General features: G+C 56.3%; 74 protein-coding genes, 2 tRNA genes and 1 pseudogene. 25 read left to right on the top strand and 52 right to left on the bottom strand.

Annotation, left to right across the window (positions count from 1 at the left end; all coding sequences use genetic code 11):
• The 3 genes from A3K90_RS02645 to trxA (A3K90_RS02655) all read right to left on the bottom strand — a co-directional run.
• Positions 1–541, bottom strand: a 541-nt coding sequence (locus tag A3K90_RS02645; protein WP_303681056.1) for a type I restriction endonuclease, incomplete at its 3' end; no start/stop codon positions are given.
• A gap of 199 nt (positions 542–740) precedes the next feature.
• Entirely contained in the window at positions 741–1,331 is a 591-nt protein-coding gene (locus A3K90_RS02650; protein ID WP_011357962.1) for a 5'-nucleotidase, read from the bottom strand.
• A gap of 1 nt (position 1,332) precedes the next feature.
• Positions 1,333–2,139: a thioredoxin gene (gene trxA, locus A3K90_RS02655; RefSeq protein WP_303681057.1), complete on the bottom strand. Its 807-nt coding sequence runs from the start codon at positions 2,137–2,139 to the stop codon at positions 1,333–1,335.
• Positions 2,140–2,301: 162 nt separating this feature from the next.
• Between trxA (A3K90_RS02655) and A3K90_RS02660 the strand changes: the two genes are divergently transcribed.
• Complete coding sequence (locus A3K90_RS02660) at positions 2,302–4,563, top strand: heavy metal translocating P-type ATPase (protein ID WP_303681058.1); 2,262 nt, start codon at positions 2,302–2,304, stop codon at positions 4,561–4,563.
• Positions 4,564–4,584: 21 nt separating this feature from the next.
• Here A3K90_RS02660 and A3K90_RS02665 read toward each other — a convergent pair whose 3' ends face one another.
• From A3K90_RS02665 to A3K90_RS02760, 20 genes are all read right to left on the bottom strand, one after another.
• The gene (locus tag A3K90_RS02665; protein ID WP_303681059.1) at positions 4,585–5,256 is read right to left on the bottom strand and encodes an HAD family phosphatase; all 672 of its coding nucleotides are present in this window, start codon (positions 5,254–5,256) and stop codon (positions 4,585–4,587) included.
• Positions 5,257–5,266: 10 nt separating this feature from the next.
• The gene (locus A3K90_RS02670) at positions 5,267–7,003 is read right to left on the bottom strand and encodes an ATP-binding protein (protein ID WP_303681060.1); all 1,737 of its coding nucleotides are present in this window, start codon (positions 7,001–7,003) and stop codon (positions 5,267–5,269) included.
• A 193-nt stretch (positions 7,004–7,196) separates the two neighbouring features.
• A complete protein-coding gene (locus A3K90_RS02675) occupies positions 7,197–8,171 on the bottom strand; it encodes a YafY family protein (protein WP_303681061.1) in 975 nt (324 codons plus the stop codon).
• A 113-nt stretch (positions 8,172–8,284) separates the two neighbouring features.
• Entirely contained in the window at positions 8,285–10,960 is a 2,676-nt protein-coding gene (locus A3K90_RS02680) for a cation-translocating P-type ATPase (RefSeq protein ID WP_303681062.1), read from the bottom strand.
• Between the two features lie 104 nt (positions 10,961–11,064).
• Entirely contained in the window at positions 11,065–14,718 is a 3,654-nt protein-coding gene (locus A3K90_RS02685) for a DUF3683 domain-containing protein (protein WP_303681063.1), read from the bottom strand.
• A gap of 59 nt (positions 14,719–14,777) precedes the next feature.
• The gene (locus tag A3K90_RS02690) at positions 14,778–15,686 is read right to left on the bottom strand and encodes a glycosyltransferase (RefSeq protein WP_303681064.1); all 909 of its coding nucleotides are present in this window, start codon (positions 15,684–15,686) and stop codon (positions 14,778–14,780) included.
• 78 nt (positions 15,687–15,764) lie between these two features.
• A complete protein-coding gene (locus A3K90_RS02695) occupies positions 15,765–17,081 on the bottom strand; it encodes a pentapeptide repeat-containing protein (RefSeq protein WP_011357971.1) in 1,317 nt (438 codons plus the stop codon).
• Entirely contained in the window at positions 17,078–18,379 is a 1,302-nt protein-coding gene (locus A3K90_RS02700; protein WP_303681065.1) for a hypothetical protein, read from the bottom strand. Before A3K90_RS02700 ends, A3K90_RS02695 begins: the two co-directional genes overlap by 4 nt.
• Positions 18,379–18,777 carry a DoxX-like family protein gene (locus A3K90_RS02705; protein WP_041464120.1) on the bottom strand — a complete coding sequence of 133 codons (399 nt, stop codon included), beginning with the start codon at positions 18,775–18,777 and terminating at the stop codon, positions 18,379–18,381. The genes A3K90_RS02700 and A3K90_RS02705 overlap by 1 nt, the downstream gene beginning before the upstream one ends.
• Positions 18,778–18,986: 209 nt before the next feature.
• Positions 18,987–19,718 (bottom strand): PhoU domain-containing protein, encoded by a 732-nt coding sequence (locus tag A3K90_RS02710; protein ID WP_011357974.1) that lies wholly within the window; start codon positions 19,716–19,718, stop codon positions 18,987–18,989.
• Positions 19,719–19,893: 175 nt separating this feature from the next.
• Positions 19,894–20,580 (bottom strand): phosphate signaling complex protein PhoU, encoded by a 687-nt coding sequence (phoU, locus tag A3K90_RS02715; protein ID WP_303681066.1) that lies wholly within the window; start codon positions 20,578–20,580, stop codon positions 19,894–19,896.
• Positions 20,581–20,598: 18 nt separating this feature from the next.
• Complete coding sequence (pstB, locus tag A3K90_RS02720; RefSeq protein WP_011357976.1) at positions 20,599–21,459, bottom strand: phosphate ABC transporter ATP-binding protein PstB; 861 nt, start codon at positions 21,457–21,459, stop codon at positions 20,599–20,601.
• A gap of 6 nt (positions 21,460–21,465) precedes the next feature.
• Entirely contained in the window at positions 21,466–22,812 is a 1,347-nt protein-coding gene (gene pstA / locus A3K90_RS02725) for a phosphate ABC transporter permease PstA (protein WP_011357977.1), read from the bottom strand.
• Between the two features lie 36 nt (positions 22,813–22,848).
• Positions 22,849–24,012, bottom strand: coding sequence for a PstC family ABC transporter permease (locus A3K90_RS02730; protein ID WP_011357978.1), 1,164 nt, complete (start codon positions 24,010–24,012; stop codon positions 22,849–22,851).
• A gap of 213 nt (positions 24,013–24,225) precedes the next feature.
• Positions 24,226–25,035 carry a phosphate ABC transporter substrate-binding protein gene (locus A3K90_RS02735; protein WP_041464121.1) on the bottom strand — a complete coding sequence of 270 codons (810 nt, stop codon included), beginning with the start codon at positions 25,033–25,035 and terminating at the stop codon, positions 24,226–24,228.
• 154 nt (positions 25,036–25,189) lie between these two features.
• Entirely contained in the window at positions 25,190–26,005 is an 816-nt protein-coding gene (locus tag A3K90_RS02740; protein WP_303681067.1) for a phosphate ABC transporter substrate-binding protein, read from the bottom strand.
• Positions 26,006–26,197: 192 nt separating this feature from the next.
• Positions 26,198–27,277 (bottom strand): putative porin, encoded by a 1,080-nt coding sequence (locus A3K90_RS02745; RefSeq protein WP_303681068.1) that lies wholly within the window; start codon positions 27,275–27,277, stop codon positions 26,198–26,200.
• 126 nt (positions 27,278–27,403) lie between these two features.
• Positions 27,404–27,664, bottom strand: coding sequence for a hypothetical protein (locus tag A3K90_RS02750; RefSeq protein ID WP_011357982.1), 261 nt, complete (start codon positions 27,662–27,664; stop codon positions 27,404–27,406).
• 72 nt (positions 27,665–27,736) lie between these two features.
• Entirely contained in the window at positions 27,737–28,429 is a 693-nt protein-coding gene (locus A3K90_RS02755) for a GNAT family N-acetyltransferase (protein WP_011357983.1), read from the bottom strand.
• Positions 28,430–28,444: 15 nt separating this feature from the next.
• Positions 28,445–29,272, bottom strand: coding sequence for a 1-acyl-sn-glycerol-3-phosphate acyltransferase (locus A3K90_RS02760; RefSeq protein ID WP_011357984.1), 828 nt, complete (start codon positions 29,270–29,272; stop codon positions 28,445–28,447).
• 220 nt (positions 29,273–29,492) lie between these two features.
• On the opposite strand from A3K90_RS02760, the gene A3K90_RS02765 reads away from it, so the two are divergent.
• A complete protein-coding gene (locus A3K90_RS02765) occupies positions 29,493–30,182 on the top strand; it encodes a class I SAM-dependent methyltransferase (protein WP_303681069.1) in 690 nt (229 codons plus the stop codon).
• Positions 30,179–30,841, top strand: a complete 663-nt coding sequence (locus A3K90_RS02770) for an HAD family hydrolase (protein WP_303681070.1) — start codon at positions 30,179–30,181, stop codon at positions 30,839–30,841. Before A3K90_RS02765 ends, A3K90_RS02770 begins: the two co-directional genes overlap by 4 nt.
• Before the next feature lie 38 nt (positions 30,842–30,879).
• Here the strand turns inward: A3K90_RS02770 and A3K90_RS02775 are convergent, their stop codons facing one another.
• Together A3K90_RS02775 and A3K90_RS02780 are read right to left on the bottom strand one after the other, a co-directional pair.
• Positions 30,880–31,953 carry a metallophosphoesterase gene (locus tag A3K90_RS02775; RefSeq protein WP_303681071.1) on the bottom strand — a complete coding sequence of 358 codons (1,074 nt, stop codon included), beginning with the start codon at positions 31,951–31,953 and terminating at the stop codon, positions 30,880–30,882.
• A 58-nt stretch (positions 31,954–32,011) separates the two neighbouring features.
• The gene (locus A3K90_RS02780) at positions 32,012–32,728 is read right to left on the bottom strand and encodes a PHP domain-containing protein (RefSeq protein WP_041463849.1); all 717 of its coding nucleotides are present in this window, start codon (positions 32,726–32,728) and stop codon (positions 32,012–32,014) included.
• A 133-nt stretch (positions 32,729–32,861) separates the two neighbouring features.
• Here A3K90_RS02780 and trmH point away from each other — a divergent pair, with 133 nt between their 5' ends.
• Complete coding sequence (trmH, locus tag A3K90_RS02785) at positions 32,862–33,521, top strand: tRNA (guanosine(18)-2'-O)-methyltransferase TrmH (protein ID WP_303681072.1); 660 nt, start codon at positions 32,862–32,864, stop codon at positions 33,519–33,521.
• On the opposite strand, the gene A3K90_RS02790 is transcribed toward trmH, so the two are convergent.
• Together A3K90_RS02790 and A3K90_RS02795 are read right to left on the bottom strand one after the other, a co-directional pair.
• Positions 33,473–33,832 carry a hypothetical protein gene (locus A3K90_RS02790; RefSeq protein WP_011357990.1) on the bottom strand — a complete coding sequence of 120 codons (360 nt, stop codon included), beginning with the start codon at positions 33,830–33,832 and terminating at the stop codon, positions 33,473–33,475. The genes trmH and A3K90_RS02790 overlap by 49 nt on opposite strands.
• A gap of 83 nt (positions 33,833–33,915) precedes the next feature.
• Positions 33,916–34,140 (bottom strand): hypothetical protein, encoded by a 225-nt coding sequence (locus A3K90_RS02795; RefSeq protein WP_303681073.1) that lies wholly within the window; start codon positions 34,138–34,140, stop codon positions 33,916–33,918.
• Between the two features lie 243 nt (positions 34,141–34,383).
• Between A3K90_RS02795 and A3K90_RS02800 the strand changes: the two genes are divergently transcribed.
• On the top strand, positions 34,384–35,844 hold the full coding sequence (locus tag A3K90_RS02800) for a sigma-54 dependent transcriptional regulator (RefSeq protein WP_303681074.1): 1,461 nt from the start codon (positions 34,384–34,386) through the stop codon (positions 35,842–35,844).
• Positions 35,844–36,368, top strand: coding sequence for an NUDIX hydrolase (locus A3K90_RS02805; protein WP_303681075.1), 525 nt, complete (start codon positions 35,844–35,846; stop codon positions 36,366–36,368). Before A3K90_RS02800 ends, A3K90_RS02805 begins: the two co-directional genes overlap by 1 nt.
• On the opposite strand, the gene trxB is transcribed toward A3K90_RS02805, so the two are convergent.
• From trxB to A3K90_RS02830, 5 genes are all read right to left on the bottom strand, one after another.
• A complete protein-coding gene (gene trxB / locus A3K90_RS02810) occupies positions 36,301–37,236 on the bottom strand; it encodes a thioredoxin-disulfide reductase (RefSeq protein ID WP_303681076.1) in 936 nt (311 codons plus the stop codon). The two genes, A3K90_RS02805 and trxB, sit on opposite strands and share 68 nt — an antisense overlap.
• A 101-nt stretch (positions 37,237–37,337) precedes the next feature.
• Positions 37,338–37,667: a thioredoxin gene (gene trxA / locus A3K90_RS02815; protein WP_303681077.1), complete on the bottom strand. Its 330-nt coding sequence runs from the start codon at positions 37,665–37,667 to the stop codon at positions 37,338–37,340.
• An 83-nt stretch (positions 37,668–37,750) separates the two neighbouring features.
• On the bottom strand, positions 37,751–41,317 hold the full coding sequence (dnaE, locus tag A3K90_RS02820; protein WP_303681078.1) for a DNA polymerase III subunit alpha: 3,567 nt from the start codon (positions 41,315–41,317) through the stop codon (positions 37,751–37,753).
• Positions 41,318–41,489: 172 nt separating this feature from the next.
• The gene (locus A3K90_RS02825) at positions 41,490–42,620 is read right to left on the bottom strand and encodes a glycosyltransferase family 4 protein (protein WP_303681079.1); all 1,131 of its coding nucleotides are present in this window, start codon (positions 42,618–42,620) and stop codon (positions 41,490–41,492) included.
• A gap of 18 nt (positions 42,621–42,638) precedes the next feature.
• Positions 42,639–44,984 (bottom strand): glycoside hydrolase family 65 protein, encoded by a 2,346-nt coding sequence (locus A3K90_RS02830; RefSeq protein ID WP_303681080.1) that lies wholly within the window; start codon positions 44,982–44,984, stop codon positions 42,639–42,641.
• Positions 44,985–45,325: 341 nt separating this feature from the next.
• On the opposite strand from A3K90_RS02830, the gene A3K90_RS02835 reads away from it, so the two are divergent.
• The gene (locus A3K90_RS02835) at positions 45,326–46,528 is read left to right on the top strand and encodes a leucine-rich repeat domain-containing protein (protein WP_303681081.1); all 1,203 of its coding nucleotides are present in this window, start codon (positions 45,326–45,328) and stop codon (positions 46,526–46,528) included.
• Between the two features lie 128 nt (positions 46,529–46,656).
• Here the strand turns inward: A3K90_RS02835 and A3K90_RS02840 are convergent, their stop codons facing one another.
• From A3K90_RS02840 to A3K90_RS02860, 5 genes are all read right to left on the bottom strand, one after another.
• Positions 46,657–48,207 carry a sodium ion-translocating decarboxylase subunit beta gene (locus A3K90_RS02840; RefSeq protein WP_303681082.1) on the bottom strand — a complete coding sequence of 517 codons (1,551 nt, stop codon included), beginning with the start codon at positions 48,205–48,207 and terminating at the stop codon, positions 46,657–46,659.
• 94 nt (positions 48,208–48,301) lie between these two features.
• On the bottom strand, positions 48,302–50,149 hold the full coding sequence (locus tag A3K90_RS02845; RefSeq protein ID WP_303681083.1) for a biotin/lipoyl-containing protein: 1,848 nt from the start codon (positions 50,147–50,149) through the stop codon (positions 48,302–48,304).
• Between the two features lie 77 nt (positions 50,150–50,226).
• Positions 50,227–50,508 (bottom strand): OadG family protein, encoded by a 282-nt coding sequence (locus A3K90_RS02850; RefSeq protein ID WP_303681084.1) that lies wholly within the window; start codon positions 50,506–50,508, stop codon positions 50,227–50,229.
• A gap of 70 nt (positions 50,509–50,578) precedes the next feature.
• Complete coding sequence (locus tag A3K90_RS02855; protein WP_303681116.1) at positions 50,579–52,099, bottom strand: fumarate hydratase; 1,521 nt, start codon at positions 52,097–52,099, stop codon at positions 50,579–50,581.
• 44 nt (positions 52,100–52,143) lie between these two features.
• Positions 52,144–52,608 (bottom strand): universal stress protein, encoded by a 465-nt coding sequence (locus A3K90_RS02860; RefSeq protein ID WP_303681085.1) that lies wholly within the window; start codon positions 52,606–52,608, stop codon positions 52,144–52,146.
• 292 nt (positions 52,609–52,900) lie between these two features.
• On the opposite strand from A3K90_RS02860, the gene A3K90_RS02865 reads away from it, so the two are divergent.
• The gene (locus A3K90_RS02865; protein ID WP_303681086.1) at positions 52,901–54,451 is read left to right on the top strand and encodes a bifunctional aminoglycoside phosphotransferase/ATP-binding protein; all 1,551 of its coding nucleotides are present in this window, start codon (positions 52,901–52,903) and stop codon (positions 54,449–54,451) included.
• A gap of 4 nt (positions 54,452–54,455) precedes the next feature.
• Here the strand turns inward: A3K90_RS02865 and A3K90_RS02870 are convergent, their stop codons facing one another.
• From A3K90_RS02870 to A3K90_RS02900, 7 genes are all read right to left on the bottom strand, one after another.
• Complete coding sequence (locus tag A3K90_RS02870; protein ID WP_303681087.1) at positions 54,456–55,331, bottom strand: VIT1/CCC1 transporter family protein; 876 nt, start codon at positions 55,329–55,331, stop codon at positions 54,456–54,458.
• Positions 55,332–55,364: 33 nt separating this feature from the next.
• Positions 55,365–57,242, bottom strand: a complete 1,878-nt coding sequence (htpG, locus tag A3K90_RS02875) for a molecular chaperone HtpG (protein WP_303681088.1) — start codon at positions 57,240–57,242, stop codon at positions 55,365–55,367.
• Between the two features lie 140 nt (positions 57,243–57,382).
• A complete protein-coding gene (locus A3K90_RS02880; RefSeq protein ID WP_303681089.1) occupies positions 57,383–58,252 on the bottom strand; it encodes an N-acetylneuraminate synthase family protein in 870 nt (289 codons plus the stop codon).
• A 47-nt stretch (positions 58,253–58,299) separates the two neighbouring features.
• Positions 58,300–58,818: an HAD family hydrolase gene (locus A3K90_RS02885; protein WP_303681090.1), complete on the bottom strand. Its 519-nt coding sequence runs from the start codon at positions 58,816–58,818 to the stop codon at positions 58,300–58,302.
• A 515-nt stretch (positions 58,819–59,333) separates the two neighbouring features.
• A complete protein-coding gene (locus A3K90_RS02890; RefSeq protein WP_303681091.1) occupies positions 59,334–60,212 on the bottom strand; it encodes an ADP-polyphosphate phosphotransferase in 879 nt (292 codons plus the stop codon).
• 166 nt (positions 60,213–60,378) lie between these two features.
• Positions 60,379–60,921, bottom strand: coding sequence for an inorganic diphosphatase (locus A3K90_RS02895; protein WP_303681092.1), 543 nt, complete (start codon positions 60,919–60,921; stop codon positions 60,379–60,381).
• A gap of 151 nt (positions 60,922–61,072) precedes the next feature.
• Entirely contained in the window at positions 61,073–62,635 is a 1,563-nt protein-coding gene (locus A3K90_RS02900; protein WP_303681093.1) for a mechanosensitive ion channel family protein, read from the bottom strand.
• Positions 62,636–62,855: 220 nt separating this feature from the next.
• Here A3K90_RS02900 and A3K90_RS02905 point away from each other — a divergent pair, with 220 nt between their 5' ends.
• Complete coding sequence (locus A3K90_RS02905) at positions 62,856–64,445, top strand: peptide chain release factor 3 (protein WP_303681094.1); 1,590 nt, start codon at positions 62,856–62,858, stop codon at positions 64,443–64,445.
• A 176-nt stretch (positions 64,446–64,621) separates the two neighbouring features.
• Complete coding sequence (locus A3K90_RS02910; RefSeq protein WP_303681095.1) at positions 64,622–64,906, top strand: hypothetical protein; 285 nt, start codon at positions 64,622–64,624, stop codon at positions 64,904–64,906.
• Here the strand turns inward: A3K90_RS02910 and A3K90_RS02915 are convergent.
• From A3K90_RS02915 to A3K90_RS02945, 7 genes are all read right to left on the bottom strand, one after another.
• Complete coding sequence (locus A3K90_RS02915; RefSeq protein WP_303681097.1) at positions 64,817–66,430, bottom strand: ATP-binding protein; 1,614 nt, start codon at positions 66,428–66,430, stop codon at positions 64,817–64,819. The two genes, A3K90_RS02910 and A3K90_RS02915, sit on opposite strands and share 90 nt — an antisense overlap.
• Before the next feature lie 192 nt (positions 66,431–66,622).
• Positions 66,623–66,695 (bottom strand) — tRNA-Pro (locus A3K90_RS02920).
• A 15-nt stretch (positions 66,696–66,710) separates the two neighbouring features.
• A tRNA-Arg gene (locus tag A3K90_RS02925) sits at positions 66,711–66,783 on the bottom strand.
• Positions 66,784–66,868: 85 nt separating this feature from the next.
• Positions 66,869–68,257 carry an oleate hydratase gene (locus A3K90_RS02930; RefSeq protein ID WP_303681098.1) on the bottom strand — a complete coding sequence of 463 codons (1,389 nt, stop codon included), beginning with the start codon at positions 68,255–68,257 and terminating at the stop codon, positions 66,869–66,871.
• Between the two features lie 47 nt (positions 68,258–68,304).
• Complete coding sequence (gene recR, locus A3K90_RS02935) at positions 68,305–68,919, bottom strand: recombination mediator RecR (RefSeq protein WP_303681099.1); 615 nt, start codon at positions 68,917–68,919, stop codon at positions 68,305–68,307.
• 10 nt (positions 68,920–68,929) lie between these two features.
• Positions 68,930–69,259 carry a YbaB/EbfC family nucleoid-associated protein gene (locus A3K90_RS02940; protein WP_303681100.1) on the bottom strand — a complete coding sequence of 110 codons (330 nt, stop codon included), beginning with the start codon at positions 69,257–69,259 and terminating at the stop codon, positions 68,930–68,932.
• A gap of 127 nt (positions 69,260–69,386) precedes the next feature.
• Positions 69,387–70,370, bottom strand: a complete 984-nt coding sequence (locus A3K90_RS02945; protein ID WP_303681101.1) for a transketolase family protein — start codon at positions 70,368–70,370, stop codon at positions 69,387–69,389.
• Between the two features lie 85 nt (positions 70,371–70,455).
• Here A3K90_RS02945 and rsmA point away from each other — a divergent pair.
• From rsmA to meaB, 7 genes and pseudogenes are all read left to right on the top strand, one after another.
• A pseudogene (gene rsmA, locus A3K90_RS02950) lies at positions 70,456–71,276 on the top strand (16S rRNA (adenine(1518)-N(6)/adenine(1519)-N(6))-dimethyltransferase RsmA).
• 94 nt (positions 71,277–71,370) lie between these two features.
• Positions 71,371–73,266 carry a propionyl-CoA synthetase gene (locus A3K90_RS02955; protein WP_303681102.1) on the top strand — a complete coding sequence of 632 codons (1,896 nt, stop codon included), beginning with the start codon at positions 71,371–71,373 and terminating at the stop codon, positions 73,264–73,266.
• Positions 73,267–73,278: 12 nt separating this feature from the next.
• Complete coding sequence (gene mce, locus A3K90_RS02960) at positions 73,279–73,692, top strand: methylmalonyl-CoA epimerase (RefSeq protein WP_303681103.1); 414 nt, start codon at positions 73,279–73,281, stop codon at positions 73,690–73,692.
• Positions 73,689–75,473, top strand: a complete 1,785-nt coding sequence (locus A3K90_RS02965) for a carboxyl transferase domain-containing protein (RefSeq protein WP_303681104.1) — start codon at positions 73,689–73,691, stop codon at positions 75,471–75,473. The genes mce and A3K90_RS02965 overlap by 4 nt, the downstream gene beginning before the upstream one ends.
• Positions 75,470–77,239 (top strand): methylmalonyl-CoA mutase subunit beta, encoded by a 1,770-nt coding sequence (locus tag A3K90_RS02970; protein ID WP_303681105.1) that lies wholly within the window; start codon positions 75,470–75,472, stop codon positions 77,237–77,239. Before A3K90_RS02965 ends, A3K90_RS02970 begins: the two co-directional genes overlap by 4 nt.
• A complete protein-coding gene (gene scpA / locus A3K90_RS02975; protein ID WP_303681106.1) occupies positions 77,236–79,380 on the top strand; it encodes a methylmalonyl-CoA mutase in 2,145 nt (714 codons plus the stop codon). The genes A3K90_RS02970 and scpA overlap by 4 nt, the downstream gene beginning before the upstream one ends.
• A complete protein-coding gene (gene meaB, locus A3K90_RS02980; RefSeq protein ID WP_303681107.1) occupies positions 79,377–80,390 on the top strand; it encodes a methylmalonyl Co-A mutase-associated GTPase MeaB in 1,014 nt (337 codons plus the stop codon). The genes scpA and meaB overlap by 4 nt, the downstream gene beginning before the upstream one ends.
• Here the strand turns inward: meaB and A3K90_RS02985 are convergent.
• A complete protein-coding gene (locus tag A3K90_RS02985; protein WP_303681108.1) occupies positions 80,374–80,832 on the bottom strand; it encodes a universal stress protein in 459 nt (152 codons plus the stop codon). The genes meaB and A3K90_RS02985 overlap by 17 nt on opposite strands.
• A 376-nt stretch (positions 80,833–81,208) precedes the next feature.
• Here A3K90_RS02985 and A3K90_RS02990 point away from each other — a divergent pair, with 376 nt between their 5' ends.
• From A3K90_RS02990 to cas2, 8 genes are read left to right on the top strand one after another with little or no spacing between them, the layout of a single operon-like run.
• Entirely contained in the window at positions 81,209–81,448 is a 240-nt protein-coding gene (locus A3K90_RS02990) for a CRISPR-associated endonuclease Cas3'' (protein WP_081423686.1), read from the top strand.
• Positions 81,432–83,438 carry a CRISPR-associated helicase Cas3' gene (gene cas3, locus A3K90_RS02995; protein WP_303681110.1) on the top strand — a complete coding sequence of 669 codons (2,007 nt, stop codon included), beginning with the start codon at positions 81,432–81,434 and terminating at the stop codon, positions 83,436–83,438. The genes A3K90_RS02990 and cas3 overlap by 17 nt, the downstream gene beginning before the upstream one ends.
• Positions 83,439–83,461: 23 nt before the next feature.
• A complete protein-coding gene (gene cas5c, locus A3K90_RS03000) occupies positions 83,462–84,175 on the top strand; it encodes a type I-C CRISPR-associated protein Cas5c (protein ID WP_303681111.1) in 714 nt (237 codons plus the stop codon).
• On the top strand, positions 84,172–85,917 hold the full coding sequence (gene cas8c, locus A3K90_RS03005) for a type I-C CRISPR-associated protein Cas8c/Csd1 (protein ID WP_303681112.1): 1,746 nt from the start codon (positions 84,172–84,174) through the stop codon (positions 85,915–85,917). Before cas5c ends, cas8c begins: the two co-directional genes overlap by 4 nt.
• A gap of 11 nt (positions 85,918–85,928) precedes the next feature.
• Entirely contained in the window at positions 85,929–86,828 is a 900-nt protein-coding gene (gene cas7c, locus A3K90_RS03010; protein ID WP_303681113.1) for a type I-C CRISPR-associated protein Cas7/Csd2, read from the top strand.
• A gap of 5 nt (positions 86,829–86,833) precedes the next feature.
• Positions 86,834–87,478 carry a CRISPR-associated protein Cas4 gene (gene cas4, locus A3K90_RS03015; RefSeq protein WP_303681114.1) on the top strand — a complete coding sequence of 215 codons (645 nt, stop codon included), beginning with the start codon at positions 86,834–86,836 and terminating at the stop codon, positions 87,476–87,478.
• Positions 87,475–88,506 (top strand): type I-C CRISPR-associated endonuclease Cas1c, encoded by a 1,032-nt coding sequence (gene cas1c / locus A3K90_RS03020; protein ID WP_303681115.1) that lies wholly within the window; start codon positions 87,475–87,477, stop codon positions 88,504–88,506. The genes cas4 and cas1c overlap by 4 nt, the downstream gene beginning before the upstream one ends.
• A 3-nt stretch (positions 88,507–88,509) precedes the next feature.
• On the top strand, positions 88,510–88,800 hold the full coding sequence (gene cas2, locus A3K90_RS03025; protein ID WP_011358033.1) for a CRISPR-associated endonuclease Cas2: 291 nt from the start codon (positions 88,510–88,512) through the stop codon (positions 88,798–88,800).
• Positions 88,801–89,010: the final 210 nt, after the last annotated feature.

The following is an 89,010-nucleotide window of genomic DNA, read 5'->3' on the forward strand; positions in this document are numbered from 1 at the left end:
GGACACTAGTGAATTGCTTTAACTCATTTGTATACTTTAAATCGCTTGCGGTGTTAACTATACTATCAACGTCGAAGCTTGATTTATGAAATTTCTTCAATTCTTCCAGTTGACCATCATTAATCTCTGTGATATCAAACTCAAGAAACGGCTTTTCATCCATTTTATTCTGTTGCACCAAATCCGAAAAGAACCTATAACTCACCCCATTGGTCAACAAGCCAAACTTTGCCTGTGAAACATGGAAGTAGCGTAATAACTGACCATCATGGAGATTTAAATCTTGAGCCCAGTGTTTGCATTCAATCAAGATTGCCGGCACACCATCCTTAATGATTGCATAGTCAATTTTCTCCCCTTTTTTCAATCCAATATCCGCCGTAAACTCCGGAACCACTTCAACTGGGTTAAACACATCGTATCCCAATGCCTGTAGAAATGGCATAATGAAGGCGTTCTTTGTCGCCTCTTCCGTTCCGATCTGCTCTTTAAGCTTTGAAACCCTATCAGCTATGGCTTTCAGTGAATCCTTAAGGTCCATGATGGTATGCGGGTAAGTACGTTGTCAAAGATTACCACTTCCACCAATGTACTATTATTTTTTCAGCCATAAAGCATAATCGCGGTAAAGTCGAGCACTTACACTCGTAAGACAAGCGTTGATCTTTATTAAAAATGAAAGTAAATACTCCCGCATCTAACATCCCGGCTTTTGCGGGGAAGATGTGGTTGGGAGAAGACTACCCCTGTGGCTCTTTTTCCCGCTCTTTGACGAGACGGTAGGCTTCCTCCCACGAAGAGGCCTTCGGAGCGGAGATGTGTCGGTTGGTGCTGTTGGAGAAGCAGATGGTGTAGAGGCCGCTTTCACGGAGCTGCAGGATATTGTCCGGGCTGTCCTCGATGTATATGTCGGCACCCACTTGCGACTTCACCTTCATGAAACAGAGATCCCAGTAAGGAATGCCGTGACTGTCGAGCCACTCGACCGTCTGCTGCACGGCCGAAGCATGGAAGTAGTGGATGAAGAGACGGTGGGTGATGATGCGGATGCGGTATCCTTCATCGGAAAGCAGGCGGAGGTAGCGGCGGGCTCCGGGAACCATCGGCATCGTCCGGAACAGTTCGCGCTGGGTGACAGCAAACCGGTGCAGGCTTTCATACTGCCCGGGGCCGCTGATGCCCCATTCGTCAAGTCCGTAGGAGACTTCCTCCGGAAGCTCATCGAGAGGCCGCTCCAGCCATTCCGAAGCGATACGACGCATGCGGTGGTAAAAATCGGCGCAGACTCCGTCCAGATCGACGCCGATGACTGTTTCACGGGGGCTCTTCATCTCAGAACGCCCTGTCGAACGACCTGCGGTGACGGATCGATACCTCATGCTCCTCGCCGAGAAAACGGAAGATGGCGATGCAGGCGGTTCGTGATCCGTCGTCATCATAGCCACGATTCCGCCGGAGCACATCAATGAACCCTTTCAGCGCACCGTCGAAATCCTCACGGCGCAAGCACTCGATGGCTGCAAGATAGTCCGCCCTGAGATCGTCCTCAGGAAATGCCGACAATGAGGCATCAAGAAGCCTGGCGAGCGTCTTCAAGGTACCCGCGAGCTCCATGTACTCAACCTCCGCATCCAGCTTCGGGGAAAGGGCGAGCACATACCCCGGTGCGGAAAAAAGCTTGAGTTTCAACAGAAGCGAGAGAGCCTTCAGATTCCCGGGTTCACTTTCAATCACACCCTCAAGTACGGAAAGTGCCATCGAGAGCTTTCCCTCCCGTATGAACTCTTCCGCCAGCAGAACCTCTTTTGCATAAGGGCCCGGCACGGCCTTCTGGAGCCACTCCTCGATCTGGTGTTCCGCGAGCGCTCCGGTGAAGCTGTCCCGGACCTCACCTCCGGAAAAAAGCATCACGGCAGGAATGCCGCGGATCTGATACCGGGAAGCGATATCGGGGTACTCCTCGGTGTTGACCTTCACGAGTACCCACCCTCCGATATGCCTTTCAGCAAGTTTTTCGAGCACAGGGGCCAGCATGCGGCACGGCGCGCACCACTCAGCCCAGAAATCGACAAGAACCGGAAGATCATAGCTCCGATCTATGACATCACGCTGAAAATCAAACGAAACGGGCTCAGCCATAACTTGAGGAGGGGATATGTGGTAAAAACATCGTAGGGTTACGATACCATTTATTTTTGAGTTATGCCACCCCGCATGAGTAGCTGCCGGTTATGAGCAATGGAACCCCGGTCATGGGTATTGCGTTTGAGCTACTATGAATAAATAAACCACAGAGAGGCAATGAGCAGAAAAAAATACCGGGTAACGGGGATGAGCTGCGCAAGCTGTGCAAACATCGTGCAGAAGAAACTCACTGCCATGGAGGGAGTGGAGGGTGCCGATGTGAACTTCGCAACGGAAAAGGCGACAGTTGAACTGTCGGACGGAGCCCCTCGGCTCGAAGCCATGAACAGTCAGCTTGAAAAGCTCGGCTACCGGCTTATGGAAGAGGAGACGGAGCCCGGTATGGAAGCTACCGACAGAACGCATGCTGGCGCACCCGAAGAACGGAAGGCAGAAGAGGAGAAACTGAAGTCCCTCAGGGCCATGAAGAGGACGGTGCTTCTGGTCCTCCCTCCCGCTATTCTGATGGTTGCCGTGATGCTCTACGGCATGCTGGTCCGACCGCTCCCGCACGATATCTATAACCCGGTGGCGATGATCATTGCCACCATCATCCTCTTCGGCCCCGGCAAACCCTTCCTGAAAGGCGTCTCGGCCTTTGTCCGTTACCGTGCCGCCACCATGGACACCCTGATCGGCATCGGCACCCTTGCCGCCTACACATACAGCTCGGCCATAACGCTTTTTCCCTCAGTCCGTGAGTTCCTGCAGGTCGATCCCCATACCTATTTCGATACTGCCGTAATCATCATAGGTTTCGTCCTTTCCGGGAAATATCTCGAGGCCCGGGCTAAACAGAAAACGGGTGAGGCCATCGAAAAGCTCATCGGCCTGCAGGCCAAATCGGCCATCATCGTCCGTGATGGAACGGAGATGACGGTGCCGGTTTCGGAGGTCCGGCGCGGCAACCTTCTGCGTGTGAAGCCGGGAGCCGTCATCCCGGTCGACGGCATCATTGCCAAAGGCACGGCAACCATCGATGAATCAATGGTAACCGGCGAACCGGTCCCCGTTGACAAAGCACCCGGGGAAGAGGTAATCGGCGGCACCATCAACAAGCAGGGATCGTTCACCTTCACCGCCATGCAGGTGGGTTCGAATACCATGCTGTCGAGAATCATCGCCATGGTCGAGGAGGCCCAAGGCTCAAGGGCACCGATACAGAACATGGCAGACCGCGTCGCTTCGGTCTTCGTTCCCCTCGTGCTTCTCTTCGCACTCCTCACCCTCCTGCTCTGGCTCTTTATCGGCTCGCTCACGATGGGGTTCGCCGCAGCGCTCCCCCTGGCCATCAACAGCTTCATCGGCATCCTGGTGATCGCCTGCCCCTGCGCCCTTGGCCTTGCCACACCGACTGCCATCATCGTCGGAGTCGGCAGGGGTGCTGAAAACGGCATCCTGGTCAGAAATGCCGAGGCACTAGAAAAGCTTGCTGCCGCAGACACCGTGGTCTTCGACAAAACCGGGACCCTCACCTCCGGCCGACCGGTAGTCACCGACATCGTTGCCCTCAACGCTGAACCGGAACGGTCGCATATCCTCCAGCTTGCGGCAAGCGTGGAGGCCCTCTCTGAACATCCTCTTGCCCGGGCAATCGTCGAGGCAGCAGAACAGCAGCAGCTTCAGCTGCTGGAAAGCCCGGAGTTCAAGTCAATGGAAGGGTTCGGCGTCAGCGCCCTTCTTGAGGGCAAACGGGTACAGGTGCGAAAGCCAACGGTGGAGGAATCCGCCCTGCCCTCAGCCTCGTCACTCCTGGCAGAGGGGAAAACCCTTGCCATTGTCGATGTGGAGGGAAGCGCAGTCGGAATGGTTGCGCTTGCCGACACCATGAAGGAAAACGCCCGTGATGCAGTGGAGGCGCTCAAGAGGCAGGGAGTAAAGGTCATCATGATGACAGGGGACCGGGTGGAGGCTGCAGAGTGGATTGCCCGTCAGGCCGGCATCGATACCGTCATGGCAGGCGTACCGCCAGAAGAAAAGGCGGAGAGGATCAGGGAACTCCAGCGCGAAGGCCGCAGGGTTGCCATGGCGGGAGACGGCATCAACGACGCCCCGGCCCTTGCCGTGGCAGACGCCGGCATTGCGATGGCCACAGGCACCGATATCGCCATTGCCGCTGCCGGCATCACCCTCCTGAAAGGAGATATCATGAAGGTCACGGAAGCGGTGCAGCTGGCGCGTGCGACACTGCGGGTGGTGCGCCGGAACCTGTTCTGGGCATTCTTCTACAACATTGTCGGCATACCGCTTGCGGCAGGAGCCTTCTACCCCCTGTTCGGACTGCTCCTCAACCCTGCTTTTGCGGGCATGGCCATGGCGGGAAGCAGTGTATCGGTGGTTGCCAGTTCGCTCTGGCTTAAACGGATGAGAATCCGCTGAAGAGTGAAGCAGAGTGCGGGATCATGAAGCGCATGGGGGCACTGGAACCGATAAGGACAATCCGAGATGGCGGAGTACGGCCAGAAACTCATCCTCTACAGCAAGAGCACCGCTGAAGCGCTGCAGGCGGGTGAGGCTGTTTTGCACGATGACGCAGTCAATGCCGGCTGCATGGGCGGAATTGAAGCCCCGCAGCGAGTCTTCAACCGCCAAAGCGCGGCATGGGTCGACACCAAGCGTCTCGAGGGCTTTGCTGTAGGGTTCGGGGTGCGGTTTAGGCCGCTCTACGTCGTCATCGGCTATGATCAGCTCGAAATGGTCAAGCAGGCCGGTATGACGGTGCATCATGAGCACCTGGTCGCGTGGACTGCCGGTCACCATGGCCAGACGGACTTTTCCAGAAAGAAAAGAGAGTGTTTCAGACACACCGGGCCGGACCGGAACTTCACCCTGAAGACATCGCATGTAGCGGCTGTTGCGCCGGCGCAACATGTCGCCGGCATCATCCTCCTGCATGCCGAGCTCAATGGCGATCTGGAGGCTCCGTTTGGCATTGCCGAGATACTCCCTCGCCCATAAGGCTTCGGTGATCTCCAGCCCCGATTCCCGGAAAAACTCCTTTGTCACATCAAAAAAAAGACGCTCCGTATCCAGCAGCAGGCCGTCGTTGTCAAGGAGCAGCAGTTCCTTCATAGAGCACTCCTCACGCTTCAAGCACTTCACGGATTTTGGAGGTCAAGGCGTCCCGGGAAAATGGTTTTCCGAGGAAGTGCAGCTCCGCACCCGCTTCGGCATCAGCAAATGCATCGGCCGCGTATCCCGACATGAAGAGAGTCTTCAGCCCGGCACGGGCCCGAGAAAGCTTTTCAGCCAGTTCCCGGCCGTTCATGCCGGGCATCACCATGTCGGTGAGGAGCATGGCAATCTCTCCATGATGCTGCTCTGCTCTGGCGAGGGCCTCATCCGCGTTTTCGGCATCAAGCACCCGAAAGCCGATGCTCTCAAGAAAACGGCGTGTGATATGGCGGACAGCGTCTTCATCGTCAACAAGCAGGATGGTAAGATCCTCTGCGGAAACCGAGCCGGTCGATGCATCGGAAGTCGCTCCTGCAGGGCCGTCTGTGATTTCGAAAGAACGCGGAAGGAAGAGCTTCATGATGGTGCCATTTCCAGGGGTACTCTCAACACTCACGAACCCCCCGCTCTGCTCGACGATGCCGTATACCGTCGAAAGACCGAGTCCGGATGCCCCGCTGCGGGTCGAGAAGAAAGGCTCAAAAACATGCTCGAGCACTTCGGGCGCCATACCGTGTCCCGTATCGGACACTTCGACAAGCACCATATCGTCCAGAGATATCTCGCCAATAGAGTCAGGCGTATGCCCTTCCATAGGAACGTTCCGTGTGACGATGTCGATCCTGCCGCCTCCCTCCAGCGCAAGAACAGCATTGTCAAGCAGGTTGGCTATGATTTCTTCGAACTGGGACGGGTCCATATTCACCGGCCAGAGCTCACTGCAAGAGGTAAAGGAAATCTCGATTCCGCTGGCGTAGAGCGGTCTGACTGACTGCAGTACGCCGGCTATAGCATCATTACATGCGATGACTTTGGGAACGACAACCCGTTTGCGGGCGAATGAGAGAAGGCTTGTGGTCAGCTCTGCACAGTGCATCACCGCCTGGCGGATCTCTTCCAGACTCCCATCATGCTCCGAAGCGGGGCCAAGTCGGGAGAGCATAAGGTCGGCATGGCCGAGAATGGACTGGAGGCTGTTGTTGAAATAATGTGCGATGCCGCCGGCAATGCGGCTCACCGACTCCATCTTCCCCGCTTTGACGAGGAGCGAATGCATCCGCTCTTTTTCCGCCTCGATCCTCCGCCGCTCCCGTATGTCCCGCGCAACGCCGATGATGCCGGACAGATTCCCGTCTGCGTCCTGAAGGAACGTCGTCATCACCTCTGTGGGTACCACAGAACCGTCCTTGCAGAGCTGGTCGAACTCGCAGACCGCCGAGCGGGCCGTAATGTCTCCCTGTTGGAGCGCCGTCAGGCGGGACTGGATCTCCTCAGCGGCGACAAGTGCCGAGGCAGGGGTGAGGGCATCGAAAAGCGATTGACGACAGATCTCCTCGGGGGTGAATCCTCTCAGGCTGAACACGGAAGGACTTGCATACACATAGCGGTTACGCCGGAAATCATAGAGCCAGATGACATCGCCGCTGTTTTCAGTGAGAAAACGGAAAAAGGATTCTCCGCCGACCGTATCGATGAGGGGAAAGCCCTCCTTGGCCCCCTTAAGCATTCCGGAGACACCTCTGAGCGGGTCTTCATACTGCGGCCCGCTCTGGCAACGCACATGGCCGCCGGCATTATGAACAAAGCGCCGGGGCAGTTCCTCTCCGCCAACAGTCGCATCCTTCAACCGTGCGTTCTTCCTCATGGCAACAACTCCTTTTTGGCGGGGGAGAAATTCATGATGGAACACTCTGCACATACCCTGCACGGAAAAACCAACCTGATGCATAATAGGAATAGTCTCTGTGGCCGTGTAGTCATTGGCGGCAAGTGGGGACCGCCGAAAGGCCACTGGTTCAATGTATGGAAACAGCTCAAGAAAGACAAACCGCCCGCATTCACAGGTAGAGCATGCCCATCCGCACAATCTCCTCTTTCACCCGGTTCCTCAGTTCTTCGGGGGCAACCACTTCGGCTTCTCCTCCGTATCGCATCACCCAGCGCATGACGGCCTCCAGAGAAGGAATCTCCATGGAAAGAGTGAGTGAGCCGTCCTCATGATCTTCGAGCTCCTGGGAAGAATGCCACTTTCTCTCCCTGATCCACTGCGAGTGATGCGGGGAAAACCGGAGCGAAACCTTTACGAGCTGAGGTTCGCGAACATCCTCGAATGCTCCGGAAAGATATCGGCCCAAAGGAAACCCTTCCTGAAGACTGAAGACTTCATCGAGCGGCACTGCCTCGCTGATCCTTGAAACAGCAAAGGTGCGCACCTCCTGACTCAGCTCACACCATGCGACGAGGTACCATGAGGTGAGCACCTGCGAAAAATGAAGGCGATAGGGATGAATGGTGCTTTGTGTCGCAGCTCCGCTTCTTGACGAGTCATCGTAGATGATCCTCATTTTCGTCTGTTGCCGGAGGGAGTCCTCGATGGAAGTGAAACAGGCAATCGAGACCAGCGGGTCGGAAAACCGGCCGAAGGAATGGATGTCGGACTCGGATCGGTCGGCACAGGCCCCGGGAAGATACTGCAGCACCTTGTCGAGTGCACGGCTCACCTCATCATGGCAGGGCGTGCCGTGATACCCTGAGATTACTTTCTTGGTTGCCATAAGTGCCTCGGCCTCCATGGGATCGAGAAGCACCTCGGGAAGGAACTGCCATGCCCCTTCATAGGCAAACCCCCGTCTCCGGGAGTCATAGACTATCGGGGCACCGAGCATGTCCTTCATGTAGCGGATGTCGGACCGGATGCTTCTTGGCGACACGTCGAAATAGCGGGCGACGGCGGAACAGTTGGGATATCGGCTGTTGCGGAGCAGGCGGTCCAGATGCTGCATCCGTACCATCGGGGGCCGGAACTGTCTCATGGGCATGTACTACATTAAAACAATAACGAAACGGTCACAGTATAGTTTAAAATAGGCGAATAATAGGCGAAAGTAAAAGTATTTATCTGTTTTTTACTGTGTAGGCAGATTCTTCAGGCTGGTTCAGGCTGGTTTTTGCGTATAAAAAGCTTTACCAGTTCAAGCACGGGAAGCACGGAGAGAGCCGGAAGCACCGTCAGGATCCAATCTTTTCCCTCAAGTCGGACCACGCCGAACGGCCCTTCAAAGAGGGGCACGAAAAGCACTGCGGCAAACATGCAGGACTCCCACAGCACCGCAAGGTTGAGCCAACGGTTGGCAAACGGACGGCGGAATACCGAGGCTGTGAGGGAACGGAAATTATAGGCTTTGAAAAACTCGATCAGGACGAGCGAAACGAAGGTCATGGTCATGGCTGTCCCGACAGAACGCTCAGTATGAAGCGCGTAGGTGAACAGGAGGAGGTTGCAGAGGGTCGACCAAAGACCGCCGGCAAGCATGAGAGCCATGAGCGGAGGTGTGAAGACGCCGGTCTTCGGATCTGCAGGGGGACGGCGCATGATGCCCTCTTCAGGGGGATCGACGCCAAGAGCAAGTGCAGGAAGGCCATCGGTGGCCAGGTTGACATAGAGGATCTGCACCGCAGTAAGCGGCATCGGCAGACCCAGCAGCATGGCGCCCACAATGAGACCGAGCTCCCCGATATTGGATGAGAGCAGGTAGGTCAGATACTTGCGGATGTTGTCGTAGATGCCCCGACCCTCTTCGATGGCATCGACGATTGAAGAGAAATTGTCGTCAGTGAGGGTCATGGCCGAGGCCTCCCGGGCGACATCGGTGCCGGTGATGCCCATCGAGATGCCGATATCGGCCCGCTTCAGGGCCGGGGCGTCATTAACGCCATCTCCAGTCATTGCGACCACTTCGCCGTTTTTCTGCAATGCCTCGACAAGGCGGAGCTTGTGCTCGGGAGAGACCCGAGCAAACACAGAAACGGAGGCGGCAACGTCACAAAGGGCACCATCATCCATCGTCTTCAGCATCGCACCGCTCACCACACGCCCGTCACCGGGAAAGCCCAGTTCCTTGGCAATCGCCGCAGCCGTCAGAGGGTGGTCGCCGGTAATCATCACAGGACGTATGCCGGCCTCGATGCATCGGCGGACAGCCGGCCCCGCTTCCGGACGGGGAGGGTCGATCATTGCTGCAAGGCCGAGAAAGGTCATTCCGGTTTCCGCACCCTCAAAATCCTCTGCATCCCGTCTGGCGAATCCGAGCACCCGCAGGGCGTTGCTTCCGTAAAGGTCAGCCGCCGCCTGCATCTGGGTTTTCAAAGCATCATCGAACGGTACTGACGCACCGTCCATAGACACAGCTGAACAGCTCCGGAGCACCGCCTCCGGAGCCCCTTTCATGAACACCTGCCCCTTCCCCTCAATCCGGTGCAGGGTAAGCATCCGCCTTGTTTCGGATGAAAACGGGATTTCTCCGATGCGGGGACAGCGCTTTCTTTCAGCCTTTTCATCAATGCCGGCCTTGCGTGCTGCAACGACGAGAGCCCCTTCGGTGGGATCCCCGGCAACCGTCCAGATGCCATCCCCGTCCATCTCGAGACCGGCGTCGTTGCAGAGCACTGCCGCCAGAAGCAGCGCTTTAGCCTTATCGGGCATGAAGGAACCCTCTGCAACGGAGAGGGTTCCCTCGGGCAGATAGCCGGTGCCGCTGATGAGCACCTCTCCCTCTCTGAGGCGGATCCTCCGGACGGTCATTTCATCGCGGGTCAGGGTACCGGTCTTGTCGGTACAGATCACCGTTGTGCTTCCGAGCGTTTCAACCACAGGAAGTCGGCGCATGAGTGCGTTTCGCCGGGCCATCCGCTGTACGCCGAGGGCGAGCGAAATCGTGACGACAGCAGGAAGGGCCTCAGGGACCACCGCAACGGCAAGGGCAATACCGAAAAGCACCATCTCCATGAAGGGTCGTCCGTGCAGCAGCCCTGAAACGACGATGAAGAGAACAATCAGAAGCGCAGCTCTTGAGAGAAGGATGCCCACCCGGTCAAGGTTTTTCTGGAGCGGGGTCCGCTCCGGAGGAACCTCCCCGAGAAGCGAAGCAATCCTGCCGAACTCAGTCTGCATGCCGGTTGCCGTCACCACGGCCTCTCCCCGTCCGGCACGGATGGTCGTACCGGCAAACACCATGTTGAGCCTGTCTCCCGGAACGGCTTCCTCCCTAAACACGGAGTCTGCTGATTTTTCCGTCGCTTCAGACTCCCCCGTCAAGGGCGACTCGTCGACAATCATGCCATAGGAAGAGAAAATGCGGGCGTCGGCCGGCACCCTGTCACCCGCATCAAGGATGATGATGTCGCCAGACACAAGTTCCGATGCGTCAAGCGTTGACTCCCTGCCTCCCCGCCTGACCCGGGCCATCGGTGCCGCCATCTTCCTGAGTGCAGCAACAGCCTGTTCCGCCCTGTACTCCTGGACAAAACCGAGCACCACGGCGAAAAGGACGATAATGGCGATTGTTGCCGCTTCAAGCCCCTCGCCGATCAGGAACGAAAGAGCGGCTGCAATGAAGAGGGTTATGACGAGTACATTGCGGAACTGAAGGAGGAGCAGGGAAAGTGGACGGACGGGGCGGACAGGGCGGATGATGTTCGCCCCTTCCTTATGCTTGCGCAGAAGGACGGCATCGTGCGTCAGTCCGTCCGGACCGGAATCAAGCCGGCGCATGGCCTCATCGGCCGGAAGCGCGTGCCATGGTACCCTGGAATCCGAATGCATGAGACCCTCCCGTGATGATCGGGTTTCCCGCCCCTTCTTGAGGGGCGCATGTCTCTACGGAGGAAAAAACACCGCCAGAGATGTTTTAAACGGAAGCCTGGAGCTTAAAAGTTTACGGCCACGGCCCTCGAGGCCTGAAGGCGGAACTTCTCTATCCAGTCAGGACCCGAATGCTTTATGGCAAGGGCGACGGTAAGATGCTCGGCCCGGAGTCCCATGTCGACGTTGCGGCCGAGTCCCTGGACGCAGGATGGACAGTTGGTCAGGATGACGGCATCCGGCGCTCCATGCATGGCCTCGCCGATAGCCTCCCGTTTGCGCTGGAGCATAGAATCGGTGATGTCGGGGCGAGACAGAGAGAGAGTGCCGGCCTCCGAACAGCAATGCGGAACCGGAGTGATGGCACCGAACCCGCCGATTTCGGCAATGACTTCCTGCGCCTTGCCGTGCAGTGAATCATGGCAGGGAGCGTGGTAGAGTCCCCGCGCCCCGCCCTCAAGCCTCATTCCCTGCTCCTGCAGCCAGGCCGCGGTGTCAATGATTCTGCCGCCGAAGAGCCGGCCAGCCTCGATTGCGTCCAGTCCCTCCATGCATGTGCCGCAGGTCACCAGACAGGCATCGAATTCAATGTAGGAGAACATCTCCCTGATCTGGCTGAACATCACGCTGTTGCGGAGCACGATGCTGGAATACTGATCGGTTTTTGCATTGACATGGGCAGGAAATCCGCAGCAGAGAAACGGCGGGGGGATAACTACCCTGGCTCCCGCTTCGAGCAGGAGGTGGATGGCCGCCATCGATATGGTGGAGTTGAGCCGCTCGGAACCGCACCCCGGGAAATAGAAGACGCTGGAGGTGGCTTCCCGGGCAGGTTCGAACACGAGCACCTGGTCGGGGCCGCATTCGGGCAGTACGTCGCGCAGGGTCCCGGCAGGCACCTTCGGCACCGGCGAACGGAGCATACGTAGCGGGTAGAGTGCCGGAGGCTCGTTTTCGGGCTGAATGGGCCGTACGATGCGGGTACCTGCCCGCTGGGCGGCGCCTCCCATCTGGAGCACACTCTTGCGGAACAGCTGGTTGAAGGCCGGAGAGCGGCTTTCAAGATAGCTCAGGGTCATTTCAGTAACCGGAGAGGAGTGCTTGATGCCCCAACCCGAAAGGATTTCACGCTCAAGAACGGAGACGTCTCCTGTATCGATATCGACAGGACAGGGCTTGAGGCACTTGTGGCAGATAGTGCAGTGGTCGGCAACCTCCTCAAGCCAGCGGAGCAGGGCAAAATCGGTCGAGCGCTCGCGCTGCGCATCGAACAGCAGCGCCTCAATCAGCGAGCCGATGGCGAGGTTCTTGTTGCGCGGGTGATAGAACATCCCGCGTGCAGGATAGTAGACACAGCAGTCCGTCTTGCATTTTCCGCAGCGGATGCAGTAGTCGACCTTCCGTGACAGCGACTCGATCTGGGCCCGCTGCAGAATGTGGGCCTCAAGCTCGAGCATATTGAACGAGGGGGTGAAAATATGCTTGAGGAGCTCGAGGTCGTCGAGCTTGCCGGGGTTCATGAGTCCTTTGGGGTCAACCTTCCTGCGGTACAGCGAAAGCTCCTCAAGGATCGAGGGGTCGAGGTATTTCAGTTTGGTGACGCCGATGCCGTGCTCACCGGACACAACGCCGCCGAGCTCGACCACCTTTTCCATCACCCGGTCAATGACCCGGTCTGCCCGCTCCAGCATTGGCCGGTCGTTCGAGAGCACCGGCACGTTCACATGCACGTTGCCGTCACCGGCATGCATGTGGGTTGCGAGCACGATTCTCCGGTCGCGGATATAGCGGTATCTCTCTTCAAGCGCCTCCTGGACATCAGGGTACCCCTGCAGGAGCTCGCCAAGCTCGCCGGCCAGTTCTTCGACGATTGCAAGTGAACGGAGATCCTCAAGGGAAGCTTCCGATATCCTGTTGCCGAAAAGCCTGCAGAGATCGAGGCCTGCGGGGACTTTGGCGGCAAACTGCCCGTCATCCTCAACGACCTTGGCCCCCTGGAGGACATCGCGTGCACGCTCCATGAAAAGCAGCTGGGCGTGTCGTTCCTCCTCGATGTTCAGGCCGTCGATGAACCGCGCGAATTCTGCCAGAGCTTCGAGCGGGATGACAATGTCCTCATTGAGCTTGAAGGCATTGGTACGCCGGGCGATGGCGCCGAGTTTCTTGCGGTCGGCCCAGAACCGTTCGGCCGCGGCATCATCGCGCGCCAGGAACATCAGGGTGTTGGGATGGCGGCTGAGAAGTTCCTCCACCCGCGCCACCCCGCGGCCCGCCTCTTCCTCCGTATTGCCCGCGATATCGATGAGCAGAACCGCCTTCGGCGTCTGCGGCCTTGTGGCCTTCACCTTATAGTCAATCGCCCGGATGTACTCATCGTCGAAATGCTCAAGGGCGAGCAGGGCCTCGCCGCCTTCGGCCGGCAGCGGGAAAATCTTCGACAGTTCGACAATCACCCGGCTTGCTTCGTCCATATCGGGTCCGAAAAACTCCAGGCAGAGCGTTTTCTTGACCGGGTACTTTGGATAGAGCACGAACACGGCCGAGGTGATGACCCCGTCGGTACCCTCTTTCTGCAACCCCGGCACGCCGCCGAGAGCCTTGTTGGTGATGTCCTTCCAGAGGCCTTTCTTCCGGATGTCTGTGCCGAGCAGCTCAATGCGGTCGATCCTCCGGTCTGATTCGTCGCGGATCTCGAAGGCGACGGTATCTTCGTGCAGAATCTTGCGAAGCCGGTGGTCGGTTCTGCGGACGGTGATGTTCTCTCCCGTCGGCATGGCCATCCGCCACTCAAGCAGATTATCTATGCATGTGCCCCAGCGCACCGCCATTTTGCCGCCGGCGTTTTCAGAAATATTGCCACCGATGGTACAGGACCATTCGCTGGTGGGATCGGTCGCAAACACCAGTCCATGGTGATCGGCCTCGTGCATGGCCTTTTCGGTCACAACGCCTGCCTCCACTTCAATGACCGATGCGGTGCGCATCTGGCCGTCATCAAGCTCGAATTCACGGGCGGTGATCCCCTTGATGTGGTTCATCTTCTCCATGTTGACGATGACGCAGCCGGAATGCAGCGGAACCGCGCCACCCGTCAGGCCTGTTCCTGCACCGCGCGGAATGGCATGAAGCCCGAGGCTGGAAATGGCGGTGAGAATCGGGGCCACCTGCAGCTCGAGATCGGGCGTGACGACTGCGACAGGCAGATGCAGGCGCCAGTCTGTGGCATCCGTCGCATGAGCAACAAGGGAAAACGGGTCGAAGAGTACGTTCTTCACGCCGACCACTGCGCCAAGCTCACGGCGCATCCTCCGGCGAAGATCGGGAGTGAGGGCAACCACACGACGGAACCGCTCGACCTCTTCCTGAACGGCGGCAACGATCGCCGTGACGCGGGTTTCGCCGTTGGCCGATGCGGCAATGACCTCGAGGTCCGCCATCGCACGCTCGAACAGCCTGCGCCGCCGTGCAGCCGAATCGACCAGTTCCTGGAACAGATAGGGGTTGCGGCGATGGATGAGGATTTCGCCAATGATGCTCATCAGAAGGCGCGCCGAACGGCCCGTCACCCTGCGCTCACGCAGTTCGTCGAGCATACGGACGACATCGGCTCCGAGCAGGAACGCAATGGCCTGACGGTCACCAGCCGAAGTGTAATTGAAGGGAATCTCCCTCGGTGTGCTTTGTGCCGATTTCTGGGATTTCTGGCCTCGTGTCAACATTCAATCAGGGGTCATGGTGTAAATAATAAAAATAACACAATCCGGAGGCATTCCATTCCTCAAGGCAGAAGAGCGCGAGCCCGTTCTCCCATATCGAGCTGGAACATTCCCGCGAGAGTCCGTTTTTCCGATGAGGAACCTGCAAACAGCTTGAATCCCATCATACTGGTCATCGACTGGACCGCACAGTTGATCCTGCCGATGAAAAGATCAAGATCGGTAACTTCATGCCGGACGTCGGAAGCCGCCTGCTCCATGAATGCCAGGAACTGCTGCTGGCGCATCTCACCGATCCGCGAGGACCATGAGACGTCTGATATCCGGAAAGCACAGAGCGGTTCATCAATCACGTACAGGTCTCCGAGCTGGAGCAGCTGGAGCCAGAAATCAAGGTCCGTGGTATAGGGCACCCGTGCGCTGTAGCCGCGGGTTCGAGGAATGGCTTCAGAGGGAAACATGCCGGATACCGGTTCGCCGATGATATTGGTACCCATGCGCACCATCTTGCGGACCACCTCGACTGGTCCCTTGCGCCCTTCGTCCAGAAAGTTCACCTTGCTGATGAGCGTCTTTCCGTGGGAGTCGATGATGGCCCGCTGGGCACTGACGAGGCTGACGCCCTCGTTCATGGGATCCCGGAACGCAGCAACCTGTTTTTCCAGGCATGAGGGATAGAGTATGTCGTCGCCGCACACCAGCTTCACATAGCGGCCCGACACCTCGCTGACGGCACGGTTCCAGTTTGCTTCAGGACCGAGGTTTCGCTCGTTCTGCTGAAGACGGATGCGCGGATCGGCATAAGACGCCGCTATTTCGAACGACTCGTCCGTTGAATTGTCATCATAGATAAGCAGCTCAAAATCCTCGTACGTCTGGGAAAGTATCGAGCGGATTGTTTCACCGATAAAACGTGCATTGTTGTACATCGGAACAGTCACGGTGACCATTGGACGGTTGCAACCGTTCATACCATTGCCTCCCATACATTTATGGGCAGAGCCTTCATTACGGCGCCCCGCCTTCATCGATACGCTGTATGTGTCCTGCTAGTCTGCAATATAGCGCGCGTCATGCTTCTCTGCCCATCCGGGAGTCGCTTTTTTCCCTGAATCCAGCACTGTGGCCCCTGAAACCCTGGCGCCGCTGAGCCTCGTACGGCTCATGTTGGCCCTCCAGAGGTTCGCGCCACAAAGATCGGCGCCGCCGAGATCAGCTCCGGCAAGCGTTGCCCCCCTAAGGTCGGCACCCCGAAGGTCGGCGCCGCGCAGGTCAGCATCCCCGAGGTCCGTAAGCCGCATACCGGCCGCTGACAGGTCAGCGCCCCTAAGGTCGGCCCCAAAGAGGTTTTTGCCGGCGAAATCCGCTTCGCGGAGGTTGATGGCAACAGGACTCTCAGTACGACGCATCCGGTTCCACCGGGTAACATTCTTCTTCAGCGACTCGTACTGTATGGCGTCATAGGGTGCATTCAAGGGACCGGTGCGCTGCCAGAGGTTCACAATCCCCTTGCGGGGAGCCTTTTCGGGACGCACGCTCTGCGCCCCCACGAGAGGAACAGCAGCGGAAGATGACGCTGCGGGTGCGGCAGTCTCTCCGGCCGACACGCCGGGGGCCACAGCCGTTCGGGCGGGTGGCGGAGCGGGGATGTCTGCGATGAACAGGGCGCCATGGGCCACTGCCCAACGAGCCGTCGCATAGCTGCCGGAATCAAGCACGGTTGTTTCCGACACGCTTGCGCCTTGAAGCCTCATCCGGTCGGTGTTCGCCCTCCAGAAATATGCAGCACGGATGTCAGCGTTCCCAAGGTCGGCACCGTTCAGCTGAGCTTCACGGAAATGGACCTCCTTCAGGTCCGCTCCGTGGAACACAGCACCGGTGCAGTCGGACAGCCGGAGGTCGGCCCGAACCAGGACGGCACCCGTACAATCCGCTCCATCGAGCACGGCGGACGCCAGATCCGCACCGTTCAGCCGGGCGCCCTGCAGGTTGGCGCTGGAGAGGATCGAAGATACGGCCGTAACTGAATCCAGCACTGCCCCCTTCAAATCCGCACCCGACAGGTTCGTCTGGCTGAGATCGGCTCCCCGGAGAACGGCGCCGTGCAGATCGTATTCCATCAGTTTACGGCCCTTGAGGTCCGCGCCTGAAAGATCGGGATGCTCCGGGCCGCTCTGGCTCCGCATGGCGTTCCACGCCTGCCTGCCTTCGCGCAGCTTCAGAAGAAGAGACTGATCAGCGGCAGCAAGCGGTGCGGCACTTCCGAGAATGACCAATGCGCCAAAAAGAAACGGCAGGACGCGGGACGGCGGCAGGAAGTACCGGAATGAAAAGCCCATGGCGTTGATGGTGTACATGGGGTTCATGCTGAGGGTCCGTTGTCTCCGGAGCCTGCATGAAGCTCCCTGTGGAGGTTGAAGGAAAGAAAGAGGACAGCTAGCCCGAACACCAGCCCGGACAGGCCGAGCAGAACGGCATTCTCAATGAAAAAGGCCAGCAAAACTCCCGTCGCCGAAACCAGCATCACGGTAAGCTGCATGAACGCCCGGTCCATTGCTGCAGATGAAAGCAGGCGGGAAAGGGCCTGGCCTTCCTGAAGCATCTCCAGAGAATCCTTCCTGACGATGGCGGGGATGACGATGTAGATCATTCCGATGAAAGAGAAGGTGATCCAGCCGAGCAGAGCGGCATGGGTGTGGGAATGGTAGATCCACATCGCATCCGGGCTGATGGGAGGATGCGCTCCGAACGGGATGCCCTTGATGAAGTAGACGTTCATGATGCCGTATGCGCTTGTGGCGAAGAGAAGTGAAAGTCCACTGAAGAGGAACGCCAGAGCCGGATGGTGGAAGTTCTTCTTGAAGAAGGTGTAGAGGTAGGCTGCAAAGCCCCAGAGGATCGCCATGACGCCGAACAGTAGAACGTGGCTGACGAGCATCATCCCGAAATAGTGACCGATGAGGATGACGATGAGGAACACCAGAACCCCGCCGACAAACGTATAGAACCAGAGGCTGAAGAGACGCGTGATGAGTTCACGCTTCGGAGACTGCTTCCAGGCATAGGTATAGAGGAACCCCATGACGCTGATGGAGAGGGGGAAAGAGGAGCCGAGGAAATAGGCCGACTGCGTCACGAAAAACGGAATGAGGCCCTGTTCCGGGAACGCCTCCTTGAGGCCGAGGGTGAAGAGACCGAGGTTTGCGTTGAGCAGGAAGATGACGTCGAAGATATAGTACCGGACCGAGACGTCCTTCCAGATCTTCGGGATGGAAAGCGTGGTGAAGATCTCGTAGAGCGGGCCCATGACGATGATCATGAGAAACAGGCCGGTCAGCGCTTTCAGGAGCGGCCACTGCATCCATACCGCCACGGTGATGGAAACGAGGGAAAGCAGGACGGCGTAGATGTAGCGCCGCTGCCTCGGGGGGCTGATCTTCAGCTCCGGATAGATGGCCGAAGTCAGGTACCGGTTGAAGATGAGGATGGCAAGGTTGCCGAACCCGATGAAAAAGAGGTACGGGTGAAGCTGGTTCAGGAAATGGCTGCCGGTAACGGCGCCGAGGGCTCCGAGAAGGGCGGCGACAGTGATGACTGAAATGGTGACGTAGAGGAACAGTCTGGCAACGCTGCCGGTCGATTCAGTGTGTGATGTAGGCTGCATCAAAAGAGGCGTTTTGTGTTGTTCAGTTCAAGGATGGCGATGAGCGAAAGTGCTATGAGTGCAACATTCAGGGTCAGGGGGTTGAACGGCAGGGTCAGCATGCCGGGCTCGAAAATGCCGACGAACAGGAGCAGCATGCACAACGTCACGATATTGAACCAGAAAACCCAGTTCCGGCGGGCCACAAGGAGGTAAAGACCGAAAACTATCTCCCCCGCTCCCATCCAGGAAACCGCAATACAAGCCCACCGGTACACGGGAATGATATGGCCGAGGAGTTCGACTTCCCCGCTGCTCATGCAGTAGAGTTTGGGCACAGCCCCCTGGTAGATCCAGGAAAAGGCCAGAGCCACACGGCACAGGATGAGCACACTGCTCTCTGCGGACATGAATGCCATCGGGGAAAAACCCTTAGCCTTGGTGGACGTGGTGTCGTTCGGATTGTTCATGGTGTGCATCCCTGCAAAATACGAGAGTCCCGGTGACGATTCTGAAAATTCAGCACAAGCAAAAAAATCAAGGCGCCTGCATCCAATAAAAAAGCGAACCGGAGTTCGCCTTTCAATATGCCGGTGCATTCCTCTGTATCCTTCAACCCGTCAACGGGTCAGCAGAAATTGCTGGAAATGGAGCAGGAAATGACGGCGCACTCCCTGACATGGTCGAGGATCGAGAGGATCCCGGTATGGCTGATGATGTTCTGGTCGTTGACCGTCGACTTCAGCTTCTCCACAGCCTTGTCGTAAAGACCCTGGATCTCCTGCATCATGTCGAGGGTTTCGCGGGCATGCTTCGAGTTGCCGCTGACAAAGGCTTCAACCGCTTTCTTGATCATTTCAGCGGTGATGTCGCCCATTGGTTTCAGGCCGTATTCGTCCTTATGGAGCTCCTGCACATTCGAAAACTCGACAAACGGCGTCTTCTCGGCGATGTTGAGGGCAAACTGGGCCATTTTCTCCAGTTCCTGCAGGATCATGCGGGCATCGCGGACACCCTTCAGCTGGTCGGTATCGAGGGTCTGGAACGCACTGTATGCAAGGGTGAGATACTCTACCTCGAACTTGCCCTTCTGGATATATTCTTCGTCGAACTTGAAGGCAGAGGCCGCCAGTTCGGTATTCTTCTTGGTTGAAGCCCTGATGCTGAGCATCAGGTTGTTTTCCACGTTCGAGGACAGCTTGGTGAGCTTCTGCTTGAGGGACTCAAGCTGCACGTGCACAGTACCCTGGGGTTTGATGGAAAGACCGAACTTCTGGGGATCGATCTGAACGGTGAAGGCTTTCGGGGTTGCAGCAGTTTTCGGGGAATCACCGAAAAGTTTTCCTAACAGACTGGCCATAAGGATCGGACACCATGCTTAATGATTAAGGGAAAGAGTACGAGAAAAAGCGAGAGAAAACGGAATATCGCTTGTAAACTGAATTTAGCTGTCGGGAGGGGTTAAATCAAAGAAAAAAACAGCAAAAAAGCCCGGCGGATAACCGGGCTTGAACTGCACTGTGGAAGCATGGTCTTCAATCTTTCAGCGACTGGATCAGCTTTTCATAGGAGATGTCGCTGTGCCGGACGATCTCGCCCGTCACAAGGTAGGTGACCTCATGGGCGATACGGGTGGCATGGTCGGCCATGCGCTCGATGTAGCGGGAGATGCTGAGCAGCGAGATCAGCTGATCGACGTTCAGGGCAGGGTCTTTCATGAGGGTAGCGACCTTCTTGAAAACGGCACTGTGGATGCTGTCGATCTCTTCGTCAAGGGCGCAGACCTTGTCGGCAAGGAAACGGTCCTTGTTGATGAATGCCTCGATCGACTTGCGGGTCATGTCGGCGGCAAGGCGGCCCATGGAATCGAAATCGAACATGGCGAGCATATCGGGCTTGATGTTCGGCATGCGCTCGATGATGTGGACGGCAAGGTCGCCGATGCGTTCGAGATCGTCATTGATCTTCATGATGGTGACGATCATGCGCAGATCGCGGGCAACCGGCTGCTGAAGGGCGAGGAACGCCAGGCAGCGCTCTTCGAGCCCGACCTCGGCCAGATCAATCTCAAAGTCGATGCGCCTGATCTCACGGGCCTGCTCCTCGTCCTGGTTCCGTATTGCAGTAAGAGCGTCATCGAAATTCTTAAGGACCTTTTCCGAGAGATGGACAAGGACGTCGGAGAGGTCCCTGATATGTTCGTGTACCGGTCTGTCTGACATGGTGGCTGAATGGTTACGTTAGCTGAATCTTCCGGTGATGTAGTCCTCAGTCATCCTATCCCTCGGATTGGTGAAGAGCTGCGAGGTGCCGGCATGCTCGACCAGCGTACCCTCGTAGAAAAACATGGTGTAGTCGGAAACGCGCGAGGCCTGCTGCATGTTGTGGGTCACGATCATGATCGTGTAGCTGCCGCGCAGCTCCTGGATGAGGTCCTCGATCTTGGCTGTGGCCTTCGGGTCGAGAGCAGAAGTCGGCTCGTCGAGCAGAAGGATTTCGGGCTCGACGGCCAGCGTACGGGCTACGCAGAGCCGCTGCTGCTGGCCGCCGCTGAGGCCGAGGGCGTTGCGCTCAAGGCGGTCGCTCACCTCGTCCCAGAGTGCCGCCTTGCGGAGACTCTTCTCAACGACTTCAGCCAGCTGTTTCTTGTCGTTCATGCCGTGCAGACGCGGGCCGTAGGCGATATTGTCAAAAATCGATTTCGGGAACGGGTTCGGCTTCTGGAACACCATGCCGATCTTCTTGCGAAGCAGCACCTCGTCGGTGAGCTTGCCGTAGATGTCCTCTCCATCAAAACGCAGGGTACCGGTCGTATGGCAGCTCGGAATAAGATCGTTCATACGGTTGATGGCACGCAGGAACGTGCTCTTTCCGCAGCCGCTCGGTCCGATGATGGCCGTCACATATTTCGAGAGGATATCGGCGTTGACCTTTTTGACGGCTTCGAAGTCACCGTAAAAGATCGAGAAGTCCTTGGCGACGACATGGGGCTTGCCTCCGCCGCTCACGCTTTTTCGTTCAGAAGGGATGTAGATGTCGCGCGTTGCGGTCTTTGCAGGGGTGTCCATGGAGATCTCCTTTTCTTCCGCTGTCATTTGCATGGTTAATCAGCCTTTTAATTTCTTGGATATGCGGGCTCTGAGCAGTACCGCCGAAAGGTTCAGAAGGAGCACGATGCTGACAAGGGCAAGCACCATGCCGTACTGCACGTGGCGGATTTCGGCCGCCGCCTCATGTTCGCTGGCAAGGTTGTAGATATTCCACGACAGCGCCGGGGTCGGAGAAGAGAGCACATCGGCAATGCCGATGGCCGAACCTACACTTACCGCTGCGGTGAAGATGATCGGAGCGGTTTCGCCGGCCGCCCTGCCGAGACTGATGACGCCGCCGGTGATGATGCCGGGAAGCGCTGCAGGCAGGATCACGGTAACGATGGTGTTCCATTTTGTGGAACCCAGACCGAGCGAAGCTTCTTTATAGGTTTTCGGCACCGCCAGTATCGCCTCTTCAGCCGCCCTGATGATGGTCGGCAGGATCATGATGGCAAGGGTAAGTGCACCGGCAAGCACGCTTTTGGATTCCGATACGTTCAGGGTATTGATGAAGAAGGCCAGACCGAACAGACCGAACACGATGCTCGGTACACCGGCAAGGGTGCTGTTTGCACTGCGCAGCATGCTGGTGAAGACGCCGTCCTTGGCATACTCGGTGAAATAGATGGCAGCGACAACACCAAGCGGAAAGGCGAAAAGCATGGCGCCGATGGCGAGGAAAAAGGTACCCTGGATTTCAGGCCATATGCCGCCGAAGATGTGGGCATCTATCGATGAGTCGGTGAGGAACCCCCAGTAGAGGGTGAAGCGAGGAAGCAGCATCTTTTCAGCGTTTTTCTCGACAAAACCGAACATCGGGGCAAGTTTCGTCCCCTCAAACGACTCGGCCCGGCGGACGAAGTACTCCTTGGCCATAACGTCGGGATCTGAATAGTCCCACTTGGACTCATAGAGCAGGGCGTGGAGTTTCTCCTCGGCCTTCTCCCACCGGGTCTGACCGTAACGGAAACGGGTCAGGATGGCCGAATCATCGCCGGGCGGAGGACCGAGCAGGGTCTGGAGCGCGGTCTTGACCGGGCCGTACTGCATCCGGTACTCCCTGGCCTTTTCAGGATCCATACCCTCAAGCTCAAGCTCGAAATCCGCAAGCATCCGGTACGCCTGGTCCCGGTACACGGCAACTTCAGCGATTTCGCGCTCGAGCTCTGCCCCGTCACCGCGGTGGAACTCGTTATAGAGGAGCTTGCGATGCTCGATCGTTCCCTTGAAGAACACGGCGCCGAGTCCGTTGTAGATGATCGGCGTGATGACAATCAGAAGCGCAAGGGCCATGACGACGATCGAACCAATCCCGAGAGCGGTGAACGAACGGTCCAGTATTTTCCTTGTTCCGAGATTCATGACTGCCTGTTTGGTATTATTGGAATCTTGAGGCTCTTACTGACCCGAAAGAATCTTCCTCTGGCGGACGACGATGCGCTCGCTGATGAGGTTGCTTATGAAGCTGATGACGAGGAGCAGGAGGCCCATGGCGAACAGCACATGATAGCGGGCCGAACCGGTCACCTGGTCTGCTTCGCCCATATCACCGGCGATGGTGGCCGTCAGGGTACGGACCGCCTCGAGGTAGTTGTACCAGGGATCGGGGATATGCGAAGAGTTGCCGGAAGCCATCCACACCACCATGGTCTCGCCGAGCGAGCGCATGATGCCGAGAATGACGGCGGCAAGAATGCCGCTGCTTGCGGCGGGAAGCACTGTTTTGACGAGTGTTTCAGCCCGGGTGGCGCCAAGTGCGTAGCTTCCTTCGCGGAGCTCGCGACCTACCGACTGAAGGGAATCCTCCGCCACACTGACGATCGTCGGCAGCGCCATGAAGCTCAGGATGATGGAGACGTTGAGGGCGTTGGTGCCGGTGAGGATCTGCATGCCGTTGAGCTGCGAACCCACCACGTAGAGCACGAGAAAGGCGAGAAGGGTGAAGAGCACCTGAAGCATGGTTGCATAGCGCTTGCGGCGAACCGGTTCCTCAATACCGGCAGTCAGGAGGTCGGAACCAACGATGACGGCAAGCAGCAGGAACGGTCCTGCAAGGATCCACCATACCCACATGAGCATGGGTCCGCCGCTTGTCTGGAGCAGCGGAGCGAGGATCACGAGCGCAAAGAAACCGAATGCGACAGAAGGAATGGCCGCAAGCATCTCAATTACCGGCTTGGCGTACTGGCGGACCGAAAAAGGAAGGATGTCGCTGAGGCAGACCGCTGCGGCAATGCCCATCGGGACAGCGAGGAGGGCCGAGCCGAGGGTGACCATGCCGGTGCCGTAGATGATGGCAAGTGCGCCGAACTCGCCGGGATCTCCTGCAGGGTACCAGTTGCTGCTGGTGAAGAATTCAGCGAATCCTCTCTGCTGGAAATAGGGAACGGCATCGACGGCGACGAAATAGAAGATGAAGAGAACGACGATGGCGACAAACGAGGCAATGAGAAGCAGAATGGATTCTCCTGCAGTCCTGGCGGCTTTCTGCATTTTCCGCCTCCCTTCGCTGACAACGAACGCGCCTGAACGGTTGCTGTCTCTGTTCACGTCTCCACTCATGATGATACGGTTGGGTTCAGGTAACGGGGCGGATGCTGGTGCGTTGATTTCAATGCCTCAAATCTATACTCTTTAGCGAAAGAAAAAAACGCGCACGTGTTACATCTTTGCAACAACGCCTGCCCAAAAAACAACAAAAGCCGGAATCGGGTTGCATTCCGGCTTTATGAAAAGTATTGAGCTGCATGGATCAGTGGTCCCCTTGAAGTCACATCACTGGCTGATGAAGCCGAGTTCACTGATGATCCGCCGCCCGTCAGCAGTCGAGGGCAGTGCGAGAAACTGTTTGATGCTACCCGTCGGCTGGCCGCTGGTATAGAAATAGAGCTTGCGCGACAGCTTGTAGGTACCGCTGCGGATGCTCGCGACGCTCGGCTTTACCCCATCGACAGGAACCGCCCGGACTGAGGAGTCCAGAAATCCCATGCCGATGAACCCGATCGCAGAGGGTGTCGTCGACACACGGCTCTTCACGGCGCCGTTGCTGGCCTGGGACTCAGCCCTCGGCATGATAGGCACAGCCTTGCCGGTGACGAGCGTCTTGAACGACTCCTGGGTGCCGCTGTTCGACTCACGCTGGATCACCACGATGCGGGAATTCGGTCCGCCGACCTCGCGCCAGTTGGTATAGCGTCCCTGATAGATCCCTGCGATCTGGGCCTTCGTAAGACCCCTGACAGGGTTCGAGGGATGAACGACGATGGCAATGCCGTCAAGGGCGGCAACATGCGCTACCGGCTGAATACCTTTTTTCCTTGCAGCAGCGATTTCCTGTGTTTTCATATCACGCGACATGGCTGCAATGTCGCAGGCGCCGTTGATGAGGCTTTTGGCACCGTTGCCGCTCCCCGACTCGCTGACGGTGACCGGAACACCGTAGCGCTTCGTGAAATATGCCGCAAACGATTTCGCTATGGGTCCGACAGTCGTCGAACCATCAATCACAATCCCATTCCCTGCCGCAGACACCTCTGTGCCCATAAGCATCAGCGCCGCCAGCGCCAGCATCAACATCCTCTTCATCATATGTTCCGGTTCAATTTGGTTCCCTCTGTGCAAGAAGAAGAAAGGTAGGAAAAAGAAGCCCCCCCTTGAAATAAAAAAAGCCCCCCCGATGCAATGCACCGGGAGGGCGTCATAACAGCAGCGCTCTAAGCCGCCACCACAGGGTGGAAGCTTACTGGTTCACGAAACCAAGTTCGCTGATCATGCGCATGCCCTCGGGGGTCTGGTTGAGCTCGATGAACTGCTTCACAGCACCCTTCGGCTGACCGTTGGTGTACATGAAGAGCGGGCGGGAGATCGGGTAGGTACCGTCCTTGACCGAAACAACGGTAGGAGCCACACCCTCAACACTCACAGCCTTCACAGAACCATCAACAAAGCCGAGGCCGAGGAAACCGATTGCGGAAGGAGTCGAGGCAACACGGCTCTTCACGGCGCCGTTGCTGGCCTGGGTCTCTGCACGCTTGGAGATCGGAGCTTCCTTGCCCATGACGAGGCTCTTGAAGGTGTCCTGGGTACCGCTGTTCGATTCACGCTGGATCTTGACGATCTCGGCAGTCGGGCCGCCAACCTGGTTCCAGTTGGTGATCTTGCCGGAATAGATGTCGCGGATCTGCTTCTTGGTAAGGTTCTTCACACGGTTGCTCGGGTTCACAACAATAGCCATACCGTCAAGAGCGACAACGTGCTCAACAGGATTGACGCCCTTTGCCTTTGCAGCAGCAATCTCGTTGGTTTTCATTGCGCGGGACATGTTGGCGATATCGCAGGTGCTGTTGATGATGCTCTTGGCACCGTTGCCGGAACCGGATTCGCTGACGGTCACATCGGTACCGGTGGTACGGGTGAAGTATGCTGCGAAGGACTTGGCAATCGGGCCGACGGTGGTGGAGCCGTCCATGACGATCTTGCCGGCGGCAGAAGCGTCACCGGAAGCCATCATACCGAAAACAGCCGCACCCATAAGGATTTTGCTGAAGAGTTTCATGTCTAAGTAAGTGATTTGGTTTAGGAAACAAGAGAATAAAAGAGATAACGAGAGACTGCTGTATTCCGCCGGTAGCGTGAAGATCCTTTAAAAAAGGCTGTCCTGCCGGAAAAGCAGGAGCAGCCTTGCAGGCCAACCACACAACCTGACGAAGAAAGAACACCACACACGAAAGAACAACACACAAAGTGATTAGAACTTCACGACAGCGTCAAGCTGGAAGAGGTGCTTTGTATCATCAACCTGATCAGCTGTACCATCAATCTTATTGAAGTTAAAGTACGTTGCACCAAGCGTCATATTCTGGATGAGCTGGTATGTGCTGCTAATTTTGAAGCCTTCACAGTTTGTCCCACCACCATTACGATCACTGTCAGTCATGGCTGGATTTACCGCGTCCTCCTCAAGCTGTACATACTCAACCGATCCTTCAATCTGACCGGGATTCTTTGCCTTACCAAGCTTTAAGCCGACAAGCATACCATCCCTACGCGAATCTGTAATGCCACTGAAATCGCTATTTTCAGCCATATTAGTAGCAAACTGACCGTAGACCTTCCAGGGTAGGGAAGACACCTTGCCTCCGACACTTCCAAAAAGCTCGATAATATCATATCCGAGTGATGGATCGGGCATATTATCGTAGCCATAGTAAGAGGCTCCGAGCTGATAGCCTAAATTGCTGACTTCACCCTTGTAGGATGCCTGTGCGGCCAGAATGTAGGTATCATCGCCAACGGAAGATTCATCATAGAAATATGAACCAGCGACGAGTGAAAGACCATCCTTCTCTTTTCCTTTGGCATCTTTCCCATACTGCACAGTCGCTCCCTCAATTGTAACGTCGCCGTCCCAGATGAGATCGTCTATAACCGCAAGAGTGCTCTTAGTTGCCCTCTTACCAAGAATCAAGTTGACATCACCATTGAGGAACATCGGATGATAATCGATATATGCCTCATTCAATAAGATGGTGTCCGCAGCAAAACTGTCATCTAGAGTCTCGTTCCTTGAAACCGGATCTGTGTCGTTTCCAGTAGCGAGCTGCAACCCAGCAGATAGCTCCTCGTTAATCCACATGTCGGTTCCAAAACGGACACGAATACGGTGGCGGTCACGGCTATTATCATCAGTCGTGCTGACATTATCATCAGTCAAACTAGACTCATAACGATAGCGGATATCCCCTTTCCAGTTCCAGTCTACTGCCTGGGCGTTGCTCGAGAACCCGAGAACGGCAGCCAGACCGATTAACATTGCTGTTTTTTTCATGATATGGTTTGGTTGGTTTGCGTAATGTGTTGCATGATTGATTCTTTTTTCATGCGCTGATAATCTAGGCCTCCAGTGTTACAGGACTGTTAAGGCTTTGTAAAGAGATTGTTAACTGAGTCTTCATCATATCTTCAAATCAGTGATCACCACCGCCCCGTGGAAGCGGCGATCAGGGAAAATGACCCGCCCTTTCTGGTTGATGACGACATGGGGATATCCCGCTTCGTCAAGCAGCGCGAGGATTTTAGCAAGATCCTTTCGACCGGCGGGCTTGATGATGATGTCGGCCAGGGCATCGACTTTCTTTACACTGTGGCGGGAGAGTTCCTCCCGGAGAAAGAACTCGCCCGCCACCGCTGTTTTCAGCGCTTCAAGGTTCAACATGGTATCCTCCTTCCTGCGGCTTCACGAAAAAACTGCAGAGCTCCTTACCTGCAGCCCGGCGCCTTAGGGCGCCTACCCCCCTGCTATCGGCCGGCGGCCGAGAAGGGCCTGACGCGCGGCCTTCCGCTGTTCCTTGCGCTCAATGACCGCATGAATGCCCTCGCTGAGCTCCATATAGATGCGGTTGCGGCTGTTCTTGATGCGGCGAAAGAGTTTCAGGATGTCGAGCGTAAGGATGATGCGGGTGGAACTGCAGTTCAAATCACCAAACAGGTGTTTGCCCACCACCTCGAACCCGAGCACGCGGGTATGGAAGTTGAAGGGAGAGTTGGCCTCCCCTTCGAAGACGTCAGTAATGAAATGGGTATAGTCGCGCTCGACCACTTCGGCAGTTGCGGCGCGCATAAGACGCAGCGCAATACGGGGGTTGCGGCGGTACTCGCCAAGAATCATGAACCGGCCGATTTCAGCATAGCGTCCTGCGGTCCTGAGCTTTTCGACATCTATCCCCGGCTCGAACTTCACTTCGTACCGTTCGGGCAGTTCAAGCGGCGGATCGTACAGGAGACGGATGACGCCGGCAGGCTTTCCGCTGACCTCGGCAATGAACCAGGACAGGGTATCGCTTTTGAGAACATCCTCGGGGATCTGCCCTTCGACGCCCGCTATCCAGTTCTTCTCGATGCGGAAGACCTGCTCAATGACCTCGAGCACCCGGCTGCGGTCACAGGCGCTCTCCACTCTCCTGACGGTAACACTCGACATGGCGGTCCTCCTGGTTTAAAGGGCACCCTCCCCGACCGCAAACGGCGGACGGGATACGGACCCGTATGGTTGTTGGTAAAGTGCATGATGTTCGTTCGGCATGGGTCCCTGATAGCGTTTGCCTGACAGGTCTGCAAGGCAGTGCATGACCCTGTGGGTCACTTCATTTGCCAGTGCGGCACGCCGCTGCACACCGCCCTGTTCCTCTTTCTTGACGGCACGGTAGGCTTCCGACTGCAGGGTGAAGTCGATCGGGGTGCCCACCCGTATGATGGTGCGCCCGAGGATGGGGATGCGTCCCTTCTGTATGCGGAGCGGGAAGTCGATGCCGACAGGGATTACCGGGGCACCGGTCGTGAGGGCAATGTGGCCGATACCGCTCTTGCCTTTGGCCAGGGCATCGGCATTGCGGTTGCGCCGCCCTTCGGGGAAAATGCCGATGCTCCTGCCGGAAGCGATCTTGCGGCAGCAGCGCTCGACGGTATCTTCCGCCATCCGGACCGGCCGTGAGGATTCTATCCAGGAGAGGGTGGAGCGCTTGTTATAGACATAGACGGGATCGATCATCCCCATCAGCTTGCCGAGTACCGGCACCCTGCCGTACATCCAGTCGATGACGAAGCTGATTGTGCGCCCGCCCATGTGGTAGATGAAAAAGATCGGGACCATCAACGCTTCAGCAGAATTGTTGTGGTTGAAGGCGAAAATGTATGGCCGTCCGTCACCGGGCAGGTTCCCGAGCCCTTCCGCCTTCAAAAGGAAGAAGTTCGGAAGCATCAGGAGCCGGAGGAGCAGCGCCCGCATCGGGGAGAGCCGGGGAAGCGGCCTGAAGTAGTCTTTCATACGCAGTAAGCCTTATTGGCTGAGCCGCCAAGAAGCGGCAGGGGTTTTCAGGGTACAGAAGAAAGAACGTCTTTATGTGTTGACGAACAGTTACGGGGGTGCAACGATTCTGCAAATTTGAAGAGGGTGCGGGAAGGGCCGGAGGAGGGAAATTGAAACAAATAATGCGTCGGGGCTGTTTTAAGCTTTGTGCAGATAAACGATTTTTTATTTTCCCCCTATGACAAACCATTGGCACAGTTCAGAAAAATTCAACCGGCAGGCAGAAGGCTGGGACGACAATCCCCGCAGACTCGCCATTGCCGAAGCCGTCTTCAAGGCTCTTGCCGAAGCGGTACAATTCACCGAGAGAACCGAAGCGCTTGAATTCGGATGCGGGACAGGCCTGGTGACCATGCAGGTCGCCCCTCGGGTACGGAAGGTGACGGCCATCGACACCTCGCACCGGATGCTCGGCGTGCTTGAGGGCAAGATCATGGCGACAGGGACGAAGAACATCGACTCTCGCTGCCTTGACTTGACCGTCCCAGAAGAAATGCGCCGTCTGCCGAAAGGGCACTTCAACGTCATATACGCGAGCATGACGCTCCATCACATCGACGACACATCCTCGTTCCTTCAGGAACTTTCGGAGCTGCTCGCCCCCGGCGGAACGCTTGCCATGGCGGACCTTGACCTCGAAGATGGCTTTTTCCATGACGATGCCGATGAGAAGGTCCATCCCGGATTCGAGCGGCCGGCCCTTGCGGCCATGCTTCTGGCGGCAGGCCTCCAGAACCCGACGTTCCGGACCGCAGCCACTATCGAAAAGAAAAACCGGACAGGAAGAGAAGCATCCTACCCCATATTCCTCGCCACGGCAACCAAACCGGAAGCCTCGAAGGAACAGCCGGAGAGCGCGGCCGAATGAGCTGCAAGGCGGTCATCTTCGACCTTGACGGGACCCTGCTCGATACCCTCAAGGACCTCTCCGTCACCCTCAATGCCGTGCTCTCGGCAAACGGCCACCCCACACATCCGCTCGAACACTGCCGCTACCTTGTCGGCAGCGGCATGCGCGAACTCGTCCGCAAAGCCCTTCCTGACGGAGTCGGCACACCCGACACCATCGAGAGGATCCTCGGGGAACTTCTGGAGCAGTACGCACTCAACTGGAACGTGCACTCGCGCCCCTACCCGGGCATTCCGGGAATGCTCGACGGGCTGGAGCGGCTTGGAATGAAAAAAGCCATTCTCTCCAACAAGGCCGACCGGTTTACGAAGCTCTGTGCCCGGCATCTTCTTGCAGACTGGCATTTTGATGTTGTCATGGGCCACCATGACGCAATCGAGCACAAGCCCTCACCCGAAGGGGCGCTCCTCGTAGCGGAAATGATGGGTGAAAAACCCTCTGACATTCTCTATGTCGGCGATACCGGCATCGACATGCTGACGGCCAACCGTGCCGGCATGTACCCGCTTGGCGTACTCTGGGGGTTCCGGCCTGAAGCGGAGCTGGTGGAAGCCGGAGCACGATCTCTTACCTCAGATCCCGAAGGGATACTCCGCCATCTTGAGAGCTGCCCCTGAAGGCGCAGTGGGCGTGACGATCTCGGGAGTGAAACCCGTCAGGCAAGAAGGTGAAGGCGGGAGAAGACGTAGTCAAGGGAGTCCTCGTTCAGCACAATCCTGTAGTACCCTGTCGATCCCAGTTCATGCGGGCTGTTGTCGCGGTCGCTCGTAAAGCGGCGGCTCCGTTTTCCGTTGTACCAGTAGACAAGCCGGATGCGGTTTCCCTCGATTTCAAGGGCGGTAATGCCCCTTTTTCCGATGGCGCACCCTGAATTGAACACGCTCGGGATGGTGATGTTATTATAGAGCCCGCTGCGAAGTCCTATCCTTTTTCCCTCGCGGTAGCATGCCTCAAGCTCCCCCTTCAGCTCCGCAATCTTCCCTTCGATTGATACCTTCTCACCATTCTCTGCTGATGAATACGCCCTGCAGAGCTCTTCTATCCGGTAGTTGAGGTAGTCGACTTTCGAGAGCGACTCGAAAAGGGGACGGTGGGTATGGCCGATGATCGACACAACCTTTGCCTCGTTCGAAAACTCGTAGATGGATTTTTCAATGGCGAACCGGCGGCGGCTGTTGTAGGCGATCGAGAAGTTCCGGATACCGACCGGCTTTGCGATGTAGCGGAGGAAAAAGATTACGGCCCGGCTGACGATGGGATAGGACTCCCAGAGCAGCACGGAAGCCTGGTGGCCGTGGAACACAAGGATGGTCTCGTCCCCGTAGGAAAACTTCACCGACTCGACCAGCGAGTCGGCAAGCGGGTAGGAGCGGTTGCCTGCAAGTTCCGTGTCGTGGTTGCCGATGGTTTTCCAGAGAAACGACGTCCTGCTGAACTCCCCGAAAATATCGTACATGGAGGTCCAGGCCCGGGAAATCTCATCGAGCGGGAACTTGAAGAGTTCCTCTATGTCGCCATTCAACACGAGTCCGTACTGTTCCGGCAGGTAGTAGTTCGAAAGCATAGCCTCGATGAGGTCGCTGTTGCGACGGAACTCGTCGCGCCGGCCGCCGTTGCCCATATGGAGGTCGCTGAGGATCAGGACCCGGGTATCGGTTTCAAGGCTTACCTTGCTTGCGTTCTGGAGCAGTCGCTCCAGATGGGGGTGCTTCTTCTTATGAATGCTCATAGTGACTGCTGTGCCGCGCTTCGCCCTCCTGCCCCTGAATCAGCCGCCCTCGGGGCCATCATCTGCATACCCTGACAGAACCCGTCCCTTTGAGCGGTCCTCCCCTGTACAGGAAAAGCGAAACTGCGGCGTTGGTCCGGATCGCCTCTTTGACCGCTTCGACATTGCCGCGGCATCGCAGGAGGGTCTTCCATGAGCGAAGGTGTTTCTCCTCGTGGAAGTCGGAGTTAGCGATATAGTTAAATTTTTTCAACCCCACAACATTAAACAGGTCATCACGGTTTGCGACCTCCCATGCATCGAACATGGTGGCGTATTCTTCATGATTGTTCCAGAGATGCTCGGAAGGCGCTTCACCCGAGTGGTTCCGGACATACGGGTGACAGGCCACCGATACGGCACCCTGCCGGCGGATCTCCCGGAGCAAGGGCTCCACCGGAAGGTCGGGGCTTATGAATTCCTTTACGTCGAGGGCGAGGATGTGGTATTTCGAGGTGTTGTTGGTAAGCTCAATGCCGGGGATGAGCAGCATGTTCCATCGCTCCCAGGCAACCCGGGAGGCCTCCCAGAGTTCGTGCAGGTACTCGCTGAACCGTTCGGGTGGCACGCTGCAGTGCGGACCGGGCAGCTGGAAGCTCGCGGTGTCAAGCACATGGTCGGTAATGGCAATCACGTCGAAGCCGGTGCTGCCGTACAGTTCGACCACATCCTGAAGCGAAAGCTCGCCATCGCTCCAGCGTGTATGGATATGGAAATCACAGTACAGCCAGTCCATATGGATCGCACAATAAGGGTGGGAAAAGGGGCGCAGAGGGACCGCAGACAAGGTAGGATATTCCATTCCCTGAATTCCACCGTTATTGTTAACTTCATGAAAAATCACGCCACACCCTTAAACCTCAAGCCCATTGATTGACAGCGAACGATTCAGGCAAATCAGGAGCATGCTCCGCCGCCGCCAACCGGACCTGACGGTGGTCATGGACAATGTCAACAAACCCCACAACCTCTCCGCCCTCATCAGGAGCTGCGATGCCGTCGGCATCCACGACCTGCACGCCGTTTCGAAACAGCGATCCATCCATACCCGGCAGCATGCCGCAGCGGGCTCAAGCCGCTGGACCCGGCTGCACCTCTGGCATGAGATCAAGGAGCCCTGCAGTGCTCTCCGCCGGGAGGGCATGCAGCTGCTTGCGGCAACCAACGTTGCGGCAGCCGTTGACTTCAGGGAGATCGATTACACCCTCCCGACCGCCGTAATCCTCGGTGCGGAATGGGACGGGGTATCGAAGGAGGCCATAGGAGAGGCCGACCGGACGATCATGGTACAGACGCACGGGATGGTGGAGTCGCTGAACGTCTCGGTGGCAGCTGCAGTGATCCTCTTCGAAGCAGAACGACAGCGTAGCCTGAAGGGAATGTACAGGGAACTCCGGATGGAAGAGGAACAATACCGGAGGCTGCTCTTCGAGCTATCCTACCCCCGCCTTGCCGAGCAGCTCACCCTAAAAAAGCTCCCCTACCCCGCACTTGATGAGGACGGCGGCATATTCCCCTTGGAGATGTAGCAGGTAAACCGGCCCTCGCCCTCCCTGCCTTCGATATGGCGGTGAAGAAGCCAGAGCAGATGGTCTATTTCATCAAGAAGCCGGGAGTGGTTGAACGCAAGGGCGACGAGGAACATCGGGAACGAGATGTGCTCACGGCGGAGCTTGCGGAGTACGTTGCCCATCGCACGGGCCATCACAGGAAAACCGGGTGACTGTTCGGGTATTATCGACGGAGCATCGGGAGGCAGGGGCGCGTAATCGCAACTGAAACAGAAATCCTCGTTCCCGTCCCATTCGATGACGATACGGTATGGTTTTGGCGCACTCATACACAAGCGGTTTTAGCGCTATATAACCAATTCACGGAACGCGGCACAGCCAGCTTTGTTAAGGCTCTGCAAAAAAAAGAAGCCTAAGGCTCCATTGTCAATGAAGGCGGGATGCTGGCGCGCAGCTTCAGGAGCTGCTCGAGGATCGCCTGCAGGTCTTCGGTAATGGCGCCAAGCAGTTCGGTAAATTCCGTCCTCTCACGCACACTCATTGCAGCGATCTTCTGTTCCTTCAGGAGCAGTTCGGTGACGGCGGCATCAAGCGCCGTGCAGGAATCGGTAAGTTTCCTGACAATTCCCTTCTTCATGGTGAACGTCACAGCGGGGAGCGTTGTTTGAATGCACAGGCTGAGCAATAACTTCTTGCAAGAACCATACCACCGCCCATATCACGCCGGATACCCTGCATAGAGCCCTTTACAGAAAAAAACTTTTCCGGTTGCGGTACAACTGTCTCAAAACAGGCCGGCATTGCACCCGGCGGGCATTTAGCGTATATTTATCAAAACCATCACGTGCCGGTGACACGGCACAAACAAAGATCAGCTGCAATGGCGCTACAAAAGCAACCTAAAACCGTCCTTGTTGCCGACGACAGTTCGGTCATCAGGACCCTGATGCAGCATCTCCTGAAAAAGCTCGGCTACCGGGCAATCACGGCAGAGAACGGCACCAGCTGCATCAGAACTCTTGAAGAGGAGCCCGTCGATGTGCTCCTGCTTGACTTGAACATGCCCGAAAAGGACGGAATGGAGGTGCTTTCCTGGGTTCGGGAACAGGGGATGACACTGCCGGTGATCATCATCACCGCTCTTGAGGACGTAAGCCAGGCGGTCCAGTGCATGAAAATGGGGGCCTACGAGTACCTGACGAAGCCGGTGGAAAACGAACGGCTTGAAATCATCCTCCGTAACGCCCTCTCGGAATCATGCCTCAAAGAAAAGGTCGCCGTTCTTGAAAAAGAGCTCATAGCCAAGGACCTCTTCCGTGAGATCCGCGGAAACAGCCCTGCACTCCGCCGTTCAATCGACCAGGCGATGCAGGTGATGGAAACCGATATGAACGTGCTTCTGAGTGGCGAAAGCGGCACCGGCAAGGAACTGTTCGCCAAGGCCATCCACCACGGCAGCCGACGCAAAGGCGGACCGTTCGTCACCATCAACTGCGCGGCAATTTCGAGCGAACTGGCCGAAAGCCTGCTGTTCGGGCACACGAAGGGAGCCTTCACCGGCGCAACCGCCGATCATGCCGGATACTTCGAACAGGCTGACGGCGGCACAATTTTTCTTGACGAGATCGGAGACATGAGCCTCGATATCCAGGCCAAGGTCCTGCGTGCGCTCCAGGAAAAAAAGATCAGGCGCGTGGGTGAAAAGAAGGAACGGGCGATCGACTTCCGGCTGGTGTCAGCCACCCACCGGGATTTCTCACAATCCATCACCGACAAGAGCTTCCGTGCTGATCTCTACTACCGGCTGGAAGAGTACCCGCTCTATATTCCTCCGCTCAGGGAACGGCAGGAGGACATCATACCGCTCGCCGAACATTTCCTTCTGGAATTCTGCAAGGCCAACGGCCTCGACACCCCGGTCATTGCTCCCGAAGCCCTTCTTTCGCTGCAGTCGCACCCCTGGCCGGGCAACGTCCGCGAACTGCAGAACATCATCCGCCGCGCTGTACTGACTGCCGGAGAGGGCAGGATTGCATCCTTCATGCCGCAGGGATCGCAACAGCAGAGCACACCGCAGCCCTCATCCCTGCCGATCTCTGTTCCGGCAGAGACCACGCCGACATCCGCACCGGTAAAGCCGGAGAGGGGTAATGAAAATCAGGCGATTCTCAAAGACATCGAACTGCAGGCCATCGTCGACACCTACCGGGAGTGCGGCGGCAACCAGAGCAGGACCGCCGAACTTCTCGGCATCAGCCGTTCCACCCTCATCAGGAAAATGAAGCGCCACGGACTCACAAGGAGTGTTTCCATCGCACCGGCTGACAGGAAAAGTGATTGATGCAGCGCTTAAGAGAGGCAGTGACACAGGCAGTGACACATGAAATGACCGGAAGCATGAGCATGGAGGCCGGAAGGCATGAGGGAGCGAGCATCATCATCCATGATGGCCGCGGCTCTGTCCTGCTGTTTTTACGCGACAATATACCCGCCATACCCTACCCCGGCATGTGGGACCTGCCCGGCGGACATATCGAACCGGGAGAGACCCCGTACGAATGCATCGTGAGGGAAATGATGGAGGAGATAGAAACGGACGTCGGGGAATGCGGGCTTTTCAGGGTCTACTCATTCAGCGACCGCAGGGAACACGTCTTTATGCTCCAGCGGGAGCTGAGGGTCCGGGACACCGTTCTGCACGAAGGCCAGATGCTCCGCTGGTTCACGAAAAGTGAAACGGAAGAGACCGCACTGGCGTACGGGTTCAACCGTGTACTGAGGGAATGGTTCGAAGCAGTCAGCGGATCGTTTCCAGATACCGCTCAGCGTCAACAGCGGCCATACATCCCGTACCGACCGCGGTAACGGCCTGGCGGTAGATGAAGTCCTGCACGTCGCCGCAGGCGAATACGCCCTGAACGCTCGTTTCAGTGGAAGATTTCTTCGTTATGATATAACCGTAGTCGTCGATATCGAGCTGGCCGTCAAACATCTTCGCATTAGGCGCATGACCGATAGCCATGAACACGCCGTCGCAGGCATGCTCTTCAAGCTCTCCGGTTTTCACGTTCTTCAGCCTGATGCCGGTAACCTTCTGTCCGTCACCCAGAATCTCGTCGACAACAACGTTCAGCATGGTGTCGATTTTCGGGTTCTTGCTGGCACGCAAGCTCATGATCTTCGATGCACGGAACTCTTCACGCCGGTGCACGAGCACAACCCGTGAAGCGAACTTGGTGAGATAGAGTGCCTCTTCCATCGCAGTATCTCCTCCGCCGATCACGAACACCGTGCTGTCACGGAAAAAGAACCCGTCACAGGTGGCGCAGGCCGAGACCCCGCGACCGCGGTAACGGTCTTCCGACTCTATGCCGAGCCATTTGGCGTTGGCGCCTGTGGCGATGATGAGGGCGCGTGTCAGGATCTCGCTGCCGTCCTCGAGGGTAAGCGAAAACGGACGGCGGGAAAGGTCAGCTTCCGTCACGCTGCCGAACTTGAATTCCGCATTGAACTTCGTTGCCTGATCGCGCATCCGCTGCATCAGTTCAGGCCCCTGTATCCCTTCGGGAAACCCGGGAAAGTTTTCAATTTCCGAGGTGATCATCAGCTGGCCGCCGGGCTGGTACCCGTCGATGACGAGAGGCTTGAGGTTTGCTCTGCCGGTGTAGATTGCTGCAGTGTATCCGGCAGGACCGGTACCGATGATGACGATGTCACGGACATCTCCTTGCATGGCGAATTCGACTATTGGTGGTTCGAAAAAAGTGAGGATCGAAGGAAAAGGAAGAACCCCGGCACTGTCGTGCCGGGGCACCTTCGCTGCACCATCGGAAATCAGCCGATATGCTCGTCGATTTTCTTTGCAATCATGTTCTTCGGCATGGCACCAACCATCTGGTCGACAACCTGGCCGTTCTTGAACACCAGCATGGTCGGGATGCTGCGGATGCCGTACTGGGCAGCCGTGTTGGGGTTGTCATCAACATTGACCTTGGCAATGACAGCCTTGCCTTCGTAATCACCAGCGAGCTCTTCGATGACAGGTCCGAGCATCATGCAGGGTCCGCACCATGCAGCCCAGAAGTCAACGAGTGCAACCTTGTCCGACTCGAGGACTTCAGCCTTGAAGTTCTGGTCGGTAGCCACGAGATATTTTCCGCTCATTTAAGGTATCCGATTAAATTGTTTAACAAGTAAAACGCCATATAAATACATCTCGACGAATGAGGAAAGTAACAAAAAAACCGCTACCCCGCAATTTTGACATTGTCCGGCCCCAGAATTTCCTCCAGCTTCATGAGAGCATCCTCATCGGGGGCAATCGGTGAACTGCGGGCAAAGACGCTGAGGGTTTCGATAGACTCGCCGGCCTGCACCCTGACCTCGAAATCAACCGGAGTATCGCCCCGGTGCCGATCAAACACCTGCTTCACCTTCCGGAGGCGTTCGAGCTGCGTCTCCTCGTCGGCATCGACCTTGAGGACTATTTTGCGGATCAGGGATTTGCGGACCTTCTCTACCGGAAGGACCTCCCGAACAAGCAGCTTCAGCATCCCCCCGTCCACTTCCGCCTCTGCAACAAGCATCACGACCCCGTCGGGCTTGAGCAGGTGGGCGTACTGCTCGTAGACACTGGCGAAGACCGTAAAGTCCGCCTTGCCGGTAAAATCCTCTATCGTGCCAAAGAGCATCTGCTTGCCCTTTCGGTCACGGTAGGGCTTGGTCGAGACGACGAGCCCGATGACACGGTACTGGCGGGAAGGAGTTATTTCGCGCATGTGGAGCTGAAGCGAAGAGAACGCAACCCAGTCACGACGCCACGGGGAGAGCGGATGGCGGCTCAGATAGAACCCCACCAGCTTTTTTTCGTGCATCAGCTTTTCAGGTTCCGCCATCTCCGGGGCAGGCTCAAGGTCAGGATAGTGGGCATCCTCTTCCACCGTGCCCTCTTCGACGCTGAAGAAACCGCACTGGCCGAGGGTGACTGCCCGGTTTTCTATCTGACCGAACTTGATCGCCTTGTCGATGTTTGCAAGCAGGCGGGCCCGGTGAGGATCAATTTCGTCAAACGCGCCACAGAGAATGAGACACTCGAGCGCCTTACGGTTCATTACCCGCTGATCGACCGAAGCGGTCAAGTCGAACAGGTTCAGATAGTCCCTTTTGCGGCGGAGCCGGGCCGTAATGATAGCCCTTGCCGCACCGCCGACCTGCTTGACGGCACTGAGCCCCACACGGATGGCCGGCGGACCGGCCGAGTCGTCGACGGAAAAAAGCGCGTCGCTTTTGTTGATTGAGGGCGGAAGAATCGAAATCCCGAAGCTCTTGGCCTCGTCGGTAAGATGTTTCATCCGGTCGGTGTCGCCGATCTCGCTGTTGAGGATGGCGGTCATGAACTCAATGGTGTAATGCGCCTTCAACCATCCTGTCCAGTACGCAAGAACGCCGTAAGCAGCAGAATGGCTCTTGTTGAACCCATAGCCGGCAAATTCCGCCATGAGCTCGAAAACCCGGGTCGCCAGAGTGTCGTGCACCCCCTGTTCCACGCCGCCCTTGACGAAGTCCGCCTTGAACTTCTCCATGATTTCGGGCTTTTTCTTGCCCATAGCCTTGCGGAGGTTGTCGGCCTTTGCCATCGAGAACCCGCCCATCACCTGTGAAATCTGCATCACCTGCTCCTGGTAGACAATGACCCCGTAGGTCTCCTTCAGGATGGTTTCAAGCATGGGGTGCATGTAGTCGATGGTCTCCCGGCCGTGCTTGCGGTCCACGAACAGGTCGACGGCATTGCGTTTTTCATCGATGCGTGCGTTGAGCGCCCCGGGACGGTAAAGGGCGCTCATGGCGATGATATCTCCAATCTGGGTCGGCTGGAGACGGGTCATGTAACTCTGCATGCCTGAGGACTCGAACTGGAAAATACCGGCCATCTTCCCCTCCTGGAAAATCTTGAAGGTCTTCCGGTCGTTCATCGGTACCGTTTCAAGCTCGATGTCCACTCCGTGGCGTTTTTTGATGAGCCGGAGGGTTTCGTCGATGACCGCCAGGGTCACAAGGCCGAGGTAGTCGATTTTCAGGAGCCCCGCCGTTTCGATCCAGTTTTTGTCGAACTGGGTGACCACCTGCTTCTCGCCGGCCCCGTCGGAAGTTTTCAGCTTAAGGCCGGCCGGCTCGTCAAGATCGATTTCATCGGCGTACTGACGTTCCTCGGTCTCGATCTTGTTGGAGACATAGAGCGGAACCTGCTCCTCAAGCGGTCCTTCGGTGATGACGACCGCACCGGCGTGCATCGAAACATTGCGGGCCCGTCCTTCGAGTGCCCGGGCATAGTCCATGAGCGAGCGGATTTCGGGGGTGCTGTCGGCATACTCCCTAAGCTCCTTCACCTCGAGCAGCGCCTTTTCAAGGGTGGTGCCGGGTCTCTGGGGCACCAGCTTGGCCAGACGGTCCGCAACTGAGAGCGGCACCTCGAGCACGCGTGCAGCATCACGGATGGCCGCCTTGGCGCCGAGGGTACCGATAGCCACCACCTTGGCTACGCTGGCCTCGCCGTATTTCTCAACGGTATACTCGAGCACCTTCTGCTTTCCGACCGGCGTGAAGTCGATGTCGATATCGGGCATCGAAAGGCGCTCGGGGTTCAGGAACCGCTCAAAGAGCAGTTTATACTTCAGGGGATCGATGCGGGTAATGCCTGTCAGATAGGCGACAATGCTGCCGGCCGCCGATCCCCGCCCGGGGCCGACGGAATAGCCCATCTTCCGGGATGCCTGGATAAGGTCGCTGACAATGAGGAAGTAGGAGCTGAACCCCATCTTTTCTATGACGCCGAGCTCAAGCTCGATGCGCTCCTTCACCTCCTCGGGTGTGATGCCGTCCCGAGGGCTTTGGCCGTACTTTTCACGGGCACCCTCCCAGGTCAGGTGGCGGAGGTAGGCCGCCTCATCCGGGAACGCATCGGGAACCGGAAAATGCGGAAGAATCGGATCCTTCTCTGAAAATGCGTAGGTGCAGGTCTCTGCGATCCGGACGGTGGCGGAGAGCTCGCCGTAGCGGTCGTCGAAGAGCAGCCCCATTTCTTCGGGGGATTTCAGGTAGTAGTCCTGGCCGGGAAGGGCAAGCAGGTTCTGGCTGGAGAGTTTCTCCTTCGTCCGGTTGGCAACCATCGCCCGGTAGCATCCGGCATCACGCCGCTCCAGATAATGGACATTGTTCGTCGCAACCAGCGGAATCGAGAGTTTTTCACCGAGCGCCACACTAGCGGCATTCAGCTCGTCGTCATAATGGGTGCCGTGGCGCTGCAGTTCAAGGTAGAAGCGGTTGCCGAACACTTCCCGGTAATATGCCGCCAGCGACTCGGCCTCTCCGGAGGCTCCTGAGAGAAGGGCCCTGCCGATACGGCCGGAACTGTATGCGGAAAGACAGAACAGTCCGTCATGATAGGTTTCAAGCAGTTTCGGATCAACATGCGGCATGCCGTTGTTGAACCCGTCCTTCGAGGCTCTTGAGAGGAGGACGCAGAGGTTGCGGTACCCGGTTTCATTCTGGACAAGCAGGACAAGCGAAGGCGCCTGAGCCTGTTTCTGCTGATGATCTTCGCCCTCAAGCAGCAGAAGCTCGCTTCCGATGATGAGCCTTACGCCGGCGCCGGCAGCATCGCTGAACAGCTCCGGCATGTTGAAGATGGCACAGTAGTCGGTAACAGCAACGCTCTTCATCCCGAGAGCTGCAGCCTTCCTGAACAGTTCGCCCGGAAATATCGGGCTGCTCTGCATCGAGTAGTGCGTATGGGCGTGAAGGTGTACGAAATCCATAGGTGCCGTGCTCTCCTGGGGAATGAAAAGGGATGGAGTAATATGTGCATTGCTAGGCAAACATGCACTATCCTGCGTCATGAAAAATCAGGCCGCAAACACCACCGTCGCATTCCGCCCACTGCCAGGCGCTGTTGAGCGCCCCTCGGCAATAATCAACGATCATGAGCGATCATGAGCGATCAGCGGCACCCGCCGGCCGGCCAAGCACGCGGCGCAGGGGCTCCCTCTGGCGTTCAGGCTGCAGCATGGACTCAACACGGTGAGCAGGGAGCATATTCATATAGAGCGACTCGTAGGAGCAAACCATCGCATCGGCCGAAAATCGCTCAAGGAATTCCTGTCGGCACCGGCTACGGGAAATGGTGTCAATATCCCGGATGGCCCTTATGAAATCCATCCGGCTGTGGCACACGAACCCGGTCTTCCCCCCGGTGATGATTTCCGGAGCCGAGCCGCACCCGCGGACGATGACCGGAGTGCCTGAGGCAAGGGCCTCAATCATGACCAGCCCGAACGGCTCGGGCCAGTCAATGGTGTTGAGCAGCGCCCGCGCGTTTTTCAACAGCTCTCTTTTCCTGCACTCATCAACCTCGCCGACATACTCGATGAGCGGATGCTGGAGAAGCGGCTGGATTCGATGCAGGAAATACTCTCTGTCGGCAGGATCGATCTTGGCGGCAACCTTGAGGCGGACCCCGCAGGCAATTGCAAGCATGATTGCCTGGTCGGGGCGTTTTTCCTCTGAAAATCTGCCGAGGTAGAGGAAATAATCGTCAGGATGCAGATTATAGTCGAACGAGGATGGAGGATAGCCATGGTAGATTGTCCCGACCCAGTTGATGTCGGGGACGGGACTGCGCTGATTGTCGCTGATCGACACCAAGGGAAGATGGCGGTAACGGCGGAGGATTGCGGCATAGTCGCCGATATCGAGCCGGCCGTGCATGGTGAACACGGTAGGAGATGATGCATGCACGGCGTAAGGAAACGTCAGGTACTCGAGGTGCGAGTGGATGATATCGAACTCGGCGACCATCTCACCGTACACCTGGGCAAGCATCAGCATCGTCGTAATCAGCGGTGAATGCTCCCTTCGCCCGAGCCGCAACCCTTCCCTGATGGGTGCGATGAGCCTTGCGCTGGTGATTGAATCGCCCGAAGCAAACAGGGTGACATCATGACCGCGGGCGACAAGGCCTTCAGTCAGGTGATAAACCACCCGTTCAGTGCCTCCGTATTTTTTGGGCGGCACCCGTTCAATAAGCGGGGCGATCTGTGCAATCCTCAGCGGCGTGTTCATCGTTCATCTCCTTGTGATTCATGAAGCAGTGTATGGAAGTTCGGTACGCACGTTCGTTCTGATCCTGCTGGTTTTGCAGTAGAGGGTAAGCGGCAGTTCGATGTCTTCAAGGGAGTGGACCAGCACCGACACCCGGTCGTGCAGTACCCTCACCTCAACCATCCGGTCGCGCCAACGGACCGAGAAGGAGAGGCTCTCCCACTTTTTCGGAAGCCAGGGTTTCAAAACCAGCCGGTCCGACTTGATCGAAAACCCCCCGAATCCGGTGATGACCGTCTGCCAGGTTCCACCGACCGCGGCGGCATGGATACCGAGATCGGTATTTTTATGGAGGTTTTCAAGGTCGAACAGCGCCGTTTTCATGAAATAGCTGTAGGCCCGCTGGCGCCTGCCGGCCTGGATACCCATTATGGCGTGGATGCAGTGACTGAGCGATGACTTGTGCGCCGTGCGCTTTTCATAGAAATCGTAATTGACTTCGGTCTCTTTACGGCTGAATGCATGAGGAAAAAGCATGATCAACATCACCACGTCACCCTGCTTGATGAGACGGGTCGAAGCAATGTTGCGATACGTCACCCCGCGGGGCAGAACCGGGTGCCCTTCACGATCGAAGCGGTCGATCACATGGTCCTTCAGGGCGAAATAGCCGTCAAACTGCTCGATGACCCCTGTTTTCTGATCGCGCCTGAAGCCGAGCTTGCGGCTTATGCGCAGCCATGCAGCCGCTTCGGCATGGGTGAGGGAAAGACGTTCAGAAAGGGCTTCGAGCACTTCCGGCCGGGATTTGCCGACATGCTTGAACAACATGGCCGCAAGTTTGAGGTGCCATTTGACGAGCGCATTGGTATAGGCGTTGTTGTCGACATGCTCGTGGAACTCATCGGGCCCGATGACGCAACGGATCTCGCATCGCTCCCCGCTGTCGATGACACGGGAAGCCCAGAATCGCGCCGTAAGGAAAACCATCTCCAGTCCGCAATCAACGAGGAACGCCTCGTCTCCTGTAACCCGGAAATACTTTTCCACACCGTATATCACATCAGAAACGATGTGATCCTCCTCTGCCCCGGTATAGATGAACCGGATGGTCCGCTCCAGCTTGGAGGCAAAGCGCGGCGTCACATCAACACCGGTCGTTGCCGACTCCCATGCATATTTGGCCCCTGCGTACCCCAGCCTCCGGGCGTTTTCCCGGGCACCCGGCAGCGTATTGAACCGGTAGAGCAGCATGTTTCTGGCAATATCGGGAAAGTTGTAGATGAAGAACGGAAGGATGAAGATTTCCGTATCCCAGAACACGTGGCCGAGATAGCCCTCACTGCTGAGAAACTTCGCCCCGACGCCTCCTGGTGCCGGCGGACCGTTGATGAGAAGCTGGTAGATATTGTAGCGAAGGGCCCTCTGGGCGGCATCGTCGCCCTGTATCCGGACGTCGGCCTGCTGCCACCGTTCATCCCAGAGGCTCACATGGGAGCGGATCTCCGCCTGTACGCCCTTGCGGACAAAGGCGCGAAGCCTGCAGATGGCGTCTTTCATCATGGCCTCCGGAGGCACTTCCCTGCCGGTAGTGACAACGGCAAGCTTTTCAAACAGGTATGGCTTTCCCCGCTCAACCTCAAGGGTGATTTCGCTGGTGAACTTCTCCCCGTAAATCCTCGGCTCCCATTTCAGATTCTGCCCCTGCGGTGAAACCAGCCGCCAGGAAGCCGCTTCGGCAATGCGCATAGCCTGCTCGCGGGTCTTCATCTCCAGATACATGAAGTTGCGTCCGCGCTCGATTTTCTCGAGCTGGAGGTGCTTCAGCATTTCTTCAGGAAAGTAACCGCGGTTGCAGACATCGCCATTGAGCCCGCTTAACACACGGAGCGGACCGGAAAAATTTCTCGGGGTTATCCTGACCAGCATGCACCCGTAATGCTGGTTGTGCAGCATTACGAGGCGGAGGGTCTCAAGGGTGAGGATTTTTCCCGTAGGGTGGCGGAAGGTGGTCCTGCGGTGCAGCGCACCTTTTTTGAGGTCGAGGATCTGCTCATGCTGGATGGCGCGGGAGGTGGAGAGGCAGAACTTGTGACCCTCCGCCCAGAGCGACAGGTCGGTCCACATCGGGCACTTGACCAGTTCCTCCACATCAGCTTCAGACTTGTCGTACACACCGGAAATGTACATCCCTCCGGCATGGCCGGGAGGCAGTTCTTCAAGGCTTCCCCGGATGTTGAGGTAGCCGTTGCCGAGGGTCAGGAGGGTCTCGTTGATGCGGATACTCTTTTGGCTCCGCCGGAATCCGCTCTTGCGCAGAAGCCACTCCTCATCAGAAAGCTCCAAAAGGCTGTCAGCCCAGGGTACTCTTGCATCCGCTCCCATAACAATCTCCCCGGGAAATACTCCCGTTCCTACGTTTGCAATGGGGGGCTAATGGTAAAGCAAACAGCCATCCATTGAAAAACGTTCAACGGGCGCCCTGAAGAAAACGACCCGGGGACCCGATCGGCACAGGGCCCTGTAAGGGAAATTCGGAACAGAGCAAAAAAACTACTGCCCGGAAGGGCTGATTTCAGGGGTGCCGGTATGGGGATAACGCATTTTTTCTTATTATTTAAGAACACGGCCCCCCATAAAGGCGTCCGACGGATCCACCTTCAAGCCATCAAAGGATCCGGGGATTGCAAAAAGCCGTTTCACCAATGCTTTAACCGCCACCTGTCTTGGAGCAAAACACCTACAACCAATGCCCCGTCTGCAGCTTCCCCCTCACTGCCGACAGCGCCATCTGCCCCCGGTGCGGCAACGACATTCTCGAAGAGATCTCCTCGCTTGACCAGCAGGACAGGGAACGGCATAACCGTACCATAGAAGATAAAAAAGCCGAATGGTACACCCGTTGCCTGACCGACAAGCTCGCCAGCTTCCAGACCCCCGAAGAGGGCGCCCCGATAGATATAAAAGAGAACCGGGAGGCCCGCCATATCTGCTGCAGCCCCGATGAAGCAGAATTCCTTCGCACCATCACCCGCAGGGACCTGCTCCGCGATGGAGGACTGAGGAAAAAATGGTGGGAGTCACTGACCGCCGAGTGGAAAGACGTGGTCCGCCACACCCTGAAAGTGGTTCGGGACCCCGCTGACAATGAACTGCTCGCTTTTTTCGACACGACCCATCTGCGTTGCGACAACCGCAGGATCCACGACCTCCTGCCGGTCGCCCCCCTCGAGAAGCTGCAGCAGCTTCGCTGCGACGAGTCCCCCATCGAATGCCTCGATCCCGTAGCCGGCCTCACGAACCTGCAGCGTTTGTATGCCTTCGACTGCGATTTTTCTTCCCTCGAACCGCTCCGCGGACTGAAAACGCTGAAACTGCTCTGGATTTCAAGCACGAGGGTCACATCGCTGGAACCGATACGCGACCTGGAAAACCTTGAGGAACTCTACTGCTCTGAAACCTCAATCTCCGACCTCTCTGCACTACGCAACCTCAAGGCCCTCGAAAAGCTCAGCTGCTACAAAACTGGGATTACCTCCATAGATGCGCTCTCGAGCCTTGAAAACCTCATAGAGCTCGGCATCAACCATTCGGCGGTCAATGACATCACGGCACTCGCTGAACTCAAGAACCTCGAATACCTCCGCTGCAACAAAACCGCAATTGAAAGCATCGAACCGCTCCGCAATCTGCCGTTCCTTCGCGAACTCAGCATAGCAGCAACTCCGGTAAGCAGCATCGAGCCCCTTGAGATGCACAGCGAACTCGAAGAGCTTGACATTTCCTATACCCATGTGCACTCGATCGAGCCGATCATGGCCCATGAAAGCCTTGAGAAACTGGAACTGACTGCGGGCCGGATACCTGACATCGAGCTGGAGCGCTTTATTGAACTGCACCCCGACTGCGAGGTCATCCTGAAAAGCTGACCGGAAGAAGACGCGGGATACACTCCTCCCCCCCCCCACCACACACACAAACGCATAATGGCGGCCCGATGGCCGCCATTATGGCGTATTGCCTGTGCCTGCATGCGCCGGCACCATGGTCCTGAATGTTACATAAACACAGCGAGGAGGACACCCGCAGCAACAGCAGAGCCGATGACGCCGGACACGTTCGGCCCCATGGCATGCATCAGAAGGAAGTTGTGCGGATCAGACTCAAGGCCGACCTTGTTAGAGACACGGGCTGACATCGGCACAGCCGAGACACCGGCAGAACCGATAAGCGGATTGATCTTCTGCTTGAGGAAGAGGTTCATGAACCGCGCCATGAGGACACCGCCGGCAGTTCCGACAGCGAAGGCGATGAGGCCGAGAACGAGAATGCCGAGGGTCTCGATGTTCAGGAACTTCTCTGCAGAGAGCTTGCTGCCGACACCGAGTCCAAGGAAAATAGTGACGATGTTGATGAGGGCGTTCTGAGAGGTATCGCTGAGCCTGTCAACAACACCGCACTCGCGCATCAGGTTGCCGAACATGAGGAACCCGATAAGGGGAGCAGCCGAGGGCAACAGAAGTGCGCAGAGCAGGATTACGACAATCGGGAAAATGATCTTCTCCCTCTTCGATACATAACGGAGCTGGCTCATCTTGATCTTGCGCTCCGATTCGCTGGTCAGCATCTTCATGATCGGAGGCTGGATGATCGGCACAAGCGCCATATAAGAATAGGCGGCAACAGCAATGCTGCCGAGGAGCGCCGGGCTGAGACGGGAAGCCACAAAAATCGAGGTCGGACCGTCGGCGCCGCCGATGATGCCGATGGAAGCGGCATCCTTCATGGTGAAGTTGATACCCGGAACATACTGCGAGAGAACGAGTGCGCCGATAAGGGTCGTGAAAATACCAAGCTGCGCAGCACCGCCGAGCAGGGCGGTTTTCGGGTTGGCGATCATCGGGCCGAAATCGGTCATGGCGCCGACACCCATGAAGATGAGCAGCGGGAAGACACCGGTTTCGATGCCGACATGGAACACATAGTAAAGGATGCCGCCCTCATCATTGATATAGGCCAGCGGTATGTTCGAAAACACAGCGCCCATACCGATCGGAATGAGAAGCAGCGGCTCAAACCCTTTGGAAATGCCAAGGTAGATGAGGAGAATGCCAACGCTGATCATAAGCAGCCGGCCGAGCCCTTCGGTCCAGGTCAGGTTGTTGTCGGTAACAAGGGCATAGATACCGGTACTCTCCATAAGGTTATTCATCACCATGCCGATCGACAGCCTCTCGTGGGTCACCTGGGATCCCTGGATGTTCACGAGGAGGTCTTCCTGGGAAATCCGGATGAGTTCAGTCCCGGCAGGAATCGGCGAGTACTTGTGATAGAGGGAATCGTTGATGTAGGTGATGTGGCCCGATACGCCGGCAGTCACCGTAATCTTGTTGTGGGCCTCGTCGGAGAAGAGGGCGAGAAAATCTCCCTGCTTTATTTCGTCACCAACCTTCAGGTTCCGGCTGTCGCGTATCGGAACCTTCACCAGCTCAAGGCTGTCTGGAACCTGAAGTGTCACCGAATTGCCTTCGGTCTGGAAAAAAGTCTGGGAAAACCCTGCCGTACTGAAGAGCAGCAGGGAAAACACGACTAACAGTAATTTGCGCATAGTTGTGGTTTGAAACCTATGAATTTTTCAGGGTTGCCCTCCATCCCTCCAGACTGAGGGCCGAAAGGATAGGGGGCGTGTCACTCTGGTTTTATCAGGCGATGTATACGAGCACGTCGCCGGTAGCCACCGTATCGCCGACGGCGACATCGATGGAGACGACCTTTCCGGCCCTCGGCGACTTGACGGGAGATTCCATCTTCATGGCCTCGATGATGGCGATCTCATCACCCTCGGCAACCGTGTCACCGACTTCGACGGAGATTGCCATGACGGTTCCGGGAAGCGAGGTTTCAACAGGAACACCATCACCTGAAGAAGGAACGGCTGCAGGTGCTGCTTCTGCGACAGGTTTCACGGCGCCGGTTCCATCGGCAACCGAAACATTGAAGGACTTGCCGTCCACGGTAACGATATAGTTTGACATACAGGATTTCTGAGGTTTGACGATGAGTTCATTAAGACGCTGATTCACATTCTTCGGTTCGGCCGTGCCCTGCTTTTTTGCCACCTTTGCAGCCATTTCAGCCTCAACATCAGCTTTGTAGCGGATGCCGAGCGGCTTGTCGCCCTGGAGGAACGAAATCCCTTTTGCGCCGCATGTTGCAGCGATGAAGATGTTCTCTTCGGTGACGGGAACGCCTGCTTTCTCAAGCAGCGAACGGTTGTAGGCAATGCCGAGCTCGGGGTTGCGGTCATTGATGTCGTGCACATCCTCTTTCGTCGGCTGAAGTCCGAGCTGTTCGGATGCGAGCCGCACCACTTCCGGATCAGGCTCTGCAGGGGTGTTGCCGAAATAGCCGAGCACCATCTTGCCGTAGCTGTCGGTGATCTTCGTCCAGGGGCCCTGCACGGTGTTTGCGAAAGCCTGCTGGAAATAGAACTGGGAAACCGGGGTGACGGACGAGCCGAACCCGCCCTTGGCAACCACCTCACGCATGTTGCGGATGACCTCCGGGAACAGGTGCAGGGTGTTGTTGTCGCGCATCATCTGGGTGTTGGCCGTAAGCGCGCCACCGGGCATCGGCGAGAACGGGATGACGGGGTTTACCTCCTTGGCTTCCGGCGGCATGTAGTACTTCTCCATCCGTTCAGCAAAGAGCGCCTCGACCTCGATGTACTTCTCGGGATCGATGTCGAGGGTATAGTCGGTGCCGCGCAGGCGGTGCCACATGGTAAGGATGTCGACCTCGGCCGTGCCTCCGCTGACGGGGGCCATGGCAAGGTCGATGATGTCCGCTCCGCCTTCTATTGCAGCGAAGTTGCAGGCAACACCCATACCGGCGGTGTCATGGGTGTGGAACTCGATGATGGTACCCTCTGGGAGCATCGCGCGTGCGCCCTTGATTGATTCATACACCACCGTCGGGGTCGTCACGCCCGAAGCGTCCTTGAAGGCGACGCTGTCGAACGGAATACCGGCGTCAAGGATCTCACGAAGCTTGTCGAGGTAGAACTTCGGGGTGTGGCAGTAGCTCTCCTTGAGTCCGGGAGGCAGGCCCATGAGGGCAATGACAACCTGATGCTTGAGACCGGCATTGTGGATGCACTGGCCGGAGTAGGCGATATTGCGCACGTCCATCAGGGCATCGAAGTTGCGGATGGTGGTGATGCCGTGCTTCTTGAACATCCTTGCATGCAGGTCGATGATGTCGCGCGACTGCGATACCAGACCGACGACATTCGCACCCCTTGAAAGGGTCTGGAGGTTGATGTCGGGTCCGACAACCCTGCGGGCTGCATCCATCATCTCGAAGGCATCCTCCTGGCAGTAGAAGTACAGGCTCTGGAACCGGGCGCCTCCACCGATCTCGAAATTATCCGTCCCGGCTGCAACGGCAGCCTCGAGAGCGGGGATGAAATCCTCAGTCTTCACCCGTGCGCCGTAACAGGACTGGAACCCGTCACGGAATGAAACATCCATAAACCGTATTCTTTTCATGTGCCTTCTTTGGTTTTATTGAGCTTTTTCAGTTCGTCGATACGCTGTCATCTGCCATGGAATACCGGGGCCGTTCCTTATGCCTGCCGTGAGGCATGGGCATGGACTGCCGCGGTGATCACGGCCGTCATCCGGGCTGCATCGCCTGCGGTACCCATGGTGACGGCAGCTTTCTTCATGTCCTTTTCCTTCTTTTTCCGCCGCTTGGCCTCGACCTCGTCAAGGAGGCTCTTCTCTTCATTGAGCGCGTGGGTTCTGTACATATTAGAAAGAATCGAGATCATCATTATCATCAGCATGAGGAACACATACACGGTGAGCATACCCACCACCATGAGAATTACGCCGTCAAACGCCATAGCTTCGATAGTTTATTGATTGTTAGAATAGAAAATGGAACCCCGTCAGTCCGGCACCAGCCTGTACGCCTTACCCTGCAGCCTCAAGAGCACGCTTCGAATCATTCTCGATCTCACTGTGGAGGCTGTTTCCGTGTGCGTCCATGGTTACGATGGCCGGGAACCCTTCGACCTCGAAATGCCACATCGCTTCCGGCACGCCCATCTCCTCAAGCAGATCCACACCGGTGACCTTCTTGATGCACGCCGCATAGTACTGCGCTGCACCGCCGATTGCGTTCAGATAGACCGCCCCGTGCTCCTGGAGCCCCTGGAGGGTCTTCGGCCCCATACCCCCCTTGCCGATGATGGCACGCAGGCCAAGTTTCTTTATCACATCCGCCTGGTATGGCTCTTCACGGATCGAGGTTGTCGGGCCCGCAGCGTTGACAGCGTATGATCCGTCCTCATTTTTAAGGATGACCGGTCCGCAGTGATAAAGGACACCTCCGCATGTATCGACTCCTTCGGGAAGGTCATGGTGCATGATGTAGTGATGGAACGCGTCCCTGCCGGTATGCATTTCGCCGTTGACGAGCACCACGTCGCCGACCCTCAGCGAGCGTACCTCCTCTTCGGTGAGAGGGGCCTTCAGCACCACCTCTTTTCCGGTGAGAGGCATCCCCTCCCCTTTGGCCATGCGGGTGATTTCATTTTCGTCACGGAACTGCCACTCTTTCACCGACCCGTCAACCGGATCGACAATGATGCCGAGACGGCGGTAGGCCCAGCAGTTGTAGGCAACAGACACGAAAAAGCTCGCCGGTACCCGGTGCGACTTGCCGATCTTGCAGCCAAGCAGGGTGGTCTTTCCGCCGAAGCCCATCGGGCCGATGCCGAACGTATTGGCCGAAGCCATGATGCTCTCTTCGAGGCCCTGCAGTTCAGGATCCGTATTGGTGTCATCGACCCGGCGGAACAGCTGCTTTTTGGCCAGCTCGTAGCCGCTGGTGCGGTCTCCCCCGACACCGACGCCGATGAAGCCCGGGCTGCAGCCCTGGCCCTGCGCCTGCCAGACCGAGTGAAGGATGCACTTGCGCACGCCGTCGATGTCGCGTGCAGCCCTGCCGAGTCCCGGAACCTCCATCGGAAGGGAGTACTGGATATTCTTGTTCTCGCAGCCGCCGCCCTTCAGAATGAGGCGCACTTCAATGTCCTCTTTTTCCCAGGGCTCGAAATGGATGACGGGGACGTGGCAGCCGAGATTGTTGCCGGAATTCTTTCCGGTGATGGCGTCAACAGCGTTCGGGCGGAGTTTGCCGGTACGCGATGCCTCAGCGATGGCTTCTTCGATCTCCCGTTTCATAAAGAGCTGATCGACACCTTTCGGGGCGTGGATAAAGAAAGTCGGCATGCCTGTGTCCTGGCATACCGGAGCAACCCGGTCGACCGCCATGTCGATGTTGAGCGAAATGGCCGACATGGAAAGCCCTGCCCTGGAATCGGGATCCTCTCTCTCTATAGCCGCAGCGATGGCACGGCGGACATCGCTCGGAAGGTTGGCGGAGGTCTCTGTGATCAGCGACAGTATCGAATTACGGAAGTTGGTCATCATAACAAAACAGCTATGCGGTTCAATGAAATTTCTTCTGGCACTCAGGCCGAAACGATACGGCCTGCAACGTCATGCTTGACAAGCAGCACCGGAATGTCGCAACCGCGGAACACCGCTTCGGCAACACTGCCCATCATGAGCCGCTTGAGGCCGGTGCGGCCGTGGGAGCCCATGATGATGAGATCAGCGCCCCACATGGCGGCCTGCTCGGTGATGACGCTGTCCGCCTCTCCCTTGAGCACCAGCACATCGGCCGAAAGTCCCTTCTTTTTCTCACTCATGAGCAGGGATGAAAAGTGTTCGGGAAGCACATCCTCCTGACGGGGCCCGCCGATTTCCACGCCGTACCCTGCTGCGGTCTTTTCAGCAATATTGCCGCCGTGCAATACATGAAGAAACCGCACATGCGCGCCTACCCTGTGGGCAAAATCGACGGCGTAGCGCACTGCCGTATGCGACGCTTCGGAATAGTCCGTCGGACAGATGATTTTGGTAAGATGGATCATAGTCAGAGAAATGGAACCAAGGGTTAACCGCCAGCAGCCAAAAGAGCCCTCTCAGCCACAGGGGGATGATGGTATCTACAAAATACCAATTTAAACTTTTTTTAGACTTAAGCTATCAGATTGTGACTGGTTCGGCCAAACCGGAGGAGATCATAAATGCCCTTCCCCGACTGCGCTACCCTTCCCCAGCAACCAGGCTTGCCCGACACAGGGCGCGCTCGTATATTACTGAAAACAAGAGAGCTCCGTTTCCTACAAACCTCCCCCTCTGGCCCCATCACGGGGAGCTGCCATGGACCGACTGCCGGAATCGCTTCTGGACCCTCATGCATACCCGCATCCCACCGGTGCAGTCGAATTGGTCGAAACCCATATTTCATGGGTATTTCTTGCGGGCAGCTATGCCTACAAGATTAAAAAACCAGTCGACCTCGGGTTCCTTGACTTCTCAACCCTTGAAAAGCGCTGGAAGTGCTGCAAGGAGGAGCTGCGGCTGAACCGGAGGCTATGTCGGGGCATCTATCTTGATGTTGTGCCCGTTGTCCGAAGAGAGGGACGGCTCCATATCGGTAGAGAGGGCGAAACGGCAGACTACGCCGTCAAAATGGTGCGTTTCGACCGGACACAGGAACTCGACCGCATGCTCCGGTCCGGCCGCCTGGAACAAGCCCTGGTCGAACATCTTGCCTCAAAGGTCGCGGCCTTTCACACATCCCTTGATCCGCTCCCGCCCTCAACCCCCTACGGAACAGCCGATACGATCCTCACGCCCATGCTCGAGAACTTCAGCCATCTGGAGCCGGCCGCAACCGATGCCGGCGAGGGCGCCCTTGTCGAGCAGCTGAGAACGTGGACCCTCAAACGACACAGAGAGCTCGTTGCGGTGTTCGCCAGGAGGAAAGCCGCAGGATGCATACGCAGATGCCACGGCGACCTGCACACGGGCAACATGGTGCTGGTGGATGAAGAGGTGGAGGTGTTCGACTGCATCGAGTTCAGCAGGCTGCTCAGCTGCATCGACGTCGCCAGCGACGCCGCTTTCCTCTTCATGGACCTCCTGCATGCCGAAAGGAAGGATCTGGCATGGTGCTTCCTGAACCGGTGGATGATGGAAACCGGTGACTACGACGCGATGCGGGTAGTACGTTTCTACACCCTCTACAGGGCTATGGTGCGGGCCAAGGTGAGGGCGATTCGATACAGCCAGGAAACAGGCGAAGCGCGAAAGCTTGCCCTGCAGGAGCACCGTTCCTATATCGGTTTTGCCGGCCGGTGCATAGAGGATGAGCAGCCGTACCTGCTCATCACAACGGGACTCTCAGGCAGCGGCAAAACGACCCATGCCGCCGCACTCGCCACGACACTTGGCGCTGTGCATGTCCGGTCCGACGTTGAGCGCAAGCGCCTGCGGGGCTTGAAACCGCTTGAGAGCAGCCGGGAACTTCCGGAGTCCATCTACACCACAGAAATGAGCCGGGCGACCTACAACCGGCTGCTTGAGGCCGCTGAAGCCGCGCTTTCCGGCGGCTACCCGGTCATTGCGGATGCCGCGTTCCTCAGCAAAAAAGACAGGGAAGAATTCACTCAGCTTGCAGCATCCCTCGGCTGCCCCTGCAGGATCCTCGCCTATGAAGCACCCGATGAGGTGCTCATGGAACGGGTTCGACTGCGTAGTGAACGGCACAGCGACGCCTCCGAAGCAGGCGAAGCAGTCCTTCTGGACCAGTATGCCAGGCGTGAGGGGTTCAGCGATAAAGAGGAGCTGCTGCTGCTGAAGATATCAACTGCGGGAAGGATGGACCCGGAAGCAGAAGGGAGACTGGTTACAGCCTCCCTCCACTGACCTGTCAGACATCTATGCCGAAAGCGTAGCGGATGGCATAGCCTGCGAGGAAACTCAAGGCGGCAACCGAGAAGCTCAGCCCGACCATTTCAAGGAACCGGGTCCTGAAGGGCACATCGCGGGCAACGGAAATGTAGTAGTTGAAGAACCCGATGATGCAGACCGCTCCGAAAAACGACAGCCCGAGCGATACGTAGAGATCGGGAACGAACATATAGGGGGCAACCAGCACCACAACGGTCATGAGATAGGCTATGCCGGTGTAGATGGCTGCGCGGAAAGGGTTGTTGCCGTTCGGTTCCGACTTGGTCGACAGATACTCCGAAGCCGCCATCGAGAGTGCTGCGGCAAAGCCCGTGATGGAGGCAGTAAGCGCAACAAGCGCGGTATCCTGCAGGGCGAGGGTCAGACCTGCAAGCACACCCATCAGTTCAACCAGCGCATCGTTCAGGCCAAGCACAATCGAGCCGGTGTACTGCAGGCGTTCCTCGTCAAGCAGCTTGAGCAGGGCCTCCTCATGCTCCTCTTCGTCGCGGAGGATGCCGTTGACTTCATGCAGCGATGGCGGCAGGGCTCCGTAGGCGTCGAGTGCGCCTTTTTCCCCCTTCTCCATAAGCCTGATGCCGAAGGTGAATCCGAACAGCATGCTGACCAGTGAGTAGAACCAGATCCTGAAACGGCTCGGAGCCACATCCCTGCGGGTATGGGTCTTCCAGATGTTGTAGTGCCGCATCTCGTCATCGGCGATCTGTGCCAGGACCCGGCGGTTCTTCACCCCGTGGACTCTGGTAGCCAGATTTCGGTAGATATGGTACTCGGTGATCTCGTTCTTCTGGAATGCCTCGATCTCCCTCTTGTTCAGTTCCCTGTTGCGTTTCACAGTCCTGGTGTTTGTTATTGTTGGGGTATGCCGTTACCGCGAAAGCGTCGCTGCCTCGATCAACTCATTCATCCGCGAGACAAAGCCCGTGGTGGAATCCAGTCCGCCCTCAAGAAGCAGTGCCCCTTCGTACAGCTGATGGATTGCGGTACGGATGAGGGGGTTCTTGTCGTTGGCCATCATCATGCCCGACAGGTTCCTGATGATGGGATGCGAAGGGTTCACCTCGAGGATCTTCCTGCCGGCCGGCATCTCCTGCTGCATCATCTTCATCATCCGCTCCATCTGGCTGTCCATGGCGTCTTTGCCGCTGACGAGCGTCACGGGAGAGCTGACGAGGCGGTGTGACTCAAGAACGTCCTCGATGCCCTCGCCAAGGGTTTCCCGAAAGATCTGGAGTAGCGGAGCAAGCAGATTTTCAGCAATCGGCTCCTTCTGGTCCTTCGTTCCTTTGGAGAAATCAATGTCCGCCTTTTCGATGGACTTGAGCTGTTTTTTGTCGTACTCGTGGATGGAGGGAATCACGAACACATCAACCGGATCACTGAGCAGCAGCACTTCGATCCCCTTATCCTGGAAATACTCAAGGTTCGGATTGGCCAGAAGCTGGGCCCTGCCTGCGCCGGAATGGTAGTAGATCTCTTTCTGGTCCGGAGCCATACGGGCGGCGTACTCTTTCAGGGTGACGTACTCCCCCTCCCCGGTCTTGGTGCTCTCGAAGCGCAGCAGCTCGATGAGCTTGTCGCGGTTTGTGAAGTCGGTGTTCAGTCCGATTTTGACAATGGGGCCGAAAGCCTTGTAGAAGGTCCTGAACTTCTCCGGCTGAGCGGTAGCAAGCTCCTCGAACCAGCCAAGGATCTTCCCGGTCAGGATCTGCCGGATTTTCGACATTACGGGGCTCGACTGCACGATTTCACGCGACACGTTCAGCGACAGGTCCTCGGTGTCGACGACGCCCGCAATGAAGCGGAGGTACTCGGGAAGAAGATCACGGCACTCGTGCTGGATCATCACCTTTTTCACATACAGCTGCGGACCTTTGTTCTCAAGTTCACCCTGGCGGTAAAGCAGCTCCATCGGGGCCTCTTTCGGCAGAAACAGGATCGCCTTGAAGCTGACCGCACCTTCCACCGAAATGTGAAGGTAGTCGAGGGGTTCGTTGAAGTCGTTGCTGATGAACTTGTAGAATTCGTTGACCTCATCCTGCTTCAGCTCGCTCTTCGGACGCTGCCAGAGGGCGGTGATGCTGTTGAGCTGTTTCTTTTCGAGATAGATCGGGAAATCGACGAAGTTGGAGTACTTCTTGATGATGTGCTCGACCCGGTACTCTTCTGCAAACTCCTTGTGCTCGTCCTTGAGGGTGAAGGAGATCCGGGTTCCGGGCTCTTTCTTGTCGATCTTTTCGATCGTGTAGGTCCCCTGGCCTGACGACCGCCACCGGAGGCCTTCAGAACCAGCCCGTGCGCTGCGGGTCTCGACACTCACTTCGTCGGTCACCATGAATACCGAGTAGAACCCGACGCCGAACTGGCCGATGAGATTTCCATCGAGCTCCTTCTTCTCCTGGCGGAGCGCCTGCATGAAGCCGAGGGTGCCGGACCTGGCCACGGTGCCGAGGTTGGCAATCAGCTCCTCCTCGGTCATGCCGATACCGGTATCTTCAATGGCGAACGATGCCGTCTTTGGATCAAGGGTGATCCTGATGGCCGACTCTCCGGAGGCTTTGGCCATGGTGTCGTCGGTGAGGGCACTGAATCGCGCCTTGCTGAGGGCGTCGGAAGCGTTGGAGACAAGCTCGCGGAGAAAGATTTCAGGATGGGTGTAGAGGGAATGGACGATGAGGTCGAGCAGCTGTTTCATTTCTGCCTTGTACTCGAACTCCTGAACTGCTGTATTCTGCTTGTTGCTCATGATGAAAAATCGTTGATCTCGTTCGTAGTATAAAAGAATATGCCGCCGCTGGTAAACGGCAAAGCCGCTGCCCTGGCCGGCGGGCGAAGGAGGAATTTAAGGGAGACTGGTAAATATAGCAAGCCCCCTTCCGGAAGCCCTCAGGAGCGGCGGAGTTTTTTGCGTGCGGCAACTTCTCCTGCATAGACCCTCTTGATGCCGTCGCCCATAGCTTTTTCAATGTCGCGGATATTGTCCACGAGACGCGACATCCCGGAGATCTCCACAGAGGCGGCCTGATCCGACCCCCACATGGCACGATCAAGGGTGACATGGCGCTCGACGAAGGTTGCACCGAGCGCAACGGCCGCCCAGGTAGTAGAGAGCCCGGTTTCATGGCCGGAATAACCGATCGGCGTTTCCGGATAAAGCGACTTGAGGCGAGGGATCATCTTAAGGTTGAGCTCCTCGACCGGACACGGATAGGTAGAGTTGGTATGGGCGATAAGGAGGTTTTCGGACCCGAGCTCATTGACGGCGGCCTCAACCTCATCCATGGTCGACATGCCCGTTGAAATGATGAGGGGACGGCCTGTGGCCTTCGTTTTCCGTAGCAGGGGCAGATCGGTGAGCGAAGCTGAAGCTGCCTTGTAGCACGGCGGCTCGAACGCCTCCATGAAATCAACCGCCTCTTCGTCCCAGCACGAAGCAAACCAGAGGATACTGTTCTCCCGGCAGCAGCGGTCGATCTCGGCGTACTCCGCCGCTCCGAACTCAACCCTGTAACGGTAGTCGATGTATCTCATCCGGCCCCAGGGGGTATCGCGCTCGATGTCCCGCTGGTTCTCCGGCACGCAGAGGTCCGGAGTTCTTTTCTGAAACTTCACGGCGTCGCACCCGGCAAGGGCCGCGCCCTCTATGAGTTTTTTTGCGACATCGAGGGACCCGTTGTGATTGATGCCTATCTCGGCGATGATGAAAACGGGCTGGCCGTCACCGACAGCCCTGCCACCTATGTTCACTGCTTGCATTGCTCTTTTGTGATAACGATGAAATAATACTGGTCGACCGACCCTGTCTAAAGGCTTCTCAGGCGAAGGAGCCATTCAGCAAAATCCCTGAACGCCCCGTATCCTCCATTCGCGGCGGCCCGGTAGTGAACCAGGGGCTCGACAAACGATGTCGCGTCACCGGGACATGCCACGAGTCCTTCTGCCGCAATGGCCTCCATGATCTCCACATCATTGACGTCGTCGCCGATGTAGGCCAGTTCGGAGAGCTGCAGACCGGTTTCCATAAGGACCCCCTCCAGCATCGCACGCTTATCCTTGACACCAAGGTACAGGCGTGTCATGCCGAGCTTTTCGGCACGCTTCCGGATGCTCGGAGACACTTCCCCCGTCATCACTGCGGTATCGATGCCGTGAAGACGCAACCGCTCCACCCCCATTCCGTCCCGGATCGAGTAACGCTTCATCACCTCCCCTGACTCGGAATAATAGACTCCGTTGTCGGTGAACACACCATCGTTGTCGGAAATGACGAGCCGAACCTGGGCAGCACGGGTCGCAAGCGTTGCAAAAGGCAGTGAGAGCATAGGAATCAGCGTATCATGGATCCGCCCCCGGGAAGGCTCACTGAGAGCGCATACCCCGGAAACAGAGGGACTGTTTCTGCCGCAGAATATATGAACATTTTGGTCATTTTCCGGCATACGCATTAAAAGCGCACCACATAAGCAAAAGGCTGTCAACAAGTTATCAACATTCCATACACATCAAGAAGCAGTGTTATCAACAGCACGCCAGAAATTACGCCAGGCAGAAAAAAACAAAAGAATATCCGGTAAACTGCTTTATAGAAACGACTTACAAAACTACACACCCTTAACATCATGCCGACAGCGCCTGGAGAAAGAGATGCGGCGCCGGCCGCAGGGAAAGTTATCAACACCGGCAGCGAATCCCGAAAGCAAACCGCTACAGGCTCCGGGGCACTTTCACACCACAGAATACACCACGCCGGAAAGAGTACGCCAAAGTAATGCAGTGCCGTAATAATGACCCCATGCCGCATGCTCCAGCCGCTCCCTCTTCTTGAACCGGGGCTCAGCTATTCGGCCAAGAGCACCCTGCGGCAGGCCTGCAGTTCTTTTTTACGCTTACCTGTTGCGACGGGATATCGGAGATCCAGCCCCTTGAAAAGATCAAGCAGTATGGAGGAAACAATCAGCCGGGCATTGCGCTTGTCATCGGCAGGAACGATATACCAGGGGGCATCGGCACTGCTGGTCGCCGACAGGCAGGCGGCATACGCTGCCATGTATTCATCCCAGTATCGGCGTTCCTCGATGTCGCTCATGCTGAACTTCCAATTTTTGGCGGGTCTGTCGATCCGCTTCAGGAAGCGCAGGCGTTGTTCCTCTTTTGAGAGGTGGAGGAAAAACTTCACGATCCGGGTACCATTGGCGTGAAGATGGCGTTCCATGTCGTTGATCGAGCGGAAGCGGGCTTCCCATACATCCTCCTTCCGGGGGTGACCGTTGGCGATTCCTTCGCTCTCAAGGATTTCGGGGTGAACGCGGACTATCAGCACCTCTTCATAGTAAGACCGGTTGAAGATGCCGATACGGCCCCGGGAGGGAAGGGCGCAGGTGGTGCGCCAGAGAAAATCGTGGGAGTGCTCCTCCATTGACGGATGCTGGAAACTGTGGACCTCGCATCCCTGCGGGTTCACTCCCGTCATGACGTGACGGATGCAGCTGTCCTTTCCTGCCGCATCCATAGCCTGGAACACCAGGAGCACCGCATAGCGGTTGTCGGCATAGTGCACCGCCTGCAGTTCACTGAGCGCCGTCACTTGAGCTGAGAGCAGCTCCCGGTACTGCTTGCCTGATGAGTACAAGGGAGCAGCAAGCGTCGGACGGGAAGAAAGGTCGAGCGTGTCGCCGGCAGCAACCCGGAATACTGAGGTATCAAGCAAGCTGTCCATGGCCGTGTCTCCTGGATTGACTGCAAGGTGAAATCGAGCTGCACTCTATAACAGGTAATATAGCACAGCATGCTGCAACACCCTCCGATTGGCCGGCCTGAAACAGAAAGCGGCAGGAAGACCGGAGTCCGCCTGCCACCTCAAGCATAGTTTGATGCCACTCTTTTCAGACTACCGGCGCATAGACCTTGTCGTAGTTTTCGATGGCGTGCACCACACTCTGGCGAGCGATCTCGGCATTCTGGAACTGCTCGACAAGCACCGTCTTTTTCTCGAGCGACTTGTACTCTTCGAAAAAGTGCTGCAGCTCAGAATTGAAGTGCGGGGAAAGCTGATCGATGTCGAAGATGTTGCTGAGACTCATGTCATCTTCAGCAACGGCAATGATCTTGTCGTCGCCCTCGCCGTGATCGATCATGCGCATCACACCGATCACTCGTGCACGCACCATGCACATCGGCACGATCTGGCACTGCGAAATCACCACGATGTCAAGCGGGTCATGATCGTCGCCGAGCGTCTTGGGAATGAAGCCGTAGTTGGCGGGATAGAACACGGAGGAAAACAGCACCCTGTCGAGCCTCAGCATGCCGGTTTTCTTGTCGAGCTCGTACTTGGTTTTGCTGCCCTGAGAGATTTCGATGATTGCATTGACAATCTTAGGACTGTCCTCACCGATCTCGACGTGATGCCAGGGATTGAAATTCATGGGCGTATGAATCATTTAAAGTATTGAAAGCCTCCAACAGAAAATGCTGAGCCAGTATAGCATTTTTTTTCAAACCGCCATAGGCCCCGGCGATCTCAAAAAGGAATAGTCCTCTGCCCGACCCGGCCTCAGGTTCTTAGCGAAACGCCCGTCATTTCCCTGTACCGTCAATATGGACACGGAACTGCAGGGCATCTACGCCCTTCTCCTGATGGCCGGGGGGAAGCGTTGAGGCATTACCGTCCCTGAGAGATGCATAATGCGGCGAAAGGATCTCTATGCCTGCTTCGGCGCAGAAGTCCTGGATATTCTGGTAGAGCAGGGAGTATGTAAGGGCCATCTGCAGGGGGCTATCGGTATAGGCATTGATCTCATAGCGGACATAGTAATCATCGAGACCGGTCTGCAGGACGAACGGCTTCGGGTCCGGAAGGATTCCCTCCGTCCCGACTGCCGCCTTAATGAGGGTCTCGTGCACCAGCCGCCAGGAGATGTCATAGCCAAGGGTGATGGTGGCATGCAGGATAAGCCCGCCCGCATGCGACACGCCGCTGTAGTTGATAATGTGGCTTCCCATCACCATGCCATTGGGTATGGTGATCTCCTCATTCTTGATGGTCAGGATGCGGGTGACGAGCAGCCCCTTTTCGATGACGTCACCGACGGTGTCGGCTATTTTCACACGGTCCCCCACCCTGAAAGCTCCCGTATAGGTCATCACGACACCGGAGACGACATTGGCTACGACAGAAGTTGAGCCCAGCGAGAAGAGCAGACCGATGAAGACCGAAACACCCTGGAATGCCGGTGAGGACGAACCAGGCAGATAGGGGAAAGAGAGTACCAGCGCGAGTGCGATCACCAGAAAACGGACCAGCTGGTAGGTGGGAATGGACCACTCCGCCTTGAATCCGCTGAGGGTGATCGTGCCTTTTTCAACTTCACCAAAGAGAAACCGGATCAGTTTCAGTCCATACCGGGTGGCGAGGATCACCAGCATGAGAATGAAAAGGCTCGGGATGTAGCCCAGAAATCCGCTCCAGGCATGCTCGATGCTGAGGAAAAGAGCGCCGAGGGCACTCTGCACCGTTCCGCGGGTCCCGGGAAAGATGCTGAACAGGCCGGTCAGGTAGACAAACGCAAGCAATGCATTGAGGGTATAGCGGGCATAACGGCTGAGGCCAAGAAGAAAGCCGGTGAGCTGGGAGGCAGTGAATACCTGCACCTTCTGAATGGAAAAGCCCTTCAGCCTGCGGTCCTTTTCCCGACGGATTCGCACTTCAAGCGCCTGGAAACCGGTTTTGAGCCAGACCGAGATCCGAAGCAGCAGCAAGGTCTCAAGTGCAATGAGAGCAACATTTACGACCAGCTCCACAGCAGGCATCTGCAACAAGCCTTTGAGAGCAAACCATCCCTCACCAATAATGCGCGCGATGACGGGATGAGCTGCGAGAATCTGCAGGGCGGAGGCAAAAGCAGAGAGTATGAGCGCCATTCGGGCGGTGTATGTAACGCCGCGGGTGAGTGCCGATGGATCATTGAGCTTCAGTCGGCTGACAGCCAGCCTGATGAGGGGGACCCGCTCAAGGAGGCCGGCCGCAAATCCTGCGATACGGCCGGCAAACAACAGGCCGAAGAGCACGACAGCAAGAGCTGCGGCAAGGGTTGCCCAGAGGGAATCAAAAGTGAGAGAGGAAAAATCAATGCGGTCCATCTGCAAACAACGAGAGGTTAAGGGGAATTGTGAGAACAAGGGAAAGATACATCAGTAACAGCTGCAATACCCTCATCTTTATGCCGGGGACAGCCGGAGGCCCCCGCTGCGCCGCCGGAACCGTTCCTCGGCATGAAATTCTTTTTTTGGACGCCGTCTTCGTATCTTCCCCCCCTGTCGCCCGGCACAACCGACACACGAAGAAACGCACCGAATACCAATGGACTTACAGAAAGAGATCTCGAGACGGAAGACATTCGCCATCATCAGCCACCCCGATGCAGGCAAAACCACCCTGACAGAGAAGTTTCTCCTGTTCGGAGGAGCCATACAGACAGCCGGCGCAGTAAAAAGCAACAAGATCCGCAAGAGCGCAACGAGCGACTTCATGGAGATTGAAAAGCAGAGAGGAATTTCAGTCGCCACCTCCGTCATGGGATTCGAATACGGCTTGAGACGTATCAACATTCTCGACACGCCGGGCCACAAGGACTTTGCAGAAGATACCTACCGCACCCTGACGGCCGTTGACAGCGTCATCCTCGTCATCGACTGCGTCAAAGGCGTCGAAGAGCAGACTGAACGACTGATGGAAGTCTGCCGCATGCGCCACACTCCTGTCATCATCTTCATCAACAAGCTCGACCGCGAAGGACGCGATCCGTTCGAGCTGCTCGATGAACTTGAGGACAAACTCTCTATCAGCGTCCGCCCCCTCACCTGGCCCATCGGACAGGGTCAGTCGTTCAAGGGCGTCTATAACCTCTACGAAAAAAACCTCAACCTGTTCGAATCGGGTTCCAGCCGCGTGACGGAGAGTTTCGTCAGCCTCCAGGATCTCAACGATCCGGAACTGGACCGCTGGATACCTGACAGTTTCTCAAAAAAACTGCGCGACGACGTCCTCCTCATCGAAGGAGTTTACGAGCCGTTCGAGGGGGAACTGTACCGTGACGGCCTTCTGGCGCCGGTGTTCTTTGGCAGCGCCATCAACAACTTCGGCATCCGCGAACTGCTTGAGACCTTCACAGAAATAGCCCCGAGCCCTGATGCCCGTGAAGCTGCCGAACGAACGGTTCACGCAGCCGAGGAGGCCATGACAGGGTTCGTCTTCAAGATCCATGCAAACCTCGACCCGAACCACCGCGACAGAACGGCGTTTTTCAAGATCTGCTCGGGCCGCTTCGAGCGCAACCGTTTCTATACCCACACCCGCCTGCAGAAAAAAGTCAGGTTCTCAAGTCCCACCCACTTTATGGCCAATGAAAAGAGCATCATCGACGATGCCTGGCCTGGAGACGTCATCGGCCTCTACGACAACGGTTCACTGAAAATCGGCGACACCCTTACCGAAGGCGAAGACCTGCACTTCCGCGGTATTCCGAGCTTCTCTCCCGAGATTTTCAAGGCCCTCGAAAACCGGGATCCCATGAAGCAGAAACAGCTCGACAAAGGCATCCGTCAGCTCACCGAAGAGGGTCTGGCGCAGCTGTTCATACAGTTCGGGAACCGCAAGATCATCGGCACGGTAGGCGAACTGCAGTTCGACGTCATCAAGTTCCGACTCGAACACGAATACAACGCACAGTGCGATTTCACCCCCCTCCGATACCACAAGGCATTCTGGGTGACGGGAGCCGACAAGGAGATGCTTGATGAGTTCCGCCGCCGCAAGGCCGGTGCAATCGCCCTCGACCGCGAAGAGCGCCCGGTATTCCTTGCAGAAAGCGAATGGATGCTGAAGGTTGCCAGAGAAGACTACCCCTCCCTGGAATTCCACACCACATCCGAATGCACGCCGGCTGAATAAGACACACCCGCGACCGATCACCGTTCCGTAACGCCGCAACTGCGTCAGAACGGGACAGTGCGAACGTGCTTCAACCAAGGCTGACCGGCACCGGGCCTCTCCGGCACGGCAATTGCTGACCTTTTGTTTTCATGACTGCCGCAACCATGGCCCGCAGTCGAGACAAACAGGCCCGCATGCAGATACGGATCCATACTGCCGGAGGCATAAGCACCTACTATGGCATAGACGAGATGCCCGAAGGCATCCACAAAGGATTTGCTGCGTGGATGATCATGACAGGCGAGTGCTTCCTGACGATTCACGACACCGTCATAGAAATCATTGAAAAAAAAATGGAGTCCATGGGGGCTTTGGTGCCGAGGGTTCGGCTACGCCTCCGCCTTAAGCAGTTCCTGTACCTTGCCGATCAGTTCTTTGACGGAAAAGGGCTTCTGGATGAAATTCACGCTCCTGTCTGACACACCGTGGTTGCTGATGATGTCGGCGGTATATCCCGACATATAAAGCACCCTGACACCCGGATGCAGCTCAGTGACCTTTGCGGACAGATCGCTCCCGTTCATCTCCGGCATGATGACATCGGTAAGCAGGAGGTCGATCGAACCGGAATACTCCCGGGCATGTCGAAGAGCCTGCATCGGAGAAGAGGCAAAGAGTACCGTAAAGCCCCGGGTTTCAAGCACGAATCGGCACAGTTTAAGGATATCGGGCTCATCCTCAACAATAAGCACTACCCTGCCGCCACTGCAGGCTGAAGCATCTGCCTCATCCCGCCCGGACTTCAGGCCGACATCCTCTCCGCCGACATGAACGACAGGCAGATGAATGCTGAACCGGCTCCCCCTGCCGGGGTTGCTTGAAACATCTATGAAGCCGTGGTTCTGTTTGACGATGCCGTAAATGGTCGACAGGCCGAGACCGGTACCCCTCCCGAGATCCTTCGTCGTGAAAAAGGGCTCGAAAATATGGGCAAGGACCTCAGGATCCATTCCCGCGCCGGTGTCTTCGACCGAGAGCACCGCATAGTGGCCCGGCAGGTGATCTGCGGATTCCTCTGCAGGAACACGGCGATCGAGGTGGACGCGTGCGGTGCTGATGGTCACCGTTCCGGTCTGTTCAATAGAATCCCTTGCGTTCACACAGAGATTGGTGAGGATCTGGTCGATCTGCGAAGGATCGATTTTGATACGCGCCCCCAGAGAGCCGGGATGCCATCGGAGAGCGACATGCTCACCGATAAGCCACTGCAGGATGGAAAGCGTCCCCTCTACTGCGGTATCGAGCTCGAGCACCTTCGGCAGGACGACCTGCCTGCGGGCGAACGCCAGCAGCTGGCGGGTAAGGTCCGCTGAACGGTTTGCAGCCTTGAGGATGGAATCCAGATGACTGCGCCCATCCTCTTCCAGAGAGGTTTCCTCAAGAAGCGCCTCTGCATGGCCAAGAATCACAGCCAGCATATTGTTGAAATCATGGGCTATGCCGCCGGCAAGCTTGCCGACGATCTCCATTTTCTGGGAGTGCTGAAGCTGCTGGCCGAGGCTCTCGTTCTCTTCTTCTGCCTTTTTGCGGTCGGTAATGTCAACCCCTGTGCCGATGATGTATGGCATACCGGCAATAATGATCCTCCGGCCTGTCATGAGGAACCATCGATAATCGGGCCCGCCGCATTGCAGCACACGGCCTTCGGCAATATCCTCCTCCCCGGTCTCCAGCACGCGGCGCATCCGCTCAATCGCTTCCGCCCTGTCATCGGGATGAAACGTTGCCATGGCATTGCAACCCGCCATCTCTTCGTCACTGAGGCCGAGGATAACGTCACGCTGGTAGGCGTTCCACCGCACATAACGCCCCATGGCATCCAGCATGTAGAACGCTCCCGGGATGGACTCGATGATGGTGTCCGTGACAGCAGGCCCGCTGACATCGAACAAAGCCTGATTGGTCAGACAGGGCTCATGGCCCGGAGGCGGGGTCCTTTCCATAATGACTCGACAGGGGTTGAGGGGGGGGCAAGCTTATACTATGTAAAATATAGCTTTATTCACCCGAAACAATACGGGAATATTGTTACAGTATACAAAAAAGACGTAAAAGGTGACGTCGGGCACTGAAGAAACAGAATGGCTATAACAAAGAAAAGGCGACTGCGGAACCTGCCGCAATCGCCTTTTGTGTCGGGGTGGCGGGACTCGAACCCACGACCTCTGCGTCCCGAACGCAGCACTCTACCATCTGAGCCACACCCCGATATAAACTTCCCTGTGCCCTTGGACAGATTCGAACTGCCGACCTTTAGTTCCGGAAACTACTGCTCTATCCACTGAGCTACAAGGGCCTGCCTGTTCATCCCACAGCCTGAATCAGGGTCTCAAAGATAACATTTTTTCATTTTCCGAATAATCATTTTCCCAATATTTTTTTCATCCCTCTCCGACTCCCGCTGCTTTCATGATACCTGCTGCCGCCAGGTTGGCACTCATCACCGCCCCGCCCATGGAGTCGTAGTAGAGCTGCCGGGAAAATCCGCCGGCAATGAAGAGGTTCCGGAGGGGGGTCTCCTGCGTCGGGCGGTACTGCTCCATCCCCGGCAGTGGTGCATAGACCGAATGGGGAATTTTGACAACCGTCGACTTCAGGACGGAGGCACCTGCCGACGAGGCCGGATAGCAGTTGCGCACAGAGAGGTCCACCTGCCGGACGATCTCCTCCTTCGTCATCTGCATAAGGGGGGCGGCGGGCGCCACGCAGAACTCAAGGCGGCTGCCGCCGTTGAAGGGTTTGCCGCGGAGCGTCGCATATTCAGGTGTCGTGCATGCAAGGTTCGCATACACGGGGATGACCCCGTCGGGACTGAAAAGAACATTGTCGACCGGAGTGATCTGGCGGTCATACCAGAGCTGCACGGAAATGACCGGCACCCCTTCAAGGTTGTCGAGACCATGGAAAAACCGGTCATGCTGCTTCAGTGCAGGGGGAATGACACGGTTGAGGTTGTGTATCGGCAGTGCGGCAAGGTAGTAGTCGGCCGTCAGGATCTCTCCATTGCGAAGAAGCACGCCCTTTATTTCGCTGCCGTCGAAAAGAAGCTCTTCGACCGCCGCACCGGTGCGGAACTCCGCCCCCTTCCCTCTGGAATGCCCGACCAGCGGCTTATGGATATATTCCGACGGGGCTCCTTTCAGGAATCCCATGCGCGATGCATCAGGAATGCGATAGAACGTTTCGGTGACGTCGAGGATGATCTTGGCCGAAATCTCTTCAGGTGGAATGAACTTCAGGGCCAGCGACATGGGCCGGAACATCTTGTCCATGAGGTTCTTGCCGAATTTCTTCTCATAGGCCCACTCGGCAAATGTCAGATGGTCCTGTGTCGGCGCATAGGCGTCACGCTGCAGGGCAAGAGGAATGAGCGAACGGGAAAACGCTGCCATTTCACCGAGCGAAAAATACCCGTTGTTTATGATGGCAGGGAGCAGGTGCAGGGGGCTCGGCAGGTTCCAGGTATTGAAGGTGAAACGCCCTCCTCCGGCCATCGTATAGGTCAGGCGGTGGTCCTTCCAGAGGACCGCATGATAGCTGCCGATCTCCCGCAGGAGATCATACAGCACATCGTAGGCACCGAAAAAACAGTGGGTGCCGGATTCCACCCAGTCTCCTTCCTCATCCTTCCAGGAAGAGACCTTTCCGCCGAACAGGTCGCGTTTCTCAAGAACCTTGACCTCAAAACCACGATCAACGAGCCGTTTTGCCGCTGTGAGGCCGGCAAGGCCGCCGCCGAGAATCAATACCGATTTCTTTTCTCCAGTCATATCAATTAAATACCGTTCAATTGCTTGCAGAAAACCGGCCGTTCCCGCTAGACCGCTGAGCGGCCTTCCATGGCACGGGAAAGGGTGGCCTCATCAATGAATTCAAGTTCGGCACCGACAGGGATGCCTCTGGCAATCTTTGTAACCTCTACCCCCAGCGGCTTCAGCAGCCGGCTGAGATAGAGGGATGTCGTCTCACCTTCAATCGTGGGGTTCAGGGCAAGCACGATTTCACGAACGCCTCCGATCCCTTCAGAGGCAAGCCGACTGAGCAGTTCGCGGATCTTTATGTCGTCAGGTCCAATCCCGTCCAGCGGTGAGATCACACCGTGCAGGACATGGTAGAGTCCCCGGTAGTGGCCTGTCTTTTCAAAAGCAAGCACATCGACCGGTGACTCGACGACGCAGATGACCGTCCGATCGCGCCCCTGGCCGGTGCAGATTGAGCAGGGATCCTCTTCGCGATCAGTCACATTCTGGCACACCGAACAGCGGATCACCCTGTCTTTCACATCGATCAGCGCCCGGGCAAGCCGCTCGGCCTCAAGCCGCGGCTGCTGCAGAACGTACATGGCAAGGCGACGGGCGGTTTTGCGCCCAACGCCCGGAAGACGCGAAAACGCGTCGATCAGGGTCTCTATGGAGGATGAGCTGTACTGCATTCCAGGGGGGTTACTGGCCGAGGTTTTTCAGGATGTCCTGAGGGTTGATCATTCCTCCGGCCACTTTCGAAATCTCCTCCTGCGCCATTCGGCCGGAGGCCTCAAGCGCACTGTTCACGGCAGCAAGCACCAGATCCTGAACCATTTCGGCATCGTCCATGATCTCGGGATCGATCCACAGGGAGAGCACCCGCTGCTTGCCGTTGACCGTCACCTTAACCATCCCGCCGCCTGCCTCGCCGGAGGTAACCAGCTTTTCCAGCTGTTTCTGCACATCCTGCATCTTTTCACCGGCCTGCTGGATCTGCTTCATCATATCGCCCAAATTCGGCATCGCCATACTCAATCGTTCCCTTTTAGTATTTCATTCCTTTAAAAAAACTCCGGTACCCCCTAAGGGCATCGTGCCCGTCACGGGTACCGGAAGCATTGTTCGTCAACACGCAGCCGGAAGTTCGGCCTTGCATTCAGTCCTTCCTTCGAAGGGCAAGATAGATCTTTTCAAGAATGTCCTCGGTCGTCAGCTTGTATTTCTGAAGCAGGTCGTCAGGCTTGCCCGATTCACCGAACTGGTCCTCGACACCCACCATCTCAATCGGAACGGGTATGTTGCGGGCGCAGACGCCGGCGACGGCATCACCGAGTCCGTTGTGGATCTGATGCTCCTCTGCCGTTACAATCGCCCCTGTATCGTTGGCGGCGCGCACAATGGCGAGGGTGTCGATCGGCTTGATGGTATGCATGTTGATCACACGCACGCCGACGCCCTCCTTTTCAAGGATCCGGGCAGCTTCCAGCGCCTTCCAGACCATGATGCCGCAGGCAATCACGGTGACATCCTTTCCGGGGTGGAGTTCGATCGACTTGCCGATCTCGAATCCGTCTTCATCAAGAGAAAAGTCGGGAATGTTGGGGCGACCGAACCGCAGGTAGACAGGCCCATTGTGGGCGGCAACTGCTTTGACGGCGCGTTTCGTCTCGCTGTAGTCGGCAGGAACGACCACCGTCATGCGCGGCAGGCCCCGCATGATGCCGATATCTTCAAGAATCTGGTGGGTCGCGCCGTCTTCACCGAGGGTGAGGCCGGCGTGCGAAGCACAGACCTTCACGTTGAGGTTCGAGTAGCAGAGCGACTGGCGGATCTGGTCGTAGACCCTGCCGGTGGCAAACACGGCGAAACTGGCGGCAAACGGGATCTTCCCGGTGGTCGCAAGGCCTGCTGCCATGGAAATCATGTTCGCTTCGGCAATGCCGGTCTGAATGAAGCGGTCCGGGTAGGCATCGCGGAACAGGTGCATGTTGAGCGAGCCGGTCAGGTCGGCGCAGAGAGCGACGACGGATTCATCCTCACGGCCTGCCTGAAGCAGGGCTTCCCCAAATCCGGTTCGGGTGGCTTTGTTTCCGCGGGAAACATATTGCCCGGCTTCGGCTCCGATGTTATTTTCTCCCATTACTGATCAGAATAGAGTAGATTATTGAAACTGCCTACCAACGTTGCGCCCGCCCGGCAGAGCGCGGCTGCAAACCACGCCCCTCATGACAAGAGTTGAATATAAGCATACAGAAATAGCGGTAAAAAAAAACTGGGGCAAAACTTCCTCACCGACCGGAACATCACCCGTAAAATCGTTTCAGCTTCGGGTGCCGGACCCCTGGACAGGATCCTTGAAATCGGACCCGGCTTCGGCGCGCTGACACGGGAGATCCTCGAGGTGTGCCCCGCTTTCACGGTGGTCGAAAAAGACCGGACACTGGCAGCCTTCATCCGGAACGAGTACCCTCAACTGCAGCTCATTGAAGCGGACTTCCTCGATGTTGACCTTGAGATACTCGCTGCCGGAGGCCCCCTCAGGGTCCTCGGCAACATCCCCTACTCCATCACCACCCCCATTCTCTTCAAGCTGCTGGAAAACCGCCGCTCCATCACCTCGGCGACCCTCATGATGCAGCACGAGGTCGCTTCCCGCCTCGTGGCGGCCCCCTCGACGAAAGAGTACGGAATCCTGGCCGTCCAGCTGCAGACCTTCTGCGATATCCGCTACCTTTTCAAGGTAGGCAGAAAAGTGTTCCGCCCGCAGCCCAACGTCGACAGCGCCGTCATCAGCATGGTGCCGAAAAAAGATGTGGCAGTAGAGGATGCCGAGGCATTCAGCCGCTTTGTGCGCACCGCATTCCACCAGCGCCGCAAAACGCTTTACAACAATCTGAAAGACGCATACATGCTCGAGGAGGTAGAGACGGCGACCCTGAAGCTCAGGGCCGAAGCGCTCAGCATCGAAGAGCTGGCAGAACTTTTCAGGCTGGTGCAGCCGCTCCCGGCGGGTGAAGGGACCATGAAAAGGGATGGAAAAAGGTAACAATTGCCAATTGCGCCACATCTGAATTTTCAGTAACATGTTGATCGGCGACGTCCCGTTTCACGACCCACTCCAACATAGCGAGGGCACCCCCATGGAACACTCCTACAGCGAGATTTTCCGCCAGTCGATAGAGAGTCCCGAAACCTTCTGGGAAGAAGCCGCAGGGCGGCTCCACTGGTACAGGAAATGGGACCGCGTGCTCGACAGCTCGAACCCGCCTTTCTACCGCTGGTTTACGGGGGGAACCACAAACACCTGCTACAACGCGCTTGACCGCCACGTAGACGAAGGCCGGGGAAACAGCCTTGCGCTGATCTTCGACAGCCCGGTCACAGGCACAAAAGAACGATATACCTACCGGGAACTGCGCGACATCGTAGCCCTGTTTGCCGGAGCACTGCAGTCGAGAGGTGTTCGCAAGGGAGACCGGGTCATCATATACATGCCGATGATTCCCGAAGCAGTGGTCGCCATGCTCGCCTGCGCACGGATAGGAGCCATCCATTCAGTGGTATTCGGCGGCTTCGCATCCCATGAACTTGCCGTGCGCATCGACGACTGCAAGCCAAAAGTGATTGTATCGGCTTCGTGCGGCATCGAGCACTCGAAAGTTGTCGACTACAAGCGGCTGCTTGATTTCGCCATCGAGCTCGCCCACTTCAAACCCGAAATCTGCATCATCCGCCAGCGCGACCAGCTGAAAGCGGAACTGAACGAAGAGCGCGACCTGTCATGGAAACAGTCGCTGCTCGGCGCCGAACCGGTCCCCTGCGTTCCGCTTGAATCGACCGACCCGCTCTACATCCTCTACACCTCAGGGACTACCGGCCAGCCGAAAGGCATCGTACGCGACAACGGCGGTCACATGGTGGCGCTCAAATGGAGCATGGAGCACGTCTACGGCATGAAACCCGGTGAGGTATACTGGGCCGCAAGTGATGTAGGATGGGTCGTCGGCCACTCCTACATCGTATACGCCCCGCTTCTTTACGGCTGCACGACCCTGCTGTTCGAGGGAAAGCCCGTCGGCACTCCGGACCCCGGCACATTCTGGAGGATCGTCTCCGAATACGGCGTATCGGTGCTCTTTACCGCCCCGACCGCGTTCAGGGCCATCAAGAAAGAGGATCCCCAGGGCCGCTACATGAAGCAGTACGACCTCTCCTCGCTCCGCACCCTGTTCCTCGCCGGCGAACGGGCCGACCCCGACACGGTGCAATGGGCTGAAGAAAAGCTCCAGGTTCCTGTAATCGACCACTGGTGGCAGACGGAGACCGGGTGGGCCATTGCGGCCAACTGCCAGGGCATCGAACCCGGACCGGTCAAGTACGGCTCGGCCTCGCGGGCCGTGCCGGGCTATGACGTGCGGGTGCTCAACCAGGACATGGAGGAACTCCCGACAGGAGAGATGGGCGACATCGTCATCAAGCTTCCGCTCCCTCCCGGCACCATGCTGACCATCTGGAAGGCCGACAACCGGTTCGTTGAAAACTACATGACCCGCTACCCCGGCTACTACCAGACGAGCGACGCAGGCTACATTGATGAGGACCGGTACATCCACATCATGTCGAGGACCGACGACATCATCAACGTGGCCGGCCACCGTCTGTCGACCGGCGCGATTGAAGCGGAGCTGTCCGGCCATCCCGACGTTGCCGAAAGCGCAGTCATCGGCGTCCACGACGAGCTGAAGGGGCAGGTACCGCTCGGCTTCCTCGTACTCAAAACAGGAGTCGACACCCCGCACCAGCAGATCATCAAACATGTCATTGAGTACGTACGGGAGAACATCGGTCCGGTCGCATCGTTCAAAAACGCCGTCATCGTCGACCGCCTCCCGAAAACCCGCTCGGGAAAAATCCTCCGCTCAACCATGCGCAAACTGGCCAACAGCGAACCCTTCGACATCCCGGCAACCATCGACGACCCGGCCATCCTTGAGGAAATCCGTACAGCCCTCAGCACAATCGGCTATGCAACATGACAACAGGAATCAATGATCAGTAAAATAGACCATATCGCCATCGCCGTATCGAACCTTGACGAAGCAGTCCAGACCTACATGAACGTCCTCGGCTGCGGGGCGGATGCCATACGTATCGAGGAGGTCCCCTCCGAACAGGTACGGGTGGCATTCATTCAGGTAGGAGAGACCAAGATCGAACTGCTCGAACCCATGTCCGATCAAAGCCCCATCTCAAAGTTTCTGGATAAGAACGGAGAGGGCATGCACCACATCGCGTTCTCCACAGACAGCGTAGCCCGGGAACAGGAGCGCGTAACAGCCCTTGGCATGCGCCCGCTCGGCGAGGTACGCCGGGGAGCCGGAGGAAAAGAGATCCTCTTCCTCCATCCGAAAGACACGGGGCGGGTACTTATGGAACTCACCGGGAAAAAGAAAGAGGAATGAAGCACTTCCAGCTCCCTTTCGAGAAACAGGAAGGGTTCAGCTATGCACATGCAGACATCGAGGCGCTCCGGGAGTATGACAAGTACCTCCTCTCGTTCCATCCGGAGCGGCCGCGGTACCTCGACTACCTCACCGTGTTCGGGAAGCAGGAAGAGTGTCTCCAGAACGACCGCTTCGGAAGCTGCACCATACAGGTCCACCGCGCAGAACTGACCGGGAACGGCACCACCCACCGGGTGATGCTCATCGGCCAGCAGTCCTCCCCGACTTCCGACTTCACCCGCCTTCAGGAAATCATGAAAAACCCGGAGGAGATCGCCCTCTGGAACCACGGCATGCCGACCCCGGCGGCATTCCAGAAGGCCATCGAGGCCGTCGCCCTTGCCGAAAAGGAGGGGCGCATCATCATCACCATCATTGATACGGCAGGGGCTGATCCCACCGAAGCCTCGGAAGCCGGCGGGATAGCATGGAAAATCGGCCGATGCATGCAGTCGCTCGCCGAAGCCTCCGTCCCGACCCTTTCGGTAATCATCAACCGCGGATGCAGCGGCGGTGCCATAGCACTCAGCGGTTGTGACGGGGTGCTCGCCATGGAATATGCGACCTATATGGTGATCTCTCCCGAAGCCTGTTCATCCATCCTCTTCCACACCCGCCAGAAGGCTGCACTTGCCGCTGAACTTTCCCGCATCACGGCAAAAGAGGGGATGGAGCTTGGCATCATCGACGACCTGATCCCCGAATCAGAAGGCCCGGCGCACCGGTTCCCTGACGGGGCGCTCCGCTCTTTCCGCTCTGGCGTGCTCCGCTGGCTTGAAAAGCTCTCAGCACTCTCTCTCGATGAGGTGTTCAATAGCAGGATGGAACGCTGGAAGCATATCGGACAGTGGGGATACATCACTGAAGAGGAGATCAACATTTTTGAAAAACCAGTCCGGAACCTCCCCCAGGCACCCGAAAAGAACCGGTTTGTCCCGCGCCACAAAGGGTGCCGCGACAGCGAAGGCCGATCGGTCGTGGATCCGGTCCTCTTTTCTTCGCTCCGCCGGGACAACTTCCGATGCGACACCTGCTTTCACCGCTACCTCCGCCTCACGGCACATGACTATATAGCACTGGTGCTCGATGAAGGCTCGTTCCTGGAGCACCCCGAAACCCGCTATATCGTCGACAGCGACATACTCGCCTTCCCCGGGTACACTGAAAAACTCAGGGATGCGCGCCAGCGCTCCGGCACCGCCACAGCCTTCGTCACCGGAAACGGCCAGATCGATGGCCGGGATGTGGTGTTCTGTCTCTCGAACTTCAGTTTCCTCGGCGCTTCGTTCTCCATGTCGACCGGTGAAAAGCTGCGCATTGCCGCCGGCATAGCCCTCGAAAGGCACTGCCCGCTCGTCATCCACGCCACGGGCGGCGGAGCAAGGATGCATGAAGGGTGTTCCTCGATGACGAGCATTCCCAAGGTCCACGTTTCCCTCTCAGCCGTAGAGCGGGCCGGGCTTCCGCTCGTCACCATCATTTCCGACCCGGCCCTCGGAGGAGTTGCCATCGGAGCCGGATCTCGTGGAGAGCACCTCATTGAACATAATGCGGGCAATATCGGTTTTTCAGGCAAACGGGTCATTGAGCAGTATACCGGCCGACCCACATCGAAAGGATTTCAGACGGCTGACTGGCTCCGGGAGAAAGGCTACGCATGCCGCATCGCACGACCATCTGAAATGAAGCGCGAAATATCGGCAATCATAAGCCGGCAACCATCAAACAGCAAGCAATGACAGCACAGGACCCCGGTCTCGGGTATAGTGAATTTCCGGCGGTAAGCCGGGTTGAATGGAAAGAAAAGGTGGCAGCAGACCTCGGGGAGGGCAAAACCTATGAACGCCTTGTATGGCAGACGCCCGACGGCTTCCCGCTGGAACCCTGGTACGGCATCCATGAACCCTCGCCCCGGCTCATGGTCCCCATGCAGGCAGGCGGTACCACCGGAGTAAGCTGCCGCCGCATCACGGCTGAAGATCCGGAAGAAGCGAACCGGAATGCGCTCCGGGCACTCGAGGAGGGAGCCGGCGCTCTCGAATTCGTCATGACAGGTGAAGAAAGCTGCCGGTCCGCTTTCACCCGCCGGCTTCTTTCGGGCATCAACCTTGAAAAGGTCCCCGTATGGTTTTCCGGAACTCTCAGCCATCTCGAACTCACCGAGGCCCTCACCGCCATGGAAGGCTTCACGGACAACACCGGCGGGCTGCTCAGTCCTCCTCCGGCCGGAGATTCCGGGATTCTTCAGAAACTCTGTTCCGGTGACGCCGTCCCTGCCTCCTTCAGAACCCTCGCCCTGGACACCGTTCCCTTCCACGACCGGGGCGCAACCCCGGCAGATGAGGTGGCCTTTGGCCTTGCAGGTCTGAGCGACATGATTGAAGAGCTCCTCGAAGCAGGAATCCCCGGAGAAAGCATTGCAGGGAAAATGACCATCACAATGGCAGTGGGATCGAGCCATTTTCTGGAGATAGCAAAACCGAGAGCCCTGAGGGCACTGCTCCCCTATCTCTTTGAAGCCTATGGGATACCGGCGGCCACATTACCCCGCCTCTTCGCCAGAACCTCACGAAGAAACCTCTCGCTCCTCGACCCCCACACCAACCTGCTCCGTCTGACCACCGAAACCGCCTCGGCGCTCGCCGGAGGGTACGACATGCTGGAAATAGCTCCATTCGACGCCGGTCCCTCGACCTCCTGTGCTGAAGCCGCCCGCCTCTCCCTGAATATCCATCTACTGCTCACAATGGAGGCCGGGCTCGGAAGGGTCCAGGACCCTGCCGCCGGATCGGCCTTCATCGAGACCATGACGGCGAAGCTTGCCGAAACGGCCTGGGAAACATTCAAGACCATTGAATCGGCAGGCGGGCTCAGTGCCGCATCCCCCCTTGTGGAATCCCTGATTTCTGAAGCACGAAGCGCCGCACTGAAACAGGCTGCAATACGGAAAAAGACCCTTGTCGGAGTCAACCGCTACCCTGCAGACCTGCTTCCGCAGCAGCTCCTGCATCTCGACGCCCTCACGGCAACAGCCGCCGGGAGCATGGAGGGAAGCGAAACCGCACGTTTCGAGCGTATACGGCTCCGCACGGCCGCGCATGCCATCCGGACCGGCCACACCCCGTCGGTGTTCATCTGGATGCACGGCAACCCGTCAGTAACCCGCCTGCAGGCGGGCTTTACGGAAGACTTTTTCCGCTGCGGAGGGTTCGCCATTTCGGGCAGTGCCGAACTGTCGGTTGAGGCGGCATCGTGCGCGACCGCACTTGCAGGCAATCCCTCCTTTGTAGTGCTCTGCATCGCCGAAAAAGACCCCGTTTCCTCAGCCGAATCAATCTGCCGGATGCTTAAAGAGGCTTCTTCCACCATCATTCCTCTCATGGCGGGAAAGCCCCCCGAAGGACACGAACGACTTACTGCAGCAGGACTCGACAGCTTCATTTATACCGGGGTCGACTGCCCCGCAATGCTTGAGAAATACCAACACACGACAGGAGTGCAATGAGACCCGATTTTTCATCCATCGATATTTTCAGCGGGGCAGTACCCGCAAGACCGCAGCACGAAGATGCTGAACCCAAAGAGTGGCTCACGCCGGAAGGGCTCAGGGAATGCCGCTCCTATACCGGCCGTGAAGAGGCGTCTGAAGCGCACCTGCACGGAGCACCGGGGTTCCCTCCTTTCACCGCAGGCCCCTACTCCACCATGTACACCACCAGGCCGTGGACAATCCGCCAGTATGCGGGGTTTTCAACGGCCGAAGAGTCGAACCTCTTCTACCGGCGCAACCTCGCAGCAGGCCAGAAAGGGCTCTCGGTGGCTTTCGACCTTCCGACACACCGCGGCTATGATTCCGACCACCCGAGGGTGGTGGGAGACGTCGGCAAGGCCGGAGTCGCCATCGACTCGGTCGAAGACATGAAGATCCTCTTCGACGGGATCCCCCTCGGCGACATCTCCGTGTCGATGACCATGAACGGTGCGGTGCTTCCTGTCATGGCATTCTACATCGTCGCCGCCGAAGAAGAGGGCGTTGCTCCTGAAAAACTCAGCGGAACCATCCAGAACGACATCCTCAAGGAGTTCATGGTCCGCAACACCTACATCTACCCTCCTGCACCCTCTATGCGGATCATTGCCGACATCTTCCGCTATACGAGCGCGACGATGCCGAAGTTCAACTCCATCAGCATCTCCGGCTACCACATGCAGGAGGCCGGCGCCACTGCGGACCTTGAGCTGGCCTTCACCCTTGCAGACGGACTCGAGTACCTCCGTACAGGCCTCGAAGCCGGCCTGGATATCGACGCATTCGCCCCCCGCCTCTCCTTTTTCTGGGCCAGCGGCATGAACTACTTCACCGAGATTGCCAAACTGAGGGCGGCAAGGATGCTCTGGGCTAAAATCGTGAAGCGCTTCAATCCGAAGAACCCGAAATCGCTGATGCTGCGCTCCCATACCCAGACCTCCGGCTGGAGCCTCACCGAGCAGGACCCGTTCAACAATGTTGCGCGAACCTGCATAGAAGCTCTCGGCGCCGCACTCGGCCATACCCAGTCGCTGCATACCAACGCCCTCGACGAAGCCATCGCGCTGCCCTCCCCGTTCTCGGCGCGCATCGCCCGCAACACCCAGCTCTACCTGCAGGAGGAGACCGACATCACCCGGAGCATCGACCCGTGGTCGGGCTCATACTATGTCGAATCCCTCACATCCCAGCTTGCATCGAAAGCGTGGAAGATCATTGAAGAGATCGAAGAAGCCGGAGGCATGGTGAAGGCTATCGAGCAGGGCATCCCGAAACGGCAGATTGAAGAGGCGGCCGCCCGCAAGCAGTCCCGAATTGATCGCGGAGAAGACAGCATCATCGGCCTGAACGCCTACCGTACCGCCGAGAAAACCGACATCGAGCTGCTTGAGGTCGACAATACCATGGTGCTCCATAAACAGATGGAACGCCTTGAAAGAATCAAGGCCACTCGCAACCCGGAGGAAACCCAGGCAGCGCTCCGAGCCATGACGGCATGCGCCCGCTCGGGGGAGGGTAACCTTCTCGCCCTCGCCGTTGATGCTGCGCGCAAACGCGCCACACTCGGAGAAATATCCTCAGCCTGCGAAGAAGTGTTCGGCCGATACCGCTCAACAGTCAGGCTCAACAGCAACGTCTACATGTCAGGAATGGAACACAACCACCGTTTCAGGGAGGCACAGGACCTTGCCGACACCTTTGCATCCATCGAAGGCCGACGGCCGAGGATCATGGTCGCCAAGGTCGGACAGGACGGCCATGACCGCGGAGCCAAAGTCATTGCAGCCGGCTTTGCCGACGTCGGCTTCGACGTCGACATCAGCCCGCTCTTCCAGACCCCTGAAGAGGTCGTCCAGCAGGCGCTCGACAATGATGTGCACCTCATCGGCATCTCCAGCCTTGCGGCCGGCCACAAGACCCTCATCCCGGAGACAGTCAAGCTGCTCAGGGAGGCAGGACGGGAGGATATTCTGGTGATTGCCGGCGGCATCATACCCGAACGCGACCATGCGTTCCTCCGTAATGAGGGAGTAGCGGCGATATTCGGGCCGGGTACCGTCATTGCCGATGCAGCCATTGAGATTCTCAGCATCCTCATCGGAAAAACCGGCGTATGAGCAGGCAGGGGTCAGCGGGAACCGGAGGCCCGCTTGATGCGGAAAGCATTGCCCGGGGCGTGATTGACGGCAACCGCCAGATGCTTGCCAGAGCCATCACGCTCGTGGAATCCGAAAACCCTCTGCACGCCGAATCGGCACGCCGCATCCTTGAGCAATGCATCACTGAAGGGCGGCATGCGATGCGCATTGCCGTCACCGGCTCGCCGGGAGCCGGCAAAAGCACGTTCATCGAATCGCTCGGTGAAGAGATAATCGCCAGCGGGCGGACTCTTGCCGTCCTTGCCGTTGATCCGAGCAGCCTGCGCTCGAGAGGAAGCATTCTCGGCGACAAGGCCCGCATGGAAAAGCTGGCTGCACGAAAAGAAGCCTTCATCCGCCCGACCGCGTCCTCAGGCCACCTCGGAGGCGGCGCGCCAAAAACCCATGAAGCCATGCTGCTGCTGGAAGCGGCGGGTTATGAGGTCATCATACTCGAAACAGTCGGGGTGGGCCAGTCGGAAGTACATGCCGATGCCATGACGGACTTCGTCCTTCTCCTCATGCTGCCGGGATCAGGCGATGAACTGCAGGGGATAAAACGCGGGATCATGGAAATTGCGGACGCAGTCGGCGTCACCAAGGCGGATGGAGAACGGATGGAGTTGGCCAAAGCGACAGCATCCGACTTTTCGGCAGCCCTCGGCATGCTGCCCGAGAAACACCCCGGACACCGGCGGAAGGTGCTCCTCACCTCGGCACGCAGCGGAGCAGGCATCAAGGAAACCTGGGAGGAGATTACCGGCTTCTTCGATCTTCTCCAAAAGAGCGGGGAGCTTGAGCTGCGTCAGCTGCAGCAACGCTCAAGCCTGCTCCGGGACCTCGTCGAATGGGGCCTCAGGAAAGCGTACCGGAGCGACCCTGCCATACAACAGCGGAAGGCGGAGATAGAGGCCGAGGTTGCTGCCGGCCGGCTGAGCCCGTTCGAGGGCGCCGATCTGCTCGTCGAAGCCTTTACTCTTCGCCGATAAACTCCTTCTCATCATCCTTGACGATCAGCACCGGGCAGACAGCCCTGCGTACGATCGTTTCGGCAACGCTCCCCATCAGAAGGCGGCTGAGCCCTTTCTTGCCATGGGAACCCATGATGACGAGGTTTACGTCAAGTTCGTTCAACCGCTCCAGGATTATGTCGGCAGGATTGCCGATGCGTACAAGCCCGTCGGCATTGATGCCGGCTGCACGAAGCTCACCGAGAAGGAGCTCGAGATCCTCTGTGGCAGCCTTCTCGAGGTCCTCTTCAAGCGGCACATAGTTGAGCGAAATGTCGACTGCCATCGGACGGGGCTCGACAACGTTGAGCAGCATGAGTGACGCACCCATGCCCAAGGCAAATTCCTGGGCGTAACGCACCGCCTTTTTCGATACATCGGAAAAATCAACCGGACAGAGGATGGTCTTGATCTTGAACATGGCTGTATGTTTATGTTGTCTGTTTGCAGACCTTCACTGCAGGATTTCTTTCAAATATATAACAAAAATAAGCTCGCAGACTACCCAATACCCACCGTCTCAATGTAATTGCTATAGGAAAATAACGCTCTACGCACATAAATTTTACACCTAGGACACCCTTTGTCCCATAGCCCATAGTAGATTGCTTTTGAATCGCCGGCTTAACACATAGTGATTTATTGAAATCAATGCATAAATTACACCAATAGGACTTCACGGTAAGGCAGCATAGAATCAAATCAACCCTTCCTTCCCAACCAGAGAACCTTCTGCAATTTATGCAGTCGATTTGCGCGATTCTTGTCAATGTAGAAAACTCAGCCCAGTTCCCCCGATGAAACCCGTTGCACATCTCCGTCAATTAGAGGATTCCGTTTGGGAAGAACATTCCCTTCATGACCACCTCATGCATGTTGCAGAACTTGCCGGCAGATTTGCAAAAGAGTTCGGCAATGCCGACTGGCTGCAAGCTGCGGGATTATTGCATGATCTTGGCAAATTCAACCCGACCTGGCAGGAATATATCCGCAGGAACAATGGGGATTATTCCGAGGAGGATGATGGGCAAGATTGACCATTCCGCTGCTGGAGCCATACATGCCGTGCAGAAACACGCCCTGATCGGAAAAGCTCTGGCCTATCTCATTGCCGGCCATCACACGGGGTTGCCGGACTGGTATCGTGAACCCGGTACTGGCGGCCAAACATTGCCCGAACGGATAGAGAACAAGGATCATCATCATCTTCAACATGCATTACAGGGTAAGCCTCCGGCTGACATTCTTGAGGTTTCCTTACCGACGACGCACCCCTGTGGAAGCCCGACTCCAGCTCCCGAATTGATGCACCTGTGGATTCGCATGCTTTATTCCTGTCTTGTCGATGCGGACTTTCTCGATACAGAAGCATTCATGAATCCGGATAAGGCTCAAGCGAGGTTACATGCATACAATCTTTCCGAACTGAAAGATACGTTTAATCATTTCATGGCCCGGAAACAGGCTGGAGCTAAAGATTCACCAGTAAACCGGGCAAGAAACTTGATTCTAGAAGAATGCCGTACGAATGCCGCTCTGGAGCCGGGACTTTTTTCCCTGACGGTACCAACAGGTGGCGGAAAAACACTGTGCTCCATGGCATTTGCCCTTGAGCATGCAATCCGGTTCCAAAAAAAACGAATCATTGTTGCCATACCCTATACCAGTATCATCGAACAGACTGCCGATCAGTACCGACAGATATTTGGCAATGATGCGGTGCTTGAACATCACAGCAACCTCGATCCTGAAAAAGGAAGCGGGAAGTATAGGCTTGCCTCAGAGAACTGGGATGCACCAATTATCGTGACCACGAACGTGCAGTTGTTCGAATCTTTATTTGCCGCCAAAAGCTCAGCATGCCGGAAGCTCCACAACATCGTCAATTCAGTTATTGTGCTTGATGAAGCGCAGATGCTGCCCACCGGGTATCTGCAACCGGTTGTTTCCGTTCTGGAATTGCTTGCGGAGCATTTCAGAACCTCAATTGTCCTGTGCACAGCTACACAGCCAGTCTTGTCCGGCAGAGTCGGAACCGGACAGAATGTGCTGAAAGGTTTCAAGAATGACGGTGTCAGGGAACTGATGTCTGATTCCGACAACTTGTTCAAGGTATTTCAGCGAGTAACGGTAAACATGCTTGGCGATGCCGATGAGAGGCATGAATGGGACAAAATAGCTGAAGCCATTACGACCCAACGACAGGCGCTATGCATCGTCAATACCCGAAAAGATTGCCGTGAGCTACATGGGCTGATGCCGGAAGACACCATTCATCTTTCTGCACTCATGTGCCCTGAACACAGAAGCCAGGTTATCGCCGATATCAAGTCAAAGCTGATTGATGGAGAATCTGTTCGTGTCGTCAGTACACAACTGCTCGAAGCTGGTGTAGATATAGACTTCCCTAGGGTTTATCGAGCATTCAGCGGTCTTGACAGCATCGCACAAGCTGCTGGCAGATGCAACCGGGAAGGAAAACATGAAAGAGGGGATGTCCTCGTATTCAACCCACCGAAACCACCGCCTCCCGGCATCATACTGAAGGCTGAACAAGCCGGGAAGGAGATGTTCCGAGCATTTCCAGAACTGGCAACGACCCTCATGCCGAGAGCCTTCAGACAGTACTTCAGCCTGTATTACGGACGCTTGAACAGTTTCGATGTACAGAAAATAATGGCACTGCTTGTTGCAGATGCCCCTCAGCTCAATATCCAGTTCCGTACGGCGGCCATGCGGTTCAAGCTGATCGATGACAAGAGCCAGCATGGTGTTATCGTGCGATACCGATCCGAAAGAATCGATAGCAACCCGCTGATCGACCAATTGCGTTATGGCGGCCCGAATCGCAAGTTGATGAGACAGTTGCAACGTTTTTCGGTCAACGTGTATGACAAAGATTTGATGCAACTCAGAAATAACGGGCTGATAGAAAACATCAACGGTGTATGGGTGCAGCTGTCGGAAAGTGCATACCATCCGGTTTTCGGATTGAACGTCGATGCAACACTGGACTATTATTGGTAAATCAATCACGGGGATGATACGCTATGGAACATTTCAACAAAACGTTCTGCCTTGAAGTGAAAGGGGATTACGCCTGTTTCACAAGGCCGGAGATGAAGGTGGAGCGCGTCAGTTACGACGTCATCACTCCTTCATCGGCGAGGGGGATTTTCGAAGCGATATTCTGGAAACCAGCCATTCGCTGGCGAATTCGAAAGATCGAAATATTGAATCCGATCAAATGGATTTCGGTGAGGCGCAATGAAGTCGGTCAAACCGCAAGCGACCGAAGTGAGGGGATTTTCATCGAAACAGCGCGACAGCAACGAGCAGGCTTGTTTCTACGGGATGTGGCCTACCGGCTTTACGCTGAACTTGAGTTCATCCCGCATCCCAACAGAACTGAAACAAAACGTTCTGTTCCAGAACCACTCCTTGACACATGGGAAAAAGAAGAGTTCAGAAAAGACGAAAACCCTGGCAAATACTATGGCATCTTCGAGCGTCGAGCTCGAAAAGGTCAGTGTTTCAACCAGCCATATCTCGGTTGCCGCGAGTTCAGTTGCGAATTCAGGTTGATTGATGGCCACACAACGGAAACAGCGCCAATCAGTGAAACGCGCGATCTTGGATTCATGCTCTACGATCTTGACTTTGAAAAGAACGTCAAAGAACCCTCACCAGCGTTTTTCAGGTGCTGTATGGAACAAGGAGTGATCAACGTCCCGGCTTGGGATAGCGAGGAGGTGAGAAAATGATTTTACAGGCTCTCTATGACTACTACCAGCGCAAAGCTGTCGATCCGGATAGCGGTATTGCGCCAGAAGGTTTCGTATGGAAAGAAATTCCTTTTGTTATAGTGATTAATCACGAGGGTGATTTCATCTCACTTGAAGATACCCGAGAAGGAGATGGCAAAAAGAAACGGGCGAAAAAATATTTGTTACCGAAATCAGTCGGACGTTCAGGATCCAATGGATGGATGACAAGCTTTCTTCTATGGGATCATTACGGCTATGTGTTGGGTCATGCAAGAAGTGAAGGTGAAAAAGATCAGGTGATGGCTCAAAAACAGATGCTAAGCTTTATTAAAAAGATTCAAGATTTGCCTCAGGAGATTAAAGAAGACAACGGTGTCTTGGCTGTCATTCGTTTTTATGATCAACGCTCATATGAAAAAGTAAAAGATTCAGATAAGTGGGAAGAGTGCTCTAAAATCATCGGGTGCAATATGAGTTTTAGGCTGGATGGCGATAGCAGTCTTATTCCATGCAATACTAGCGTTCAGAAATATATTGCGGATCAATGTAACGAAAACGCTGATGGTGTTACCGGCTTATGTCTTATCACAGGGAAAAAAGGAGAAATAGCCAGAATTCACAGTGATACACCGATAAATAAAGACTCAAAAAAATTTGTGTCTTTTCAGAGGAGCTCAGGATATGACTCTTATGGAAAGGAACAGGCATTTAATGCCCCAATCAGTAAATCAGCTGAGTTCGCTTATACCACTGCCATGAATATGCTCTTAGGTAAGGACTCAATAAATAAAGTGCAGGTAGGTAATACGACAAGTATTTTCTGGTCACAAAAAGAAGATGTCTTTGAGGCGATTTTTCCATCATTCTTTGGGTACAATAAAGACAATCCTGATGCTGATGTCAAAGCTGTAAAAACTCTTTTTGAAAGTGCCTGGACGGGATACGTAAATACTAACTCAAACACACGGTTCTATATACTGGGGCTTTCGCCGAATTCAGCTCGCATTGCTGTCCGATTTTGGCATACCGGAAGTATCGGGAAATGTTCCGGAAATATCAAACAGCATTTCGATGATCTTGAAATCATCAGACCTTCACATGATAGAGGACATTATTCCTTATTCTGGCTTCTTTCCGCAATAGCACACGAGAAAAAGGTTGACAATATTCCGCCAAATCTCTCAGGACAAATTTTTGAAGCCGTTATAACGGGAGGGACTTACCCGGCAACCATGCTTCAGCAGACCATAAGGCGCATTCGTGCAACTCAGGACGTCACAAGGGTTCAGGCAGGAATTTTAAAAGCCTATCTCAATAGATTTCACAGAATTTACTCAACCAAAGAAAAGGAGACAATCACCGTGGCTCTTGATTCTAATAATATCAATCCGGGATATCGGCTTGGGCGGCTTTTTGCCGTACTTGAAAAAATTCAGGAGGAAGCAAACCCTGGAATAAACGCAACGATACGTGACCGGTTTTATGGCGCGGCTTCATCCACACCGGTTACGGTATTTTCGCAATTACTTAAACTGAAAAACCATCATCTTGCAAAACTCGACAATGAAGGCCGAAAGGTCAATTTCGAGAGGATGCTTTCTGACATATTTGCCGGGATCGATGCAAGTATGCCAGCACATCTTGCCATGGAGGATCAGGCCCGTTTTGCTATCGGCTACTATCACCAACGACAAGCATTGTTTACAAAGTCATCTTCAAACAACGAATCCAAAAATTAGGGAGAACAATCATGAGTGATCTTACAAAGAGGTACGATTTTGCATTACTGTTTGATGTACAGGACGGCAATCCAAACGGTGATCCTGATGCAGGAAATCTGCCCAGAATAGATGCAGAAACCGGCATGGGTCTGGTAACCGATGTTTGCCTAAAACGCAAGGTTAGAAACTATGTGCAGCTTTCAGGTAAGGATATTTTTATCAAGGAAAAAGCTGTTTTGAATACCCTAATCAGCAATGCATATGAAGAGCAGAAAATAGACCTTACAAAAGATCCTGTCGATTTGAAAGATGGCAAGAAACGCAACAAAGACGGCACTGCGCAAGGTGGTGAGGTCGAGAAAGGCCGTTCCTATATGTGTTCAAGATACTACGACATCCGCACATTTGGAGCGGTGATGTCTACAGGAGCTAACGCTGGTCAGGTGCGTGGACCCATTCAGATTACTTTTGCCCGGTCGGTTGAGCCGGTCGTTGCATTGGAGCACAGCATTACCCGTATGGCTGTCACAACTGAAGCGGATGCGGAAAAACAAAGCGGCGATAACCGGACGATGGGCAGAAAGTACACTGTACCCTACGGGCTGTATTGTTCACATGGTTTCGTTTCGGCTCACCTCGCAAATCAAACCGGCTTCTCAGCAGAAGATCTCAAACTGTTCTGGGAAGCCTTACAGAATATGTTCGAACATGACCGCTCTGCAGCCCGAGGTATGATGTCTACTCGAGGACTCTATGTTTTCGAACACAGCACAGCTTTGGGTAACGCTCCGGCCCACAAGTTGTTTGAACGGATTAAAGTGGAACGGAAGCCGGAATCAGAAAGTCCGGCTCGTTCATTTGAAGACTATACCGTTACGATAGATGAAAGCGGACTTGACGGCGTGACTTTGCATAAAATGCTGTGCTGAAAAGCATGTACGCTGCATCCGATTTCATAGCGCTCTCGGCATTGCAACACTTCGTTTATTGCCCCCGGCAGTGTGCATTGATCCATATCGAACAGGTATGGGCTGAAAACAGCTTCACTGCTGAGGGTAGGGTAATGCATGAACGTGTTGACGACGGAGAAACATCGTACCGTTCGGGGGTTCGAACTACAAGGAGCGTCTTGCTACGAAGTTCTATGCTGGGTGCTTCGGGTATAGCTGACGTTGTCGAGTGGCATAAGGGCAATAGCCTTGAGGAACCGTTCCCGATAGAGTACAAGCGAGGAAGGCAGAAAAAGCATGATGCCGACAAGGTTCAACTCTGTGCCCAAGCCATCTGTCTTGAGGAGATGCTTAACCTGACAATACCTGCCGGAGCATTGTTCTATGGACAGACAAAACGGCGGTTCGATGTGACTTTCGATTCAACACTTCGAGCAAAAACCGTTTCTACTGCAGAATGCGTTCATGAACTGTTCAGGAATGGCGTCACTCCCCTGCCGGAACCCGGCCCGAAATGTACACAGTGCTCATTACAGGAGCTCTGTCTTCCTAAGGTCGTTGCACATAATCGGTCGGCTAAAGAGTATGTGCACAAACTGCTTCATGAACTGTCGGAGGGTGAAATTTGAAAAAGCTGCTCAACACGCTGTTCGTATCTACGCAAGGAGCATATCTGTCGAAAGAAGGAGAGTGTGCGGTAATAAAAATCGATAAGGTTGAAAAGGTACGGCTGCCCCTTCATATGCTTGACGGAATTATCTGCTTCGGGCAGATAACCTGCAGCCCATTTCTCATGGGTCACTGCGCAGCCAATGGCGTGACCGTAACGTTCCTTACCGAATACGGCAAGTTCCTCTGTCAGGTACAGGGGCCAACAAAAGGCAACATTCTGCTCAGGCGTGCACAGTACAGGCAAGCTGATAACTATCTGCAGTCGGCCATGCTTGCCCGATCGTTCGTCATCGGGAAAATCGGTAATAGTAGAGTTACGCTAGCAAGAGCCCTGCGGGACCACCCCGATAAGATCGATTGCGAAAAGATGCATTATGCTCAGCAACTGCTGGCAGGCTGTATAAAAAAGCTTGGAAATGAAACCGATCAGGAGCGAATCAGAGGCATCGAGGGTGAAGCTGCAAGAATATATTTCGAGGTATTCGACCAGTGCATTACCTCTTCTGATCCGTTGTTCTGCTTCAATGGCCGGAACCGTCGGCCGCCGGTTGACCGGGTAAACTGCCTGCTGTCGTTTCTCTATACCCTTGTGACGCACGATATCCGATCTGCACTTGAGTCATGCGGGCTCGATCCTGCAGCGGGTTTTCTGCATAAAGACCGACCCGGCCGCCCGAGCCTTGCGCTCGATATGCTGGAAGAGTTCCGTTCCTATATAGCCGACAGAATGGCATTGTCGCTGATTAACCGGGGACAGATTCATGCGAATGATTTCACAGTATCCGCAACTGGCGCTGTGCTGATGAAAGACGATGCAAGAAAAACATTACTAACGGCTTACCAAAAAAGAAAACAGGACGAAATAGAGCATCCTTTTATAAGAGAGAAAATGGCTGTAGGACTGATTTGGCATATGCAGGCTATGTTGTTGGCCCGTTATATCCGGGGGGATATCGATATTTACCCACCCTTTGTCTGGAGATGACCGATGCTGGTACTTGTAACCTATGACGTAAATACAGAAACGCCTGCCGGCAGGCGAAGGTTACGCAGGATTGCTAAAACTTGCCAGAACTATGGGCAACGAGTTCAGTTTTCCGTTTTTGAATGCAATGTCGATCCGGCACAATGGGTAAAACTCCGTGCAAAGCTAATGCAGGAAATGAATCCTGCCCATGACAGCCTGCGATTTTATTTTCTCGGTTCAAACTGGCAGAATCGTATTGAACACGAAGGAGCGAAAGAACCGCGCGACCTTGAAGGACCGCTAATTTTATAACACGCGAACCTCAAGCTGCACCTGAAAACCCAGAAATGTTCGCGAGAAAGCTTAAAAGCATTATTTATAGCAACTTAACTCTTCATGTCATCAGGTTTGCGTAAAGTGTTATTTGACATACGAAACGGTTCGCGGATAATGCTCCGCAACCCGTGGAATACCTGACTCTATAGATTGACAGTCGCGCCCCACGCGGGCGCGTGGATTGAA

This window comes from Pelodictyon luteolum, from assembly GCF_001622165.1.
Lineage (GTDB): Bacteria > Bacteroidota > Chlorobiia > Chlorobiales > Chlorobiaceae > Chlorobium > Chlorobium luteolum_B.

Excerpts from the sequence above, each read along its gene's own strand:
- A3K90_RS02970 (WP_303681105.1), top strand. The coding sequence starts at position 75,470 with ATGACAGCACAGGACCCCGGTCTCGGGTATAGTGAATTTCCGGCGGTA.
- pstA (WP_011357977.1), bottom strand. The coding sequence starts at position 22,812 with ATGAATCTCGGAACAAGGAAAATACTGGACCGTTCGTTCACCGCTCTC.
- A3K90_RS02955 (WP_303681102.1), top strand. The coding sequence starts at position 71,371 with ATGGAACACTCCTACAGCGAGATTTTCCGCCAGTCGATAGAGAGTCCC.
- A3K90_RS02985 (WP_303681108.1), bottom strand. The coding sequence starts at position 80,832 with ATGTTCAAGATCAAGACCATCCTCTGTCCGGTTGATTTTTCCGATGTA.
- A3K90_RS02915 (WP_303681097.1), bottom strand. The coding sequence starts at position 66,430 with ATGGAAAGGACCCCGCCTCCGGGCCATGAGCCCTGTCTGACCAATCAG.
- A3K90_RS02675 (WP_303681061.1), bottom strand. The coding sequence starts at position 8,171 with ATGAGACAGTTCCGGCCCCCGATGGTACGGATGCAGCATCTGGACCGC.
- A3K90_RS02930 (WP_303681098.1), bottom strand. The coding sequence starts at position 68,257 with ATGACTGGAGAAAAGAAATCGGTATTGATTCTCGGCGGCGGCCTTGCC.
- A3K90_RS02695 (WP_011357971.1), bottom strand. The coding sequence starts at position 17,081 with ATGAACCCCATGTACACCATCAACGCCATGGGCTTTTCATTCCGGTAC.
- cas8c (WP_303681112.1), top strand. The coding sequence starts at position 84,172 with ATGATTTTACAGGCTCTCTATGACTACTACCAGCGCAAAGCTGTCGAT.
- trxA (WP_303681057.1), bottom strand. The coding sequence starts at position 2,139 with ATGGCTGAGCCCGTTTCGTTTGATTTTCAGCGTGATGTCATAGATCGG.
- trxA (WP_303681077.1), bottom strand. The coding sequence starts at position 37,667 with ATGAGCGGAAAATATCTCGTGGCTACCGACCAGAACTTCAAGGCTGAA.
- A3K90_RS02795 (WP_303681073.1), bottom strand. The coding sequence starts at position 34,140 with ATGAAGAAGGGAATTGTCAGGAAACTTACCGATTCCTGCACGGCGCTT.
- A3K90_RS02775 (WP_303681071.1), bottom strand. The coding sequence starts at position 31,953 with ATGAGCATTCATAAGAAGAAGCACCCCCATCTGGAGCGACTGCTCCAG.
- A3K90_RS02680 (WP_303681062.1), bottom strand. The coding sequence starts at position 10,960 with ATGCATTCGGATTCCAGGGTACCATGGCACGCGCTTCCGGCCGATGAG.
- A3K90_RS02730 (WP_011357978.1), bottom strand. The coding sequence starts at position 24,012 with ATGAGTGGAGACGTGAACAGAGACAGCAACCGTTCAGGCGCGTTCGTT.
- A3K90_RS02805 (WP_303681075.1), top strand. The coding sequence starts at position 35,844 with ATGCAGCGCTTAAGAGAGGCAGTGACACAGGCAGTGACACATGAAATG.
- recR (WP_303681099.1), bottom strand. The coding sequence starts at position 68,919 with ATGCAGTACAGCTCATCCTCCATAGAGACCCTGATCGACGCGTTTTCG.
- A3K90_RS02865 (WP_303681086.1), top strand. The coding sequence starts at position 52,901 with ATGGACCGACTGCCGGAATCGCTTCTGGACCCTCATGCATACCCGCAT.
- A3K90_RS02965 (WP_303681104.1), top strand. The coding sequence starts at position 73,689 with ATGAAGCACTTCCAGCTCCCTTTCGAGAAACAGGAAGGGTTCAGCTAT.
- A3K90_RS02765 (WP_303681069.1), top strand. The coding sequence starts at position 29,493 with ATGACAAACCATTGGCACAGTTCAGAAAAATTCAACCGGCAGGCAGAA.
- A3K90_RS02735 (WP_041464121.1), bottom strand. The coding sequence starts at position 25,035 with ATGAAGAGGATGTTGATGCTGGCGCTGGCGGCGCTGATGCTTATGGGC.
- A3K90_RS02990 (WP_081423686.1), top strand. The coding sequence starts at position 81,209 with ATGAAACCCGTTGCACATCTCCGTCAATTAGAGGATTCCGTTTGGGAA.
- A3K90_RS02760 (WP_011357984.1), bottom strand. The coding sequence starts at position 29,272 with ATGAAAGACTACTTCAGGCCGCTTCCCCGGCTCTCCCCGATGCGGGCG.
- cas5c (WP_303681111.1), top strand. The coding sequence starts at position 83,462 with ATGGAACATTTCAACAAAACGTTCTGCCTTGAAGTGAAAGGGGATTAC.
- A3K90_RS02700 (WP_303681065.1), bottom strand. The coding sequence starts at position 18,379 with ATGCAGCCTACATCACACACTGAATCGACCGGCAGCGTTGCCAGACTG.
- A3K90_RS02650 (WP_011357962.1), bottom strand. The coding sequence starts at position 1,331 with ATGAAGAGCCCCCGTGAAACAGTCATCGGCGTCGATCTGGACGGAGTC.
- cas7c (WP_303681113.1), top strand. The coding sequence starts at position 85,929 with ATGAGTGATCTTACAAAGAGGTACGATTTTGCATTACTGTTTGATGTA.
- cas2 (WP_011358033.1), top strand. The coding sequence starts at position 88,510 with ATGCTGGTACTTGTAACCTATGACGTAAATACAGAAACGCCTGCCGGC.
- A3K90_RS02770 (WP_303681070.1), top strand. The coding sequence starts at position 30,179 with ATGAGCTGCAAGGCGGTCATCTTCGACCTTGACGGGACCCTGCTCGAT.
- A3K90_RS02750 (WP_011357982.1), bottom strand. The coding sequence starts at position 27,664 with ATGTTGAACCTTGAAGCGCTGAAAACAGCGGTGGCGGGCGAGTTCTTT.
- A3K90_RS02830 (WP_303681080.1), bottom strand. The coding sequence starts at position 44,984 with ATGGGAGCGGATGCAAGAGTACCCTGGGCTGACAGCCTTTTGGAGCTT.
- A3K90_RS02745 (WP_303681068.1), bottom strand. The coding sequence starts at position 27,277 with ATGAAAAAAACAGCAATGTTAATCGGTCTGGCTGCCGTTCTCGGGTTC.
- A3K90_RS02900 (WP_303681093.1), bottom strand. The coding sequence starts at position 62,635 with ATGGACCGCATTGATTTTTCCTCTCTCACTTTTGATTCCCTCTGGGCA.
- scpA (WP_303681106.1), top strand. The coding sequence starts at position 77,236 with ATGAGACCCGATTTTTCATCCATCGATATTTTCAGCGGGGCAGTACCC.
- A3K90_RS02685 (WP_303681063.1), bottom strand. The coding sequence starts at position 14,718 with ATGTTGACACGAGGCCAGAAATCCCAGAAATCGGCACAAAGCACACCG.
- A3K90_RS02660 (WP_303681058.1), top strand. The coding sequence starts at position 2,302 with ATGAGCAGAAAAAAATACCGGGTAACGGGGATGAGCTGCGCAAGCTGT.
- A3K90_RS02850 (WP_303681084.1), bottom strand. The coding sequence starts at position 50,508 with ATGGCGTTTGACGGCGTAATTCTCATGGTGGTGGGTATGCTCACCGTG.
- A3K90_RS02910 (WP_303681095.1), top strand. The coding sequence starts at position 64,622 with ATGCAGATACGGATCCATACTGCCGGAGGCATAAGCACCTACTATGGC.
- A3K90_RS02665 (WP_303681059.1), bottom strand. The coding sequence starts at position 5,256 with ATGAAGGAACTGCTGCTCCTTGACAACGACGGCCTGCTGCTGGATACG.
- A3K90_RS02890 (WP_303681091.1), bottom strand. The coding sequence starts at position 60,212 with ATGGACAGCTTGCTTGATACCTCAGTATTCCGGGTTGCTGCCGGCGAC.
- A3K90_RS02670 (WP_303681060.1), bottom strand. The coding sequence starts at position 7,003 with ATGAGGAAGAACGCACGGTTGAAGGATGCGACTGTTGGCGGAGAGGAA.
- A3K90_RS02755 (WP_011357983.1), bottom strand. The coding sequence starts at position 28,429 with ATGTCGAGTGTTACCGTCAGGAGAGTGGAGAGCGCCTGTGACCGCAGC.
- meaB (WP_303681107.1), top strand. The coding sequence starts at position 79,377 with ATGAGCAGGCAGGGGTCAGCGGGAACCGGAGGCCCGCTTGATGCGGAA.
- A3K90_RS02710 (WP_011357974.1), bottom strand. The coding sequence starts at position 19,718 with ATGGCCAGTCTGTTAGGAAAACTTTTCGGTGATTCCCCGAAAACTGCT.
- A3K90_RS02825 (WP_303681079.1), bottom strand. The coding sequence starts at position 42,620 with ATGAACACGCCGCTGAGGATTGCACAGATCGCCCCGCTTATTGAACGG.
- A3K90_RS02855 (WP_303681116.1), bottom strand. The coding sequence starts at position 52,099 with ATGACCAACTTCCGTAATTCGATACTGTCGCTGATCACAGAGACCTCC.
- A3K90_RS02945 (WP_303681101.1), bottom strand. The coding sequence starts at position 70,370 with ATGGGAGAAAATAACATCGGAGCCGAAGCCGGGCAATATGTTTCCCGC.
- cas3 (WP_303681110.1), top strand. The coding sequence starts at position 81,432 with ATGATGGGCAAGATTGACCATTCCGCTGCTGGAGCCATACATGCCGTG.
- trxB (WP_303681076.1), bottom strand. The coding sequence starts at position 37,236 with ATGCAAGGAGATGTCCGTGACATCGTCATCATCGGTACCGGTCCTGCC.
- pstB (WP_011357976.1), bottom strand. The coding sequence starts at position 21,459 with ATGCAAATGACAGCGGAAGAAAAGGAGATCTCCATGGACACCCCTGCA.
- htpG (WP_303681088.1), bottom strand. The coding sequence starts at position 57,242 with ATGAGCAACAAGCAGAATACAGCAGTTCAGGAGTTCGAGTACAAGGCA.
- A3K90_RS02860 (WP_303681085.1), bottom strand. The coding sequence starts at position 52,608 with ATGATCCATCTTACCAAAATCATCTGTCCGACGGACTATTCCGAAGCG.
- mce (WP_303681103.1), top strand. The coding sequence starts at position 73,279 with ATGATCAGTAAAATAGACCATATCGCCATCGCCGTATCGAACCTTGAC.
- A3K90_RS02895 (WP_303681092.1), bottom strand. The coding sequence starts at position 60,921 with ATGAATTTCAATCCCTGGCATCACGTCGAGATCGGTGAGGACAGTCCT.
- A3K90_RS02690 (WP_303681064.1), bottom strand. The coding sequence starts at position 15,686 with ATGAACGGTTGCAACCGTCCAATGGTCACCGTGACTGTTCCGATGTAC.
- A3K90_RS02705 (WP_041464120.1), bottom strand. The coding sequence starts at position 18,777 with ATGGCATTCATGTCCGCAGAGAGCAGTGTGCTCATCCTGTGCCGTGTG.
- A3K90_RS02790 (WP_011357990.1), bottom strand. The coding sequence starts at position 33,832 with ATGAGTGCGCCAAAACCATACCGTATCGTCATCGAATGGGACGGGAAC.
- A3K90_RS02780 (WP_041463849.1), bottom strand. The coding sequence starts at position 32,728 with ATGGACTGGCTGTACTGTGATTTCCATATCCATACACGCTGGAGCGAT.
- A3K90_RS02880 (WP_303681089.1), bottom strand. The coding sequence starts at position 58,252 with ATGCAAGCAGTGAACATAGGTGGCAGGGCTGTCGGTGACGGCCAGCCC.
- A3K90_RS02885 (WP_303681090.1), bottom strand. The coding sequence starts at position 58,818 with ATGCTCTCACTGCCTTTTGCAACGCTTGCGACCCGTGCTGCCCAGGTT.
- A3K90_RS02845 (WP_303681083.1), bottom strand. The coding sequence starts at position 50,149 with ATGAAAAGAATACGGTTTATGGATGTTTCATTCCGTGACGGGTTCCAG.
- cas4 (WP_303681114.1), top strand. The coding sequence starts at position 86,834 with ATGTACGCTGCATCCGATTTCATAGCGCTCTCGGCATTGCAACACTTC.
- A3K90_RS02840 (WP_303681082.1), bottom strand. The coding sequence starts at position 48,207 with ATGCGCAAATTACTGTTAGTCGTGTTTTCCCTGCTGCTCTTCAGTACG.
- A3K90_RS02800 (WP_303681074.1), top strand. The coding sequence starts at position 34,384 with ATGGCGCTACAAAAGCAACCTAAAACCGTCCTTGTTGCCGACGACAGT.
- A3K90_RS02740 (WP_303681067.1), bottom strand. The coding sequence starts at position 26,005 with ATGAAACTCTTCAGCAAAATCCTTATGGGTGCGGCTGTTTTCGGTATG.
- A3K90_RS02940 (WP_303681100.1), bottom strand. The coding sequence starts at position 69,259 with ATGGCGATGCCGAATTTGGGCGATATGATGAAGCAGATCCAGCAGGCC.
- phoU (WP_303681066.1), bottom strand. The coding sequence starts at position 20,580 with ATGTCAGACAGACCGGTACACGAACATATCAGGGACCTCTCCGACGTC.
- A3K90_RS02905 (WP_303681094.1), top strand. The coding sequence starts at position 62,856 with ATGGACTTACAGAAAGAGATCTCGAGACGGAAGACATTCGCCATCATC.
- dnaE (WP_303681078.1), bottom strand. The coding sequence starts at position 41,317 with ATGGATTTCGTACACCTTCACGCCCATACGCACTACTCGATGCAGAGC.